The 114,167-nt window shown below is 67.3% G+C and carries 102 protein-coding genes, 3 tRNA genes and 1 pseudogene (2 of these 106 cut by a window edge); 54 read left to right on the top strand and 52 right to left on the bottom strand.

The window, feature by feature from the left end; genetic code table 11:
* Positions 1-367, bottom strand: the start of a protein-coding gene (locus C1926_RS14620) for an efflux RND transporter periplasmic adaptor subunit (protein WP_108759673.1). Its footprint begins 887 nt before the window's first position; 367 of the gene's 1,254 nt are visible here — the first part of the coding sequence; it begins with the start codon at positions 365-367; its stop codon lies beyond the left edge, outside the window.
* Between the two features lie 205 nt (positions 368-572).
* Between C1926_RS14620 and C1926_RS14615 the strand changes: the two genes are divergently transcribed.
* The 3 genes from C1926_RS14615 (at position 573) to C1926_RS14605 (ending at position 6,138) form a co-directional block, all read left to right on the top strand.
* Entirely contained in the window at positions 573-1,301 is a 729-nt protein-coding gene (locus C1926_RS14615) for a response regulator (protein WP_079221281.1), read from the top strand.
* A 6-nt stretch (positions 1,302-1,307) separates the two neighbouring features.
* Positions 1,308-2,705 carry an ATP-binding protein gene (locus C1926_RS14610; protein WP_108759672.1) on the top strand — a complete coding sequence of 466 codons (1,398 nt, stop codon included), beginning with the start codon at positions 1,308-1,310 and terminating at the stop codon, positions 2,703-2,705.
* A 475-nt stretch (positions 2,706-3,180) separates the two neighbouring features.
* On the top strand, positions 3,181-6,138 hold the full coding sequence (locus C1926_RS14605; RefSeq protein WP_108760710.1) for a ligand-binding sensor domain-containing diguanylate cyclase: 2,958 nt from the start codon (positions 3,181-3,183) through the stop codon (positions 6,136-6,138).
* Between the two features lie 101 nt (positions 6,139-6,239).
* On the opposite strand, the gene rnt is transcribed toward C1926_RS14605, so the two are convergent.
* From rnt to C1926_RS14525, 16 genes are all read right to left on the bottom strand, one after another.
* Positions 6,240-6,890 carry a ribonuclease T gene (gene rnt, locus C1926_RS14600; protein ID WP_108759671.1) on the bottom strand — a complete coding sequence of 217 codons (651 nt, stop codon included), beginning with the start codon at positions 6,888-6,890 and terminating at the stop codon, positions 6,240-6,242.
* A 69-nt stretch (positions 6,891-6,959) separates the two neighbouring features.
* On the bottom strand, positions 6,960-7,277 hold the full coding sequence (locus tag C1926_RS14595) for an RcnB family protein (protein ID WP_108759670.1): 318 nt from the start codon (positions 7,275-7,277) through the stop codon (positions 6,960-6,962).
* 84 nt (positions 7,278-7,361) lie between these two features.
* The gene (locus C1926_RS14590; protein WP_108759669.1) at positions 7,362-7,895 is read right to left on the bottom strand and encodes a DoxX family protein; all 534 of its coding nucleotides are present in this window, start codon (positions 7,893-7,895) and stop codon (positions 7,362-7,364) included.
* Between the two features lie 27 nt (positions 7,896-7,922).
* Positions 7,923-8,678 (bottom strand): putative DNA-binding domain-containing protein, encoded by a 756-nt coding sequence (locus C1926_RS14585; RefSeq protein WP_108759668.1) that lies wholly within the window; start codon positions 8,676-8,678, stop codon positions 7,923-7,925.
* On the bottom strand, positions 8,671-9,546 hold the full coding sequence (locus C1926_RS14580; RefSeq protein WP_108759667.1) for a DUF692 domain-containing protein: 876 nt from the start codon (positions 9,544-9,546) through the stop codon (positions 8,671-8,673). Before C1926_RS14580 ends, C1926_RS14585 begins: the two co-directional genes overlap by 8 nt.
* Positions 9,533-9,889 carry a hypothetical protein gene (locus tag C1926_RS14575; protein WP_108759666.1) on the bottom strand — a complete coding sequence of 119 codons (357 nt, stop codon included), beginning with the start codon at positions 9,887-9,889 and terminating at the stop codon, positions 9,533-9,535. Before C1926_RS14575 ends, C1926_RS14580 begins: the two co-directional genes overlap by 14 nt.
* Positions 9,890-10,207: 318 nt before the next feature.
* A complete protein-coding gene (phoU, locus tag C1926_RS14570) occupies positions 10,208-10,915 on the bottom strand; it encodes a phosphate signaling complex protein PhoU (protein WP_079221290.1) in 708 nt (235 codons plus the stop codon).
* Positions 10,916-10,991: 76 nt separating this feature from the next.
* Complete coding sequence (gene pstB / locus C1926_RS14565) at positions 10,992-11,822, bottom strand: phosphate ABC transporter ATP-binding protein PstB (RefSeq protein WP_108759665.1); 831 nt, start codon at positions 11,820-11,822, stop codon at positions 10,992-10,994.
* A gap of 19 nt (positions 11,823-11,841) precedes the next feature.
* Positions 11,842-12,705: a phosphate ABC transporter permease PstA gene (pstA, locus tag C1926_RS14560; RefSeq protein ID WP_108759664.1), complete on the bottom strand. Its 864-nt coding sequence runs from the start codon at positions 12,703-12,705 to the stop codon at positions 11,842-11,844.
* Positions 12,705-13,673 (bottom strand): phosphate ABC transporter permease subunit PstC, encoded by a 969-nt coding sequence (gene pstC, locus C1926_RS14555; protein WP_079221293.1) that lies wholly within the window; start codon positions 13,671-13,673, stop codon positions 12,705-12,707. The genes pstA and pstC overlap by 1 nt, the downstream gene beginning before the upstream one ends.
* A 79-nt stretch (positions 13,674-13,752) precedes the next feature.
* Positions 13,753-14,841 carry a phosphate ABC transporter substrate-binding protein PstS gene (gene pstS, locus C1926_RS14550; RefSeq protein WP_079221294.1) on the bottom strand — a complete coding sequence of 363 codons (1,089 nt, stop codon included), beginning with the start codon at positions 14,839-14,841 and terminating at the stop codon, positions 13,753-13,755.
* A 385-nt stretch (positions 14,842-15,226) separates the two neighbouring features.
* Positions 15,227-16,246, bottom strand: a complete 1,020-nt coding sequence (gene pstS / locus C1926_RS14545; protein ID WP_108759663.1) for a phosphate ABC transporter substrate-binding protein PstS — start codon at positions 16,244-16,246, stop codon at positions 15,227-15,229.
* 312 nt (positions 16,247-16,558) lie between these two features.
* Positions 16,559-17,770 (bottom strand): OprO/OprP family phosphate-selective porin, encoded by a 1,212-nt coding sequence (locus C1926_RS14540; RefSeq protein ID WP_108759662.1) that lies wholly within the window; start codon positions 17,768-17,770, stop codon positions 16,559-16,561.
* A 203-nt stretch (positions 17,771-17,973) separates the two neighbouring features.
* Positions 17,974-18,660: an endonuclease III gene (gene nth, locus C1926_RS14535; protein WP_108759661.1), complete on the bottom strand. Its 687-nt coding sequence runs from the start codon at positions 18,658-18,660 to the stop codon at positions 17,974-17,976.
* Positions 18,660-19,013: a hypothetical protein gene (locus C1926_RS14530; protein WP_079221298.1), complete on the bottom strand. Its 354-nt coding sequence runs from the start codon at positions 19,011-19,013 to the stop codon at positions 18,660-18,662. Before C1926_RS14530 ends, nth begins: the two co-directional genes overlap by 1 nt.
* Before the next feature lie 4 nt (positions 19,014-19,017).
* Positions 19,018-19,812, bottom strand: coding sequence for an enoyl-CoA hydratase-related protein (locus tag C1926_RS14525; RefSeq protein WP_108759660.1), 795 nt, complete (start codon positions 19,810-19,812; stop codon positions 19,018-19,020).
* Positions 19,813-19,978: 166 nt separating this feature from the next.
* On the opposite strand from C1926_RS14525, the gene C1926_RS14520 reads away from it, so the two are divergent.
* The 3 genes from C1926_RS14520 (at position 19,979) to C1926_RS14510 (ending at position 22,603) form a co-directional block, all read left to right on the top strand.
* Positions 19,979-20,680, top strand: coding sequence for an FKBP-type peptidyl-prolyl cis-trans isomerase N-terminal domain-containing protein (locus tag C1926_RS14520; RefSeq protein WP_108759659.1), 702 nt, complete (start codon positions 19,979-19,981; stop codon positions 20,678-20,680).
* A 211-nt stretch (positions 20,681-20,891) separates the two neighbouring features.
* Positions 20,892-21,704 (top strand): CoA pyrophosphatase, encoded by an 813-nt coding sequence (locus tag C1926_RS14515; RefSeq protein ID WP_108759658.1) that lies wholly within the window; start codon positions 20,892-20,894, stop codon positions 21,702-21,704.
* Positions 21,701-22,603: a sulfurtransferase gene (locus tag C1926_RS14510; RefSeq protein ID WP_108759657.1), complete on the top strand. Its 903-nt coding sequence runs from the start codon at positions 21,701-21,703 to the stop codon at positions 22,601-22,603. The genes C1926_RS14515 and C1926_RS14510 overlap by 4 nt, the downstream gene beginning before the upstream one ends.
* 553 nt (positions 22,604-23,156) lie before the next feature.
* On the opposite strand, the gene C1926_RS14505 is transcribed toward C1926_RS14510, so the two are convergent.
* Positions 23,157-23,723: an N-acetylmuramoyl-L-alanine amidase gene (locus C1926_RS14505; RefSeq protein ID WP_108759656.1), complete on the bottom strand. Its 567-nt coding sequence runs from the start codon at positions 23,721-23,723 to the stop codon at positions 23,157-23,159.
* 72 nt (positions 23,724-23,795) lie between these two features.
* Between C1926_RS14505 and C1926_RS14500 the strand changes: the two genes are divergently transcribed.
* Both C1926_RS14500 and rlmKL read left to right on the top strand, forming a co-directional pair.
* On the top strand, positions 23,796-24,323 hold the full coding sequence (locus C1926_RS14500; protein ID WP_079221303.1) for a hypothetical protein: 528 nt from the start codon (positions 23,796-23,798) through the stop codon (positions 24,321-24,323).
* Between the two features lie 145 nt (positions 24,324-24,468).
* A complete protein-coding gene (gene rlmKL / locus C1926_RS14495; protein ID WP_108759655.1) occupies positions 24,469-26,607 on the top strand; it encodes a bifunctional 23S rRNA (guanine(2069)-N(7))-methyltransferase RlmK/23S rRNA (guanine(2445)-N(2))-methyltransferase RlmL in 2,139 nt (712 codons plus the stop codon).
* Between the two features lie 124 nt (positions 26,608-26,731).
* Here rlmKL and C1926_RS14490 read toward each other — a convergent pair whose 3' ends face one another.
* From C1926_RS14490 to C1926_RS14450, 9 genes are all read right to left on the bottom strand, one after another.
* A complete protein-coding gene (locus C1926_RS14490; protein WP_174214099.1) occupies positions 26,732-27,187 on the bottom strand; it encodes a hypothetical protein in 456 nt (151 codons plus the stop codon).
* Positions 27,188-27,502: 315 nt separating this feature from the next.
* Positions 27,503-27,832, bottom strand: a complete 330-nt coding sequence (locus C1926_RS14485; protein ID WP_108759653.1) for a DUF3325 domain-containing protein — start codon at positions 27,830-27,832, stop codon at positions 27,503-27,505.
* A complete protein-coding gene (locus C1926_RS14480; RefSeq protein ID WP_108759652.1) occupies positions 27,829-29,466 on the bottom strand; it encodes a PepSY-associated TM helix domain-containing protein in 1,638 nt (545 codons plus the stop codon). The genes C1926_RS14485 and C1926_RS14480 overlap by 4 nt, the downstream gene beginning before the upstream one ends.
* Positions 29,463-29,783, bottom strand: a complete 321-nt coding sequence (locus C1926_RS14475; RefSeq protein ID WP_108759651.1) for a DUF3649 domain-containing protein — start codon at positions 29,781-29,783, stop codon at positions 29,463-29,465. The genes C1926_RS14480 and C1926_RS14475 overlap by 4 nt, the downstream gene beginning before the upstream one ends.
* Positions 29,784-29,891: 108 nt before the next feature.
* On the bottom strand, positions 29,892-32,090 hold the full coding sequence (locus C1926_RS14470) for a TonB-dependent siderophore receptor (protein ID WP_108759650.1): 2,199 nt from the start codon (positions 32,088-32,090) through the stop codon (positions 29,892-29,894).
* A 261-nt stretch (positions 32,091-32,351) separates the two neighbouring features.
* The gene (locus tag C1926_RS21545; RefSeq protein WP_159095114.1) at positions 32,352-32,735 is read right to left on the bottom strand and encodes a DUF4124 domain-containing protein; all 384 of its coding nucleotides are present in this window, start codon (positions 32,733-32,735) and stop codon (positions 32,352-32,354) included.
* A gap of 366 nt (positions 32,736-33,101) precedes the next feature.
* Positions 33,102-34,388 (bottom strand): DUF445 family protein, encoded by a 1,287-nt coding sequence (locus tag C1926_RS14460; protein ID WP_108759648.1) that lies wholly within the window; start codon positions 34,386-34,388, stop codon positions 33,102-33,104.
* A 115-nt stretch (positions 34,389-34,503) separates the two neighbouring features.
* Positions 34,504-35,382 carry a plasmid replication/partition related protein gene (locus tag C1926_RS14455; protein WP_108759647.1) on the bottom strand — a complete coding sequence of 293 codons (879 nt, stop codon included), beginning with the start codon at positions 35,380-35,382 and terminating at the stop codon, positions 34,504-34,506.
* Positions 35,383-35,445: 63 nt separating this feature from the next.
* Complete coding sequence (locus C1926_RS14450; RefSeq protein ID WP_108759646.1) at positions 35,446-36,798, bottom strand: aspartate aminotransferase family protein; 1,353 nt, start codon at positions 36,796-36,798, stop codon at positions 35,446-35,448.
* A gap of 128 nt (positions 36,799-36,926) precedes the next feature.
* Here C1926_RS14450 and C1926_RS14445 point away from each other — a divergent pair, with 128 nt between their 5' ends.
* On the top strand, positions 36,927-38,423 hold the full coding sequence (locus C1926_RS14445; protein ID WP_108759645.1) for an aldehyde dehydrogenase: 1,497 nt from the start codon (positions 36,927-36,929) through the stop codon (positions 38,421-38,423).
* Between the two features lie 109 nt (positions 38,424-38,532).
* Here the strand turns inward: C1926_RS14445 and C1926_RS14440 are convergent, their stop codons facing one another.
* Positions 38,533-39,171, bottom strand: a complete 639-nt coding sequence (locus C1926_RS14440) for a hypothetical protein (RefSeq protein ID WP_108759644.1) — start codon at positions 39,169-39,171, stop codon at positions 38,533-38,535.
* A 145-nt stretch (positions 39,172-39,316) separates the two neighbouring features.
* Between C1926_RS14440 and C1926_RS14435 the strand changes: the two genes are divergently transcribed.
* Complete coding sequence (locus C1926_RS14435) at positions 39,317-40,615, top strand: MFS transporter (RefSeq protein WP_108759643.1); 1,299 nt, start codon at positions 39,317-39,319, stop codon at positions 40,613-40,615.
* Here C1926_RS14435 and C1926_RS14430 read toward each other — a convergent pair.
* Both C1926_RS14430 and C1926_RS14425 read right to left on the bottom strand, forming a co-directional pair.
* Positions 40,596-41,057 (bottom strand): bacteriohemerythrin, encoded by a 462-nt coding sequence (locus C1926_RS14430; protein ID WP_079221317.1) that lies wholly within the window; start codon positions 41,055-41,057, stop codon positions 40,596-40,598. The two genes, C1926_RS14435 and C1926_RS14430, sit on opposite strands and share 20 nt — an antisense overlap.
* Before the next feature lie 71 nt (positions 41,058-41,128).
* A complete protein-coding gene (locus C1926_RS14425; RefSeq protein ID WP_108746323.1) occupies positions 41,129-42,481 on the bottom strand; it encodes a diguanylate cyclase in 1,353 nt (450 codons plus the stop codon).
* 216 nt (positions 42,482-42,697) lie between these two features.
* Here C1926_RS14425 and C1926_RS14420 point away from each other — a divergent pair, with 216 nt between their 5' ends.
* Positions 42,698-43,126, top strand: coding sequence for a hypothetical protein (locus tag C1926_RS14420; protein ID WP_254057274.1), 429 nt, complete (start codon positions 42,698-42,700; stop codon positions 43,124-43,126).
* A 49-nt stretch (positions 43,127-43,175) separates the two neighbouring features.
* On the opposite strand, the gene C1926_RS14415 is transcribed toward C1926_RS14420, so the two are convergent.
* Both C1926_RS14415 and C1926_RS14410 read right to left on the bottom strand, forming a co-directional pair.
* Positions 43,176-44,828, bottom strand: coding sequence for an MASE1 domain-containing protein (locus tag C1926_RS14415; protein ID WP_108759642.1), 1,653 nt, complete (start codon positions 44,826-44,828; stop codon positions 43,176-43,178).
* 203 nt (positions 44,829-45,031) lie between these two features.
* Positions 45,032-46,309, bottom strand: a complete 1,278-nt coding sequence (locus C1926_RS14410; RefSeq protein WP_108759641.1) for an FAD-binding oxidoreductase — start codon at positions 46,307-46,309, stop codon at positions 45,032-45,034.
* Positions 46,310-46,470: 161 nt separating this feature from the next.
* Here C1926_RS14410 and C1926_RS14405 point away from each other — a divergent pair, with 161 nt between their 5' ends.
* The 10 genes from C1926_RS14405 (at position 46,471) to C1926_RS14360 (ending at position 58,913) form a co-directional block, all read left to right on the top strand.
* Positions 46,471-47,232, top strand: coding sequence for a gamma-glutamyl-gamma-aminobutyrate hydrolase family protein (locus C1926_RS14405; RefSeq protein WP_108759640.1), 762 nt, complete (start codon positions 46,471-46,473; stop codon positions 47,230-47,232).
* On the top strand, positions 47,229-48,626 hold the full coding sequence (locus C1926_RS14400; protein ID WP_079221322.1) for a glutamine synthetase family protein: 1,398 nt from the start codon (positions 47,229-47,231) through the stop codon (positions 48,624-48,626). The genes C1926_RS14405 and C1926_RS14400 overlap by 4 nt, the downstream gene beginning before the upstream one ends.
* Before the next feature lie 94 nt (positions 48,627-48,720).
* Positions 48,721-49,830 (top strand): polyamine ABC transporter substrate-binding protein, encoded by a 1,110-nt coding sequence (locus C1926_RS14395; RefSeq protein WP_108759639.1) that lies wholly within the window; start codon positions 48,721-48,723, stop codon positions 49,828-49,830.
* 335 nt (positions 49,831-50,165) lie between these two features.
* Positions 50,166-51,335, top strand: a complete 1,170-nt coding sequence (locus tag C1926_RS14390) for an HlyD family secretion protein (RefSeq protein ID WP_108759638.1) — start codon at positions 50,166-50,168, stop codon at positions 51,333-51,335.
* Positions 51,332-52,888, top strand: coding sequence for a DHA2 family efflux MFS transporter permease subunit (locus C1926_RS14385; protein ID WP_108759637.1), 1,557 nt, complete (start codon positions 51,332-51,334; stop codon positions 52,886-52,888). The genes C1926_RS14390 and C1926_RS14385 overlap by 4 nt, the downstream gene beginning before the upstream one ends.
* Positions 52,888-54,429: an efflux transporter outer membrane subunit gene (locus C1926_RS14380; RefSeq protein WP_108759636.1), complete on the top strand. Its 1,542-nt coding sequence runs from the start codon at positions 52,888-52,890 to the stop codon at positions 54,427-54,429. The genes C1926_RS14385 and C1926_RS14380 overlap by 1 nt, the downstream gene beginning before the upstream one ends.
* 129 nt (positions 54,430-54,558) lie before the next feature.
* A complete protein-coding gene (potA, locus tag C1926_RS14375; protein WP_079221327.1) occupies positions 54,559-55,695 on the top strand; it encodes a polyamine ABC transporter ATP-binding protein in 1,137 nt (378 codons plus the stop codon).
* On the top strand, positions 55,692-56,624 hold the full coding sequence (locus tag C1926_RS14370; RefSeq protein WP_079221328.1) for an ABC transporter permease subunit: 933 nt from the start codon (positions 55,692-55,694) through the stop codon (positions 56,622-56,624). The genes potA and C1926_RS14370 overlap by 4 nt, the downstream gene beginning before the upstream one ends.
* Positions 56,621-57,463, top strand: a complete 843-nt coding sequence (locus C1926_RS14365; RefSeq protein ID WP_079221329.1) for an ABC transporter permease subunit — start codon at positions 56,621-56,623, stop codon at positions 57,461-57,463. The genes C1926_RS14370 and C1926_RS14365 overlap by 4 nt, the downstream gene beginning before the upstream one ends.
* 85 nt (positions 57,464-57,548) lie before the next feature.
* The gene (locus C1926_RS14360; RefSeq protein ID WP_108759635.1) at positions 57,549-58,913 is read left to right on the top strand and encodes an NAD-dependent succinate-semialdehyde dehydrogenase; all 1,365 of its coding nucleotides are present in this window, start codon (positions 57,549-57,551) and stop codon (positions 58,911-58,913) included.
* 155 nt (positions 58,914-59,068) lie between these two features.
* Here C1926_RS14360 and C1926_RS14355 read toward each other — a convergent pair.
* From C1926_RS14355 to C1926_RS14320, 8 genes and pseudogenes are all read right to left on the bottom strand, one after another.
* Positions 59,069-59,221, bottom strand: a pseudogene (locus tag C1926_RS14355) (CorA family divalent cation transporter); the annotation flags it as partial.
* Positions 59,222-59,349: 128 nt separating this feature from the next.
* The gene (locus C1926_RS14350; protein ID WP_108759634.1) at positions 59,350-60,372 is read right to left on the bottom strand and encodes a magnesium and cobalt transport protein CorA; all 1,023 of its coding nucleotides are present in this window, start codon (positions 60,370-60,372) and stop codon (positions 59,350-59,352) included.
* 6 nt (positions 60,373-60,378) lie between these two features.
* Complete coding sequence (locus tag C1926_RS14345) at positions 60,379-61,629, bottom strand: DUF4105 domain-containing protein (RefSeq protein WP_108759633.1); 1,251 nt, start codon at positions 61,627-61,629, stop codon at positions 60,379-60,381.
* Positions 61,630-61,652: 23 nt separating this feature from the next.
* Positions 61,653-62,534, bottom strand: coding sequence for a transporter associated domain-containing protein (locus C1926_RS14340; protein ID WP_079221333.1), 882 nt, complete (start codon positions 62,532-62,534; stop codon positions 61,653-61,655).
* 64 nt (positions 62,535-62,598) lie between these two features.
* Positions 62,599-63,153, bottom strand: coding sequence for a hypothetical protein (locus C1926_RS14335; protein ID WP_108759632.1), 555 nt, complete (start codon positions 63,151-63,153; stop codon positions 62,599-62,601).
* 88 nt (positions 63,154-63,241) lie between these two features.
* On the bottom strand, positions 63,242-63,826 hold the full coding sequence (locus C1926_RS14330; protein WP_108759631.1) for a hypothetical protein: 585 nt from the start codon (positions 63,824-63,826) through the stop codon (positions 63,242-63,244).
* A gap of 70 nt (positions 63,827-63,896) precedes the next feature.
* Positions 63,897-64,382 carry an rRNA maturation RNase YbeY gene (gene ybeY, locus C1926_RS14325; protein ID WP_079221336.1) on the bottom strand — a complete coding sequence of 162 codons (486 nt, stop codon included), beginning with the start codon at positions 64,380-64,382 and terminating at the stop codon, positions 63,897-63,899.
* Positions 64,383-64,529: 147 nt separating this feature from the next.
* Entirely contained in the window at positions 64,530-65,513 is a 984-nt protein-coding gene (locus tag C1926_RS14320; protein ID WP_108759630.1) for a PhoH family protein, read from the bottom strand.
* A gap of 409 nt (positions 65,514-65,922) precedes the next feature.
* Here C1926_RS14320 and C1926_RS14315 point away from each other — a divergent pair, with 409 nt between their 5' ends.
* The 4 genes from C1926_RS14315 to C1926_RS14295 all read left to right on the top strand — a co-directional run bounded on the left by C1926_RS14315 (position 65,923) and on the right by C1926_RS14295 (position 75,572).
* Positions 65,923-69,102 (top strand): type VI secretion system Vgr family protein, encoded by a 3,180-nt coding sequence (locus tag C1926_RS14315; RefSeq protein WP_108759629.1) that lies wholly within the window; start codon positions 65,923-65,925, stop codon positions 69,100-69,102.
* Between the two features lie 2 nt (positions 69,103-69,104).
* Positions 69,105-72,407, top strand: coding sequence for a phospholipase D-like domain-containing protein (locus C1926_RS14310; protein WP_108759628.1), 3,303 nt, complete (start codon positions 69,105-69,107; stop codon positions 72,405-72,407).
* Between the two features lie 80 nt (positions 72,408-72,487).
* The gene (locus C1926_RS21540; protein WP_159095113.1) at positions 72,488-73,942 is read left to right on the top strand and encodes a hypothetical protein; all 1,455 of its coding nucleotides are present in this window, start codon (positions 72,488-72,490) and stop codon (positions 73,940-73,942) included.
* A 40-nt stretch (positions 73,943-73,982) separates the two neighbouring features.
* Positions 73,983-75,572, top strand: coding sequence for a hypothetical protein (locus C1926_RS14295; protein WP_108759625.1), 1,590 nt, complete (start codon positions 73,983-73,985; stop codon positions 75,570-75,572).
* 182 nt (positions 75,573-75,754) lie between these two features.
* Here the strand turns inward: C1926_RS14295 and miaB are convergent, their stop codons facing one another.
* Positions 75,755-77,170 carry a tRNA (N6-isopentenyl adenosine(37)-C2)-methylthiotransferase MiaB gene (gene miaB, locus C1926_RS14290; protein WP_079221345.1) on the bottom strand — a complete coding sequence of 472 codons (1,416 nt, stop codon included), beginning with the start codon at positions 77,168-77,170 and terminating at the stop codon, positions 75,755-75,757.
* A 196-nt stretch (positions 77,171-77,366) separates the two neighbouring features.
* The gene (locus tag C1926_RS14285; RefSeq protein WP_108759624.1) at positions 77,367-77,987 is read right to left on the bottom strand and encodes a glutathione S-transferase family protein; all 621 of its coding nucleotides are present in this window, start codon (positions 77,985-77,987) and stop codon (positions 77,367-77,369) included.
* Between the two features lie 81 nt (positions 77,988-78,068).
* On the opposite strand from C1926_RS14285, the gene C1926_RS14280 reads away from it, so the two are divergent.
* The 7 genes from C1926_RS14280 to C1926_RS14250 all read left to right on the top strand — a co-directional run bounded on the left by C1926_RS14280 (position 78,069) and on the right by C1926_RS14250 (position 84,170).
* Entirely contained in the window at positions 78,069-79,037 is a 969-nt protein-coding gene (locus C1926_RS14280) for a WYL domain-containing protein (protein WP_108759623.1), read from the top strand.
* Positions 79,038-79,083: 46 nt separating this feature from the next.
* Positions 79,084-80,034, top strand: a complete 951-nt coding sequence (locus C1926_RS14275) for a lytic transglycosylase domain-containing protein (RefSeq protein WP_108759622.1) — start codon at positions 79,084-79,086, stop codon at positions 80,032-80,034.
* 191 nt (positions 80,035-80,225) lie between these two features.
* Positions 80,226-80,846, top strand: a complete 621-nt coding sequence (gene petA, locus C1926_RS14270; RefSeq protein WP_004151998.1) for a ubiquinol-cytochrome c reductase iron-sulfur subunit — start codon at positions 80,226-80,228, stop codon at positions 80,844-80,846.
* The gene (locus tag C1926_RS14265) at positions 80,846-82,105 is read left to right on the top strand and encodes a cytochrome bc complex cytochrome b subunit (protein ID WP_108759621.1); all 1,260 of its coding nucleotides are present in this window, start codon (positions 80,846-80,848) and stop codon (positions 82,103-82,105) included. The genes petA and C1926_RS14265 overlap by 1 nt, the downstream gene beginning before the upstream one ends.
* Complete coding sequence (locus tag C1926_RS14260) at positions 82,098-82,847, top strand: cytochrome c1 (protein WP_108759620.1); 750 nt, start codon at positions 82,098-82,100, stop codon at positions 82,845-82,847. The genes C1926_RS14265 and C1926_RS14260 overlap by 8 nt, the downstream gene beginning before the upstream one ends.
* A gap of 134 nt (positions 82,848-82,981) precedes the next feature.
* Positions 82,982-83,617 carry a glutathione S-transferase N-terminal domain-containing protein gene (locus tag C1926_RS14255; RefSeq protein ID WP_108759619.1) on the top strand — a complete coding sequence of 212 codons (636 nt, stop codon included), beginning with the start codon at positions 82,982-82,984 and terminating at the stop codon, positions 83,615-83,617.
* An 85-nt stretch (positions 83,618-83,702) separates the two neighbouring features.
* Positions 83,703-84,170: a ClpXP protease specificity-enhancing factor gene (locus C1926_RS14250; RefSeq protein ID WP_108759618.1), complete on the top strand. Its 468-nt coding sequence runs from the start codon at positions 83,703-83,705 to the stop codon at positions 84,168-84,170.
* Between the two features lie 77 nt (positions 84,171-84,247).
* On the opposite strand, the gene C1926_RS14245 is transcribed toward C1926_RS14250, so the two are convergent.
* From C1926_RS14245 to C1926_RS14230, 4 genes are all read right to left on the bottom strand, one after another.
* Positions 84,248-84,598 carry a DUF3301 domain-containing protein gene (locus tag C1926_RS14245; protein WP_108759617.1) on the bottom strand — a complete coding sequence of 117 codons (351 nt, stop codon included), beginning with the start codon at positions 84,596-84,598 and terminating at the stop codon, positions 84,248-84,250.
* Between the two features lie 68 nt (positions 84,599-84,666).
* Positions 84,667-85,605: a DUF2272 domain-containing protein gene (locus C1926_RS14240; protein WP_108759616.1), complete on the bottom strand. Its 939-nt coding sequence runs from the start codon at positions 85,603-85,605 to the stop codon at positions 84,667-84,669.
* Between the two features lie 127 nt (positions 85,606-85,732).
* Entirely contained in the window at positions 85,733-86,584 is an 852-nt protein-coding gene (nadC, locus tag C1926_RS14235) for a carboxylating nicotinate-nucleotide diphosphorylase (protein ID WP_108759615.1), read from the bottom strand.
* On the bottom strand, positions 86,581-86,850 hold the full coding sequence (locus tag C1926_RS14230; protein ID WP_108746345.1) for a Trm112 family protein: 270 nt from the start codon (positions 86,848-86,850) through the stop codon (positions 86,581-86,583). Before C1926_RS14230 ends, nadC begins: the two co-directional genes overlap by 4 nt.
* A gap of 58 nt (positions 86,851-86,908) precedes the next feature.
* Here C1926_RS14230 and purE point away from each other — a divergent pair, with 58 nt between their 5' ends.
* Both purE and C1926_RS14220 read left to right on the top strand, forming a co-directional pair.
* Complete coding sequence (gene purE / locus C1926_RS14225; protein WP_079221357.1) at positions 86,909-87,412, top strand: 5-(carboxyamino)imidazole ribonucleotide mutase; 504 nt, start codon at positions 86,909-86,911, stop codon at positions 87,410-87,412.
* Positions 87,409-88,557, top strand: coding sequence for a 5-(carboxyamino)imidazole ribonucleotide synthase (locus C1926_RS14220; protein WP_108759614.1), 1,149 nt, complete (start codon positions 87,409-87,411; stop codon positions 88,555-88,557). The genes purE and C1926_RS14220 overlap by 4 nt, the downstream gene beginning before the upstream one ends.
* 138 nt (positions 88,558-88,695) lie before the next feature.
* Here C1926_RS14220 and C1926_RS14215 read toward each other — a convergent pair whose 3' ends face one another.
* Positions 88,696-89,274, bottom strand: a complete 579-nt coding sequence (locus C1926_RS14215; RefSeq protein ID WP_108759613.1) for a superoxide dismutase — start codon at positions 89,272-89,274, stop codon at positions 88,696-88,698.
* Positions 89,275-89,393: 119 nt separating this feature from the next.
* Here C1926_RS14215 and grxD point away from each other — a divergent pair, with 119 nt between their 5' ends.
* The 11 genes from grxD to C1926_RS14160 all read left to right on the top strand — a co-directional run bounded on the left by grxD (position 89,394) and on the right by C1926_RS14160 (position 102,917).
* Entirely contained in the window at positions 89,394-89,714 is a 321-nt protein-coding gene (gene grxD, locus C1926_RS14210; RefSeq protein ID WP_079221360.1) for a Grx4 family monothiol glutaredoxin, read from the top strand.
* Positions 89,711-90,487 carry an SDR family NAD(P)-dependent oxidoreductase gene (locus C1926_RS14205; protein WP_108759612.1) on the top strand — a complete coding sequence of 259 codons (777 nt, stop codon included), beginning with the start codon at positions 89,711-89,713 and terminating at the stop codon, positions 90,485-90,487. Before grxD ends, C1926_RS14205 begins: the two co-directional genes overlap by 4 nt.
* Positions 90,488-90,716: 229 nt before the next feature.
* Positions 90,717-93,929, top strand: a complete 3,213-nt coding sequence (locus tag C1926_RS14200; RefSeq protein ID WP_254057273.1) for a carboxypeptidase regulatory-like domain-containing protein — start codon at positions 90,717-90,719, stop codon at positions 93,927-93,929.
* A gap of 251 nt (positions 93,930-94,180) precedes the next feature.
* Positions 94,181-95,569, top strand: coding sequence for a nucleotide 5'-monophosphate nucleosidase PpnN (gene ppnN, locus C1926_RS14195; protein ID WP_079221363.1), 1,389 nt, complete (start codon positions 94,181-94,183; stop codon positions 95,567-95,569).
* 178 nt (positions 95,570-95,747) lie between these two features.
* On the top strand, positions 95,748-96,263 hold the full coding sequence (locus C1926_RS14190; protein WP_108759610.1) for a Tfp pilus assembly protein FimT/FimU: 516 nt from the start codon (positions 95,748-95,750) through the stop codon (positions 96,261-96,263).
* Positions 96,260-96,736, top strand: a complete 477-nt coding sequence (gene pilV / locus C1926_RS14185) for a type IV pilus modification protein PilV (protein ID WP_079221365.1) — start codon at positions 96,260-96,262, stop codon at positions 96,734-96,736. Before C1926_RS14190 ends, pilV begins: the two co-directional genes overlap by 4 nt.
* A gap of 50 nt (positions 96,737-96,786) precedes the next feature.
* Complete coding sequence (locus C1926_RS14180; RefSeq protein ID WP_254057413.1) at positions 96,787-97,899, top strand: PilW family protein; 1,113 nt, start codon at positions 96,787-96,789, stop codon at positions 97,897-97,899.
* A 3-nt stretch (positions 97,900-97,902) separates the two neighbouring features.
* On the top strand, positions 97,903-98,421 hold the full coding sequence (locus C1926_RS14175; RefSeq protein WP_254057272.1) for a PilX N-terminal domain-containing pilus assembly protein: 519 nt from the start codon (positions 97,903-97,905) through the stop codon (positions 98,419-98,421).
* A gap of 11 nt (positions 98,422-98,432) precedes the next feature.
* The gene (locus tag C1926_RS14170) at positions 98,433-102,326 is read left to right on the top strand and encodes a PilC/PilY family type IV pilus protein (RefSeq protein WP_108759608.1); all 3,894 of its coding nucleotides are present in this window, start codon (positions 98,433-98,435) and stop codon (positions 102,324-102,326) included.
* A 12-nt stretch (positions 102,327-102,338) separates the two neighbouring features.
* Positions 102,339-102,791 carry a type IV pilin protein gene (locus tag C1926_RS14165; RefSeq protein ID WP_108759607.1) on the top strand — a complete coding sequence of 151 codons (453 nt, stop codon included), beginning with the start codon at positions 102,339-102,341 and terminating at the stop codon, positions 102,789-102,791.
* 49 nt (positions 102,792-102,840) lie between these two features.
* Positions 102,841-102,917: transfer RNA gene (locus C1926_RS14160), tRNA-Asn, on the top strand.
* Between the two features lie 56 nt (positions 102,918-102,973).
* Here the strand turns inward: C1926_RS14160 and C1926_RS14155 are convergent.
* Complete coding sequence (locus C1926_RS14155) at positions 102,974-103,453, bottom strand: GspH/FimT family protein (protein ID WP_254057271.1); 480 nt, start codon at positions 103,451-103,453, stop codon at positions 102,974-102,976.
* Between the two features lie 187 nt (positions 103,454-103,640).
* On the opposite strand from C1926_RS14155, the gene uvrB reads away from it, so the two are divergent.
* The 3 genes from uvrB (at position 103,641) to C1926_RS14140 (ending at position 106,015) form a co-directional block, all read left to right on the top strand.
* A complete protein-coding gene (uvrB, locus tag C1926_RS14150; protein WP_079221371.1) occupies positions 103,641-105,662 on the top strand; it encodes an excinuclease ABC subunit UvrB in 2,022 nt (673 codons plus the stop codon).
* Between the two features lie 104 nt (positions 105,663-105,766).
* Positions 105,767-105,841, top strand: a tRNA-Val gene (locus C1926_RS14145).
* Between the two features lie 99 nt (positions 105,842-105,940).
* Positions 105,941-106,015 (top strand) — tRNA-Val (locus C1926_RS14140).
* An 86-nt stretch (positions 106,016-106,101) separates the two neighbouring features.
* Here the strand turns inward: C1926_RS14140 and C1926_RS14135 are convergent.
* The 4 genes from C1926_RS14135 to C1926_RS14120 all read right to left on the bottom strand — a co-directional run bounded on the left by C1926_RS14135 (position 106,102) and on the right by C1926_RS14120 (position 108,184).
* Complete coding sequence (locus C1926_RS14135; protein ID WP_108759605.1) at positions 106,102-106,581, bottom strand: hypothetical protein; 480 nt, start codon at positions 106,579-106,581, stop codon at positions 106,102-106,104.
* Positions 106,582-106,650: 69 nt separating this feature from the next.
* The gene (locus C1926_RS14130) at positions 106,651-106,917 is read right to left on the bottom strand and encodes a hypothetical protein (protein ID WP_108759604.1); all 267 of its coding nucleotides are present in this window, start codon (positions 106,915-106,917) and stop codon (positions 106,651-106,653) included.
* 179 nt (positions 106,918-107,096) lie between these two features.
* Positions 107,097-107,384, bottom strand: coding sequence for a hypothetical protein (locus C1926_RS14125; RefSeq protein WP_079221374.1), 288 nt, complete (start codon positions 107,382-107,384; stop codon positions 107,097-107,099).
* 32 nt (positions 107,385-107,416) lie between these two features.
* Positions 107,417-108,184, bottom strand: a complete 768-nt coding sequence (locus tag C1926_RS14120; RefSeq protein WP_108759603.1) for a MipA/OmpV family protein — start codon at positions 108,182-108,184, stop codon at positions 107,417-107,419.
* A gap of 143 nt (positions 108,185-108,327) precedes the next feature.
* Here C1926_RS14120 and C1926_RS14115 point away from each other — a divergent pair, with 143 nt between their 5' ends.
* The 6 genes from C1926_RS14115 to msbA all read left to right on the top strand — a co-directional run.
* Complete coding sequence (locus tag C1926_RS14115; protein ID WP_108759602.1) at positions 108,328-108,999, top strand: response regulator transcription factor; 672 nt, start codon at positions 108,328-108,330, stop codon at positions 108,997-108,999.
* 1 nt (position 109,000) lies between these two features.
* A complete protein-coding gene (locus C1926_RS14110; protein ID WP_108759601.1) occupies positions 109,001-110,344 on the top strand; it encodes a HAMP domain-containing sensor histidine kinase in 1,344 nt (447 codons plus the stop codon).
* Positions 110,345-110,412: 68 nt separating this feature from the next.
* Positions 110,413-112,800, top strand: coding sequence for a DNA internalization-related competence protein ComEC/Rec2 (locus C1926_RS14105; protein ID WP_108759600.1), 2,388 nt, complete (start codon positions 110,413-110,415; stop codon positions 112,798-112,800).
* Between the two features lie 3 nt (positions 112,801-112,803).
* Positions 112,804-113,472, top strand: coding sequence for a MotA/TolQ/ExbB proton channel family protein (locus tag C1926_RS14100; protein WP_108759599.1), 669 nt, complete (start codon positions 112,804-112,806; stop codon positions 113,470-113,472).
* Between the two features lie 3 nt (positions 113,473-113,475).
* Complete coding sequence (locus C1926_RS14095; RefSeq protein ID WP_108759598.1) at positions 113,476-113,898, top strand: biopolymer transporter ExbD; 423 nt, start codon at positions 113,476-113,478, stop codon at positions 113,896-113,898.
* Positions 113,895-114,167 carry the 5' end (the start) of a lipid A export permease/ATP-binding protein MsbA gene (gene msbA, locus C1926_RS14090; protein ID WP_108759597.1) on the top strand. Its footprint extends 1,476 nt past the window's final position, so 273 of the gene's 1,749 nt are visible here — the first part of the coding sequence; the start codon lies at positions 113,895-113,897; the stop codon falls past the right edge of the window. Before C1926_RS14095 ends, msbA begins: the two co-directional genes overlap by 4 nt.

Here is a 114,167-nt window from a genome sequence, read left to right as displayed (position 1 = left end):
GCTGCACGGCGCGCTGGGCGATCACCTGGTCCAGCGAAGCCTGCGCGTTGAGCACCTGGTTCTGCTGGGTGGTGGCGTCGATCTCGGCGATCAGGTCGCCTTCCTTCACCGTATCGCCCAGCTGCACCTTCAGCGACTTGATCTGGCCCGAGGCCTGCGCGCCGACGCTGACCAGCTTGTAGGCGTCGATCACGCCGGTGGCTTCCACCGTCTGTTCGATGTCGCCGCGGCTGACCGGGCTGGTGGCCAGGGCCGGGGCGGCGGGCTTGCGCAGCAGCCACCAGACGCACGCGGCGGCAATCACCACAAGCAGGACAATCACGATCAGACGACCCCGGCGGGTCGCGGGCAACAGGCGGGAGATCACGTGCGGGCTTCACTCAGGCAGGCCGCCGCAGCGGCATTGGTGGGCATTGTGAAGATCGGGCGCGGGCGGGCTCAATCCTCGAGGTGTGTCCATGTGTAACACTGGCGGCCAAAACGCGTAACTGCAGGTATCCCGCCCCGGCGTCGATACAGTGGTACGCACCGGACAGGATGCGGTTCAGCTCCCGACACGGGAAAATCGCGACATGGAGACCGAAAACCCGATGCATCGCCTGTTGATCGTCGACGACGACAATGACATCCGCACCCTGCTGGCCGAACAGCTCGGCCGCGCCGGCTACCTGGTCAGCACCGCGGCCGATGGCACCAGCATGCGCCAGCTGCTGGAACGCGAGCACGTGGACCTGATCGTGCTCGACCTCAACCTGCCGCGCGAGGATGGCCTGACCCTGTGCCGTGACCTGCGCGCGCGCTCGAACACGCCGGTGATCATGCTCACCGCGCGTGCCGAGCCGATCGACCGCGTGCTGGGCCTGGAAATGGGCGCCGACGATTACCTGGCCAAGCCGTTCGAACCGCGCGAGCTGCTGGCGCGCATCCGCAACGTGCTGCGCCGGACCGAGGCGCTGCCGGCCAACCTGGAACCGCTGGCCGTGCGCCGCGCGCGCTTCTCGCGCTGGATCTTCGATCTGGAACACCGCCACCTGGTGGACCCCGATGGCCGCGTGGTGGTGCTGTCCGGCGCCGAGTTCCGCCTGCTGCGGGTGTTCATCGCGCACGCCAACAAGGTGCTCTCGCGCGAGCAGCTGGTCGCGCTCAGCAGTGGCCGCAACTACGAAGCGCAGGACCGGGCGATCGACCTGCAGGTCAGCCGGCTGCGCAACAAGCTGGCCGACGATGGCGGCCCCGATGGGCTGATCAAGACCGTGCGCAACGAAGGCTATGTGCTGGCCTCGGCCGTCAACCTGGAATAAGCCGTGATGAAGCGCCTGCGCCACTTCCTGTCCTCGATGGTGGGGCGGCTGTTCGTGATCCTGCTGCTGGGCATGGCGGTGGCCGCGATCGGCGCGACCATGCTGGCCACGTCCAAGCGCCAGCAGGATTTCGAACGGCAGAACCTGAACCGCATTGCCGACCGGCTGCAGGGCTACGTCAACCTGCTCGACGGCAACCCGGAACTGCGCGATCGCCTGCTGGAGATGGGCGGGCCGAGCGTGCGCGCGCTGCCGTCCGGTGCGCGCGTGGGGCGCATCGACACCGCGCTGATGGAAGTGCTGGATGACCGTCCCGGACCGGTGGCACGCGCGCACGTGCATTTCACCTCGTTCCGCTCGTGCATCCCCAAGCTGCAGGAGCTGCTGCCACCCCCGCCGCCGGGCCACCGCCGCCCGCCGCGCGAACGCGATCCGTCCTTCATTCCGCCCAAGTGCCGCGCCGTGGACGTGGTCCTCAGCGATGGCACCGCGCTGAAGCTGGCATTGGATTCGCCGGCAGTGGCGCACAACGGCGTGCTGGCCGTGGACCCGCTGTTCCTGACCCTGCTGGTGCTGGCCATCGCGGTGCTGGCCTATATCGTTTCGCGCATGGCCAGTGCGCCGCTGCAGGAACTGGCCTCGGCCGCTGAAGAACTGGGTGACGACCTGCAGCGCGATCCGCTGCCCCTGCGCGGTCCGCGCGAAGTGCAGCGCGCCGCCGAGGCCTTCAATGCCATGCAGCATCGCCTGCAGCGGCACCTGGCCGAACGCACGCAGATGCTGGCGGCGATCACCCATGACCTGCAGACCCCGCTCACCCGGCTGCGCCTGCGCCTGGAAAACGTGACCGACGAGATCCTGCGCGAGCGCCTGATCGGCGACCTGGCGGCGATGCAGGCACTGGTGCGCGAAGGCCTGGAACTGGCGCGCAGCGCCGAGAGCGCTGAACAGCGCGCTGCGCTCGATCTGGATTCGCTGCTGGAAAGCATCGTCGAGGACACCGCCGAAGCGGGTGCCGACGTGGCCTTTGAAGGTGGCAGCGGCGCGGTGCTGATGCTGCGGCCGCTGGCCATGCACCGGCTGTTCTCCAACCTGGTGGACAACGCGGTGATGTACGCCGAGCGCGTGCGGGTGCGGGTGGACCGCAGCGGCGGTGCGATCACCGTGGTCGTGGCCGACGATGGCCCGGGCCTGGCCGATGACCAGCTCGAAGCCGTGTTCGACCCGTTCGTGCGGGTGGAGACCTCGCGTTCGCGGCAGACCGGTGGCGCCGGCCTGGGCCTGACCATCGCCCGCGCGCTGGCCGAGAAGGATGGCGCACGCCTGTGGCTGCGCAACCGGCCCGAGGGCGGCCTGGAAGCGGTGGTGCAGTGGCCGGCCGGCAGCCCGGTGGCCGCGCGCTGAGTCGGGCGTCCGGATAGGTGGGGTCAGAGCCCTCTGCGTACGCAGCGGGATCCGACCCCGGGTCAGGCCCCTTCCGCCGCAGCAGTGGCCGGCGGGCAGCCCGGTGGCCGCGCGCTGAGTCGGGCGTCCGGATAGGTGGGGTCAGAGCCCTCTGCGTACGCAGCGGGATCCGACCCCGGGTCAGATCCCTTCCGCCGCAGGCGCAAAGGCTCTGACCCCATCCTGGACAGTGCCTTCACGCTGCGGTGACGCCGGAAGGGGTGTTTGGCCTATCATTCGCCCATCTCCCCACAGTTCACGCGATGAGCCAGCCTGTTCGCACCGGCGCGCGGCCCCGTGCCGCCCGGTTGTTCCTGTTCCTGCCTGTTGCCGTGCGCGGCAATCGCACCTGGCCGCCGCCGCTGCAGTAATGGGCGGGCAGGGGGCTGGCAGGCGCCTGGCGGGGCGCCACCCGGAACATCACATTGGTCGCCTGCTGCGGCTCGGTGTGCTGTGGCTGTTGCTGTGGCTGGCCTCGCCGCTGGCGGCGCAGACCGCCGCGCCGCCGCTGCGCGATTACGCCATCGACGTGTGGACGTCGCGCAACGGCCTGCCGCACAACTCGCTGCGTGACATCGCCCAGACCCCCGAAGGCCACCTGTGGTTCGCCACCTGGGAGGGCCTGGTGCGCTACAACGGCCTGGATTTCACCGTGTTCGACCGCAGCACGCGGCCCGGGCTGCGCGACAACGGCATCGGTGCCCTGCTGGTGGACCGCCAGGGCGGGCTGTGGATCACGGATTCGCGTGGCAACGTGACCTACCGCAGCAGCGCTGGCCAGTGGCGGGTCTGGGAGCACGGGGCCAACACCCCGGAAGTGCTGATCCAGTCGATGCAGATGGACAGCCAGGGGCGCCTGTGGCTGCTGTACGAAGGCAAGGGCATCGCGTACCTGACGCCCGAAACCGGCATCGTCTACCAGCCGCCGCCGCCGGACCTGCCGCTGGCGATGAGCTTCACCAAGCTGGTGGTCGATGCCCAGGACCGGGTCTGGATCGGCACCCTCGATGGCCTGGTCCTGCGCGACAACGATGGCGAACTCAAGCGTGCACCGGCCGAATGGGGCGTGGGCAAGGGGCTCACCTGGCCCTATCGGGCACCCGATGGCGCGTTGTGGATCGTGGCCGGCGAGCGCCTGTACCGGGTCGAGGATGACCGCCTGGTGCTGGTCCACAGCCTGCCGGGCCAGCTGCACATGACCGCGATGCTGCAGGACCGCCACGGCGATATCTGGCTGGGTACCGAGAACCAGGGCCTGCTGCGTATTTCCAGCCACGGCGTGGAACGCCTGCCGGCCGGCCTGAACCTGCCCGGCGGGCGCGTGGTGAGCCTGCGCGAGGATGCCGAAGGCAGCATCTGGGTCGGCGCCAACGGCGGCCTGTACCGCCTGCGCGAAACGCTGTTCAGCAGCTACACCGAACGCGATGGGCTGAGCGGTGACTACGTGCGCACCGTGTTCGAGGACCGCGATCGCCGGCTGTGGGTGGGCAGCGCCAGCGGCCTGGACCAGCAGACCGCCGACGGCCGCTTCCGGCCGATGGTCTTGCACAACCGTGGCGGCAAGGCGGCGTCGGTGCTCAGCCTGGCCCAGGACCCCGGCGGCGACCTCTGGGTGGGCACCTTCGGCGACGGCGTCTACCGCCTGCGCGCCGATGGCAGCCTGCGCCACAACTACGATGCGGCCGATGGCATGCCGGGTGGCAACATCCGTGCGATCAGCGTCGATCCGTCCGGTGTGGTCTGGGCCGGCACCCAGAAGGGCGTGGTGCGCATCGATGGTGACCGCGTGCGGGTGGCGAACACGCCGGGCATGCCCACCGGCCTGATCACCGCGCTGGAACACGACCACCAGGGCAACCTGTGGATCGGCACCATCGAGGGCATCCGCGTGCTGCGCGGCGACCATGTGCAGTCCATCGATCTGGCACCGATGGGCGGCGGCCGCAGTGTGTTCGGCTTCCACCAGATCGGCGAAGCGATGTGGATCAGCAGCGACCGCGGGCTGTACCGCTGGTACAGGAACCGCCTGTCGCGGGTTGGCCTGGAGCAGGGCATGCCGGTCGATGCGGTGTTCCAGCTGGTGCCCGACCGGCTGGGCAATGTGTGGATCAGCAGCAACCGGGGCGTGCTGCGCACCGACATGGCGACCTTGAACGCGGTGGCTGACGGCCGCGCGCCGCGGGTGACGGTGGAGCGCTACAACGAGATCGACGGGATGGCCAATGCACAGGCCAACGGCAGCTCGGCGCCCTCGGCGATCCTGCGCCAGGACGGCACCTTCTGGGTGGTGACCGCCGGTGGCCTGAGCACGGTGGACCCGCAGCGCCTGCAGCGCTTCCGCGAGCGCCCGGCACCGCCGGCGGCGATCGAGAACGTGCAGGTCGATGGCGCGCAGGTGCATTGGGAAGGCCCCGAGCGCAATCGGATTCCCGGCGGGCGCCGGCTGGCAGTGAGCTTCGTCGGCCTCAGCTACCTGATGTCCGACCGCATCCGCTACCGCACGCGCCTGGACGGGCTGGACACCAGCTGGGTCGAGCGCGGCCCGCAGCGCAGCGTCGAGTTCGTCGGCCTGCCGCCGGGCGATTACACCCTGCACGTGGCGGCCTCGCACCCGGGCGGTGCCTGGGGCCAGCAGGAGGCGGTGTGGAGTTTCACCGTCGAACCGTTCTGGTGGCAGCGGCACAGCGTGCAGGCGATGATCGGGCTGCTGCTGCTGGGCGCGCTGGTGGCGCTGTACCGGTTCCTGCTGCAGCAGTACAAGGCCAACAACCTGCGCCTGGCGCGCCGCGTGGATGAGGCGACCTTCGACCTGCAGGCGCAGACCGTGCACCTGCAGGCGTTGAACCAGGAGAAGACCGAGCTGGCCGAGCGCCTGGCACGGCAGGCCGAAGCGTTCGAACGGCAGGCCCGCGAGGATGCGCTGACCGGCCTGGCCAACCGCCGTGGCTTCGACGAGACGCTGGCCCGTGATTTCGCCCGCTCGCAGCGCAGCGGCCACCCGCTGAGCCTGGTGGTGCTGGATATCGACCACTTCAAGGACGTCAACGACACCTACAGCCACAGCATCGGCGACCTGGTGCTGAAGGAAGTGGCGGAAGTGATCGCCGCGGCGTGCCGCGATTCGGACCTGCCGGCACGTACCGGCGGCGAAGAGTTCGCGCTGCTGCTCAACGATACGCGGCTGGAAGAAGCAGCCCAGGTCTGCGCGCGCCTGCGCGGCCTGTTCCATGACCATCCGGACTGGGCCGGGGTGAAGGGCCTGCGGGTGACCTTCAGCGCGGGCCTGGTGGAACTGGCGGCCGACGACCGCACCCCGGCGCTGCTGTACCAGCGCGCCGACCGCGCGCTGTACCGCGCCAAGAGCGATGGCCGCGACCGCACCAGCATCGGTTGATGCCTATCCACGCATGGCGTGGATCTACCGGGGAGCTTGGAGGGTGGGTGCGGACCGTTGGTCCGCACGGCCGATGCGTTTCATCCACGCATGGCGTGGATCTACCGCGGCCAGGCGTTGGCGATGGTGCAGAACAGCCGCGCGGTCTGCTCGGTGTCGTACACCGCGCTGTGTGCCTCGTTGGCATCCCAGCCCAGCCCTGCGGCATTGGCCGCACGCGCCAGCACCGTCTGCCCGTAGGCGATACCCGCCAGGGTGACCGTGTCGAACACGCTGAAGGGGTGGAACGGGTTGCGCTTGTGGCCGGTGCGTGCCACCGCCGCATTGACGAACCCCAGGTCGAAATGGGCGTTGTGCCCGACCAGGATCGCGCGCTGGCAGCCGTACTTCTTCATTGCCGCGCGCACCGGGGTGAAGATGTGGTCCAGCGCGGCTTTTTCTTCCTTGGCCAGCCGGAACGGGTGGTCGAGGATGATGCCGGTCACTTCCAGCGATTTCGGGTCGATCTCCAGCCCTTCGGCGGGCACCACGTGGGCGCTGGCGGTCTGGCCCGGGTAGAGCAGGCCGTTCTCGTCCATCTCGATCGGCACCGCGGCGATTTCCAGCAGCGCGTTGCGCTGGCTGTCGAAACCGCCGGTTTCCACGTCCACCACCACCGGCAGGAAGCCGCGGAAGCGTTGCGACATCGCGCGCTGCGCCATCGGAACTACGGAAACAGGGGCAGCTTCAGCTGCGGGGGTGGGGTCATTCATGCGCGGATTCTAGCAGAGCGACCCTGAGCGCCCGGCCAGGGCTTGCATGGCCGGGACGCTGCAGGAGGATCAGCGGCGCGCGAGCACCACGTCGGCGATGATGCCGGTGGCCACGGCAACCAGCACGTAACGGCCGTCGACCTTGCGCCATTCCTGGCCGCGGGCGGGGGCATGCAGGCCATGGTGGCGGTAATCGCGCACGTACTCGCCCCGGTGGTCGTGGGCCAGCCTGTGGCCGCGACGGGGCGGATCACGGCGGTCGTCGTGGCGGTCCTTGTGGCCGTGATGGTCGTCGCGCCCACCGGCGCCATACGGAGCCGCCATCGCGGGCGAGACGGCGGTGGCCAGCAGGGCCAGGGAAAGGGTGGCAGCAATCAGACGCTTCATGGGGCGACTCCGGGGGAGGGAAGTGGTCATCAGGGCCACGGATCCAGCATCGGATTTTTTTTATTAATAGGTGATTAAATCGGGCTATTCCGCAGTTTCGGTGCGTATCGGCGTGTAACGGGCAGGCGCGACGGCCCGGCCGGCCACCCACGCGTCCACGCTCAGGCGCCCGGCGCCGTTGAACAGCAACGGCAGCAGCATCGCCATGAACAACGCCGGCAGCTTGAAATTGCCAAACCCCTGGTCGCTGATCGCATAGCCCATCGCCAGTTCACCCAGCGAATCCCAATGCATGGGCCAATGCACCGCATAGGTGGCCACCACGGTCAGTATCAGCAGGCTGGCAGCCGCGAAACGCGTGCCCAGGCCGAACAGCAGGCAGGCCGCGCCGAGCAGTTCGAACCAGGTCGCCAGCTGCCAGTTCACGCTGGCCGGCAACTGGTCGAACGGAAACGGAAACGCGCCCTGCAGTTCGGCAAACCAGTTCTGGCCCTGCAGCTTTTCGCGACCGGACTCGAAGTATTCCCAGGCCAGCAGCAGGCGCAGGCCCAGGGGGGCCAGCCACGGGCCGCAGCGATCCAGCTGGCCGCGCACGGCGGCCAGGGGCAGGGTGTTCATCAGGGGGGAACTCCTCGTTGGGGGGTATCAGGCCACGGCGGGCAGCGGGCCGATCACGCCGGCCTGCAGGAACTGCAGCAGCAGCTGGGTGCCAGGTTCGGCCAATGCGTCGGCGTCGAGGTGGTGCAGGGTGGCCAGCTGCTGCAACTGCTGCTGGCCGCTGGCGCCGGGTGCTTCGTCGATCAGGATCAGCAGGTGCGCGGCCAGCGGGCTGAGCTGGGCGAAGCGCACCACGCCATCGGCATCGCGGCGGACCAGCAGGGCGGTGGGTTCGGCGGGCGGGGCGGCCGGTGCATCGTCGGCGCCCAGGCGGTGTACCGGCCACGCGTACAGCAGCGGCCAGGCCAGCGGTGAGCAGCGCAGCGGGGCCTGCAGCGGGTCGACGCCGGGTGACGATGGCAGCGGCTGGGCCGCGCGCTGGTACAGGTCGGTTTCCACCCACTCATAGTGGGCCAGCTCGGCCAGTGCCGGGTGCGGCAGCTCGGGCTGTGCCTGCAGCCATTGCACGAACTCGGCCGCCACGGCGGTGAACAGCGGCGCGCGCGCGCGATGGTGGGCGAAGTAATGGCGCACCAGGTCGGCCCACGCAGGTTCGCCGAGCAGGCGCACGCAGACCGGGAATCCCGTGCCGAGCAGCCCCAGCAGGTTGTTGAACAGCAGCCGCTGGTAGACCGCCACCCGCCGCGGGTCCAGGTCGGCCGGGGCCGGCACCTGTTGCGGGTCGCGCAGGTGCGCAGTGAACGCGTGCTGCTGCGCGCGCAGGCGCTCGGGTGCATCAGCCATGGGCAGCCTCGCGCAACGTGCCCTGCAGGCGGCGGATGGTACGCAGTTCGCCCTGCAGCTCGGCATAGGGCGGGAAGTTGAAATCGCGTTCCAGCAGCGTGGGGCGCGGACCGAAGCGGTCGTAGCTGCGTTCCAGCAGCGCCCACACGGGGTCGATCACCGGGCTGCCGTGGGTATCGATCTTCAGGTCCGGTGCCTCGTCCAGGTGGCCGGCCACGTGCAGGCAGACGATGCGCTGGGCCGGCAGCCCGGCGATGAAGGCGTCGGCATCGTAGCCGTGATTGCAGGCATTGACGTACACGTTGTTGACGTCCAGCAGCAGGTTGCAGTCGGCCTCGGCAAGCACCGCGTTGGTGAAGGCAAGTTCGTCCATCGCCGGCTGCGGCGCCAGGTAGTACGACACGTTCTCCACCGCGATGCGGCGGCCAAGCAGGTCCTGCACGCGGGCGATGCGGGCGGCGGTGTGGCGCACCGCTTCATCGGTGAACGGAATCGGCAGCAGGTCGTAGAGCTGGCCTTCGTCGCTGCAGTAGCTCAGGTGCTCGCTGTACAGCGGCACGCGGTAGCGCTCGAGGAAGCGGCCGACCTGCTGCAGCAGCTGGGTATCCAGCGGTGCGCTGCCGCCCAGCGACAGCGACAGGCCGTGGCAGCTCAGCGGATGGCGCCGGGCCAGTTCGTCCAGCGCATCGCCGGCCGGCCCACCGACGTTGATCCAGTTCTCCGGCGCGCACTCCAGGAAATCGAAATCGCCGGCCGGCGCGTCGTGCAGGTCCTGCAGCAGTGCCCGCCGCAGGCCCAGCCCGACGGCCGCCGCTGGAAGCGGCAGCCGCGGGGAAACGACGCTGGCGGCAGCGTCAGTGCTTGGCACCGCACTTGCCTTCGCCACACTTGCCTTCGGCGGCCTTCTTGTCGCCGGCGGTCTTTGCCTTGGCATCGGCGCCCGCGCCGGCCTTGGCCTTGCCCTTGTCGGCGCCGCACTTGCCTTCGGCGCTCTTGCCGTCGGCACCACACTTGCCCTCGGCATGCTTGGCGGCGTCACCGGTCTTGGCGTCGGTTGCCTTGGCATCGCCGGCCTTGGCCGCCTGGCCAGCCACCAGGTAGCCCTGGGCGAGGTCGGTCATGCTCAGGGCCGAAGCACTGGCAGTCACGCCCAGCCCTGCAGCCAGGGCGGTGGCGGTCAGCAGGGACAGGGTCTTGTTGGAACTGCTCATCGGTCGTACTCCTTGGGTGGTGGGCGGGCGCCCGGGGTGAAACGATGGTGCAGCGATCCTACTCAAGGAATCCTCGCCGAGACCTCAAATTTTCGTGAGGATTGCCGCTGGCGGGAAGGGGGGGGCCGCGCACGGCATCCACGCATGGCGTGGATCTACTGCTGGCGTGAGGATTGCCGCAGGCGGGAAGGGGGCAGGAGCACGGTATCCAGTAGATCCACGCCATGCGTGGATGAATGCCCGGATCGCGCGTACAAAAAAGGCCCCTGTCATGCCGACAGAGGCCTCCGGAGGCGCTTGCGCTGTTGCAGCGCAGTATCAGACGTGGTCGGTGCTGGACGTCTCGTCGCGCTTCTCGCGCGGCGGCAGCGGCTGCTCGCCGTGCACCAGGAACCACACGTTCTCGGCGATGTTGGTGGCGTGGTCGCCCACGCGTTCCAGGTTCTTGGCCATGAACAGCAGGTGGGTGCACGGGGTGATGTTGCGCGGGTCTTCCATCATGTAGGTCAGCAGCTCGCGGAACAGCGCGGTGTACTGCGCGTCCAGTCGGGCGTCGTCCTGGCGCAGGGCGATGGCGGCTTCGGCGTCGTTGTCGCGGTAGGCGGCGATGGCGCGGCGCACCTGCTGCGCGGCCAGGCGGCCGAGGGCACGCAGGCCCTGGATCTGCGGCAGCGGCGGCACCTTGCCCAGCGCGATGGAGCGCTTGGCGACGTTGGCGGCGTAGTCACCGATGCGTTCGATGTCGGCCGGAATGCGCAGGCCGGCCAGGATCTCGCGCAGGTCGCGGGCCATCGGGCCACGCAGGGCCAGGCGCATCACGTCGTGGCTGATCTGCTGCTCCAGCTGGTCGATGGCTTCATCGTTGGCGATGATGCGGTGGGCGGCGTTCTCGTCGCGCTTCTCGATGACGTCCATCGACGCCTCCAGCTGGGCGACAGCCATCTCGCCCATGCGCACGATTTCGGCCACCAGGCGCTGCTGCTCTTCGTCGTAGCTCTTGACGATGTGGTCGTTGGGAAGATTCATGGTTGTTCCACTCTGTAGAGTCGAGCCATGCTCGACTGACGTTGTCTGTAGAGTCGAGCCATGCTCGACTGCCGTTTCAGCCGAAGCGACCGGTGATGTAGTCCTCGGTCTGCCGCTGCGAGGGCTGCGAGAAGATCACTTCAGTACGGTCGTGCTCGATCAGGTCGCCCAGGTACATGAAGGCGGTGTAGTCGGACACGCGCGCAGCCTGCTGCATGTTGTGGGTAACGATGACGATGGTGTACTCGTGCTTGAGCTCTTCCACCAGCTGCTCGATGCGGCTGGTGGAGATCGGGTCCAGCGCCGAGGTCGGCTCGTCCAGCAGCAGCACCGACGGGCGCAGCGCCACGGCACGGGCGATGCACAGGCGCTGCTGCTGGCCACCGGACAGGCCCAGAGCGCTCTGGTTGAGCTTGTCCTTCACTTCGTCCCACAGCGCGCCCTGGCGCAGGGCCTGCTCGACGCGGTCGGCCATGTCGGCCTTGCTCAGCTTCTCGTGGTGGCGGATGCCGTAAGCCACGTTCTCGAAAATGGTCATCGGGAACGGAACCGGCTTCTGGAACACCATGCCCACCTTGCTGCGCAGGCGGTTCATCGGGTACTTCGGCGAAAGGATGTTCTCGCCATCCAGCATCACCTCGCCACGCGCTTCCAGCTTCGGGTACAGGGCGTAGATGCGGTTGAAGATGCGCAGCAGGGTCGACTTGCCGCAACCGGAGGGACCGATCAGCGCGGTCACGCGCTTTTCCGGGATCTCCAGGTTGATGCCCTTCAGGGCGTGGAACTTGTCGTAGTAGAAGTCCAGACCACGCGCGGCCAGCTTGACCGGCGACGGCGCGTGCAGGTTCTCGTGCGAGGCCGGCACCGCGATGCGCTGCATGGGCACGGCGTTGGAGAGGTCGTTCATGGCGTTATCCACGGAAAGGTCAGTCATGGGAGATACGGTTGCGCAGCAGGACGGCGCGGGCGCCGAGGCTGACCAGCAACACGAAGACAGTCAGCACCAGGGCACCGGCCCAGGCCAGGGTCTGCCAGGATTCATACGGGCTGCCGGCGAACTGGTTCATCACCACCGGCACCGAGGCCATCGGCTGGAAGATGTTGTTGTTCCAGTACTGGTTGCCGAAGGCGGTGAACAGCAGCGGGGCGGTTTCACCGGAAATGCGGGCCAGCGCCAGCAGGATGCCGGTGATGATGCCGGCCGACGCACTGCGGTACAGCACCTGCACGATCACCTTCCACTGCGGGATGCCGAGCGACAGGGCGGCTTCGCGCATCTGCGAAGGCACCAGGCGCAGCATCTCGTCGGTGGTGCGCACCACCACCGGCAGCACGATGAAGGCCAGCGACAGCGCACCTGCGAAGGCGGAGAAGTTGCCGCCGGTCTGCATCACGTACAGGGTGTAGACGAACAGGCCCAGCACGATGGACGGCGCCGACAGCAGGATGTCGTTGACGAAGCGGACCACGGTGCCGGCCTTGCGGGCGTTGCCGTACTCGGCCAGCCAGGTACCGGCCAGCACGCCCAGCGGGGTGCCGATGCCGATCGCCAGCGCACACATCACCGCGCTGCCGAAGAAGGCATTGGCCAGGCCGCCTTCCTGCATCGGCGGCGGCGTCATCTTGATGAAAAGATTCAGATTGATGCCGGCCAGGCCCTTGGAGGCCAGGGTGAACAGGATCCAGCCCAGGAAGAACAGGCCGAACAGGGCGGTGGCGCAGGACAGCGCGATGGCAATGACGTTGCCGATGCGGCGGCGCAGGTACAGGGAGTCAGCGGTGGTGGACATCAGTTGCCCTCCTTGCGGGACAGGCGCATCAGCATCAGGCGGGCGATGGCCAGCACGACGAAGGTGACGATGAACAGGACGAAGCCGAGCAGCAGCAGCGCCGAGCGGTAGGTTTCAGTGGCTTCGCCGAAATCGTTGGCGATCAGCGCGGCGATGGTGGTGCCCGGTTCCAGCAGCGACGGCGACAGGCGCACGCTGTTGCCGATCACGAAGGCCACGGCCATGGTTTCGCCCAGCGCACGGCCGAGGCCGAGGAAGACGCCGCCGATGACGGCCGAGCGGGTGTAGGGCAGGACGATGTCCCAGCTCACTTCCCACTTGGTCGAACCCAGCGCGTAGGCCGATTCCTTCAGGCGGGTCGGCACGGTCAGGAACACTTCGCGCATCACCGAGGAGATGAACGGGATGACCATGATGGCCAGCACGAAGCCGGCGGTGAGCATGCCGATGCCCAGCGGCGGGCCCTGGAACATCGGCCCGATGATCGGCCATTCGCCCAGGGTTTCGTTGAGGAACGGAGTGACGTACTCGGTCATCACCGGCACCAGCACGAACAGGCCCCACATGCCGTAGATGATCGAGGGGATGCCTGCCAGCAGTTCGATGGCGGTACCGACCGGGCCACGCAGCCAGCGCGGCGCGACTTCGGTGAGGAAGAAGGCGATGCCGAAGCTGACCGGCACGGCGATGACCATCGCGATGAACGCGGTGACCAGGGTGCCGTAGATCGGGGCGAGGGCGCCGAACTTGTTTTCGACCGGATTCCAGTCGGAGGAGAAGAAGAAGCTCAGGCCCTGCATCTGCAGGGCATGGCGGCCGCCCCACAGCATGGACAGCGCGGCGCAGGCCAGGGCGATCAGGACGAAGATGACGGTGCCGACCAGCACCCATCGGAACAGTTTGTCGTTGCGGGCATCACGCGCATCGCGCGTGGACGGGGCTGCTACAGGCTGGGCGATGGCATTCATGGGGACGGCAGGGCCAGGAAAGGGGGCGGCACGACGTGGAAGTGACGGTGCCCGCGCGGGGCGGGCACCGTCGGGTCCATCACTTCAGCTCGGTGCCCCAGTAGGCCTCGATCTGCTTGGTCAGTTCGGCCGGCAGCGGCACGTAGTGCAGCTCGTTGGCCTGGGTCTGGCCGTTTTCGAAGGCCCACTTGAAGAAGGCCAGGGTGTCCTGGTTGCGCTTGGCGTCCTTCGGCTTCTTCTGCATCAGCATGAAGTTGGTGGCGGTGATCGGCCACGCCTGCTCGCCCGGGGCGTTGGTGATGACCAGGTTGAAGTCCTTGGCGCTGGCCCAGTCGGCGCTGGCAGCAGCGGCGGCGAAGGTTTCAGCGTTCGGCTGCACCCAGGTGCCTGCGGCGTTCTGCAGGGCGGTGTACGGCATGGCGTTCTGCAGGGCGTAGGCCAGCTCGACGTAGCCGATGGAACCCTTGATCTGCTTCACGTAGGAGGCAACGCCTTCGTTGCCCTTGCCACCGACGCCGTCCGGCCACTGCACCGAGGTGCCTTCGCCGACCTTGGTCTTCCACTCCGGGCTGACCTTGGACAGGTAGTTGGAGAAGTTGAAGGTGGTGCCCGAACCGTCCGAACGGTGGACGATGGTGATCTTGCCGTCCGGCAGGGTCACGCCCGGGTTGGCCGCGGCGATGGCCGGGTCGTTCCAGGTCTTGACCTTGCCCAGGAAGATGTCGGCGAGCAGGGCGCCGGTCAGGCGCAGCTTGCCGGCTTCCAGGCCTTCGATGTTGACGACCGGCACCACGCCGCCGATGGCCGACGGGAACTGGGCCAGGCCGGCCTGGGCCAGCTCGTCGCTGCTCAGCGGCTTGTCCGAGGAACCGAAATCAACGGTGCCGGCCTTGATCTGGGCGATACCGCCGCCCGAACCGATCGACTGGTAGTTGATCTTGGCGCCGGTGGCGGTGTTGTAGTCGGCCGACCACTTGGACACCAGCGGGAAGATGAAGGAAGCGCCAGCGCCGGAGACCTCGGCGGTCACCTTGTCGCCGGCAGCGGCCGGGGCGGCGGCTGCGTCGGCAGCCGGCTGCTGTGCAGCCTGCTTGTCGCCACCGCAGGCCGACAGGCCCAGGGCGATGGCCAGGGAAAGGGCGGCGAGGCCGGCCGAGTGCAGTTTCATGTTCACTCCATAGCGGGGAAGAGCCGACGTCGTCGGCGGATGCGGCTATGAAATGATGTTTTTGTTACAGCCGTATGACGTCCATGACAGAGGTGTCGGACATCACGTTCTGACAAGGGTTTCACGGGGTCAGCGGCCCCGTGGCGGGGCTGCCCGGCGCCGTCCGGGGCGCTGGAATGCGCGCGGCTGGCGGGCCGTAGTCGAGCATGGCTCGACTCTACAAAGGCGAAAAGCAGCCGAGCATGGGCTCGGCTCTGCAAGGGCAGGGGCCGGGCCAGGATCCCCCAAAAAAGAAAGGCGCCAGACCCGAAGGTCCAGCGCCCGGTTGGGATCGGCGGGGGAGAGAGGACCCGCCGATCCCCGTTCCTGCGGGGGAACGCTTTGCTCAGTACTTCAGGTTCTGGGTCCAGTAGGTCTCGATCTGCTTGACCAGGGTGTCCGGCAGCGGCACGTAGTCCAGCTGCTTGGCCTGCGCATCACCGTTCTTGTAGATCCAGCGGAAGAACTCCTGGGTCGCCTTGGCGCCGGCCACGTTCTTCGGCTGCTTGCGCACCAGGATGAAGTTGGTGGCGGTGATCGGCCACGCCTGCTCGCCCGGGGCGTTGGTCATGACCAGGTAGAAGTCCTTGGCATTGGCCCAGTCAGCGCTGGCGGCCGCGGCCGAGAACGAGGCGTCCGACGGCTGCACGATCTTGCCGGCAGCATTCTTCATCGCCGCGTAGGACATCTTGTTCTGCAGGGCGTAGGACAGTTCGACGTAGCCGATGCCGCCCTTGATCTGCTTCACGTAGGCAGCGACGCCTTCGTTGCCCTTGCCGCCGATGCCGGCCGGCCACTGGACCGAGGTGCCTTCACCGACCTTGGTCTTCCACTCCGGGCTGACCTTGGACAGGTAGTTGACGAAGTTGAAGGTGGTGCCCGAACCGTCCGAACGGTGGACGATGGTGATCTTGGCGTTCGGCAGGGTCAGGCCGCTGTTCAGGGCAGCGATGGCCGGGTCGTTCCAGGTCTTGATCTTGCCCAGGAAGATGTTGGCCAGGGTCGGGCCGTCCAGCTTCAGCGCGCCCGGGGCAACGCCGGCCACGTTGATGACCGGCACCACGCCGCCGATGACCGACGGGAACTGGGCCAGGCCGGCAGCAGCCAGCTCTTCCGGCTTCAGCGGGGCATCGGACGAACCGAAGTCCACGGTCGCCGCCTTGATCTGGGCGATACCACCACCGGAACCGATGGACTGGTAGTTGACCTTCTTGTCGGTCGCGGTGCTGTAGTCCGCCGACCACTTGGACATGACCGGGTAGATGAACGAAGCGCCCGCGCCGGTGACATCGGCGGCGTTGGCGGCAAACACGGACGATGCAGCCAGGATGGCGACAGCGGCGCGCGACTTGAAGGCGTGGATCACGGGAGAGACTCCTGGGGTGGTCGAAGGGCGGCTGCCCAACGTTTCGGTGCACATTCCATAACGGTTACGTGACACGCCCGCGTCTGTCATATGACGCAACCGTGACACTCGTCATGAATGTCTCGGAACCCGCGCCAGAGGGCCTGTGGGCCCTTCGCGGCACGGTCGTAAAGCGAGCCTTGCAGCAGCCGTGGGCACTGCCCGGGCGCCGGTGCTGCGCAGGCGCCACCGCTCGCAGGGCAGGGCGGCGGGTCCCACAACGACGAAGGCACGGCCGGAGCCGTGCCTTCGTTGCAACGCGTGCTTCAGGTCTTACCAGAAGAACTGCGCGCGGGCTTCCAGGATGTTCGGATCGTCGTTGACGAAGCCGCGGGCGGTGGAGCTGTACTTCTTGCTGTCCACCATCACGTAGTTGACCATGAACTTGAAGTTCGAACGCCAGTACCAGTTGGCGCCGACGGTCCAGATGTCCATCTTGCCGCCCAGCACGCCATCGACGATCGGCGGACGACCGGCGACCGGGTTGGCCGCCAGGTTGCCGTCGTTCAGGTCCATGTGGTCGTAACGCACGCCCAGCTGCCACTGGCCGCCGGCCGGATTGTTCGGCAGGCCGGTGCCCGGGGTGCCGCCCTTGTAGCTCCAGGTTTCGCCGGTCACGTTCCACACGCCGCTGACGTAGTAGCCGTCGCTGGTGTAGTTGTCGTGGTCGTAGCGCTTGGCCTTGCTGCTGTAGTACTCGGCCTGGGCCTTGAACGGGCCCTGGAAGTACATGGCTTCAGCGCCGAGGGTGCTGACGCGGTCGGTGTCGGTCATGTTGCCGCTGTCGACCAGGCGGGCGGTGGCCAGGTCGGCGTTCGGGCGGGCACGCACGCGCAGGGTGTCGGCGTCGGCGTCGTAGTCGACGTAGCTCAGGCCGAAGTGCAGGACCTGGCCCTTCTCGTTGATCGGGGCGAAGGTGCCGCGTGCGCCGTAGCCGCTGCCGTGGGCCAGGTTGCGGGTCAGTTCGCGGCCGAAGGCGCTGGCGGTGACCGACCAGTTGTCCTGGCCGTAGCTGTAGGCGCCACCGAGGCGGCGGGCGACCGCGTAGGTGTTGGTGACCGCAGCCTTGGAGATGAAGTCGTTGTTCTTGGTGCTGGACAGCTCTTCCAGGCTGTTGGGCTGCTTGAACTGGCCGGCCTGGATGAAGTGGTTGGCGTTGCCCAGCAGCTTGTACTTCACGTTGGTGTCGAGGAACTTGTCGGCCTTGGCGTCATAGCCGACCACCCACTCCACGTTGCCCGGGCCCTTGCCCTTCAGCACCAGCTCGGCGCGACGCAGTTCGAATTCGCTGTCCTTGCCATTGCCGGCGTCACCGCCGTTGAGGTCCACGACGTCATTGTCGAACCAGTTGCCGTCGGCCTGGACCAGGCCTTCGAAGGTGATTTCCGAACCGCCGATCACATCGATGGCGACTTCAGCGTGAGCAGCCGGCACGTACAGCGCAGCAGCCACGGCCACCGTCAGGAGTTGGTGATGCAGTTTCATGGAGAGGAGCCTTGCAGGCAGGTGGGAAGATGCGCGCAGGCTAAAAGGTAAAGATTGCGTAAATGTGACAGTTCGCGCGCGGCAGGCATCCGCCGCAGGCCCCGTCGCGTCAGGGGCTGACGATGTAAACGCTTGCATGTGACGCTGCGGTTGCGCACGGATTGCAGTAGATCCACGCCACGCGGGGATGCCTGTCGTGCGCCCTACGCGGCGGTCTTTTCCTTGAACCGGCACAGGTCGGCAATCACGCACCCCGGGCAATCCGGCTTGCGCGCCTTGCACACGTAACGCCCGTGCAGGATCAGCCAGTGATGCGCATCGAGCAGGAACTCGGCCGGGATCGCCTTGACCAGGCGGTCCTCCACTTCGCGCACGTTTTTGCCCGGCGCCAGCCCGGTGCGGTTGGCCACGCGGAAGATGTGCGTATCGACTGCCATCACCGGTTCGCCGAACGCGGTGTTGAGCACCACGTTGGCCGTCTTGCGGCCGACCCCGGGCAGCGCTTCCAGCGCTTCGCGATCGCGCGGCACTTCGCCGTCGTACTTCTCCAGCAGGATCGCGCAGGTGGCGATCACGTTCTTCGCCTTCGCGTTGAACAGGCCGATGGTGGCGATGTATTTCTTCAGGCCGTCCTCACCGAGCGCGAGGATCTTGGCCGGTGTATTGGCCACCGGGAACAACCGCCGCGTCGCTTTGTTGACGCCCACGTCCGTGGCCTGCGCCGACAGTGCCACAGCCACCAGCAGCTCGAACGGCGAGCTGTATTCCAGTTCCGTCTTCGGGTGCGGGTTGAGTTCGCGCAGGCGGGTGAACATTTCCACCACGTCGGCACGCGGCATCACGCTGCCACGACGCGCGGGTGTGCGCGTGGTCTTCTTTGCAGTGGCCATTACTGTTCCTTGCCTGCGGCGCGGGCCTTGGCCCGGGCGAGGATCGCGGCCGCCGCAGCGGGCAGCGCAGGCTTCACATCTGGTGCCGGCGCTGGTGTGCGACGTGCATCACGTTCGGCTTCGCGGCGCGCCAGGCGCACGGCACGCGCACGATAGCGCTCACGTGCGGCCCAGGCGTTCTGCAGGTCGTGCTGTACCTGCAGCAGGCGCTGCGGAAGTTCCGGGTGGCCGGGTACCAGGCGTGCGTCGGCCTCGCCGGCGACGTAGTCCATCAGGCCGGCCTGCAGGGCGCCATCGAGATCGTCTGCCTGGACCCGGGCGAACAGCTGCGCGGGGTTGGGTCGGGATGCCATGGGGTCAGCGGTTCTGGAAGGCCGGCGGGCGACGCTGCAGGAACGCGCTGGTGCCTTCGCGCATGTCTTCGGTGGCGAACAGCAGGCCGAACTGCGCGCTTTCGTATTCCAGGCCCGCTTCCAGGCTGCATTCGCCGCCCACGTGCACGGCGTCCAGCAGGCCACGCAGGGCCAGCGGTGCAGAGCGGGTCAGCTGCCTGGCGACGTCCTGCACGCGGTTGTCCAGTTCGGCTGCCGGCACCACCTGGTTGACGATGCCCAGCGCGAGGGCGCGCCCGGCGTCGATCGGTGCGCCCAGCAGGCACAGTTCCAGGGTGGCCGCGCGGCCGCACAGGCGCAGCAGGCGCTGGCTGCCACCGAAGCCCGGGATCAGCCCCAGGTTGATCTCCGGTTGGCCGACCTTGGCGGTATCGGCCGCGATGCGCAGGTGGCAGGCCATGGCCAGCTCCAGCCCGCCGCCCAGGGCAAAGCCGTTGACGCGGGCGATGACCGGCTTGGGCATGCGCTCGATCTGCCGCATCAGGGCCTGGCCCAGGAGTGAGAAATCACGTCCCTGAACCGCGCTGAGGATGTTCATTTCGGCGATGTCGGCGCCGGCCACGAAGGCCTTGGGGCCGGCGCCGGTCAGCACCACCACGCGGACGTCCGGGTCGGCCGCCGCGGCGCTGAACGCCTCGGCCAGGGCCTGCAGGGTGGCCGCGTTGAGGGCGTTGAGCTTTTCCGGGCGCTGCACGGTGAGGGTGCGGATGGCACCGTCATCGGTCACGGCGACGGGGTGGTCGGCGGGGGCTGAGGCCACGGAAAACTCCTGGAACGTTAAAAAAAAGTGAGATTGAACTCTTGAAACGCAGGCGGGTCAAAGCCTGCGTGGTCAGTAGCGGTTACACGTTGTGGCCGGTATCCTAACCCGTCGCCTCAGGGCGGCGCAGAACGTCCCTGAGTTACCACCCCTGGAGAACTGTTTGATGAAGTTGCGTTCTATCGCGGTCGCCGTCGCGGCCCTGGCCCTGACGGGCAATGCCCTCGCCCAGGACGTCGCGTCCGAAAAGGGCAAGCTGAGCTATTACTTCGGTTACGACTACGGCAACAACCTGGCTGAGCTGACCGCCCGTGGTGAGCAGCTGGACATCAACTCGGTGGTGAAGGGCCTGCAGGACGCCTACGCCAAGAAGCAGCCGGCGATCACCGCCGATCAGCTGAAGCCGGCCGTTGAGGCGTTCCAGAAGCGCGAGCAGGGCCGTGCCCAGGCCGCCAAGGCCGAGTACGAAAAGGCTGCTGCCGAAAACAAGACCAAGAGCGACCAGTTCATTGCGGCCAACAAGTCCAAGGCGGGCGTGCAGTCCCTGCCGAGCGGCGTGCAGTACCGCGTGATCGAAGCCGGCAAGGGTGCCAAGCCGACCCAGGCCAACACCGTGCAGCTGGAAGTGGCCGGTCCGTATCCGTTCGGCCAGCGCCCGGCTGAAGCCCGCCCGGCCCAGCAGATTCCGTCGATCAAGGTCAGCGAAGTCGAAATGAAGGCCATGCGCGAGACCCTGCTGCAGATGCCGGCTGGCTCGAAGTGGGAAATCACCCTGCCGCCGGACCAGGCTTACGGTGCCGACCCGCGTACCGGCTTCCCGCCGAACGTGGCGGTGCAGTTCGAAGTCAAGCTGGTCAGCGTCAAGTAAAAAACGAAGCAGTGCAGACAACGCGCCGGTGGCTTCCACCGGCGCGTTTCTGTTTCCGCTGCGGGACGCGTGCGCCAACCCGGTAGAGTCGACCGTTGGTCGACTGCTCTTACCGCGCTGCGCGCGATAGTCGACTGACAGTCGACTCTACCGCGCCCATTCGCGTGTCGCGATCGTCCCCAACCGCAGCCATTCGCGCTACTGTTGCAGGGTGCAAACTACGGAAGAACCGGCGCGTGTTGTTGCAAGCCCCTGCATTGGAGTGTGCAAGCTGGATCACAACCGGCTGTGCGCCGGGTGCGGGCGGCATATCGATGAAATCGCAGGGTGGTCGTCGATGAGCGATCGCGAACGCAGCCGCATCCTGCACCGCGTGCAACCCCTGCGCGAACAACTGCAGCAATCGCTGCGTGGCTCACTGGCCGACCATGAGCGCCTGCTGCGCGCGCTGCATCCGCTGGCCGAACCGCCGCAGGGCGACGGCTGGAACCGCAGCGAACTGAGTGACCTGCTGCCACCCGGCCCGCCGGTGGAAGCCGCCGTGCTGGCCGGTATCGTGCCGCGTGCCGGTGGCGCCCAGGTCATCCTCACCCGCCGCACCGAAACCCTGCGCACCCACGGTGGCCAGGTCGGCTTTCCCGGCGGCCGCACCGAACCCGACGACCGCGACGCGCTCGCCGCTGCACTGCGCGAGAGCCAGGAAGAAATCGCACTGGCACCGGGCCAGGTGCAGGCGCTGGGCTACCTCGATCCTTTCGTGACCATCACCGGCTACCGGGTGACCCCGGTGGTGGCGGTGGTCGATCCGGATTTCGTGCCGGTGCCGCAGCCCAGTGAAGTGGCCGAAGTGTTCGAGGTGCCGCTGGATTACCTGATGGCCGCCGACAACCTGCGCCAGGTCGAAATCAACCATCGCGGCCGCGTGCGCCATGTCCTGGAATACGGCTGGCCTGGCCAGCGCATCTGGGGCGCCACCGCGGCCATCCTCTACAACCTGCGTCGCCGCCTGGAGCAAGTGCAATGAAGCCGATCGATCCGCCGTGGACCACCCTGGTCGATGTCGCCACGCTGGCCGCCGCCCTGGGCGAAGGCGTGCGCGTGGTTGATGCGCGCGCCACCGCCAGCACGGCCGTGCGCGTGGTGGATGCCCGCGCGGCCCTGGCCGATCCGCAGGCCGGGGCAGGGCAGTACGCAGCCGGGCATATCCCGGGCGCGGTACATGCCGATCTCAACCAGGATCTTTCCGACCTGCGCCGCAGCGGCCATGGCCGCCATCCGCTGCCCGACAGCGACGCGTTTGCCGCGCGCGTGGGCCAGTGGGGCATCGGCCAGGACACGCAGGTGGTGGTCTACGACGGCAGCGACGGCAGCATGGCCGCAGCACGCCTGTGGTGGCTGCTGCGCCTGATCGGCCACACCCGCGTGGCCGTGCTCGACGGCGGCATCGCTGCCTGGCAGGCCGCCGGCCATGCACTGGCCACCGGCCACAGCGAGGTGTCTGCGCAGCCGCCGTATCCGGGCCGTTTCGACACCACCCAGGTGGCCTCCGCCGACGAGATTGCCGCGCGCCTCAAGCACGCCCCCGGCTGGCTGGTCGACGCCCGCGCCGGCGAGCGGTTCCGTGGCGAAGTGGAGCCGCTGGACCCGGTGGCCGGCCACGTTCCCGGCGCGGTCAACCGCCCGTTCGCCCTCAACGTCCTCGACGGCCGCCTGCGCGACCCGCAGGAACTGCGTGCAGAGCTGCAGGGCGTGATTGGCAACCAGGACCCGCAGCGTGTCGTGCTGATGTGCGGCTCGGGCGTGACCGCCTGCCACCTGCTGCTGGCCATGGAAAGCGCCGGCCTGAGCGGCGCCCGCATCTATGCCGATTCCTGGAGCGGCTGGATCAGCGACAGCACCCGCCCGGTGGCGACCGGCGCCTGAGTCGCACGGGGTCGGATCCGTTTCCAACGGGAAACGGCTCTGACCCCAATCGGCCGGGTCGTCGCGCAGGGCGCAGTCGAGCCTGGCTCGACTTTACAAAAACCTCATTCCGATTGATTGGACCCCGTGCCGACCAACGGTCGGCACCTACCATCAGCGGCAGGTTCCGACAGATAGAAGCCAGTAGATCCACGCCACGCGTGGATGAAATCCATCAGGTATCGAATTCCAGATTGGGGTCAGAGCCCGTTGCGCAGCAACGGGATCCGACCCCGTGCCGTACCGTCAGATCGCAGAAAGCTGTCGAAGGCGGGGTGGGTCCGGTTGAGGGGGTGTGAGCGGCATGCATGCCGCGACCAAGCCCCCATGGGTGAGGGCGCTTTGCTTGCGAAGCACTGCTTCGCAAGCGCCCGAACGCACAGCCGCCAGCGGCTGGGCCGGACTGGGGGTTTACGGCGTCCCCCGCAACCGGACCCACCCCGCCATCCCACGGAAAGCAGGCTTTTGATCTTGCCTTGGCCTCTGCAGGTGCAGGGCGCAGCCCTGCAGACCCTCACCCCACCGGTTGCAACGGCACCTTCGCCAGCACCCGCGCCCACGGGAACAACGGCCCCGGATCCCGCTTGCGCGCCACCATCAGCGCCGCATCATCACTGGCCGGCACCTGTTCCAGGTCCAGCTGGTCGTGCCCGGCAATCCGCTGCAGCGAGGGGTAGCGCGCCACCAGCGCCAGCAGCAGCGCCTCCAGCGCCAGCAGCTGCGCCTCCGTGTACGGCTCGTCCATCGCCTGGTGGCGGCTGTCGAACCAGTGCGGGTAGCGGCCGGTGTTGACCAGCTCGATGCCCACCGTATCGGCGTTCATGCCGCGCACGTGGTGGGCGATGCGCTCCGGTGCCACGTACTGCACCACGCTGCCGTCGCGGTCGATGTAGAAGTGGCCGCTGTTGCCGGCGCCGCTGTCGTACAGCACGCGCTCGCCGTATTCGCGGGCCATGGCCAGGTTGGGCAGCTCGGTGCAGTGGATCACCACCATCCGCAGGCTGTCGGCGTCACGCTGGGGCAGGCGGTCGTGGTAGGGCAGGGGCTGCAGCTGCAGGCCGGGCAGGAGCGGGGTGGGCATCCGGCGATGCTAGCATTGCAGGATGAACCTGCCTTCCCGATCGACGTTGAACCGCTCCCTGGGAGCGCATGCATGAGCCGCGGCCACTGCATCCTGTCCCACGGCTTCGAGAGCGGCCCGGAGGCCACCAAGGTCACCGCACTGGCCGAAGTCGCGCAGCGCCTGGGCTGGACCCATGAGCGCCCCGACTACACCGACCTGGACGCGATGAGCGAGATCAGCCGCGTCGGCGACGTGCGCACCCGCCTGCAGCGGCTGGTCGAGCGCGCTGCCGCTGCCGCCGCGCAGGGGCCGGTGGTGCTCGCCGGGTCCAGCCTGGGGGCCTATATTTCCGGCATCGCCTCGCTGCAGGTGCCGGTCGCCGGCCTGTTCCTGATGGTGCCGCCCACCACCATGGGCCCGATGCCGGCGCTGGATGCCGCCGCCGTGCCGACCACCGTGGTCCAGGCCTGGCATGACGAGGTGGTGCCCGCCGCCGGGGTCATCGCCTGGGCGCAGGCGCGCTCGGCGCAGCTGCTGCTGGTGGACGACGGCCACCGCCTGGAACGCCATGTAGAGGCCTCCGCGCAGGCCTTCGAGCGCCTGCTGCGCCAGCTGTGAAGCCCGGGCGCACGGCGCGCCCGCCCGCTTTGACTACAATGGCAGCCCCGCCGCCTCCGGCGCGGGCCTGCCGGCCGTGACTACGGCCCTCCTTTCCGACTGGCCCGGCCCCCATGCCGCGCCCGACCACCTGCGAACTGATCCCGTGAAATTCTTCGTCTCCTGCGCCAAGGGCCTGGAATACCTGCTTGCCGATGAACTGTCGGCCCTGGGCCTTGGCAAGGCCACCGCCACCATTGCCGGCGTCAACGCCGATGGCGAACTGGAGCAGGCGCTGCGGATCGTGATGTGGTCGCGCCTGGCCAGCCGCGTGCTGTGGCCGATCGACGAATTCGAGTGCCCGGACGAGCAGGCCCTGTACGACGGCGTGCGTGCCCTGCCGTGGCACGAGCACATCAAGCCGGAAATGACCCTGGCGGTGGATGCGCACGTGTCCGGCGACAAGATCACCCATGCCCGCTTCGCGGCGCAGCGGATCAAGGACGCCATCGTCGACCGCATGCGTGACGAGGGCCTTGAACGCCCCTCGGTCAACACCGACCTGCCCGACGTGCGCGTGAACCTGTCGCTGCGCAAGGGCCGTGCCTCGCTGTCGATCGACCTCGGCGGTGGCCCGCTGCACCGCCGTGGCTGGCGCGGTGCCGCCCACGAGGCGCCGCTGAAGGAAAACCTGGCCGCCGCGCTGCTCATGCGCGCGCAGTGGCCGCGCCTGCACGCCGCCGGTGGTGGCCTGCTGGACCCGATGTGCGGCAGCGGCACGCTGCTGATCGAAGGCGCGCTGATGGCCGCTGACGTCGCCCCGGGCCTGATGCGCCACGGCAGCCTGCCGCCGAGCCGCTGGCTGGGCTTCGACAAGGCCGCCTGGAAGGCGATCCAGAGCGAAGCACGTGATCGCGAAGCCGCCGGCCTGGCCGCGCTGAAGCCGGTCATCCACGGCAGCGACATCGACCCGACCGCGATCCAGGCCGCCCGCGAGAATGCCGAAGTGGCCGGCGTGGCCCACGCCATCCGCTTCACCCGCGCCGACGTGGCCGACCTGGCCGCGCCGGAGCAGGAGATCGGCGCGGTGGTCTGCAACCCGCCGTATGACGAGCGCCTGGCCGCCGATCCGGCGCTGTACCGCGCGCTGGGCAATGCCCTGCAGAAGGCCGTGCCGCAGTGGCGCGCCAGCCTGCTGTGCGGCAACGATGAACTGGCCTTCGCCACCGGCCTGCGCGCGGGCAAGAAGTACCAGATGTTCAATGGTGCGCTGGAATGCGCGCTGATCGTCTGCGACCCGATCGCCGTGCCGGGCCGCGACCCGGCGCAGCCGCGCGAGCTGAGCGAAGGCGCGCAGATGGTGGCCAACCGCCTGCGCAAGAACCTGAAGAAGTTCAAGAGCTGGCGCGCGCGCGAGGACATCACCTGCTTCCGCGCCTACGATGCCGACCTGCCGGAATATGCGGCGGCCATCGACGTCTATGAAGAAGACGGTGGCCAGCGCCGTACCTTCCTGCACGTGCAGGAATACGCCGCCCCGGCCGCGATCCCGGAAAACGACGTGCGCCGCCGCCGCAACGAACTGCTGGCGGCCGCGCGTGAAGTGTTCGGCGTGCCGCCGGAGCAGGTCTCGATGAAGTCGCGCGAGCGCGGCAAGGGCGGCAGCAAGTACGGCCGCTTCGAACAGCGCGACGAGTTCATCGTGGTGCGCGAAAACAATGCGCTGCTGCAGGTGAACCTGTTCGATTACCTCGACACCGGCCTGTTCCTCGACCACCGCCCGCTGCGCCGGATGATGGCCGAGCAGGTGCGTGGCAAGCGCTTCCTCAACCTGTTCTGCTACACCGGCGTGGCCAGCGTGCAGGCGGCGGTGGCCGGTGCGGCCAGCACCACCAGCGTCGACCTGTCGGCCACCTACCTGCAGTGGTGCTACGACAACCTGGCGTTGAACGGGCAGGGCGGCAACCAGCATCTGCTGGTGCAGGCCGATGCAATGGCGTGGCTGGAAGGCGACCGCGGCCAGTACGACGTGATCTTCTGCGATCCGCCGACGTTCTCGAACTCGGCCCGCGCCGACGACTTCGACGTGCAGCGCGAGCAGCTGAAGATGCTGCGTGCGGCCGTGGCGCGCTTGGCGCCGGGCGGCGTACTGTACTTCTCCAACAACTTCCGCCGCTTCAAGCTGGAAGAGAACGCCATCGCCGAGTTCGCCCAGTGCCGCGAGATCACCGCACGCACCATCGGCCCGGACTTCGAGCGCAACGCCCGCATCCACCGCGCGTGGGAGTTGAAGCGGCTGGGCTGACCGGGTTGCTGGGGTCGGATTCCCTGCGCGCAGCGCAGGGACTCTGACCCCCGTTACCGCCGCCTGGATGCTCGGTGCCTGGATCTGGCCCTGGGCGGTAGATCCACGCCATGCGTGGATGGCCCTACAACACCAGCAACCGACCCGGGGCATGGGCCAACGGCCAATGCCCCTGTTCGTACAGCGCGATCACCGGTTCCCACTGCGCCGGCAGGCCGAGGTGTACTTCCAGCAATCGCTGCCGCGCGGCGAACATCGTCGTATCGCGCGCAACCAGATGCAGGTCATGTGCACCGCAGCGCAGGGCCGGCAGATCGAAGGCAGACAGCACGCGCATCAGGGTGCGGTTGAGTTCGCGGCGGGGTTCGGCCAGCTCGGCGGGGCGCGGCAGTGCGCCATGGAACGGATCCGGATCGCCCAGCACGCTGGGCATCCACTCGAAGTCGTCAGTCTCAATGACCTGCAACGCTTCGGCCAATGACCCAACGGATGCGACACCCGCAGTCGTGGGCAGTGTCTCGCCCAGGCGGGAGAAGAAGCGGATTCCAGCGATCCGTTGCAGCAGCGCAGTTGATTCCATGCAGGCAATTGTAGGCCGGTAGCGCCGGGCCATGCCCGTAGTAGATCCACGCCATGCGTGGATGCGCGGTGCATGGATGGGGTCAGAGCCCTTGCGCTGTGCGCAAGGGATCCGACCCCGCTACCCAGTAGATCCACGCCATGCGTGGATGCGCGGTGCAAGGTGGGGTCAGAGCCCTTGCGCTGTGCGCAAGGGATCTGACCCCGGTAGCGCCGGGCCATGCCCGGCGTGGACCTACGCGTTGCATGGATGCGCGGTGCAAGGTGGGGTCAGAGCCCTTGCGCTGTGCGCAAGGGATCCGACCCCGCGACCCGGCTACAGCAACGCCACGACCAGCCCGGCTACCGGCAGCACAACCGCCAGCGGTGCGATCCACGCCGGGCGGTACGGGTACAGGCCGAACGCCAGCGGCACGCCGGCCAGGGTCAGCGCACCCAGCCACAGCACCGGGCCCAACGCCCAACCGTGGTCGACCACGCACAGCGCGAACGCAACCGTCAGCAATGCCCAGCCCAGCACGCGCCACTGCGTGCGCCGTGCCGGCGTGGCCGCCGCCTTGCCGTGCAGGTCCTGCTGGTGCTTTTCCATCGCCAGCGACAGCGCGGTGAACGCGGAGAAGGACAGTGCCAGGGCCAGCAGCATCATGCGCTGGCCTCCGCTTCGGTTGCCGCAGGCGCAGCCGGTGCCTTGGCCGCTGCAGCAGCGGCTGCCGCGCGCTTCTTCTTCTCGGCCGCGCTCAGCGGCGGCGTCCAGCGCTGCATGCGCCAGCCGCACATCGCCAGCATCGCGCCGAAGGCCAGCATCGACAGGTCAAAGCCGGCCAGTACCCAGTCACCGTTGACCAGCGTCACGCCCAGGTGCGCGTGGGTGGTCAGGGCATTGACCACCGGCACCAGCGCGAACGCGGCCGCGCCGAGGTACAGCTGCCAGGCCCACATCATCCGCTTGGGCCAGAGGAAGGCGGCCAGCAGGGCGGCGCCCCAGGCGTAGAAGAACACGTTGGCCTCGGCGTTCGAGCGCTCGGCCATCTCCAGCGGCAGCAGGCGGTTGCCCCAGAAGTAGGCGGCAAACGCGATCGGCAGGCCGGCCACGGCGCCGATGTTGAGCGCATCCACCAGGCGCAGGCCGAAGCCGATGCGCCCGCTCTTGGCATGCTTGGGCCGTTCCTTCACCGCCCACAGCACCACGCCGCTGGCCACCATCAGGCAGCCGGTCAGGCCGGACAGGAAGAACAACGCGCGCAGGCCCCAATCGGCGAAGCGGGCCAGGTGCAGGCCGTACATCACGCCACGGGTCGCGGTGGCGCCGCCGGAGGGCGGGCTCTCTTCCAGCAGGGCGCCACTGGCCATGTCATAGCGCAGCGCCGGGGTATCGGTGGACAGGCGCTTGCCGTCGCGCTGGCGGATGTCGATGACCGCGTTGGCGGCGCCCGGATTGGTCACGGTGAAGCCGGCCACCTCCACGCCCTTCCAGTGCGCGCGCGCGCTGTCCAGCAGCTGCGCGATCGGCAGCGGTGCCGCGCGGCCTTCGGCCGGTGCACTCACTTCGGGCATGCCACCGAAGGCCTCGGCAAAGAACTTGTCCTCGTCCTGCGGGTAGGCCACTTTTACGCCCCACGGCAGGTACATGATCATCAGGGTGACGATGCCGGTGTAAGTGATCATCGCGTGGTAGGGCAGGGCCATCACCGCGCTGACGTTGTGGAAATCCAGCCACGAACGCAGGCCCTTGTCCTTGCGGAAGGTGAAGAAGTCCTTGAAGATTTTCTTGTGGGTGATGACGCCGGTGATGATCGCCACCAGCATGAACATCGCGCAGAAGCCCACCAGGTAGCGTGCCCAATACACCGGGATGTAGTGCAGGTCAAAATGCAGGCGGTAGAAGAAGTCACCGCCACGGGTGTCGCGCGCCTTCAGTTCGCCGCCGGTGTTGGGGTCCAGGGTGGCATCGCCGAACGCACCGCGCCGGCCCTTGGAGGGATCGGCCTGGTCGGCCGGTACGCGCCAGAACGTGCTCATGGCCGGGTTGCGCGGCTGCGGCAGCGTCACGTACCACATCTCGGCATTGCCGGCCTTGTCCTGCAGGAAGTCGATCGCGCGCTGCGCGGCCACGTCGGTGCTGACCTTCGCGCTGGGCAGTTCCGGGCGCATCCAGCGGCTGATCTCTTCGCGGTAGTAGCTGGCGGTGCCGGCCATGAAGATCAGCAGCAGCAGCCAGCCGACCAGCAGGCCGGTCCAGGTGTGCAGCCAGGCCATTGATTGGCGGAATCCGTTCTTCATGCCCAGGCCCCCAGCAGGCGCGATGCGGCGGCCAGCAGCAGGGTGGGGCCGACGATGCCGACCCAGGCGCGCAACGCACTGCGGGTAGCGAAGGCCCACAGTGCGGCGCAGGCGGCCACCACGATGGCCAGCAGCATGCCGGTCAGCACGGCCTGGCCACGCGCGGCGGGCAGGGCCACGGCACAGAACACGCTGGTCATCGAGGCCAGCGCGTAGCCACCGAAGATCGCGGCCAGGGAACGGGACAGCACTCCCCAGCGTTCGCTGGCGAAGAAGGTGCTGAGGCGGGAGCTGGCAAGTTCGGGCGAGCGGTCCACGGCGGTCCTGCAGGTTCGTAGGAAGAAAGGCCGGCGCACCGAAGTGCGCCGGGGGTGGCCATCCGTGGCCGGGCACCGGTCGCAGAACCGGCGCCATCCATCAGGGCATCAGAGCTTCCAGCGCAGCGTCACGCTGACGTTGCGCGGTTCGCCCCAGTACACGCCGTTGTAGAAGCCGACGTTGTTGTAATACTTCTTGTCCAGCAGGTTGCTGATGTTGAGCTGGGCGCTGAAGTTCTCGTTGAAGCGGTAGCCGCCGGCCAGGTTCAGCAGGTAGAACGCGTCCTGGGTGATGTCGGCCCTGCTGCCATCGGCCTTGGTGCTGGTGCGCCAGATGCGGCTCTGCCAGGTGGCACCGCCGCCCAGCCAGAAGCGGCCATCAATGCCGCCGGGGCGCCAGCTGGCGTTGAGGCGGAAGGTGTCCTGCGGGGTAGGGGTGTTCTGCAGCACACCGGCCTGGCTGCGGCTGACGGCATGGGCGAAGCCGGTCGACAGGTTCCAGCTTTCACCCAGGCTGCCCTGTGCTTCCACTTCCCAGCCGTGCACCTTGTTGCCCTTGCCGGTGGAGCGGTAGGCCTGGGTGCCATCCGGAAGCGAGTTCGGCGGCACCGAATCATCGACCTCGGCCACGTTGTCCTTCTCGCCTTCGAAGATCGCCGCCGAGGCGTTCAGCAGGCCGCCAAAGAACTCGGCCTTCAGGCCGCCTTCGTACATCTTGCCGACCACCGGCTCCAGGTAGCTGCCGTTCCTGTCGCGATAGTTCTGCGGCGCAAAGATGTCGGTGTAGCTGGCATACGCGCTGAGCACGCGGTTGAAGTCGTACACCACGCCGGCGTACGGCGTGGTCTGGTCCTTGGGCTTGTAGCCGGTGCGCGTGGTCCCCGTGCGGTTGCCGCTGCTGTCGTAGCTGTAGCGCCAGGTCTTGGTTTCCCAGTTGCCGTAGCGCACGCCGGCCACGACCAGCAGCGGGTCGGCCAGGCGCAGGCGGGTGGCCACGTAGGCCGCCTGCTGGCGCAGCTCATCCTGCGAACCGAGGTAGCCCGGGCGGGTCACCGACAGCGGCGCGACATCGCCGGTCCAGTGGCGCCAGTCGGGAACCTGGGCGTAACTGGCGGGGTACGGATCGATGGAGGCCGAGGGATACTCGCCCTTGCGCACCGACTGGCCCGCGCCGAACACCACTTCCTGGGTGTGGCCGAACAGGTCGAAGCTGCCGGTGGCGTTGACGTCCACCACATCCATCGTGCTGTCTTCCACGAAGTTGCCGATGTAGGCGAGCACGCCGGTGCCATCGGCACGCGGGTAGCCCTGCGCGCCATACCAGACCGCGCCATCGGTGTTGCGCTTGGCGTGGCTGATCGCGGCCTTCACCGACCAGTGGCTGCCCAGCTGCTGTTCCAGCCGTGCGAAGGTGGTCTTTTCCACGATCGGCCAGCTGCTCCAGGACGCAGACAGGTTGGTCGAGCGCGGCAGGTTGGCCGGCGTCCCATCCGGGCCCCAGTACGGCACCACGCCCCAGGTCACGCCGGTAGTGTGCGGCGACTGATACTCATAGCCCACTTCGAACAGCGTGCTGTCGGTCAGGTCGGCCTGGACGATGCCGTAGAACACATCCTTGTCGAGCTTGTAGACATCGCGGAACGAATCGCTCTGCTGCTTGGCGGCGACCACGCGCGCGCGGATGCGGCCGTCCCAGGCGATCGGGCCGCCCAGGTCGGCTTCCAGGCGCTGGTTGCCCCAGCGGCCCAGGGTCAGGTTGGCGCCCATCTGGAACGTATCGGTGGGGCGCTTGCGCACCATGCTGATGGTGCCCGAGGGATCGCCGGCACCGGTGGTCAGGCCGGTGGCACCGCGGATCACTTCGATGCGCTCGTAGATCACGTTGTCGGTGTTGGTCTTGATCGACCCACCGAAGGTGTTGAGCATGCCGTCGATCTGGAAATTGGTGATGTTGTAGCCGCGCGACACATAGTTGATGCGCTCGCTGTCGGTGACTGCCACATGCACGCCGGTCACCTGGCCCATCACATCGGACAGCGAGAACAGGCCCATGTCATCCAGGCGCTGGCGGGTGATGACGGTGACCGACTGCGGCGTCTCGCGCAGCGACAGGTCCAGCTTGGTCGCGCTGCGGGTGTTCTTCACCGTGTAGCCGTTCTGGATCTCGCCGTCGGCGGTCACCTTTACCGTGTCCAGCGTGCGCGCATCGGCAGCGGACGGTGCATCGGCGTGGGCCAGCGGGGCACACAACAGCGTGGCCAGGGCCAGCGCCAAGGGTGAAACGGCGGGGATGTTCGATCGGGCCATACAGTGCGATTCCATGCAGGAGAAAAACATCAGCGATGGAATCCATGCGTGCGGGCGCCTGCGCGGAATCGCGCGACCCGAGGCATCTCCCATCGCCACGCGCTGACGGCCTGGACCGTCGGCGCACGAGGAGCCGGGGATGTACACGGGCGGAAGCGCGGTGGGGGCGCCAGGTGGCTGAGCGTACAACCGATCAGTAAATGATAGGCATTCGCATTTCGTTAATCAAGCATGGCCTGGCCGTGGCAGGTGCCCCAGCCTTCAGCGTGATGCGCAGGCGCGGGTGACCTCGTCGTTGAGTTGCCGTTGCGGCGTCCGCGTGCCGAACCACTCGGCCATTTCCCTGCGCGTGCGGGCCTTGTCGCAGGCCTCGGCGTTGCTGGCGGCCTCGATCACGGCGCCAGTGCCCTGCGGCGCACTGCGGCCGGCATTGGCCTGCAGCTGGCGACGTGCATCGCGCAGCTCGCGGTCCACGCGTTCCGATTCCTGCCAGCTCAGCTTGGGATCACACACGATCGGCCGCGTCACGCCCGTGTCCTGGCCACTCGGGCACGGCACGGTCTGGTAGACGGTACGACCACCGTCGTTGCACTTGTACACACGCTGCGCGCACGCATCAGCGGCCGCCGCCAGCAGTGGCAGCAACACCCATATCCTTCGCATGGATCCCCCCACGGGCCACCCTGGCCCGCATGGCGCGGGAGCATAAGGAGTGTGACCCCGGTCGCGCAATATGCCGTCGCCTTCCGCCAGGCATGGGGTCAGAGCCCGTTGCGTCGCAACGGGATCCGACCCCGTGCCGTTCCAACAGCTCGCGGGAAACTGTCGAAGGCGGGGTGGGTCTGGTTGAGGGGGTGTGAGCGGCATGGATGCCGCGACCAAGCCCCCAAGGATGGGTTTATGGCGTCCCCCTCAACCGGACCCACCCCGCCAACCGTCGGAATGCAGGCTTTTGACGTTGACGTTGACGTTGCCTCTGCGGGTGCAGGGCGCAGCCCTGCCAAGCAATCATCAGAATCTGAACACCACCGCCGCCGCATGCAGCAGCAGCCCGATCAACCCACCCACCAGCGTGCCGTTGAACCGGATGAACTGCAGGTCACGCCCCACGCTCAGTTCCAGCTGCTCCACCAGGTGCCGCTCGTCCCAGCCCTTCACCGTCTGCGCGATATGCGTGGTCACGCCCTCGCGCAGGCGCTCGGTCAGTCGTTGCGCACCCTCCAGCAGATGCTGGTTGAGGGCATCGCGCAGCGCCGGATCGGCCTGCAGCGTCGACCCCAGCGATGCCAGGCTGCGCTGCAGGTGGCCGACCAGCGCCGAATCCTCGCGCTGCAGGTCAGCGCGCAGGCTGGCATGGATGCGCGCCCACAGCCCCTGCACGTAATCCTGCAGCGCGGGGTGGTCGATCATTTCCTGCTTCAGCTGCTCGATGCGTTCGGCCAGCGCCGGGTCTTCGCGCAGGCGCTGCACGTAGTTGCCCAGCCAGGTCTCGTAGTCCTGCCGCAATGGATGCTGCGGCTCGGCCAGGACCTGCTGCAGTTCCTCCAGCACCGCCCGCGCCAGCCGTGCGGCCAGGCTGTCACCGATCTCGTCGATCGGCTTGACCCAGTTCACCGTGCTCGACAGCGTCGGCCACTCGCGCTGGATGTAGCGCACGATCAACTGCGAGGCACGCTCTTTCACTTCCGGCTGCTCGAGCCAGCGGCCAAGCCGCTGCAGGCCTTCGTCCAGCACGCGCTGGTGGCGGCCATCGGCGGTCAGCAGCGCCAGCAGTTCGCCGGCGGTGGACGCGGCGTTCCACTGCCGCAACTGCTGCACCACGAAACTGTGCAGCTGCCGGCGCACGGCACCTTCGTCGAAGAAATCCAATGCCTGCAGCGCCCAGCCGCGGGCCATGTCGGCCAGCATGCGCGAACGCGCCGGATCGGCCAGCCAGCTGCCGAGGCGGCTGGCCGGATCGAACACCTGCAGCTTGGCCAGCAGCACGCCAGGCTCGAGGAACTGGTCACGCACGAACACGGCCAGGCTGTCGCCGATGCGTTCCTTGCTGCGCGGGATGATCGCGGTATGCGGAATGGGCAGGCCCATCGGTCGCCGGAACAGCGCCACCACCGCGAACCAGTCGGCCAGCGCGCCGACCGCAGCGGCCTCGCAGAAGGCCGACACCCAGGCCCAGGCGCCGCGTTCGCCTTGCCAGTGGCTGACCGCAAACCCGGCCAGCATCAACAGCAGCAGGCCGAGGGCAATGGCTTTCAGGCGGCGCAGCTGGGCGCGGCGCGGATCGATGGCAGACGTCATGGGGGCAGTCTACCTGCCGTTGGATGATGTCAATGCATCGGTAGCGCCGGGCCATGCCCGGCGGTTCTCCAGAACCCGCTGCGCTCGCCGGGCATGGCCCGGCGCTACCACCTGCTTACAGCGCTTCGAGCTGCTTCCGCAGCGCGGCCAGCTGCGCGCGCAGGGTGTCGTTCTCGCGGGTCAGGGCGACCACGCGACGACGCAGCGCCGGGGCGTCCTCGCCCAGCTGCTCCAGCGCGGACAGCACCTCGGCATCGCGGCTGGCGACCTCATCCTCGCTCGGCTCCTCGAAATCCATCTCGGCCGCTTCAGGCTTGGGTGCGCGCGGCTTGCGCTTGGAATCGCGCACGCGCTTGGCGGCCTGCTTCAGTTCGTCCTTGCCGCCGGCGGCAGCCGCACGCTGCTCCTCTTCCGGCAGGTCGGCCACGGCGGCAGCGGCGCTGATCGAGATCACGCCGGCTTTCACCGCCTCCACCACCTCGGCCGCGGCCTGGGCATGGATACGCTCGATCATGCCCACCTGGCTGGTGCTCAACTTGGCCTCGCGGGCCAGCTCGGCGCGGCTGACCTTCGGTGCCGGTTCCCACGGCGGGCTGTCTTCGCCCGCGTCGTCGGCCGGATCGGCGGTGCCGTCGCTCTCACGCTGCAGCTGCGCCTGTTCCACCTGCTTGCGCGCAGACAGGATGTCGCGCTTGCGCAGGGCCAGCACGCCGCGCTGGAAGTCGGAGACGCTGCGGCGGCCCAGGTGCTGCTCGATCATCCACAGGTGCACGTCTTCCATGCTCTGGAAGCGGGTGTTCTGCACGGTGTTGAAGGGCAGGCCGTGCTTCTGGCAGATGCCGAAGCGGTTGTGGCCGTCCACCAGCACATCTCCCCACAGCACCAGCGCGTCGCGGCAGCCCTCGGCCAGGATGCTGCGCTCCAGCGCGTCGTGTTCGTCCGCGGTCAGCGGGTCGATGTAGGCCTTCAGTTCTTCTTTGACGACGATGTCCATGGGCACGGCAACAGTCAGGAGCGGAACCGACCATTGTACCCGCTCATCGCCGCCGGCCCGGCCTCAGGCGGTGGCCCGGATCATCTCGCCCAGGGTGCCGGTGATCTGGTCGATCTGTGCCTTGTCCATGATCAGCGGCGGCGACAGGGCAATGATGTCACCGGTGCAGCGCACCAGCAGGCGGCCATCGTGGAAGCAGCGCCGGTACACCTCGTAGCCACGGGCACCGGCGGCATCCCTGCGCGGCGCCAGCTCGACCGCGCCGACCAGGCCGAAGTTGCGGATGTCCACCACGTTGGGAAGCCCCTGCAGGGCATGCAGGCGCTCCTGCCAGTACTCGCCCAGCTCGATGGCGCGCTCGAACAGGCGTTCTTCGGCGTGGATGTCCAAGGTGGCCAGGGCCGCCGCGCAGGCCAGCGGGTGGCCGGAATAGGTATAGCCATGGAACAGCTCGATGGCCTGCGCCGGGCCCTGCATGAAGCTGGCATGCACCGCATCGCCGACCAGTACCCCGCCCAGCGGCACGGCGCCGTTGCTGACACCCTTGGCGAAGGTCAGCAGGTCCGGGGTGACCCCGAAGCGCTGTGCGGCGAAGGGCATGCCCACCCGGCCGAAGCCGGTGATGACCTCGTCGAACACCAGCAGGATGCCGTGCTGGTCGCAGATCTCGCGCAGCCGCTGCAGGTAGCCGGGGGCGGGCAGGATCACCCCGGCCGAGCCAGCCACCGGCTCGACGAACACGGCGGCAATGGTCGACGCATCGTGCAGGGCGATCAGCCGCTCGAGGTCGTCGGCCAGCTCGGCGCCGTGGCGCGGCAGGCCCTTGCTGAACGCGTTGCGCTCCAGGTCCAGGGTGTGGCGCAGGAAGTCCACGCCGCCCAGCTGCAGGCCGAACTGCCTGCGGTTGTTGGGCAACCCGCCCAGCGCCATGCCGCCGAAGCCCACCCCGTGGTAGGCCTTCTCGCGGCTGATGAAGCGGGTGCGCTGGCCCTCGCCACGCAGGCGATGGTGGGCCAGCACGATCTTCATCGCGGTATCCACCGCCTCCGAGCCGGAGCTGGTGAAGAACACATGGTTGAGCCCGGCCGGGGCCAGTGCGGCCAGCCGCTGGGCCAGGGCAAAGGCCGGGGGGGAGCCCATCTGGAAGGCGGGCGAATAATCCAGGGTGGCCGCCTGTTCGGCAATGGCCTGGACGATGCGCGGGCGCGCGTGGCCGGCGTTGCAGCACCACAGGCCGGCGGCGCCATCGAGGATGCTGCGGCCGTCGATGTCCTCGTAGTGCATGCCCTCGGCGCGCACCAGCATGCGGGGGGCGCCCTTGTACTGGCGGTTGGCGGTGAACGGCATCCAGTACGCGTCCAGTGAATCGGGACGCTGGGTGGCCAGCGCATGCGGGTCGATCGCGGGGTTCTTCATGCCGCCTCCGTCGGTTCCGATGCAGCGACTGTAGCGCAGCCGCGTCATCGCGGTGACAGTGCCGCAGGAGGACGGTCGCATCACGGCCGCGGCGGTATAAACGGGGCAATTGCTGCCTGGAGCCGGACATGGCTGACTTCCCCGACCGCACCCACTGGCAGGCGCTGGCTGGCCAGCTGGCCATTCCCACGCAGGCCTTCATCGATGGCCGCTACGTGGACGCGGCCAGCGGCGCCCGTTTCGACTGCATCAGTCCCATTGATGGCCGCGTACTCGGCCAGGTGGCCGACTGCGATGCGCAGGACGTGGAGCGCGCGGTGGCAGGGGCGCGTCGTGCCTTCGATGCCGGCCACTGGTCGCAGGCCAGCCCGGCGCAGCGCAAGCGCGTGCTGCTGGCACTGGCCGCGCTGGTGGAACACCATGCCGATGAACTGGCCCTGCTGGAAACCCTGGACATGGGCAAGCCGGTGCGCGATGCGCGGCGCGTCGACCTGCCCGGCGTGGTGCGTTGCCTGCGCTGGACCGCCGAGGCAGTGGACAAGTTGTATGGCGATATCGCGCCGACCGGCCCGCACGAACTGGGCCTGGTCAGTCGCGAGCCGGCCGGCGTGGTGGCGGCCATCGTGCCGTGGAATTTCCCGCTGCTGATGGCCTGCTGGAAAATCGCGCCGGCGCTGGCGATGGGCAATTCGGTGGTGCTCAAGCCGTCGGAGCGCTCACCGCTGAGCGCGCTGCGGCTGGCCGCACTGGCCGCCGAAGCCGGGTTGCCCGACGGCGTGCTCAACGTGCTGCCCGGGCAGGGCATGTACGTGGGCGAACCGCTGGCGCTGCACATGGACGTGGACGTGCTGGCCTTCACCGGCTCCACCGCCACCGGCGCGAAGCTGCTGCAGTACGCCGGCCGTTCCAACCTGAAGCGGGTCTGGCTCGAGTGCGGCGGCAAGAGCCCGCACCTGGTGTTTGCCGATGCGCCGGATCTGGATGCAGCAGCCAAGGGCGTGGCGCAGGGCATCTTCTTCAACCAGGGCGAGGTCTGCACGGCCGGTTCGCGGCTGCTGGTGGAGCGTTCGATCCGTGACGATTTCGTACACCAGGTGGTGGCCTATGGCCGGCGCATGCAACCGCGCCATCCGCTGGACGCCGATGCGCCGATGGGGGCGCTGGTCGATGCCGCGCACATGGACAAGGTGCTGGCCGATATTGCCCGCGCCGAAGGCGACGGCGCACGCCTGCTGCTGGGCGGGCAGCGTGCCGAGGTGGAAGCGGGTGGCTGCTATGTGCAGCCCACCGTGTTCGACCAGGTGCGGCCGGAGCAGGCGCTGGCCCGCGAAGAAGTGTTCGGACCGGTGCTGGCGGTGCTTGGGTTTGACAGCGAAGCCGAGGCAGTGCGGCTGGCCAACGACAGCCGATACGGGCTGGCAGCCGGCCTGTGGACGCGGGACCTGGGCCGCGCGCACCGCGTATCGCGGCAGCTGCGCGCGGGCAGCGTGTGGGTGAACGGCTGGGATGGCGGTGACATGACCGCGCCGTTTGGTGGCTACAAGCAGTCGGGCAATGGTCGCGACAAATCGCTGCACGCGTTCGACAAGTACAGCGAGATCAAGGCGACCTGGATCCAGTTGTAGCGTCGCGCCGCCGGGCATGGCCCGGCGCTACCGGCTTGTTGGAAGCGAGCGATGCTCGGCTGCTCACGCTCGGCTGCGCTGCCCGAAAGGCAGTCGAGCAAGCTCGACTCTACGGGCACCGCGCGCTCACCACGAGCACCGCCTCGCGCAGCATTTCACGGTCCATCTCCTCCACCGCACCCTGGAAATAGTCCATGTCCTGCTTCCCCAGCTGGCACGGGTCGACGATGTACCCCGGCGGCCACAGGCCCAGCAGCTGTGCCACGCCGTGCACGATCTGTTCGGGCGTCATCGTCCTGCGGATGCGGAAGTAGTTCCGTCGCGGCGCAAAGGCCGGGTGCACCTCGCGGCGGCCGGTCAGGCGTGGCGCCACGCCCGCCGCTGTGATGCCATCACCGCCATCGATGCTGCCGGCCGGCAGGCCCAACATGAGAGGTGCCTGTGTCGGCGTGCTGTCGCTTTCCACATCTGCCGGCGGCAGCGGTACAGGCGCGAGCCGCCGCGCGGGGCGGGCAGGCGTCGGTGCCGCCGATACCTCGGTGGGCACGTCGCGCGGCGAGGGCGGTTGCAGCAACGCCGGCAGCCAACGCAGGCTGATCCGTTCATCATCGCCGGGCGCCGCGCCGGGATGGCTGCCCTGCCACAGCCACGCGCCAAGCAGGGCATGCAGCAGCACCACGAACAGGCAGGCCACCGTGCGCGGCAGTTGCGGTGAGTCGGACCAGCGCAACGCAACCACAGGGGCCATCGGCAAGCATCCATGCAGGGACCGGTGGCGTAGCGTAACCACTGCACGGAAAAATTCCGTTGGCATCGGTGTCGCCTGTAACCATCGTCCCGTCCGGCCGCCCGCGCGTGGCAGAATCGGTCGATCCACCTTCCACGCCTTGCCGATGTCCTCGATCACCGCTGCCGCGCCGCCCGTGAATTCCCCCAGCCGTGTCCTGCTGGCCAGCCTCATCGGCACCACCATCGAGTTCTTCGATTTCTACATCTACGCCACCGCGGCGGTGCTGGTGTTCCCGCACCTGTTCTTCCCGGAAAGCAGCGACAAGGCGGCCCTGCTGCAATCGCTGGCGACGTTCGCGGTGGCCTTCATCGCGCGCCCGGTGGGCTCGGCGGTGTTCGGCCACTTCGGCGACCGCATCGGCCGCAAGGCCACGCTGGTGGCGGCACTGCTGACCATGGGGCTGTCCACCGTGGCCATCGGCCTGCTGCCCACGCACGCGCAGATCGGGCTGTGGGCGCCGGCACTGCTGGCACTGTGCCGCTTCGGCCAGGGGCTGGGCCTGGGCGGGGAATGGGGTGGGGCGGTGCTGCTGGCCACCGAGAACGCGCCGCCGGGCAAGCGCGCCTGGTACGGCATGTTCCCGCAGCTGGGCGCGCCGTTGGGGTTCCTGCTGTCGGCCGGCATCTTCCTGCTGCTGGGCCGCTGCCTGGGCCAGCAGGATTTCCTGCAGTGGGGCTGGCGCATTCCGTTCGTGGCCAGCGCACTGCTGGTCGGCCTGGGCCTGTGGGTGCGCCTGAACATCCACGAGACCCCCGATTTCCAGCAGGCGCTGGAGCGCAAGGCACCGGTGCGGTTGCCGATGTGGACGGTGCTGCGTGACCACTGGCTGCCCATGCTGCTGGGCACGCTGGGTGCGTTCGCCACCTTCGTGCTGTTCTACCTGATGACGGTGTTCAGCCTGGGCCACGGTACGGCGGTGCTGGGCTACAGCCGCGAGCAGTTCCTGCTGATGCAGATGGGTGCGATGCTGTTCTTCGCGGCGGGCATCCCGCTGTCGGCGCGCTACGGCGACCGCTGGGGCACGCGCCGCACGATGGTGTTCGCCAGCCTGCTGATCCTCGGCTTCGGCGTGCTGTTCGCGCCGCTGTTCCAGGCGCACAGCCCGTGGCTGGTGTTTACCTTCCTGTGCCTGGGCCTGTTCCTGATGGGCCTGACCTACGGCCCGTGCGGCACCTTCCTGGCCGAGATCTACCCGGTGGAAGTGCGCTACACCGGCGCCTCACTGTCATTCAACCTGGCCGGCATCCTGGGCGCGGCGCCGGCGCCTTACCTGGCCACGTGGCTGGCCGAACGCTTCGGCCTGGTCGCGGTCGGCTACTACCTGTGCCTGACCGCGGTGGCCACGTTGTGTGCGCTGCTGGCGCTGCAGCGGCGCGCCCACCTCAACCAAAGACACGCTTGAGCGTGCGGCCCAGCCAGCCGCCGCTCTGGTGCTCGCGTGCGAACTGGTTCAGGTGCGCCTTGACCTGCTCGGCGTAGGCCTGGTCATCGCCGCGGATATGGTTGAACAGCCAACGCGAGAGCATCGTGCGCAGCTCGTCGGTGATGTCCTCGCCCGCCTTGAAGCGCAGCCGGTACTCGGCCACGCGCTTGATGAAGATCTCATGCACGCGCTTGTGCGCGGCACAGAACGGGTAGCCCGCTTCCTCCATCAACTCTTCCTCGAACGCGAAGTGGGACATGGTGTAGTCCACCACTTCGTCGATCACCTCGGCCACCACCGCCGTCTGCAGCCCGGCCTGCGCCACATGCAGGTGGTTGAGCATCTCCACGATGCGCCGATGTTGCTGATCGATCACATCGATGCCGATGTTCAGATCGTCCTGCCATACCAGTAGTGCCATCCCCGGCTCCCCTTCATTTTCATGTCGGGGCCGACTGTAGGGTGGCCGCGCTCAGGCGGCGTTGATCTGGATCAAAGCGCGCCGGCCATCGCCGCTTCGCGTGGGCGCAGCGGGCTGGCCACGGTGGTGCAGCTGACCCGGTTGCGGCCGGCGGCCTTGGCCAGGTAGAGCTGGCGGTCGGCTTCGGAGATCAGCCGGTGCAGCGCATCGCGCTGCGGGCGCAGGCAGCACAGCCCGATGCTGACGGTCATGCGCAGGGTGGCGGTGCCGATGTCCACTTCCAGCGCGGCGATGCGCTGGCGCAGCTCCTCGAAGTAGACGATGGCTTCATCCTGCTCCATCTCCGGCACCAGCAGGCAGAACTCTTCGCCGCCGAAGCGTGCGATCAGGTCCTGGCTGCGTGCGTGGTCGCCCACCGCACGTGCCACTGCGCGCAGCGCATCGTCGCCGGCCTCATGGCCATGGGTGTCGTTGATGTGCTTGAAGTGGTCGATGTCGATCATCGCCACCGCGACGCACTGGCCATGCAGCTGCAACTGCGGCAGTTGGCGCTGGCTCTGTTCCAGGAAGCAGCGGCGGTTGGGCAGGCCGGTGAGGAAATCGCGGGTGGCCAGGTCCTGCAGGGTGCCGATCAGCTCCAGCTGGTCGACGTTCTGCGACACGCGGCAGAAGAACTCCTCGCGCGAAAAAGGTTTCCGCAGGAAATCGTTGGCGCCGTTCTTCAGGAAGCGCGGGATCAGCGAGGCGTCGGTGTTGCCGGAGATGCCGATCACCGCCACCTTGTCGCGCGAACGCAGGGTACGCAGGCGGCGGGTGAACTCCACGCCCTGCATGCCCGGCATTTCCTGGTCGACCACGGCCAGGCGGATCGCCGGGTGTGCCTCGATGGCCGCAAGGCCTTCGGCGCCATCGGCGGCCTCGAACACCTCATGGCCGTACATGCGCAGCAGTGCGGCGGCGTAGCCGCGGGCCGACGGTGAATCATCCACCACCAGCGCGGCGATGCGACGGTTGCGTTCGAGCCGCTGTACCAGCCACACCAGGTAGTCGACGCTGCCGGGCGTGTTCTTCAGCACGTAATCGATGATCTGCTGCTGCAGCACGCGCTTGCGCAGGTCTTCGTCATACACGCTGCTGACCACCACGGTGGGCAGGTCGCGCTTGAGGAAGAACTCGACGACCGCATCGCGGTCACCGTCGGCCAGCACCAGCCCGGTCAGGACCAGGAACCAGCCACCTTCGTCGCTCAGCAGGCGGCCCGCCTCGGCCAGGGTGGAGGCCACCACCACCGGCAGTTCCAGGCGTTGTTCAATGGCTTCGCGCAGCATTCCAGTGAACGCGCGTGAGTTCTCCACCAGCAGGATCCGCTGCGGAAGGGGGTCGGCCAGGTCGCCATCGACAACGACCTGCGGGAGGACGGGCATGGTGCGGAGGCTCACGTGAGGGAGGGGCGCTCGGGATGGATAGCGGCGGTTGCGGAAGAAACTTTAGCCCGAGGATGTGATCTGCCTGCAGCAGGGGCTGACTTATAGTATCGAGCGGGTGTCTGTCGCATGCACGAATGCGGGCCCTCCTGCGGCACCCTGGGGGGAATCAATTTACATTTTCCGGACAGCGATCCTGCTGTCCCAGATGAGGAGGTGGATGTGCGAATCTCATACGTTCGGGCGCTTGTTCTGGCGCTGCTGGCAGTCCTTCCCGTGGTAGCGTCCGCTCAGTCGGATGACCATGGCATCCGGTTGGCAAAGCGCGGTCTTGGCCAGGCCAATCCCGTTGCGGTCAACCTGAGCCAGGACGCCAACTGGTTGCTCTATGGCTTCCAGCGCGACGGCATCAGCTATTTCCAGGTGAATGATCTGGCGGGCCGCGTGGAGTTGATCATCGGCAATGCCGGGGATGAATTCTGGGTTCTTCCCGCCGGTGAAAGCCTGGCGCGGGTGTCCCTGCCGGGCCGTGAGCTGCCCTTGCCGGGCGGTGCGGTGCGAACGGTGGTGTACCGCGGCAGCGAGTTCACGCTCGTTCGCTACGGCGCCGGTGTGGACGCGCTGTGGTCGGTGGAAACGCCGTAAGCCACGGGCCAGCAGGCTGCTTCGGCACCTGCTGGCTTCCGGCCTGCGACTACGCGCGGGTCTGGCTCCATGCGGACGACGATGCAGACTGCAGCCCGGCAGGTCCGTGGCCGGGCGCGGATGATCGTTCGTTGCTTGGCTCGACCAGCAGCATCCTGATGCGGTTGTGACGCGTTCGGACCGTTCCGCCGAATGCCAGCATGCGTCCGGCCAGCCGGTCTGCAGCCAATTCGCCCGTGTCGGAGGAAAGGGCGCGGTGCGGGTCCAGCAACGCAACGGTCATTACGATGCCGCGCTGCCCGCGGCCACGGACACAGCGCGTGCGGACGACCATCTGGCCCGTCTCGTGCTTGAGCATCAGTGAAACGGCGTCGATGAGCGTGCGGTAGGCCAGGAGTTGCAGGTCGAGGCTGAGGTTGCAGGGATCACCACTCAAGCGCGGGTCAACCACCCGATGCGTCCCGTTCCATGCAGCGCGCACGCCACCGGCCTGCAGGGCGACATAGAGGCCGAGCTGCTCGAGTGCCGTCGGGTAGACCATGCTTGCCTGTTCGCGGAACAGGCGCGAGTGCACCGTGGCGGTGTGCAGCAGGCTGTTGGCAATGGACTGGTGGCCTTGCGACGTCAGCCAGTTCACGACTTCCGTCAGTGAAAGATCGATGCCATCGCCGAGCCTGCGCAGGCTGATCGCACGTTCGCGCAGTTCCATTTCACTGGCGACGTGGGAACTGCGGGCAAGCGAGATCGCCTTTTTCTCGCTGGTTTCACGCTGGCGATAGCGGCGGTGGTACTGGGAAATGCGCGCGCCCAGCAGCAGCAATGCAATGCCGGTAATGGCCATGACCTGCTGGGTGGCAAGGACTGTCGCGTCAAACGTGGCAGGGAAGGGCTTGGGCATGCTCAGGCCGATCATCAGGTTGAGCAGTGGTACGCCGACGGCTGCACCTTTCCAGCCGTGCAGGCCGGTCAGGACGACGGCCGGCAGGGCAAGCAGCAGTTGTATGGACGTGCGGGCCGCTGCCGACTCATCCGGCATCCAGGCGGCCATGATTCCCAGCACGATCATCGATACAAGCGCCAGGGTCGTGGTGCCAAGGTACTCACGCTTCAACGTCGGCTCGGCGTGCCTTGCCGCCCAGACCAGCGCCAGCGGTGCGACGGTGAGGATGCCCAGGAAATCACCTGTCGTGAAGCGTCCGGCGCGGGTGAGGAACGCTGTCAGTGTGTCGCTGGGAGGTGATGGCCACAGCGCATGGGAGAGCCCGAGGTTGGTCAGTGTGACCACGACCGACGCGGCGGCAGCGATGACCAGCAGCCCGGCGTTGGTCGATCGCGACATCAGCTGTCGTGATCGATGGACGATCAGCATCACCGCGGGCATCAACAGCGTAGAGGCCAGGATGACCCAGGCAATGCCGTATTTCTCGATCAGCGGATAACGGATCTGGGCGAAGTAGGCGTATTCGCCCAGCAGAAGATAAGGCCACAGTCGCGGTGGACACAGGAGCAGGGCGGCAACCCGGATGCCGGCGGGCAGGTAGAACTGGTCAAACGACAGCTGCCGTGCGCCCCAGCATGCAATCGCATACAGCGCAGCCAGGGCAAGACCTGCCGGATGGATGCGCAACTTCAACTGCAGGCCTTCATTCCACCAGTTCAATCGTACTTCCCCTTCCTGTCTACGTACCCTGTCAGCTTCCATTCGCCGCGGGCCCCGGTTGGACCGACGGTATCGGCAGGCGTCCGAATATGCAATCGCCGCACGCCTGAATTCCACAAGTGAGAAAGTCATCACACCATTGGTGTGATTTACCTGAATTACCCTTCAGCGGGAACGCGGCAGCCCTTTGATAATGAGGCCGTTCTGATTGGTGCGTGTGCCGGGATAATCCGGCCGCGGCCGTGCTACCACAGTGCGTCGCGCAGCTTGTACCAGGACATCGCCGCCACCAGCAGTGGCATGCGCAGCAGCCGGCCGCCCGGGAACGGCGCGTGCTGCAGGCGCTGGAACACATCCAGGCGTGCGCTCTGTCCGTCGATGGCGGCAGCAATCACTTCGCCCGCCAGGCCGGCGGCGGCCACGCCGTGCCCGGAGAAACCCTGGGCAAAATAAAGGTTGCCGTCCAGCCGGCCCCAGTGCGGGGCACGGTTGCGGGTGATGTCCACATAGCCGCCCCAGACCTGCTCGAGGGCCACGTCGGCCAGCTGCGGGAAGACCTCGTGCATGCGCCGCTGCATCACCCCGCGCAGCCCCGGCGGCGGCAGCGCTGAATAGCTGGCACGGCCACCGAACAGCAGCCGGTGGTCATGGCTGAGGCGGAAGTAATCCAGGGCCCAGGCGGTGTCGGCGACCGCCATGTCGTTGCGGATCAGCTGCCGCGCGCGCTCGGCGCCCAGCGGCGCGCTGGCGCCGACGTAGGTGCCGACCGGCATGACGCGGCACTCCAGTTCCGGCAGCAGCCCCAGCAGCAAGGCGTTGCCAGCCACCACCAGGTGCGCGGCACGTACGCTGCCCTGCGCGGTATGCAGGGTGGCCTGTGCGCCGCGCTGCACGCGGGTGACCGGTGAGTGTTCGTGGATGGCTACGCCGGCTGCGCGGGCGGCATCGGCCAGGCCGCGGGCGTAGGCCAGCGGATGCAGGTGCGCGCTGAGCGGGTCGAACATCGCGGCGCGGTAACGCGGGCTGTCCAGCTGGGCGTGCAGGACGTCGCGCTCCCACCATTGCATGGGGTAATCGTAGTGGCGCTGCAGGTGTTCGCAGCCGGCGCGCAGGTCGCGTTCGTGGCGCGCACGGATCGCCACGCTGGCATGGCCTTCCACCCAGTGGCAGTCGATGCCGTGCCGCGTGATGCGCTGGCGCATCGACTGCACCGCCTCGCGCGACCAGTCGAACAGGTGGCGGGCGTCGTCGCGGCCGAGCTGGCGTTCCAGCTCATCCACCTCGCAGCCGTAGCCCACCAGCGCCTGGCCGCCGTTGCGCCCTGAGGCTCCCCAGCCGATGCGCTGGGCTTCCAGCAGCACCACGCGGTAGCCGCGCAGGGCCAGCTCCAGTGCGGCGGTCAGGCCGGTGTAACCGGCGCCGAGCACGGCCACGTCGGCCTGCACGTCTCCCCGCAACGGCGGCAGCGCGGCCGGCTCGGGCAGGCTGCTGGCGTACCAGCTCGGCGGGAAATCCGCGCTCACGGCAGGCCTCGCGGGCGCGCGATGCAGGGAGAGGGCGGGGGAGGGCGATCACTGTTCACCCGTATAGTCTGGCCGATACGCGCGCGCTGGGGTGTGACGGCGACGACTTGCCGCCTGCGCGCGCCGACGGGTATTTTGGCTCCACGCCAAGGAGTTTCCCCATGCGCCGCCTGCCTTGGGTGGGCCTGCCCACCGACAGCACCGTGCTCGGCCATCACCGTTTCGCGGTGGCTGGGGAAAAGTACGTGCGCGCGCTGGTCGATGCGGCGGCGGTCACTCCGCTGGTGCTGCCCAGCCTGCAGCCGCCGCTGCCGGCCGACGACTGGCTGCAGGGGCTGGATGGCCTGCTGTTGACCGGGGCGGTCAGCAATATCGAACCGCAGCACTATGACGGCGGCCGCAGCTGGCCGGGCAACCTGCACGACCCCGCGCGCGATGGCAACGCCTTTGCCCTGCTGCAGGCCGCGCTGGCGCGGGACCTGCCGGTGCTGGCGATCTGCCGCGGTTTCCAGGAATTGAACGTGGCCCTCGGCGGCAGCCTGCATCAGCAGGTACATGCAGTACCCGGGCTGGCCGACCATCGCGAGGACCCGCAGGCGCCGGTCGAGGTGCAGTATGGCCCGGCGCACGCCGTCAGCCTGGCCCGGGGTGGCTGGCTCGCACAGTGGCAGGGCAGCGAACGGGCACAGGTCAATTCCGTGCATGGGCAGGGCATCGCACGGCTGGCCGATGGCCTGCAGGTGGAGGCGTGGGCCGCTGATGGCCTCGTTGAAGCTGCACGCAGCAGCGACCATTGCTTCGTGCTCGGCGTACAGTGGCACCCGGAGTGGCGTGTCATGCAGGCGCCGTTCTATCACGCTATTTTCCGTGCTTTCGGCCAAGCTTGCCGGCAGTACCAACAGAACCGACTGGATTCCCGATGAGTTCCCGACCTCGCCCGCGCAAGACGGCCACGCCCCCCGCACCGCAGGAAAGCAGCCTGCTGCGCTGGCTGAAGGAGCGGCGCATCACCGAGGTCGAATGCCTGGTGCCGGACATCACCGGCAACGCGCGCGGCAAGATCATCCCCGCCGACAAGTTCTCGCATGACTACGGCACGCGCCTGCCCGAAGGCATCTTCGCGACCACGGTCACCGGCGAATTCCCTGACGATTACTACGACCTGACCTCGCCGTCGGACTCGGACATGATGCTGCGGCCCGACCCGGACACGGTGCGCATGGTGCCGTGGGCGGCCGATGCCACCGCGCAGGTCATCCATGACTGCTACACCAAGACCGGCGAGCCGCATGAACTGGCCCCGCGCAACGTCCTGCGCCGCGTGCTGGCCGCGTACGCCGAACTGGGCCTGCGCCCGGTGGTGGCGCCGGAGCTGGAATTCTTCCTGGTACAGAAGAACACCGACCCGGATTTCCCGCTGCTGCCGCCGGCCGGCCGCTCGGGGCGCCCGGAGACGGCGCGGCAGTCGTATTCGATCGATGCGGTCAACGAATTCGATCCCATCCTCGACCTGATGTACGACTACGCCGATGCGATGAAGCTGGACGTGGACACGCTGATCCACGAATCCGGCGCGGCGCAGCTGGAAGTGAACTTCACCCACGCCGATGCGATGGACCTGGCCGACCAGGTGTTCCTGTTCAAGCGCACCATGCGCGAGGCGGCGATGCGCCACGGCGTGTACGCCACTTTCCTGGCCAAGCCGATGGAGAACGAGCCGGGCAGCGCCATGCACATCCACCAGAGCCTGGTGCGGGTGAGCGACGGCAGCAACGTGTTCACCGGCGAGACCCATGGCGAGGGCGAGTTCAGCCCGGTGTTCGGCCATTACCTGGGCGGGCTGCAGAAGTACGTGCCGCAGGCGATGGCCTTCTTCGCGCCGAACGTCAATTCCTACCGGCGCCTGGTGTTCGGCGAGGTCTCGCCCAGCAACGTGCACTGGGGCTACGACAACCGTACCTGTGGCCTGCGCGTGCCGCTGGACACGCCGGAGAACATGCGGGTGGAAAGCCGCTTCGCCGGCTCCGATGCCAACCCCTACCTGGCGATGGCCGCGACCCTGGCCTGCGGCCTGCTGGGCATCCGCGAGCGGCTGGCCCCGGACGCTCCGGTGACCGGCAGCGCCAAGGAACTGGGCTACAACCTGCCGCGCTCGCTGGGCGAGGCGCTGGACGGGCTGGAACAGTGCGCCGAACTGCAGGCCCTGCTGGGCGAACGCTTCTGCCGGGCCTATATCTCGGTCAAGCGCAAGGAATACGAGACCTTCTTCCGCGTCATCAGCTCCTGGGAGCGCGAGTTCCTGCTGTTGAACGTGTGAAGGGCTGCAATTGATGAACGAGCCGCCGGGGGGTAGGCTGGCACCCGTCGCCGGCCCCGCCGGCCTCCCCCCATTCCGCATTCTGGAGCACCCGATGAAGCTGCGTATCCTCACGCTCGGCCTGGCCTCCGCCATGCTTGCCGCCTGTGGCGGTGGCAACGGTGGCGCGCAGGACAGCCAGGTCCTGAACGTCTACAACTACAGCGATTACATTGCCGAGGACACCATCCCGACCTTCGAGAAGGAGAGCGGGATCAAGGTGACCTACGATGTGTTCGACAGCGACGAGATGGTCGAGACCAAGCTGCTGGCCGGCAACAGCGGCTACGACGTGGTGGTGCCGACGCTGAACTTCTTCGGCCGCCAGATCCAGGCCGGCGTGTTCCTGCCGCTGGACAAGAGCAAGATCCCGAACCTGGCCAACCTGGACCCGTCGGTGATGAAGCGCATCGCCACCCAGGACCCGGACAACAAGTACGGCGTGCCGTACATGATCGGCACCACCGGCATCGGCTACAACGTGGACATGCTGAAGGAGCGTTTCGGCGGCAGCGCCGACATCGCCAACAGCTGGGACCTGATTTTCAAGCCGGAAAACATCAGTAAGATGAAGGACTGCGGCGTGACCATCCTGGACACGCCGGCGGACATGATCCCGATCGCCCTGCATTACCTGGGCCTGGACCCGCACAGCGGCGACCCGGCCGAGCTGCAGAAGGCCGCCGACCTGCTGAAGTCGATCCGTCCGTACGTGCAGAATTTCCACTCCTCGCAGTACGTGGGTTCGCTGGCCAACGGCGGCACCTGCCTGGTGGTGGGCTGGTCGGGTGACATCATCCAGGCCCGCGACCGCGCCGAGGAAGCCAGCAACGGCGTGCACGTGGCCTACTCGATCCCGAAGGAAGGCGCACCGCAGTGGTTCGACATGCTGGCGATTCCGAAGGACGCCAAGCACCCGGAAGCGGCCTACAAGTTCATCAACTACCTGCTGGAACCGAAGGTCGCCGCGGCCAACACCAATTTCATCCACTACGCCAACCCGGTGCCGACCGCGACCCCGCTGGTGGACGAAGCCATCCGCACCGACCCGACCATCTACCCGCCGGCCGACGTGGCTGAAAAGATGTTCACCTACTCGATCAACACCCCGGAAACCGACAAGCTCTACACCCGCCTGTGGACCGAAGTGAAGACCGGCAAGTAAGTGAGGGCCGACCAACGGTCGGCCTCCACCAAGCAGAAAAACGGAGGCCAACGGCCTCCGTTTTTTTTTTGCTTTTGCTTCCGCTCTGCCGTTGACCTCCTGTCCGCCGCCGGGGAGCTGAAGGGCAGGGAGGCCGGGTGGGGCGGCAGGACCGCAGGCGCCATGGATGGCGCCTACGAGCCCCCAAGGATGGGTTTACGGCGTGTCCTGACGCCCCACCCGGCCTCCCTGCCGCACGGATACGCCACACCGCAGAGCGACAAACGCTTTCACCTCACCTCCGCACCCCTTCCCCTACCGTCCCGTATGGCACCGACCACCGCCACGACGAGACAATGACCGACCACCCCCAGCGCACCGACGCCCCCACCGACGAAGACGCCTCCACCAAAGAGGACAAGCCTTCGCCGCTGAAGAACCCCAAGGTCCGCTGGACCCTGGCCCTCATCGGCATCGTCGTGGTCATCGCGCTGGTCGCCTGGCTCGTCTACCACCTGCTGGTCGGCCGCTACCTGCAGGACACCAACAACGCCTACCTGCAGGCCGACGCCGTGGCCGTCGCACCGCGCATCAACGGCTACGTCACCGAAGTGCTGGTGCAGGACAACCAGTGGGTCAAGGCCGGCGAACCGCTGCTGCGCATCGACCCGCGCACTTACCGCGCCACCCTGGACCAGGCCGAGGCGGTGATCGCCGTGCGCGAAGCCGATATCGCCGCCGCCGCCGCCGGCGTGCAGGGCCAGCAGTCCAGCCTGCTGCAGGCGCGCACCCAGCTCACCGCCGCCACGGCCTCGCTGCGCTTCGGCAAGGCCGAGCTGGCCCGTTTCACCCCGCTGGCCGCCAGTGGCGCCGACACCCACGAACACGTGGAAAGCCTGCGCCACGACGTCGAACGCGCGCAGGCCCAGTACGACGCGGCGAAGGCGCAGATCCAGGGCGCGCAGAGCCAGATCGAGGCCAGCCAGGCGCAGCTGGAACAGGCCCAGGCCGGGCTCAAGCAGGCGCAGGCTGATGCGGCGCAGGCACGGGTCGCCTTCGAGGACACCGAGCTGCGCGCGCGCATCGACGGGCGCGTTGGCAACAAGACCGTGCAGGTGGGCCAGTTCGTTGCTGCCGGCACCCGCACCATGACCATCGTGCCGGTCGAATCGCTGTACCTCAGCGCCAATTTCAAGGAAACCCAGGTGGGGTTGATGCGCGCCGGACAGCCCGCCGAGATCAAGGTCGATGCGCTGCCGGGCACCACCCTGCACGGCACGGTGGAAAGCATCTCGCCGGGCACCGGCTCGCAGTTCGCGCTGCTGCCGCCGCAGAACGCCACCGGTAACTTCACCAAGGTCGTGCAGCGCGTGCCGGTACGCATCCGTGTCGATGCCGGAGCCGAGGCGCGCAAGGTGCTGGTGCCGGGCATGTCGGTGGAAGTGACGGTCGATACGCGCAATGCCAAGGACGCGCGCGAGCGCACCCGCGACGAGGCCGAGGCCACGGCCGCACCGGCGCGATGAACGCCACCACCGCTCCCGCAGCACCCGCCGCCGGAGGCAAGGCCGATGCCGGTGCGTGGCTGGCCGTGGCGGCCGGCACCATCGGCTCGTTCATGGCCACGCTGGACATCTCCATCGTCAACGCGGCGCTGCCCACCATCCAGGGCGAAGTCGGCGCCAGCGGCACCGAGGGCACCTGGATCTCCACCGCCTTCCTGGTCTCGGAAATCGTGATGATTCCGCTGACCGGCTGGTTCGTGCGCACGCTGGGCCTGCGCACCTTCCTGCTGATCTGCGCCACGCTGTTCACCGCGTTTTCGGTGATGTGCGGCCTGGCCGATTCGCTGCCGATGATGATCGCTGGCCGGGTAGGGCAGGGCTTTGCCGGTGGTGCGCTGATCCCCACGGCGCTGACCATCGTCGGCACGCGGCTGCCACCGAAGCAGCAGCCGCTGGGCACCGCGCTGTTCGGCATGACCGTCATCCTCGGCCCGGTGATCGGCCCGCTGCTGGGCGGCTGGCTGACCGAGAACGTCAGCTGGCACTACGCGTTTTTCATCAACGTGCCGATCTGCGCCGGCCTGGTCGCCCTGCTGCTGCTCGGCCTGCCGCATGAGAAATCGAACTGGGGCGGGCTGCTGCGCGCCGACTGGCTGGGCATCCTCGGCATGACCGCCGGGCTGTCCGCGCTGACCGTGGTGCTGGAAGACGGCCAGCGCGAGCGCTGGTTCGAATCGACCATGATCGTGGTGCTCAGCCTCGTCTCGCTGCTGGGTTTCGCCCTGCTGGCGCTTTCGCAGTTCACCAGCAAGGCGCCGGTCATCCGCCTCAACATCCTGTTCCAGCGCAGTTTCGGCGCGGTGTTCGTGATGGTGATGGCGGTGGGCATGATCCTGTTCGGGGTCATGTACATGATCCCGCAGTTCCTGGCGATCATCGCCGGCTACAACACCGAGCAGGCCGGCTACGTGCTGCTGCTGGCAGGCCTGCCAACCATCCTGCTGATGCCGTTGATGCCGAAGATGCTGGAAACGGTGGACGTGCGCATCATGGTGTTCGGCGGCATGCTGTGCTTCGCCGCCGCCTGCTTCGTCAACCTGGGGCTGACGCCGGACAGCATCGGCCCGCACTTCGTCATCGGCCAGCTGCTGCAGGGCTGCGGCCTGGCGCTGGCGATGATGGCCCTGAACCAGGCGGCCATCACCTCGGTGCCGCGCGAATACACCAGCGATGCCTCGGGCCTGTTCAACGCCGCGCGCAACCTCGGCGGCTCGATCGGGCTGGCCATCATTTCCACCTTCCAGGAACGCCGCGCCACCCTGCACATCGATGCGATCGGCAGCAGCGTCACCGCCAACTCGACCGTGGCCCAGGATGCGCTGCACGCCTATGGCCAGCAGCTGGGCGACGCGACGCAGGCAATGGCGGTGCTGGCGCAGACCGTGCAGCTGCAGGCGATGGTGATGGCCTACAACGACCTGTTCTGGATCTTTGGCCTGATCGTGGTGGCGACCCTGCCCCTGGTCTTCCTGCTCAAGCCCCTGCCCAAGGGCGTTCCATTGGCGATGCACTGATGACTTCGACGACGCTCACCGCTTCCCTCCGCCTGCACCGGCTGTGGCCGGCCACGCTGCCGCTGCTGCTGGCCGGTTGCATGCTCGGGCCGGATTACGTGAAGCCGGACGTGGCCACCGGCGCCACCGCGCAGGCCCGGCTGCCGCGAGCAGCGCAGGCCGGCGTGCAGCCAGCCACGCCGCCCAGCCAGTGGTGGCGCGCACTGAACGATCCGCTGCTGGACCAGCTGGTGGACGAGGCGCTGCGCAACAGCCCCAACCTGCGCGCGGCGCAGGCCAAGCTGCTGGCCTCGCGCGCGCTGCAGCGCCAGCGCCGCGCCGAGCAGCTGCCCAGCGTGGGCGCGGCCGCGGGCTATGCCAACGTCAAGGCGCCTGATTCCCTGGCAAACAGCGTGCGTGGCCTCGGCGAGAACATCGCGGGCGTGGCCGAGGCCAACGGTCGCCCGCAGGAGGCGGCGCAGCTGCGCCAGCAGTTTGCCGATATCGATCTGGATACCGAGCTGTACGTGGCCGGCTTCGATGCCAGCTGGGAGCTGGATCTGTTCGGCCGCCGTCGTCGCGCGGCCGAACAGGCCGCCGCCGAAGCCGAGGCCAATGCGGCGGCGCTGGCCGATGCGCAGGTGCAGTTGGCGGCCGAGCTGGCGCAGGTCTACCTGGGCTACCGCAGCAGCCGCGAGCGCATCGCGCTGGCAGAGGACAACCTGCGCGCGGCCGATGACAGCCTGCAGCTGACCCGCCAGCGCCGCCAGCGCGGGGCCGATTCGGACCTGCAGGTCGAGCGCGCGCAGGCCCAGCTGCAACAGCAGCAGGCCGCGCTGCCACCGCTGCAGGCGCAGGCGGATGAGGCCCGCGATGTGCTGGCCCTGATGATCGGCCGCGAGCCGGGCGCGCTGGATGCGCGGCTGGCCGCGGACCAGGCGCTGCCGGCGTTGCCGGCCAGCGTGCCGGTGGATGATGCCGGTGCGCTGATCCAGCGACGCCCGGATGTACGCAAAGCCGAGCGCGAGCTGGCGGCCTCCTCGGCGCAGATCGGCCAGGCGATTTCAGCCTACTTCCCGCAGGTGACCCTGCTGGGCACCATCGGTGCCGGGGCCACGTCGGTGTCCGATCTGGGGCCGGATTCGGCGGCCACCATCGTCGCCCCCTTCCTGCGCTGGTCGCTGTTCGATTTCGGGGTGAACAAGGCGCGCGTAGCCCAGGCCCGGGCCGGCAACGAGGCGCGGCTGGCGGCCTACGAAGGCACGGTGCTGGCCGCGCTGCAGGACGCCAACACCGCCTTGGCACGCTTCGGTGCCGCCCGTCAGCAGCTGCAGGCCAGCGTCCGGGCCGAGGCCTCGGCGGACCGCTCGCTGGCGCTGATGAACCAGCGCCGGCAGGCGGGTGCCACCTCGCAGATCGACCTGCTGGACGTGCAACGCCAGCGCCTGCAGGCGCAGGATGCCGCCGCCCAGGCGCGCCTGCAGCTGTTGGTGCGCTACGTGGGCCTGCAGAAGAGCCTGGGCCTGGGCTGGCAGGACGCCCCGCCGGTGGCCGCGCGGTGATGCGTTCCGCCGGGCCATGCCCCCACGGGCCCTCCGGCCCGGTAGGTGCCGACCGTTGGTCGGCACGCATTTGCGCCCCCCGGCCGGTAGAATGGCCGCCGCTGTCCACCGCCCGCTCCCGGAGCCCCCATGCCCGTTGAAGCCCAGCCGGAAGCCGCCGTCGTCGATGCGAACGGTGCGCCCGGCTATCTTTCCATTCGTGACCTGCGCAAGGAATTCGACGGTTTCGTCGCCGTCGACGACGTCAACCTGGACGTGCGCAAGGGCGAGATCTTTGCCCTGCTCGGTGGCTCGGGCAGCGGCAAATCGACCCTGCTGCGCTGCCTGGGTGGCTTCGAGACGCCCACCAAGGGCAGCATCACCCTCGATGGCCAGCGCCTGGACGCGCTGCCGCCGTACCAGCGGCCGGTCAACATGATGTTCCAGTCCTACGCCCTGTTCCCGCACATGACGGTCGAGCAGAACATCGCCTTCGGCCTGAAGCAGGATGGCCTGGCCAAGGATGCAATCAGCCGTCGCGTGGGCGAAATGCTGGACCTCGTGCAGATGGCGCACCTGGGCAAGCGCAAGCCGCACCAGCTGTCCGGCGGCCAGCAGCAGCGCGTGGCGCTGGCACGGTCGCTGGCCAAGGGCCCCAAGCTGCTGCTGCTGGACGAACCGATGGGCGCGCTGGACAAGAAGCTGCGCTCGCAGATGCAGCTGGAACTGGTCAGCATCATCGAATCCTCCGGCGTGACCTGCGTGATGGTCACCCACGACCAGGAAGAGGCCATGACCATGGCCACCCGCATCGCGGTGATGGATGCCGGCTGGATCCAGCAGGTCGGCAAGCCCGATGAGGTCTACGAGCAGCCCGCCAACCGTTTCGTTGCCGGCTTCATCGGCTCGGTCAACCTGTTTGAAGGGGTCATCGACGAGGACCTGCCCGAGTACGTGACCGTGCGCTCGCCGCTGTTCCCGGCGCCGGTCTACATCGCCCACGGCATCACCTGCTACGAAGGGCAGCCGGTCGCGTTCGCGCTGCGCCCGGAAAAGGTCATGATCGGCAAGGACGAGCCGGACGCGCCGACCAACAAGGCGCAGGGCGTGATCGAGGACATCGCCTATTTCGGCAGCCATTCGGTCTACCACGTGCGCCTGCCCAGCGGTGCCAAGGTACTGGCCAACTTCGCCAACTCGCAGCGCTGGGCCAGTGATGGCCTGACCTGGGGCGACCAGGTGTGGGTGCACTGGCGTGACAACGACGGCGTGGTGCTGACCTCATGAGCGCGGCGGGCCTGAAGCGCTGGCTGCCGGGCACGCGTGCCACGGTCATCGGCATTCCCTACCTGTGGCTGCTGCTGTTCTTCGCGGTGCCGTTCCTGATCGTGCTGATGATCAGCTTCTCGCACAGCCGGGTCGGCTCGCCGCCGTACACCTGGCTGCTGCAGTACGTCGATGGCGCGTTCTCGCTGAAGCTCAACCTCGAGAACTACCTTGCGCTGTTCCGCGATTCGATCTACGCCCAGGCGTTCCTCAGCTCGATCAAGATCGCGGCCATCTCCACCTTCCTCACCCTGCTGATCGGCTACCCGATGGCCTATGCCATCGCCCGCCTGTCGCCGGCCGCGCGCAACGTGGCGATGATGCTGGTGGTGCTGCCGTCGTGGACCTCGTTCCTGATCCGCGTGTATGCGTGGAAGGCGATCCTGGACCGCAACGGCCTGCTCGACCAGTTCCTGCAGTTCACCGGCCTGCAATCGCTGATGACCAGCATGGGCCTGCCCAAGCTGCAGCTGATCGACACCCCGACCGCGGCCTACATCGGCATCGTTTACTGCTATCTGCCCTTCATGGTGCTGCCGCTGTACGCCAACCTGGTCAAGCATGACAACCGCCTGCTGGAAGCGGCCTACGATCTCGGCGCCAAGCCCTGGCAGGCCTTCCTGCGCATCACCCTGCCGTTGTCCAAGGCCGGCATCATCGCCGGCTGCATGCTGGTGATGATCCCGGCGGTGGGTGAATTCGTGATCCCGGAAATGCTCGGTGGCTCGGAGACGCTGATGGTCGGCCGCCAGCTGTGGAACGAGTTCTTCAACAACCGCAACTGGCCGGGCGCTTCGGCCATGGCGGTGGCGATGATCCTGCTGCTGCTGGTGCCCATCCTCTGGTTCAACCGATCCCAGCAGCGCCTGCTGGAAGGGAAGCAGGCATGAGCCCGCGTAGCGCAAAAGGCCTGGGCCTGGGCGTGCTGGTGCTCGGCTTCGCCTTCCTGTACCTGCCGATCCTGTTGTTGATGTTCTATTCGTTCAACAGCTCGCGGCTGGCGATGGTCTGGGCCGGGTTCTCCACCCGCGCCTACAGCGATCTGTTCGCCGACCGCGCGTTGATGGATGCGATGTGGACCAGCCTGGTCGTGGCGTTCTGGACCGCCTGCACCGCCACCGTGCTGGGCACGCTGGCGGCGATGGTGATGACCCGCTTCCGCCGCTTCCGTGGCAAGCAGGTGTTCGGTGCGCTGGTCACCGCGCCACTGGTCATGCCCGATGTCATCCTGGGCTTCTCGCTGATGGCCCTGCTGGCCTCGATGGGCGCCATTCCCGGCTTCCCCGCGCGCGGCCTGGCCACCATCTGGATCGCCCACGTCACCTTCACCCTGTGCTTCGTCACCGTGGTGGTGTCCTCGCGCCTGCAGGAAATGGATCTCTCGCTGGAAGAAGCGGCGATGGATCTCGGCGCCAGCCGGCTGACGGTGTTCGGCCGCATCACCCTGCCGATCATCGCCCCGGCACTGGTGGCCGGCTGGCTGCTGGCCTTTACCCTGTCGCTGGATGACGTGGTGGTCGCCAGTTTCGTCGCCACCCCGGGCTCGACCACGTTGCCGATGAAGGTGTTCGCCTCGGTGCGCATGGGCATCAGCCCGAAGATCAACGCGCTGGCAACCCTGCTGGTGTCGGCGGTGTCGGTGGCCGCGGTGATCGGCTGGTACATCAACGCGCGCGCCGAAAAGCGCCGCCAGCGCGACCTGCAGCTGGCCCGCCAGGACAACGGCTGAGGCCCGCACGCCGCCGCCATGCGGCGGCAACACCCGGCTCACGGGATCGGGCGCACACTGGGGATCTGCCTGATGGAGATCCCCCATGACCGTCGAAATCGTCAACCCGGCCACCGGCCTGGTCACCTACCGCCATGAACTGCTCGGCGCGGCCGACATCGAGCAGCGCCTGCAGGCCGCTGCCGACGCGTTCCCGGCGTGGGCAGAGCGCTCGCTGCAGGATCGCGGCGCCATCCTCAAAAGCATCGCCGCCCAGCTGCGCGCACGCCGCGACGATCTGCAGCAGGCGATGACCGGCGAGATGGGCAAGCTGAAGGCCGAGGCGCTGGCCGAGGTCGACAAGTGCGCGGCCGCCTGCGAGTTCTATGCCGGCCACGCTGCCGATTACCTGAAGCCGCAGATCATCGACACCGAGGCGCAGCGCAGCTATGTGCGCTATGAGCCGATCGGCTGCGTGTTCGCGGTGATGCCGTGGAATTTCCCGATCTGGCAGGTGTTCCGTTTCCTCGCGCCGGCGTTCATGGCCGGCAACGTCGCCCTGCTCAAGCACGCCAGCAACGTGCCGCAGTGCGCCGACCTGATCCTGGCCGTGTGTCGTGACGGCGGCCTGCCGGCGGGTGTGTTCGATGTGCTGCATATCAACAACGACCAGGCGGCCGATGTGCTGCGCGATGCGCGGGTGAAGGCGGTGACCCTGACCGGCAGCGAGCGGGCAGGGCGTTCGATTGCCTCCAACGCCGGCAGCCAGCTGAAGAAATCAGTGATGGAGCTGGGCGGCAGCGATGCCTTCGTCGTGCTCGACGATGCCGACCTGGACAAGACCGTCACCGCCGCGGTGAAGTCGCGCTTCGACAACAGCGGGCAGACCTGCATCGCGGCCAAGCGCTTCATCGTGGTCGATGCCGTGGCCGATGCCTTCACCGACCGCTTCGTCGAGGCCGCCGGCCAGCGCCAGTATGGTGATCCGAACGAGCGTGGCACCACGCTGGCGCCGATGGCGCGTGCCGACCTGCGCGATGAACTGCACAAGCAGGTACAGGCCAGCGTGGCCAAGGGCGCGCGCGTGCGGGTGGGTGGCGAACCGATTGCCGGCACGCACGCGGGCTACCCGGCTACGGTGCTCGACCAGGTCGGGCCGGGCATGCCGGCCTATGACGAGGAACTGTTCGGGCCGGTGGCCGCGGTGATCCGGGTCAAGGACGAAGCCGAGGCCCTGCGCGTGGCCAACGACACCCGCTTCGGCCTGGGCGGCAGCGTGTGGACCGCCGACGTGGTGCGCGGCGAGCGCTTCGCCCAGCGCATGGAATGCGGCGCGGCGTTCGTCAACGCCATCGTCAAGAGTGATGCGCGCCTGCCGTTCGGCGGCAGCAAGGAGTCGGGCTTCGGCCGCGAACTGGCCGACCACGGCATCCATGAGTTCATGAACATCAAGACCGTCTACGTCGCCTGATCCCGCTTCTGTAGAGTCGAGCCATGCTCGACTGCTCTACGCTCTCGTAGAGTCGAGCTTGCTCGACTGCTTTGGCAGGCATCAGTCGAGCAAGCTCGACTCTACGCAACGCCTCGTACAGCAGTCGAGCATGGCTCGACTCTACAAAAAGCGCCCTACAGCCATCTGGCGCGCTTGAACAACCGGTACAACCCCACGCACACCGCGGCCACGCCTACGATCATCAACGGGTAGGACCACGGCTGGTTGAGCTCGGGCATGTGGCTGAAATTCATGCCGTACCAGCTGGTGATCAGCGTCGGCGCGGCTCGACTGCTCTACGCTCTCGTAGAGTCGAGCTTGCTCGACTGCTTTGGCAGGCATCAGTCGAGCAAGCTCGACTCTACGCAACGCCTCGTACAGTAGTCGAGCATGGCTCGACTCTACAAAAAGCGCCCTACAGCCATCTGGCGCGCTTGAACAACCGGTACAGGCCCACGCACACCGCGGCCACGCCGACGATCATCAACGGGTAGGACCACGGCTGGTTGAGCTCGGGCATGTGGCTGAAATTCATGCCGTACCAGCTGGTGATCAGCGTCGGCGCGGCCAGCAGTGCCGCCCACGCACCCAGTCGCTTCACCGTCTCACCCTGTGCCAGCGTCACCAGCGACAGGTTCACGCTCAGGGCCGTGCCCAGCATCTCGCGCAGCGTGTCGATCACATCGCTGATGCGCGCGGCGTGGTCGTGCACGTCACGCACGTACAGCTTCACTTCGTCGGGAATCAGGTCGCCCTGGTAGCGGCGCAGCTGCGCCAGCACGTCCTGCAGCGGCGCCACCGCCATGCGCATCTTGTTCAGTTCGCGCTTGAGTTCGTACAGGCGCGTCACCGTGCTGCGCTTGTAGGTCTCGGCGAAGATGTCCTTCTCCAGCAGGTCCAGCGTGTCGCGGAAGCGGGTGGTGATCGGCAGGTAGTTGTCCACCACGAAATCGGCCACCGCGTACAGGCAGTAGGACGCGCCCATCTTCAGCAGCTGCGGTTCGCGTTCCACCCGCGCGCGCACCGGTGCATACGACAGCGATGCGCCGTGGCGTACCGTCACCAGGAAGCGTGGCCCGAGGAAGGCGTGCGTTTCGCCATACTGGATGCGCTCGTCGACCATCTGCGCGGTGGTCATCACCACGAACAGCGAGTTGCCGTAGGCCTCGGCCTTGGGCCGCTGGTGCGCGTTGCGCGCGTCCTCGATGGCCAGGTCATGCAGGCAGAATTCTTCCTGCAGTTTCAGCAGCACGTCGTCGTTGGGGTCGAACAGGCCGACCCAGACGAAACCGTTGCCACTGGCGATCACGTCGCTGATGGCATCCAGGCTGATGTCGTGGCGCTTGCCCTGGTCATCGTAGTGGACGCAGTTGATGACGCAGGCGGGGTTGTTCGATGCGGGGGCGGAAGCGGAGGCGGGCAATGACATGCCCGCCATCCTGCGTCAGCGGGGTGTTTCGGACAAGTGAGGACGACGCGCCAGCACCCAGGCCAGTGCCACGTGCACCGGCAGCAGCAGCACGATCCACTGCACGTTGTACTGCGCCTGCAGGCTCAGCCAGTGCAGCACGAGGGCGGCCACCGACTGCGCGGCCAGCAGCCACAGGACGATGCTGAACATGCGCCCGGGCACGCGCCGGCGCAGCAGGGCGATGGCGCCCGGCAGCAGCAGCACCGCCAGGGGCGAGAGCAGCAGCAGGTTGCGGTTGGCCCAGGCGGCGTAGTGGATGCTGAAGCCCCACAGGAACACCAGCACGCCACCGAACAGCGCACACAGCAGCCAGAACGGCAGGGCCAGCCCGGCCAGCAGGCGCGGGCGGCTGCGCAGGGCCAGCACGCCGGCGGCGATCACCAGCCCGCACAGCAGCCACGGCCACCAGCGCCGGGCGAACTCCTTCGGTTCGGCCGCGATGCGGTGCGGCAGCAGTTCCTGCTCGCTCTGCACCAGTGGCCGGCCATCGCTGTTGCGCACCTGGCGCAGCGCATCGGCCAGGCGCATCGGCACGAAGGCTTCCTGCCAGCGCGACAGCGGCTGGTCGGCGAAGGGCCCGAGGCCGACGTCGAAGCCCAGCCACATCCACGGTGCCGGCGAGGCCAGGCGCACCGATTCGCTGCGGTAGGTGTTGCCGCGCGAACGCCCGGACAGCTGCGCATGCAGGCCGCCATCCAGTGCTTCGTTCAAGGTGTCGCGCACCATGGTGGCGCAGTTGGCGGTGTAGTAGTCGTAGTGGTAGCGCGCGTTTTCCGGCTTCGCCCGTTCGGCCAGGCCCGCGGCCAGGGCACGGGCCTGGTCCGGGCGCAGGTCCAGCCACTGCACGCTGGCGCCGCGGCCGGTCTCGTCGTAGTACGACAGGTCCTGCTGCAGCGGCAGCGCCACCAGGTAATACATCATGTCGCCGCGTGCGAAGCGGCTGATGAAATCATCCTCGGACGGATCGAAATAACCGAAGTTGTACGAGATCGCCTCGCCGCTGACCGGGTCGAGGACCACGATGGCGTCGTGGCCGAAGCGCTCGAAGAACACCGTGCCCGGCTGCATGGTCACCACGCCGATGCGCGGCGCCGGTGCCTCCTGCGGGCTGGCGACGCCGGCCGCCGGGGCGGCCGAAGCCGCCTGTGCGAAGGCGGCCTGCGGCAGGGCCATGGCCAGCACGCACAGTGCCAGCCACAGGGTCAGGCGCGCGGTCAGGCGCATTGGCGAGAACGGGCCCCGGCGCTTCAAGCGTCGTCCTGCTCGTCCGGCGGCAGCACCGTCACATGGAAGGCCTGCACCCGGCGCGCATCAGCACGCGCCACACGGAACATGAAGCGGTCCAGCGCCAGTTCGTCGCCCACCTCCGGCAGGTGGCCGATCGCTTCGGTCACCAGGCCGCCGATGGTGTCGTAGTCCTCGTCGGAGAACGTGGCACCGAAACGCTCGTTGAAATCACCGATCGCGGTCAGTGCATCGACCACGTAACGGCCGTCGGCCTGGATGGCGATCTGCGCCGACTGGTCCTCGGCCTCGTCATGCTCGTCGTCGATCTCGCCGACGATCTGTTCCAGCACGTCCTCGATGGTGACCAGGCCGGCGACACCGCCGTACTCGTCCACCACCATGGCCATGTGGTTGCGCGACAGGCGGAACTCCTTCAGCAGCACGTTGAGCTTCTTCGCCTCGGGGATCAGCACCGCCGGGCGCAGCAGCTCGCGCACGTTGGCCGGCCCGTTGTCGGCTACAACGCCGCGCAGCAGGTCCTTGGCCAGCAGGATGCCAAGGATGTCGTCCTTGTTCTCGCCGTGCACCGGGAAGCGTGAGTGGCCCGATTCGACGACCTGTTTCATCAGGTCCAGGAACGGCGCCTCGACCGGCAGAGAGACCATCTGCGAGCGCGAGATCATCACGTCGCCCACGGTCAGCTCGGCCACCGAAATGGCGCCTTCCATCATCTTCAGGGTATCGGCGGCGATCAGACCCTCCTCCTGCGCGGTGTGCAGGACAGCGACCAGCTCGTCGCGGGTATGGGGTTCGCCGGAGAAGGCGGACGTCAGGCGTTCAAGCCAGCCGCGCTTCTTTTCATGGGGCTCCAGGGAGGAGCTACTACTGTCGTCTTCTGACATCTCTGGAAAAAGGGCACCCGGCAAGCCGGGCGTTGTCCCAAGTCTAGCAGGATGTTGGGGCCTTTCAGTGACCGCCGCCGGCGGCGGCCGGAACCTCGTCCTCGGCCGGCAGATCCAGGCTGTAGGTGCAGCCGGCCAGGGTCTTGCCGGGGTGGCTGGCCACCGTCGAGACGCTGAGGATGATCGATTCGATCTGGGCCTCGCCGGTCCTGGGGTTGGTCACGTCGCGGCTGACCACCTCGCGGCCGGCCATGAACTTGCCGTCCTGGTCGTAGCCGGTTTCCAGTTCCAGGCGCTTGGCCAGCGGGTGCGGGTCGGCCTGGTCCAGCACGGCCATCACGCTGGCGCCGGCCAGGGCCACCCGTTCGGTCTGCTGGCCGAACACGGTGATGGGGTTGGCCAGGCGGAATTCGCTCATGAACTGGTTGCCCTGCGGCAGCGGCTGCAGGCCTTGGGCCACGGCCTTCAGCGGGTCGGCCAGCAGCGGCGCCAGCGCGGCATGCTCGGCCACGCCCTGGCGGCATTCGATCAGGGCCGGCAGGTCCAGCGGGGCGGCCGATGCGGTGGAGGCGAAAGAGGCAAGCAGCAGGGGCAGGGCAGTACGCAGCAGCACAGGCATGGGATCCGCGATGAAGGGTGCCTGGACATGGTAGCGGCGGAGGGGGGCGCCTGCGACCGGACAGGTCGGGCGCACCCGCGGGGCATGCTCAGCCCTGCGAGGTGCGGCCCAACAGGGACCGCATGCGCCCCAGCGAACGACGGGCCACGGCGCGCAGCGCCATCACCGGCAGGGTCAGCATCGCCGAGAACAGTGCCACGTGCACCAATTGCAGCACCGCACGCAATGCAAACTGCAGGGGGCCCGATTCCAGCAGCCAGTCCGGTACATCCGCGACCGAACGAGGAATGACGCTCATGTACACCGCGGCCAGTACGAACAGCGCCCACAGCTGCGCACGGCTTGCATGGAAGAACGGCAGGCTGCTGCTGTCGCGGCCCAGGCGCTTCTGCAGGACCACGCGCCAGCATACCGGCGCGGAGAACGCGCCGATCAGGATCAGCACCATCGACGTCATCCACAGCGTGCCGTTGCTGCTCACCGGCCCAGGGCCCTCCAGCAGGTGCGGGCCGACCACGCCTACCGCCAGCGCGGCCAGCAGGCTGGACGGCGACAGCACGGCCAGCGTGCGCAGCAGCCAATGCCGGCCATCAGGGTGGCGGGCGCTGAGGCGGTGCAGCAGGTTGGCGGCCACGACCAGCAGCAGGGCAAAGATCGCCGTTTTGGCCAGCATTGGCCCCATGTCACCCATCATCGTCCGTGTCTCCGGGGAGGTTGCAGCTGAGGATAGCGCCGTACGCGGCTCAGCGCTCGCCGGCGTAGGGGTCTTCGATACCGAGCTCGGCCAGGATCTCGCGCTCGAGCTGTTCCATCGCCTCGGCTTCCTTGTCGTCCTCGTGGTCCCAGCCCAGCAGGTGCAGCACGCCGTGCACGGTCAGGTGCGCGTAGTGGGCGTTCAGGGCCTTGCCCTGCTCGTCGGCCTCGCGGGCGACCACCGGCGCGCAGATCACCAGGTCACCCAGCAGCGGGAACTTCACGCCCTTGGGCAGGCCTTCGGGCACATCGGCCGGGAAGCTGAGCACGTTGGTGGCGTAATCCTTGCCACGGTAATGCCGGTTCAGCGACTGGCCTTCCTTGGCATCGACCACGCGGATGGCCAGGTCGGCCTCGCGGATGCGCCCCTTCAGGGCGGCGGCCACCCACTTGCGGAAGCTCACCGCCGCCGGCAGCCCGGCGCGGGGCAGGGCGTAGCTGATGGCGACATCGAGGCGGACGGGGCCCTTGGTCATGACAATTCCGGCATTCAGATCTGAGAGGCGACAGTATCGCGCGTGTGGCGTCCTACTGCGACGTCCAGTCGTCGGCGTCGTAGTCGATCCTCATCCTTTCGGTACCTTCCAGCGGAGCCCGGGCCGCCTCGCGACGGCAGCGTACGGTTATTCGGCGCCCGGCTTGAGCTGATGCAGGTCGCGGCGGTCGTAGGCATTGACGATGCGCGCCACCAGCGGGTGGCGCACGACGTCGCGTGCTTCGAAGAACGTGAAGGTCACGCCCTCCACATCGCGCAGCACGTCGATGGCATCGCGCAGGCCCGACTTCACGTGCTTGGGCAGGTCGGTCTGGGTCAGGTCGCCGGTGACCACTGCAGTGGAGCCGTAGCCCAGGCGGGTCAGGAACATCTTCATCTGTTCGATGGTGGTGTTCTGCGCTTCGTCCAGGATCACGAACGCATCGTTGAGCGTGCGGCCGCGCATATAGGCCAGCGGCGCGATCTCGATGACGTTCTTTTCCAGCAGCTTGACCACCTTCTCCACGCCCATCATTTCGTACAGGGCGTCGTACAGCGGGCGCAGGTAGGGGTCGACCTTCTGGCTCAGGTCGCCGGGCAGGAAGCCCAGCTTCTCGCCGGCTTCCACCGCCGGGCGCACCAGGATCAGCCGCTGCACGCGTGACTCGTTGAGAGCCTCGACGGCGCTGGCCACGGCCAGGAAGGTCTTGCCGGTACCGGCCGGGCCGATGCCGAAGTTGATGTCATGGGTCGCGATCTGGTGCAGGTAGCGGCCCTGGTTGGCGCCGCGGCCGCGCACGGTGCCGCGCTTGACCTTGATCGCCACATCCTGAGCTTCGTAGGAACGCTCGGCGATCTGCTCGACATTGGCCTGCGCCAAGCGCAGGTGGATGGCGTGGCTGTCAAAGGTGGTTTCGGCGGCTTCGACATACAGCGCTTCGATCAGCTTCTGCGCCTCGATGATCGCCTCGTCCGGCCCGCTGATGCGGAACACGAAGCCGCGGTTGGCGATCTCCACACCGAGCTTCAGCTCGATCTGTCGCAAATGCCCATCAAAGGGGCCGCACAGGTTGGCCAGTCGCTCGTTGTCTTCCGGCGACAGGGTGAAATCTCGATGCTCGATGCTTTTCATTGATCGGGTAGGGCGGAAGCCTTGCACCACAGTGGATTCAAGCAGCAAGGGTAGCGCGCGGCAGGGCCGCACGGCCAGCGTCGGGCGTTTTCCACACCCCGTGTGGACCGGACCGCAGGAAACCTGTGGATAGACGCCTGTATCGCTTGTGCCACAAGCCTCATGAGCCGGTGGTGAAAAAACCGTCATGACCGGCGTTGGCGGATGTGACGGGAACTTGACGGCGGCCGGTCCGGGGATGAATATCGGCCCAGAGTCCCAATGGAACAGGGTCTTCCGCGAGGATCGGCGCAGGGCGCCGGGTCAGACGCGACCGCCAAGGGAAGTCGGCGGCCGGGCCTGGTCAGGTCCGCGTGGAAGGTGGCAGCAGGCCATCGCCAGCGCAGGAGCGCCTGGCACAGGAGAAGTCATGGACGCTTCACGTGCGCATTCCGCGCTTGCTTCGCTGGTCGGGCTGGAGCCCGATCAACAGATGCACCGCCTGCAGGCCGAGGGCCTGCCGCCGTTGTTCGTCGAACAGTGGTGGGGCCATGAACACCTGGCCAGCGGATTCGATTACTGGGTGGATGTGCTGCACCCGGATGCCAATCTGCCGCTCGACGCCTGGCTGGGCCGAAGCGGGGCGCTGCTCACCCGCCTCGACGACGGGCAGGACCATCACCGCTGGGGGCATGTCGCCGAGGCCTGCCTGCTCGGCAGCGACGGCGGGCTGGCCCGCTACCGCCTGCATCTTGTGCCATGGACGTGGTTTCTGGGTCATGCCCGGCACAGCCGGGTGTACCAGGAGCGCCCCGTGCGCGACATCGTCGAGGACGTGCTGGGCGGCCATGGCGATCTGGCCCGTTGGCGCTGGAGCGACGATGCCGTGGCTGCCCTGGCCACCGCGCCCGTGCGCAGCTACTGCGTGCAGTACCGGGAGCCGGATCTGGCATTCGTGCTGCGCCTGCTCGCCGAAGAGGGAATTGCCTGCGCCTTCGACGGTGACAGCGGCGACGGACTGACCCTGGTGATGTCGTTCGACAGCACCGTGCAGCCGGAAAACCCACAGTCGGCCCGCGATGGCGGCATCCGCTTCCATCGCAACGACGGCACCGAGGCAACGGACACGCTGCAGCAACTGGGTCCGCATCGCTTGCTGGGCAGCAACCGCCTGTCCCTTTCCACCAGCGACTATCAGGGGCCGGTGGTGCGCCATGTCCAGCTGCCATTGCAGGGCGCAGGCAGCAGTCCGCGCGAGATCTACGAGCCCGTCGGCGCCCATGCCTTCGCCCAGGCAGATGACGGGCAGCGCCGGGCCCGCCGCGCGGCGGAGGCGCATGAAGCGGGCCTGGCCGGTTGGATGGGGGCGGGGAGTATCCGCAGCCTGCAGGCCGGTCGCTTCATCCGCGTCCTGGGCTCCGGCTCGGGTTCCGCGCCGGTGATCCTGCCGATCGAAGTGCTGCACCACGGGTGCAATCCATCGCCACTGACCAAGGCATCTGCACCGTCGCGCGCCGAGGCACCCGCCACTTGGCGTGATGCCAGCCAGGCGCTGCCGGGTGCTCCGTTGGACGCCGCCTCCGCCACCGGCTGCGTCAATCGGTTCCGCGCTGTCGACCAGCAGAAACCGTGGCGGCCCGTGCTGCCCGATGGCACGGGGGAGCGCCTCAATCCGCGCCCGCTTGCACCGGGCTACCAGTCGGCCACGGTCATCAGCGGTGGCGGCCGCGACGATGCGGACCTGCATGCAGACAGCCAGGGCCGGGTCCGCGTGCGCCTGCATCTGCAAGGGGCTGCCGATGCGGACGCGACATGCTGGATGCGCGTGGCGCAGCGCTATGCCGGGCCGGGTGTCGGGTCGCAGTTCCTGCCGCGTGTCGGCCAGGAGGTGCTGGTCGGTTTCATCGAAGGTGACATCGACCGGCCGCTGGTGCTCGGCGCGCTCTACAACGGTCGTGGCGACGCAGGCATCGTACCCACCCCCGCCGGTACAGCGGCGGGAACCGGTGATTCCGGGCTGTTCGGGCAAGCTACCGACACCGGTGCCAGCGCGCAGGGCAATGCTGCGGGCGGTCACGCGCCGGCCTGGCATGCGATGGCGCCAGGCGAGGGGCAGCACCGTCACGCCGGGGCGTTGTGGGGCATCCAGTCGCGCGAGTGGTCCGGCACCGGCTACAACCGCCTGGTGTTCGACGATTCCGATGCACAGCTGCGCCTGCAGCTGGCCAGCAGCCAGGCCAGCAGTGAATTGAATCTTGGCCATCTGCTGCACACGGCCGACAACCATCGCGGCTCACTGCGCGGTGAGGGTCTGGAACTGCGTACCGATGCGTGGGGCACGCTGCGCGCGGAGCGTGGCGTGTGGCTGACTGCCAGGCCCCATGGCGCGTCGTCGCCAGCCGGGGAGGTGGTTGCGGCCGGCGCGTTGCTGCAGCAGGCTGCCACCCTGGCCCAGGTCAGCCATGCAACGAGCGCCACGCACCGCACGGTTGGCCTGGCCAGCCACGCGCCACCCGACGACAGCGCGGGTCTGGCCGGCCTGCAGCGTGTCGCCCGTGCCAGCGTTTCCGGCCAGACCTACGCACAGGCCTCCGCGGATGGCGCGGGAGAGCCTTCAGCCGCCGGGGTGCCACATACCGATGCGCCCACCCTGGCGCTGCACGGCCATGCCGGCCTTGTCATGGTCGCCGGGCAGTCCCTGCACTGGAGCAGTGCCCAGCATGTGGCGCTGGCCAGTGGCCAGCACAGCGACGCCAGCGTGGCGGGCCATGCGCGCCTGCATGCGCGGCAGGCAATCGGCATGCTGGCTGCCGGCAGCCGCAACTTTGCAGGCGATGCGGCGCTGAGCATCGTGGCCGGACAGGCCATGCTGGACATCCGGGCCCAGTCAGACCGGGTCAACCTCATCTCGCGTGCCTCGCAACGTGCTGCCAGTGCGCAGGGGGCGCTGGAAATGGCCGCGCCGCGCACCCTGCACATCGCCACGGCCGGTGGCGCCAGCCTCACCCTGGAAGGCGGCAATCTGGTGGTCAACTGTCCCGGCACCGTGACCGTCCATGCGGGGCAGAAGTCATTCGTAGGCCCGGCACAGCTGACGTATCCCCTGCCGGACATGCCCACCAGCGCGCTCAGCGAACAGATTCCAAAGTTGGCCTTCCGGCTGCAGGACATCCCAGGGCCCCAGGGCCTGCCACTGGCAGGCCAGGCCTGGAAGATCGTGCGCACCCGGAAGGCCTTGGACGCTGAACTGCGTGACGGCGCGCTGGTGCCAGAAAGCTGGGCCGAGACGCTTGCCGAGGGCGAGGCGGATGCGCAGGGTGATGTGAGCCTGGACGATGCACTGTGCGCGAAAATCTGGAACGACGCTGGCCGGTTCCCGGGGCGCCTGTTCCTGGTGCATGGCATCGACGTCATTCCACTGCAGCGACCGCGGCCGTACAGCAGCTCGCCCGGTGTACGCGCCACGATGGACACGCTCGAGGCGATCAACTACGGCAAGACGCTGGCCGACCTGCCCGACGATGCGGCCCTGTACGCCTACCGGCAGCGCGCCGAGTACGAGTTCCAGTCGCATATCGACGCCAACCCGGCCCAGCGCAAGGAGATCTAGTCATGGCAGATGGCACCACACTGGGCAGCGTCCCGCATACCGCCCTGACCTGCCTGGACGGGCAGAAGGGCACCACCAGCGGTGATTACTACGCACCGCCCGATCGCCAGTTCGCGCCTGTCCGGCAAGGCAACAAGGTCGATGCGTTCACCGACGGGCGTTCGGCGATGAAGGCAATGGCGGACGCCATCCGTGGCGCGCAGAAATTCATTTTCATCGCCGACTGGCAGATGAATTTCGACACCGAGATGGACGAACGCGGAGGCGCCCACGCCAGTCGCCTCAGTGAATTGTTGTTCGACGCCATCAACCAGCGCGGCGTGGATGTGCGGGTGCTGCTCTACGACAGTGTCGAGGCGGCGGCCTATACCCACGAAAACGAGGCGCGTACGGCCTTGTACAAGATGCAGGATGCCAACACGCCGGGGCAGGTGCAGGTTGGCCTGCACAACCCGGCCACCGGCCGCACCGATGCCTTCAATATCGCCTTCTCGCACCACCAGAAGATCCTGGTCGTGGATGGGCACATCGGCTTCGTTGGGGGCCTGGACATCGCGCATGGGCGATGGGATGACGGCAACTTCGACGTGGTCTGCGACCCGGCGCTGCACGTGCTCAATGACCACTACAACAACTGCCTGAGCAAGTTCCGCGGCATGACGAGCACGGAGCAGGAGCTGACCCTGGACAAGCCCGATACCAGCCCGGACGCGGCTGGCCGTGTGCGCCCCGGCTTTGCCCAAGCGTACGTGCCGGGCCTGGCCATCGCACTGGACCGGATGAAGGCGCAGTGGGACGCAGGCGCTGCGCTGGCCGAACTGCAGGACTACGCGGACAAGCTGGGTGTGCCGGAGGCGCTGGAACGCGAGGGCATCCGCAAGCTCGCAGAATGGGTCATCCCAGGCATGGAAGAAGCAACAAAGGTGCAGCGTACGGTCGCCAAGACCTTCCTTGCCATCAAGGACTGGCTGACAGAAATCGAGAAGGAGTACGCCGAGGTCACTGCCGCATCGAACAGAGCCGCCGACGAGGCGGTCAAGCTCAATGTCGGCGAGGCAGCTGCGGCTGCCGCGCGTGCGGCGGAAGCTTTCGCCAGGATCCCGGCGAAGAAATTCGGTGAATGGTTCGATGAGCGGAAGGCCGCGTTCAAGGACGCCATTCTGGGCCCGGTCAACACGGCCACCACCGTTGTGGGATATGTGCGCGATCCCGCCTCGCTGGTCAAGGACGCCGAAGCCAAATATGCCGAGATCGAGAGCAAGATCGTCAAGGCGAAGCAGGCCTGGGAATCGCTGGTGAAGTGGATCAACGAGCCGGTGGATCGCATCCAGCGGCTGCTCGACAGCGGGCGCCAGCCACGCATGCCATGGCAGGACGTGCACGCGCGGCTGCAGGGGCCGGCGGTGTTCGATATCTGCCGCAATTTCATGCACCGCTGGAATGCCATGGTCTGGCAGAACCAGCGCGGTGACCGCGAGATCGGCACGGTGGTGCGCGAAAGCTTGAACTGGGGAATCCGGGGGGCGAACGGCCTGGTCGGGATGGATGTGCCCGAGCAGACCACGCTGGCGCGCGGGATGGAACTGACGCCCTTGAGTGATCAGTGGCTGCAGTCCATGGGCGGCATGCAGGAACTCTTTGGCGACCTGACCCGTCCGGGCAAGGCCGGGAAAGCCAGCGTGCAGATCGTGCGATCTTCGGGTACGGCACTGCACGCCTTGGAGAAGAAGGGGTGCAAGGAGCTCGGGCTGAAGCTGGATGATGCCAGTTGCCTGCAGCCCTACTGGGAGCGCAACCAGCCGATGCATTCCATCCTTGATGCGATGGTCAACTGCATCGCCTCCGCCAGTGCCTTCGTCTACCTGGAGACGCAGTTCCTGATTTCCGACTGCGGATGGTCCGATGCTGGGCCAGGAAGTGCGGTGGAGACCGCGATCAAGGGGGGCGAGCGCCGGGAAATGACCGATCCCGAGAAGAAAAAGGCAGGCTACGTCGACAAGGGCGTGGGCATGAGTGGTCCTCTTGGAAAGGCCGGCGTGGTCCAGAACATGGTCACGCGGAAGCAGGGCGTGAAGTCAGCCGCCAGCAACCCCTTGGTGGCGGCCATCGCCGCGCGCATCCGCCGCGCCATCGTGGCCAGGCAGGGGTTCCACGTCTACATCACGTTGCCCGTGCATCCGGAGGGCAGCCTGTTCGACGGTGCCGTGCTGAAGCAGCAGTACTGGGTGCAGCAGACGCTGCTGCGCGGCGACGACAGCCTCATCCGCCGCATCTGCCGTTCACTGATCGCACGCGACAAGGACATCCGCGAGGTGAGCGTGGAAGAGGCCGACCTGCAGGCGGAGGTGAAGGCAGGTCGGTGGAAGGAGTATCTGTCGGTAATGAACCTGAGAAGTTATGGGGTTCTTGCCGACATCAACCACAAGAACCACTACGCACCGCATACGATCGGCGCGGACCAGGCCACACCCTTGTATGTGGTGACCGAGCAGTGTTACGTACACTCCAAGCTGCTGATCGTGGACGACGCCGTGGCCATCATTGGAAGTGCGAACTGCAACGACCGCAGCCTGCTGGGCACGGGCGATACCGAGATCGCCGCGGTGATCGTGGATGGTGCGGCCCAGTCGCTGGACCTGGGTAATGGCGTGCAGGTGATAACCCGGAAGTTTGCGCGGGATCTGCGGATGAAGCTTTGGAGGAAGTTCCTGGGGGAGGAAATCCAACCGTTGCCGGAAAAGAAGGACAAGCCCTACAGCGCTGTTGAATCTGCGGCATTGTATCTGCCTTGGTTCGATACTCAGAGCCCCAGTATCAGGATCGAGAACCCGGCGAGTCCCGCTACGTGGAAGGGGATTAGGGTGCGAGCGGATTCCAACGCGACCACGTACGAGCGCGTTTTTACCAACGTCCCTCGCGATTCGTTTCGGCGGTACGATGCCGTATTCGGAGGGTTTCCGTCTGCGGGTCTGAGTGACAAGGGACATGTCAAGCGCATGTTGTATGCACAACCACCTGACCTGCAGCCAGACTTCATGCAGGAACATAGTGTCGTGAACGACTATGTGACCAGCGCGGTGGGACGGCACAATGTGGGAAAAGCTGTGGAGGCGCTGAAGGCGGGCGAATCACGCGTCAGAGGCTTTTGGGTGGCGATGCCGCTTTTGTGGGGCAACGGCATGGATGACCCCGCCGCAACAATGCCTAACGAGATCATCGCAGCGCTGCCCCTCGGCACTGACCTGCGAGGAGGTACGATGCTGGCGAGACAAAGTGTCGACGAAGGACATGGAGAGCAGGTTTGAATAGATTTACTGTCCCTAGAGTCATGGCCTTTTTCGGTGCAGTATCCTGCGCGAGCGCCGCCTTTGCTGACTGTGCGCCGATGAATGGCGACCTGAGTGCGTCGCCGGATAGAAATGTAGAGATCCGCTTCAGTCCGGAACCCATTGATCGATTCCACATAAGTCTGAGTCGAGCGAACGAGGTCGCACCATTCATCCGCATTGGTGTCTATCCGGAGGTCACAAGACTGGAGAACAAGCCTTTCAGTTCCGAAGGTGGAACGATCTTCTATCTAGAGCCGGGCCCTCAAGGGCCGAGGCTCTGCCGGGTGGAGGAGTGGAAGCGAAGAGTACAAAAGGTGAGTAGCGATGATGCGAGCTCGCTTCCTGCAATCCAGCGGATTCTCCCGTACTTCGAACTTCGGCAAGTTCGCACCATTCACTATGATCCGTCTGGTCTACTTGTATCCAGTCGAAAGATTGATGCGAATGCGCGTGGTAGTACAATTTTTTGTGCGCTCTATGATAAGGAAGGCAGAATTGAAGTGGCAAATGAAAGCTCTGAGACGGATGTTTCAGGTAGTCCGGGCTTTCAGTGTTCGCAGCTTCGCGATGGGCCTGTAAAGAAGGTTACTAGGTATTTCGCCTATCGAGCTGATGGATTCTTGGCTTCGGATATGACCAAGATGGCTACGCGCAAGCCTGGGGAGGGCGCGGGGCAAGAAGATGTCGGTTTTGGAACCGAGGTCACGGATGGTGCCTGGTACGCGCAAGGAGATTTTTACTTCAATGATGGCAACGTCCACCGCCGCGTTGGTGCATCGTTTCAGATGAGCGATAAGCGAGGGCTTACTGGTATACAGAGTGAATCCTTTGCCATCGCGTCATCCGACGCGACGCCCGTCTTTGAGCAACGCAGTCGGGATGAAGGTAGGGAGTTGAACTACACCTTCCCTGGAGAGCGTGTGTCGCCAGATGTGCTGAAGGGGCAATTTGACGGCGTAACCGCATATACGCGTGTTCGTGAGTATTTCCACCGCACCGGACAGCGCATCTTCGAGATTTTTGCTCCGGGCGCAAAGCACCCTCGGGAACGCCAGTGGCGCACGCTGGATCTGAATCGGCAGGAAAACTACGACGCAAAGGGTAAACTCACGCGCGTGATTCTGTCCGGCCCTGTCTCTGGTGACGCCTACACCGAAAACCTGCGCGCCTACGCCGAGAAGGGCGTTTTGAAGCTTACGCCTCTCACCAGCGGCTACAGCTCTTACCGCGTGTACGACTACGACGCGGCCGGCAAAGAGACCCTCTCGTTCGTGTGCTGGCGCTACGAAGTCTCGACCAACAAGCCCTACGCCCATTTCCCCTGGTGGGAGCCCGACCCCCGCCCCAAGCGCAGTCGTGAAGCCGAACTGCAGTACGGCAGGACGCAGGTGGGCACGCGGTGCGGCACGCCTGACGGCAAGATGATCGTGGAGGGCATGGGTCCGGTGAAGAAGCTGATGGAAACCAAGTACGGTTTTGGGACCACGAAGCTCGGTTTGCCGGGCGAGTAGGACTCTCTACGTAAAGCGATGCATGCAAGGAGGCAGTCATATGAAGTCGATGGATGCGAGAAGTACTCACAAGCGCCAGCAGCGCCTGGGGAAGCTGGCGGGGGGCGTGATGCTGGCGTATGCCGTGCTCAGTTCCTCGGCCTGGGCCTGTGGGGGCGGTGTGGCAGGCGATCCTTGGGTTTCCCCTTGGAAGATGGAGGACGTCAGCGTTCTGACGTCCCCGCTGATCGAACAATACGCAACGGAGCTGGTGGGAGCATGGCCCTCGGCTGATGGCAGCCTCACGGTTCCGCAGATCAGTCTCAGGAGTTCGAGTTCGGCGGCACGCACGCTTCCCTTCTCGCGGTTGGGTGGGAGCATTGTCTATGTCCGGTCGGAAGGCGGGGCCGGTGAGCGTATTTGTCGCGAGGAACTGTGGCAGAGCCGCAAGTACGGTAGCTGGGACTCGGCAGCAGCCGGCCTGGTGCCGCGCGAACTGCCTTTATCCCCTCCAGTCGCCGTCGACATTGATCCTTCAGCGAAAACAGCGGTTGCCGAGCTGCTCCGGCAGATTTCCAGCGAATTCGTGCTCGTGGAGGCGCGTGATTATCTCTACGACGACCAGGAACGCCTCGTCGAGATCCGCAACCATGGGCGTGGATCGGATGGCAGATTGTTCAGCCAGCCGGTGAGTTGCATAAGATATGACCAGCAGGGTCGCCCGACGTGGTCTGCAGAACCATCGCCCCTTTATCTGCGCCGGGCAGATGCCCCGTCCTGTGACCAGATGGATCAGGGTAATGCGCTGGTGCAACGCCTTCTGCTCGACCAGGAGGGCCATTTCTATGGTTCTATCGCCACCAAGCCACCGGCGGCATCGACGGGGCAGAACGTGATGGCGTCCGTCAGAGGCACGCACGGCTGGACCGGCGTTGCGGAGTACAGACGGCCGTCCGAGCGGAGCGTCTACGGATATGGGACCTATGCGATGGCCCGGCTGGATCAGCAGTTGGGGGTCTACACGATCAACAGCATTGAAGGGGATCTGTTGCCGGCCGATGCGCAGCCTCTCTATCAAGACGCCGTCACCCGGCTGGGCGTGAAGGGTGCAGACCTGCGGTACGACTTCGTAAACGTCACCATTCCCGCCGAAGTGGGAATGAACGGGTTCTCGAAACTGTCGACCTATCCCCGGATCCGAAGTCATCGCGTTGCGGAGAAGATGCGGGTTCACGAAGTCTTTGATGCAGGTTCCCACGAAATGCGCCGGCGGGTCTGGGCCAACGAGTCCGGGCCGATCTATCGCCAGGAGGATTACGATGAGGATGGGCGCCTGGTGCAGGTCATCAATGCCTGGGAAAATCCTGACGTACCCATGCCGGAAGACGCCATTGCCGCAGATGGAATCGATGCGCGCGTGCTCCAGGGGTCGGGCCAAGGCTACAGAGTGTTCCGCTTTGACCGGCGGGGCCGTCCCAAGCGCGAGCTTGTGTGCGGAAAAATTGTAGGGGGCGCGGAATCACGCGATGAGATGCACTGCGGCAAAGGTGACCGTAGCGTTGTCGTCTACCAGAACAACGGGGTCAGTGGTTTCCTGACGGACACCTATGGATGGCGCGACCGGCCTCTGGCTGCAGGCTCTCCGCTCTAACGCCCGGCTTCTCCACATCCGCTGTGGAACGAAGTCCAATCAACCTGTGGATAGGTGGCGCAGAGCCTTGTACCAAAAGGCTCTGCATGGCGTGGTGAAAAAAACACCACGCCTGCCGTGCTGGCGAGGTCGGCGCCCCTGCAGGGATCCGACCGGCAGGGCCGGCCATTGGCCGGCACGCCTTACTCCGCCACCACGCGTGCTCGCAGCGAATTGGTCAGTGCCTCGGTGATCACCACGTCGACGAACTGGCCGATCAGGCGCGCCGGCGCCGGGAAGTTCACCGAACGCATGTTCTCGGTCTTACCGGTCAGCTCATTCGGGTTCTTGCGCGAGGGGCCTTCCACCAGCACGGTCTGCACGGTGCCGACCATCTTTTCAGAGATGCCGGCCGCATGCGCGTTGATGCGTTCCTGCAGGCGCGACAGGCGCGCATGCTTCTCCGCATCGCTGATCGTGTCCTCCAGATCGGCGGCCGGCGTGCCCGGGCGGCGCGAGTAGATGAAGGAGAAGCTGTGGTCGAAGCCGATGTCCTCGATCAGCTTCATGGTCTTCTCGAAATCGGCATCGGTCTCGCCGGGGAAGCCGACGATGAAATCCGAGCTGATCGAGATGTCCGGGCGCACCGCACGCAGTTTCCGGATCTTCGACTTGAATTCCAGCGCGGTGTAGCCGCGCTTCATCGCCGACAGCACGCGGTCGCTGCCGGCCTGCACCGGCAGGTGCAGGAAGTTGGCCAGCTGCGGCACATCGCGGAACGCGTCGATCAGCGAATCGCTGAACTCCAGCGGATGCGAGGTGGTGAAGCGGATGCGGCCCACGCCGTCGATCTCGGCGATGGTGCGGATCAGCAGGCCCAGGTCGGCGAACTCGCCATCACCGTAGGGACCGCGGTATGCGTTGACGTTCTGCCCGAGCAGGTTGATCTCGCGCACGCCCTGTGCGGCAAGCTGCGCCACCTCCACCACCACGTCCTCGAACGGGCGGCTGACTTCGGTGCCGCGGGTGTAGGGCACCACGCAGAACGAGCAGTACTTGGAGCAGCCTTCCATGATCGAGACGAACGCCGAGGCGCCTTCGGCGCGCGGTTCCGGCAGGCGGTCGAATTTCTCGATCTCGGGGAAGCTGATGTCCACCTGCGGGCGCTTCTGCTCGCGGCGGGCGCGGATCAGTTCCGGCAGGCGGTGCAGGGTCTGCGGGCCAAACACCAGGTCCACGAACGGCGCGCGCTTGATGATCGCTTCGCCTTCCTGCGAGGCCACGCAGCCGCCCACGCCGATGATGACTTCACGGCCCTTGTTCTTCAGGCTCTTCCACACGCCGAGCTGGCTGAACACCTTTTCCTGCGCCTTCTCGCGGATGGAGCAGGTGTTGACCAGGATGACGTCTGCGTCGTCCGGGGTATCGGTCAGTTCCAGGCCATCGCTGGCGGCAAGCACGTCGGCCATCTTGGCCGAGTCGTACTCGTTCATCTGGCAACCGTGGGTCTTGATGTACAGCTTGCCTTTCACCTGGTCGGGCTTGCGCGGACCGGCGGGCAGGGCAACGAGCGGGGTGCCGCCCGGGGCGGGCGGGAAGACGTCTGGCGTCCCGGTCATGGCGCTTAATCCATTCGGGTGGCGGGAAAGCGGGCAATTCTACCCGCATCCCGCGCCGCCCGCCGTGGCCGGTTGGACCGCATGCCAAGCGGTGGGTAGCGCCGGGCCACGCCCGGCGGAAGGCCATGAGCGCCGCGCTGCGCGCTCGCGGGGCATGGCCCCGCGCTACCCGCATCCCGTGCAGCCTGGCGGGCCCTTACGCGGCCACCAGCTCCGCGTCGATCTGGCGGGACCGGTCGAATGCGGCCAGCGTGCTCATCCGGTCGATGTAGGCCGCGGTGGCCGGGGCCGGCTGCACCAGTCCGAACTCGCGCATCCAGCCCAGCGCATTGCCCCACAGTATGTCGGCCGCGCTCAGAGTCTCGCCCAGCAGGTACGGCCCCTGCGCCAGCTGCGCCTCGATCACCTGCAGCACGGTCTCGGCATCGTTGTAGGGCGACATCATCCGCGGCGGCGGCTCGCGATGCATGGCCTTGTCGGTCATGGCCGGCTCGAAGCAGGCACCGTAGAAGGCCATCCAGCGCAGGTAGGGCCCGCGCTGCCCGTCACCGATCGGCGGCGCCAGCCCGGCTTCCGGGTACAGGTCGGCCAGGTACAGGTAGATGGCCACCTGCTCGGTCACCAGCGCGCCGTTGTGGATGATGGCTGGCACCTTGCCCATCGGGTTGATGGCCAGGTAGGCCGGGGCCAGGTTGGCGCCAGCCTTCAGGTCCAGCACCTGAAGGCGGTAGTCGGCGTCCAGGGCTTCGAGCAGGGCGACCGCGCCGCTCGAGCGTGAACGGGCGGCGTGGTAGAGGGTGATCTGGCGTGCGGTCATGGCAGGGCTCCTTGCGAGGGGTGGTGAACCGGGAGGCCATGCTGGGGCACAATCGCGGACGACTTCTGTCCTCGATAGCGCATGCGCCATACCGCCCACCGACTGCTGCGACTGATCGCCCTGCTGCAGGCCCGCCGGCACTGGTCCGGGGCCGAGCTGGCCGAGCGCATGGGCGTGGACCGGCGCAGCATCCGCCGCGACATCGAACGCCTGCGCGAGCTCGGCTATCCGGTCCAGGCCTCGGCCGGGGTAGGGGGTGGCTACCGGCTCGGCGCCGGTGCGCCGGTCCTGCCGATGCTGCTGGACGAGGACGAGGCGACCACTCTGGCCATCGCCCTGCGGGCCGCCTCGGCCACCGTGTCCGGCATCGACGACACCGCGCGTGGCCTGCTGTCCAAGCTCGACCCGTTGGTACCGGCACGGCGCCGCCAGCAGGCCGGCGAGGTGCACGCGGCCACCGCCACCCTGTCCGACCTGCCGGCCACCGATGCGCGCCTGCTCGGGCGGCTGGCCCAGCACTGCCGGCAGGCGGCACGGCTGGCCTTTGAATACCGCAGCGCGCAGGACGTGGTGACCCAGCGCCAGGTCGAGGCCCAGCACCTGGTCAATTACGGCCGGCGCTGGTACCTGCTGGCGTGGGATCTGGTGCGTGAGGACTGGCGCACCCTGCGCGTGGACCGGATGGGCGCGGTGCAGCCGCAGCCGCAGCCGGGCCTGCATCGGCGCACCCCAGCCCCGCCGGACGTGATGGTTCGGCAGGCAGTCAGCCAGGCGCCTTTCACCCTGCAGGCCATCCTTCGCCTGGCGGGCAGCCAGGCCGAGCTGGAGGGTCGCATTCCGCCCTGGTGCGGGGTGCTGGAGCCCGATGGCGCCGACCATTGCCTGCTGCGGATGGGGGCTGAGAGCCGCGGCATGATGCTGGCCCAGATCCTCAGCCTGGACCGGCTGCCGCTGGCCCTGTGGACCTCCCCGCCGGAACTGCGGGATGAACTGGCCCAGCGCCTGGCCGGCCTGGGCCAGCTGCTGGCTGTGCCGGCGGTCACGGACTGAGCGCGGCCGCTTGGCAAGCCCGGGCGAAGCTGGGACACTCGCCGCCATGAAGGGGATACTGGGGACAACGGCGATCATCATCGCTGCGCTGACCGCTGCGCCGGCCAGCGCCGGCACCCTGTTCAAGTGCCAGGGCGCCGACGGCGTCACCAGCTATGTCAGCAAGCGAGTGCCCGGCGCGCGCTGCAGCAGCATCAGCTACACCCGCGATACCCGCCGCCCGGCTGCGCCGCGCGCGGTACCGGCCGCCGCGCCCGTGCAGACCGCCAGCACGGCCCCGGCCCCGACCCCGAGCCAGGTGGCCAGTGCCGAGCGCAATCCGGTCGCGGTAGCCGCCAGCGCTGCCAGCCCCGTCGTCGCCGCCACGCCCGCCGCTGCACCCGCGGCCAAGGCCGCCGCCACGCCGCGCGGTGGCCGCATGGTCAGTGGCCAGGTCTATTCGTACATGCAGGACGGGGTGCGCCACTACACCAGTGCGCGCCCCACCCAGGTGGCCAACCTGGGCCCGGTGCGCACCATCCGCTACAGCTTCATGGAGCGCTGCTACGCCTGCGGGGTCAACCCGCGCGTGGACTTCGGCAGCGTGCGCCTCAACACCACCGCGTTCCAGACCGAGATCGCCTCGGCTGCGCGCGAGTTCGGCGTGGAAGAAGCGATCGTGCGCGCGATCATCCATGCCGAGTCGGCCTACAACCCGACCGCGCTCAGCCGCGCCGGCGCGCAGGGCCTGATGCAGTTGATGCCACCGACCGCCGCACGCTTCGGGGTCAGTGATTCCTACGACGCCAGCCAGAACATCCGTGGCGGCGTGCAGTATCTTGCATGGTTGTTGAAGCGCTTCAATGGCGATCTGACCCTGGCCGCGGCGGGCTACAACGCCGGCGAAGGCGCGGTCGACCGCCACGGTGGCGTACCGCCTTACAGTGAAACCCAGTACTACGTGCGCCGCGTCGGCCAGCTGGTCGATCGCTACCGCACCGAATTGAGCAAGCAGTAGGTGCCGACCGTCGGTAGGTGCCGACTGTTGGTAGGTGCCGACTGTTAGTCGGCACGCCTTACAAAGATTGTTGCAATGCGTTGTGTGGCGCGAGACGGTTCCGCTACACTCGCCCATGATTCAATGCGGCTCTGGCCCCCACCGGATCCGCTGGCAGCCTTAAAGCTACCTAATCAATATCGGAGTGCCGGATGGCCAACGATGGGGTACACGATCCAGTCAACACCGGACGTCGGCGTTTTCTTTCTGCCACCACAGCCGTGGTGGGCGCCGTCGGCGTCGGATTCACCGCAGTTCCTTTCATCAAATCCTGGAACCCCAGTGCCCGCGCCAAGCTTGCCGGCGCACCGGTGGTGGCCGACATCAGCGCCCTGCAGGAAGGCCAACGCCTGATCGTGGAATGGCGTGGCCAGCCGATCTGGATCGTCAAACGGTCCAAGGCGATCCTGGATGCACTGCATGGGCTGGATGGCCGTCTCAAGGACCCCGAGTCCGGCGAGAAGGACCAGCAGCCGGACTACGTGCTCAAGCAGAACCCCGAGCTGCGCTCGATCAAGCCGGACATCTCCGTGCTGGTCGGCCTGTGCACGCACCTGGGCTGTTCGCCTGAAATGGTCGCCGAGATCCGGCCCGAGCCCTACGACCCGCAGTGGAAGGGCGGCTACTTCTGCCCCTGCCACAAGTCGCGCTTCGACATGTCCGGCCGCGTCTTCAAGGACGTGCCGGCGCCGATCAACCTGAAGGTGCCCGCGCACCATTACCAGGACGACAACACCATCATCATCGGTGTCGATCCGCAGGGGGCAGCCTGATGGCCAATATCCTCGCCCGTACCGCCAGCGGCGTGGCCGACTGGGTCAACGCCCGCGCGCCGGGGCTGATGCCGGTCTACCGCAAGCATGTCAGCGAGTACTACGCGCCGAAGAACTTCAACATCTGGTACTACTTCGGTTCCCTGGCGCTGCTGGTGCTGGTCAACCAGATCGTCACCGGCATCTTCCTGACGATGCACTACAAGACCAACGCCGTCGAGGCGTTCGGTTCCATCGAATACATCATGCGGGACGTGGAGTGGGGCTGGCTCATCCGCTACATGCACTCCACCGGGGCCTCGCTGTTCTTCATCGTGGTCTACCTGCACATGTTCCGCGGGCTGCTGTACGGCAGTTACCAGAAACCGCGCGAACTGGTGTGGATCCTCGGCATGCTGATCTACCTGGTGCTGATGGCCGAAGCCTTCATGGGCTACGTGCTGCCGTGGGGCCAGATGTCGTTCTGGGGCGCGAAGGTCATCATCTCGCTGTTCGGCGCCATACCGGTCATCGGCAACGGCCTGACCGAGTGGATCATGGGCGACTACCTGCCCAGTGACGCCACGCTCAACCGCTTCTTCGCCCTGCACGTCATCGCCCTGCCGCTGGTGCTGCTGCTGCTGGTGGTGCTGCACCTGGGGGCACTGCACGAAGTGGGGTCGAACAACCCTGATGGGGTGGAGATCAAGAAGGGGCCGAAGGGCAACCGCTGGTCGCCGAACGCCCCGGCCGACGGCATTCCCTTCCACCCGTACTACACGCTCAAGGATGGCGTCGGTGCCGGCTTCCTGCTGATCATCGCGGCCTTCATCATCTTCTTCGCGCCGGCCTTTGGTGGCCTGTTCCTGGAGCATGACAACTTTACCGAGGCCAACCGCCTGGTGACGCCCGAGCACATCAAGCCGGTCTGGTACTACACGCCGTACTACGCGATGTTGCGGGTGGTGCCCAACAAGCTGGGCGGCGTGCTGGTGATGTTCTCGGCCATCGCCATCCTGTTCCTGGTGCCGTGGCTGGACCGCGCGCGGGTCAAGTCCTACCGCTACCGCGGCCTGCTGTCGAAGGTGCTGCTGGGGGTGTTCGCGGTGTGCTTCGTCTGGCTGGGCGTGATCGGCTCCGGCCCGGGCACCGATGCGCACGAAACCTACGTCGGGCGGGTGCTGACCTTCCTGTACTTCGCGTTCTTCATCACCATGCCGCTATGGACCAGGTTGGACAGGACCAAGCCGGTACCGGAGAGGGTGACCACCCATGACTGATCGCTGGATGGTCCGGTTGGCCCTGATGGCCACCCTGATGCTGGGCAGTTTCCTGGCCTCCGCCGCCGAGGGTGGCACCAAGCTGCTGCAGTCCGGCAACGACCTGGGTGACCGCGCATCGCTGCAGCGCGGCGCGCAGCTGTACATGAACTACTGTTCCGGCTGCCACGCGCTGAAGTACCTGCGCTATTCGCGCATGGCCCAGGACCTGGGCCTGAGCGAGGAAGAGGTGATGGCCAACCTCAACTTCACCGGCTCGGCGATCGGTGACCCGATCCCGGTGGCGATGCCCAAGGAACAGGCCGAGAAATGGTTCGGCAAGATGCCGCCGGATCTCAGCCTGATCTCGCGGGTACGCGGCAGCGACTGGATCTACACCTACCTCAAGTCGTTCTACCTGGACAGCAGCCGTCCGCTGGGCTGGAACAACGCCCTGTTCGCCAACGCGTCCATGCCCAACCCGTTGTGGGAGATGCAGGGCCTGCAGCACGCGGTGCACGGCAAGCCCGAAGCGCCGGGCATGGACCCGCCGGTCACCGGCCTGCGCCTGGAATCGCCGGGCAACGTCGATGCCGGGCAGTACGACCAGGCCGTGCGGGACATCACCAACTTCCTTGAATACGCCGGTGAACCGGCCGCACTGAAGCGCCAGCAGCTGGGCGTGTGGGTGATCCTGTTCCTGGCCCTGCTGACCTTCCTGCTGTACCTGCTGAAGAAGGAATACTGGAAGGACGTGCACTGATTCTGCGGCCGGCCATGCGCAAAGCCTATTGGCTTTTGTGATGGTCGGTTGCACACTCGGGGAGGAGTCGACCGCCGGCACGGTGCTGGCGGCGCCGATGCGGCAGGCGGTCTCCTGTCGTAGGAGAGCCTTTGATGGCGGCGAGCGTACGCATGCGCAATACACTGACGCTGTTTTCCTCGAACGATGATGTCCTGTGCCACCGGGTACGCCTGGTCCTGGCGGCCAAAGGGGTCAGCTATGACTTCGTTCCTGTCGACCCGCAGAATCCGCCTGAAGATCTGATCGACCTCAACCCCTACCACTCGGTGCCGACCCTGGTCGAGCGCGAGCTGGTGTTGTATGCCGCCTCGGTGGTCAGCGAGTACCTCGACGAGCGCTACCCGCATCCGCCGCTGATGCCGGTCGATCCGCTCTCGCGTGCGCGCATCCGCCTGGCCATGCTGCGCATCGAACACGACTGGGTGCCGCAGGTGCAGGCCATCCAGCTGGGCAACAAGACCCAGGCCGAGGCCGGCCGCAAGCGGCTGAAGGAGCTGCTGACCGCCTCGCTGCCGCTGTTCAAGGCCAGCAAGTTCTTCCTCAACCCGGAAATGAGCCTGGCGGACTGCGCCATGGCGCCGATCATCTGGCGCCTGCAGTCGCTGGACGTGCCGCTGCCCAAGGATGGCAAGGCCATCGAGGATTACGGCAACCGCATCTTCCGCCACCCCGGTTTCGTCCGCAGCCTGACCGACCAGGAAAAGAAGCTGCGCGACCTGCCGGGCTGAGCCTGGCGGCCGCATCCCGTCTGCATGCCCACCGGCGTGCAGGCGATCCGCCCCGGCAGGGGCGTCGGGCGCGTACACTTCACGCATGACCGACGACTTCTTCCACATGACCAGCCACCGCCCGTACCTGCTGCGGGCGCTGGTGGAATGGATCAACGACAACCAGCTGACCCCGCACATCCTGGTCGACGCCGGCGTTCCCGGCGTCCAGGTCCCGCCTTCGGCGGTGAAGGATGGCCGGGTGGTGCTCAACATCGCCGAGCGCGCGGTGGTGCAGTTGATGATCAACAACGAGATGGTGAGCTTCTCGGCGCGCTTCTCCGGCACCAGTTATCCGGTGCAGGTGCCGATCAGCGCGGTGCTGGCCGTGTACGCGCGCGAGACCGGGCAGGGCATGGCGCTGCCGGACGATATTCCGGGCACCGAGCCGGCACCGGCCAGCGACGAGCTGCTGCATGAGGGCGAAACGCCGTCAGGCGACACGCCGCCGGACGACCGGCCGCCGACCAGCCCGCCGCCGAAGGGTCGCCCGACCCTGCGCGTAGTGAAGTAACGGCAGGTGCCGACCGTTGGTCGGCACTTCCTCATGCAACGGTGGGTGCCGACCGTTGGTCGGCACGCCTTTACCGCTTAGACATCCTCTGCATCCTCGACATCCGCGCGGATCTGGCTGATCCGCGCCGCGCCCGGGCCGGTGAACGAGATCAGCTGGTCGCCGCGCAGCACCATGCGGCCGACATGGCGATCAATGCCGTCGTAGGAATACTCGAACTTGAAGGTGCGCTCGAAGCCGAGCCGGCCATCCTCGCCACGCGACAGGCGCATGCCGGTGGCGTGCACCGCCTGGTCGAGCCACTGCACATCGGCGGCGCGGCACGCATTGCGGCCCAGCTCAACGGCACGTTCGGCCGCCGACCGCGCGGCGTTCCAGAAGAAGTAGACGATGCCGCCGGCGATCAGCAGCAACAACAGGGTAGGCATGGCGTCACGCGTGCAGGTTCGATCCCGCAAAGATGGCGGCGAACGTGCAGCGGATCAAGCCACCCCCCTCATTGTCCATTCGGGGGCGGTGCGACCGGCAGCGGTGCGACCCGCGACGCAGGTGCGGTCAGCTGCAGCAGCGCGGCCCAGTCCTGGCGGTTGAAGCTGCACTCATCCTCGCGGCCTGGCGTGCAGGCGGGTTCGACGCCGGTGCTGCTGCGGTCGCGTGCCGGCGGCAGCTGGATCAGGCCCGTGCGGTCCAGCTGCAGCAGGCGCATGGCCACGGTGTTCATCACGTTGCCACCCACCAGGTACAGGGTCTGGTCGCCGCCGAGGTTGGCTGCCACCACCACTTCGCAGTGTGATTTCCAGTGCCCGACCGAGCCGTTGGCCAGCGCCTGCACCAGCCCGCTGTAGCTCAGCGTGCTGCTGCGGTCGCGCAGGAAGCACAGCAGGTCGCCGGGTGCCGGCTTGGCCGTGGCCGGGTCCACCAACCGGTACGGCACGCCGGACGGCCCGGCCTGGTAGGCCGCGCGGATGTAGTCGATATGCCGCGGCGAGGTGGTGAAGCCGGGCACGCCAGCGCGGGTCATCACCCAGGAAATGAAGGCGGCCGACCACGGGTTGTCCACGAGGAAGGCGCGGCAGTCGCTGTCGGTGTAGCGCGTGCCCAGCGGCGCCAGGCAACTGCAGGCGCCGGGAATGTTGCCCATGGCATTGAGCGTGCCGCTGTCGCGCCAGTAGCTGGCCACGCGTTGCCAGGCGATCAGGCCGTTGTCGGCCAGGTGCTCGCTTTCCGCTTCGGTGACGCTGAGGCTGGCCGCGCGCCCGTCGCGATCGATGAAGGGGCGGTACCACAGCCGGTGTTCGTTGCAGGCGGCGTTGCGGATGGAGATGGCCAACGGACTCAGGCCGAAGCGCGGAGGTACGTCGCAGGCTTCGGCGGCGGCGGCTGACAGCGGCGCGGCGGCCAGCAGCAGGCAGGCAGGCAACAGCATCCGGCGCATGCGCGGCTCCTGTGGGGGATGGCCGCAGCGTCGCAGTGACGTCGTGAACGCAGGGTGTGAGAACGGAATTGAACATGGGGTCAGATCCCTTTTCCAACGGAAAAGGGATCTGACCCCGGATCTACCCTCAGCCCGGCGGCGGCCCCAGCTTCAGCGACAGGTCGATGGCCTGCACGTGCTTGGTCAGTCCGCCGATGGAAATGCAGTCCACGCCGTCCTCGGCAATCGCGCGCAGCCCGTCCAGGCCGACGCTGCCGGATACTTCCAGCGGAATGCGGCCGGCGGCGATGCGTACCGCGTCGCGGCGCAGCGATGCATCGAAGTCGTCCAGCAGGATGCGCTCGCAGCCCGCCTCCAGTGCCTGCTGCAGCTGGTCGAGGTCTTCCACTTCCACCACCAGCGGCAGCGACGGCCACTGCTGGCGCGCGGCGGCCACGGCGGCGGGCAGCGAGCCGGCCGCGCGGATGTGGTTTTCCTTCAGCATCACCGTGTCGTACAGGCCGAAGCGGTGGTTGTCGCCGCCACCACAGCGCACGGCGTACTTCTGCGCCAGGCGCAGGCCGGGCAGGGTCTTGCGGGTATCGAGAATGCGCGTGCCGGTGCCGGCCACCGCAGCCACGTAGCGGGCGGTGGTGGTGGCGGTGCCGGACAGCGTCTGCAGGAAATTGAGCGAGGTGCGTTCGGCGCTGACCAGGCTGCGGCTGCGGCCGTGCAGCAGGGCCAGCACCGTGCCGGCGGCGACGCGGTCGCCCTCGGCCACGCGCCATTCGATGCGCACCTGCGGATCCAGGGCGCGGTGCGTCGCGTCGAACCAGGGGCGGCCAGCGATCACCGCATCCTGCTTGCACAGCAGGTAGGCGCTGTCGGCCTGGTCGGGCAGCAGGGCGGCGGTGACGTCACCGCTGCCCAGGTCCTCGGCCAACGCCCGGGCGACATCGGCCGCGACGAGGGCCGCATCCGGCGTCGGCAGGGCGGTCATGCGGCGGGGAAGTCGGCGATCTGCGCGGTCGGGATGGCCTCTTCGGCCAGCAGCACCGGAATGCCGTCGTCCACGCGGAACACCTGCTTGCGGTCGCGGGTCACCAGCGCCTCGCGCAGCGGCTGGGCCAGCGGGTTGCCATCGGCCTTGTTCACCGAGCCGGCGGAAATGGCCTTGTTGAGGGCTTCCAGGCCCTTGCCATCCAGCAGGGACAGGGGCTGGCGGGTGTCCGGCGACACCAGCAGGTCAAGCAGCTTGCGATCCATGGTTCTTCGTCTTGCGTGGAAGACGGCTAGAATACGTCTTTAAGGCAGGTGACGGCCAATGACCCCCAACCCGATCGCGCCGCTTGTCGGCATCGTCATGGGTTCCCGCTCCGACTGGGAAACCATGCAGCACGCCGCCCAGAAGCTTGAAGCCCTGGGTGTTCCGTTCGAAGTGAAGGTGGTCTCCGCCCACCGCACCCCGGACGTGTTGTTCAGCTACGCAGAAGAAGCGGGCCCGCGCGGCCTGCGCGCGATCATCGCCGGTGCCGGCGGGGCTGCGCACCTGCCGGGCATGATCGCCGCCAAGACCGCCGTGCCGGTGCTGGGCGTGCCGGTGCAGTCCAAGGCCCTCAACGGCATGGATTCGCTGCTGTCGATCGTGCAGATGCCGGCCGGCATCCCGGTCGCCACCTTCGCCATCGGCAACGCCGGCGCATCCAATGCGGCGCTGTTCGCTGCGGCGATGCTGGCCAGCGACCAGCCGGCCATCGGCCAGGCGCTGGAAGCGTTCCGGACGCGCCAGACCGAAGATGTCATGGCCCACGACGATCCGCGCCAATGAGCCTGACCGTCGGCATCCTGGGCGGCGGCCAGCTCGCCCGCATGATGGTACTGGCGGGTGCACCGCTGGGGCTGCGCTTCGAGCTGTACGACCCGGCGGCCGACGCCTGCAGCGGCCCGCTGGCGCCGCTCACCATGGCCGCCTTCGATGACCGCGAGGCACTGGCGGCGTTTGCCGCCAAGGTCGACGTGGTCACCTTCGATTTCGAGAACGTGCCTGCCGACAGTGCGCAGTGGCTGGCCGGGCAGGTGCCGGTCTATCCGCCGCCGTCGGCGCTGGCCGTTGCGCAGGACCGGTTGAGCGAGAAGACGCTGTTCCAGCAGCTGGGGATTCCGCTGCCGGCCTTCGCCGACATCCGCAGCCGCGATGAGCTGGCTGCCAAGGCCGCCGAATTCGGCCTGCCGTGCATCCTCAAGACCCGCCGCCTGGGCTACGACGGCAAGGGCCAGTTCCGCCTGCGCAGCGAGGCCGACATCGACGCGGCATGGGACGCGCTGGGTGCCCAGGTCGAGCGCACCGGCCTGATACTGGAGGGTTTCGTCGCCTTCGAGCGCGAAGTCAGCGTGGTCGCCGTGCGCGGCCGCGACGGCAGCTTCCAGGCCTGGCCGGTTACCGGCAACTGGCATGTCGATGGCGTGCTCTCGGCCAGCGTGGCCCCGGCCGTGCTGTCCGACGCCGAGCATGAGGCGGCGATTGGTTATGCGCGCCGCGTGGCCGAGCACCTGCAATACGTGGGTGTGTTCGCGCTGGAGCTGTTCTGCCGCGATGGCGAGCTGCTGGCCAATGAGATGGCGCCGCGCGTGCACAACTCCGGCCACTGGACCATCGAAGGCAGCGAGACCTCGCAGTTCGAGAACCACCTGCGGGCCGTGCTGGGCCTGCCGCTGGGCAGCACCCGCATGCTCGGCCATGCCTGCATGCTGAACTGGCTGGGCGCCATGCCCGATGCGGCACCGGTGCTGGGCCAGGCCAGCGGCCACTGGCACGACTACGGCAAGCAGCCGCGCGACGGCCGCAAGGTCGGTCACGCGACCCTGCGCGACGATGATGCCAACGCGCTGGCCGATGCACTGCTGCAGGTCGGCCTGGAGCTGGACCGCCAGGACCAGGTGGCCCCGGCCGTACACGCGTTGCGCAACGGCTGATCCCGGTAATGCCGGCGCCGGGATACCCGGCGGCACGCACCCCCGGTAGTGCCGGCCGCTGGCCGGCAACGCCCGCCAAGGTGGGCATCTACGGTAGCGCCGGGCCATGCCCGGCGGCCCGCAATGCCGGCAGCTGCCTCAGCGCAGCTGGCTCTCCGCGAATTCCCAGTTGACCAGTTGCCAGAACGCTTCCAGATAGCGCGCGCGCTCATTCTGGTAGTCGGTGTAGTAAGCGTGTTCCCACACGTCACAGCACAGCAGCGGCGTGCTGTCGCCGGTCAGCGGCGTGCCCGCGTTGCGGGTCGCCTGGATGCCGAGCTGGCCGCCGGGGTGCTGCACCAGCCAGACCCAGCCGGAACCGAACAGGCCCAGCGCCGCGCGGTTGAACTCCTCGCGTAGGCGCTGGCCGTCGCCAAACTGGCGCTTGACCAGTTCGCCCAGCCGGCCCTGCGGCTCGCCGCCGCCGCGCGGGCGCAGGCATTGCCAGTAGAAGCTGTGGTTCCAGGCCTGCGCGGCCGCATCGAACAGCTTGCCCTGGGCCTGGCGGACGATGTCCTCCAATGTCGCTTCTTCCCATTCCGTGCCGACGATGGCGGCATTGACCGCATCCACATAGGCGCGATGGTGGCGGCCGTGGTGCAGCTCCACGGTCAGCGCGGACAGGTGCGGCTGCAGGGAGCCGGGAAGGTAGGGCAGGGCAGGCAATTCGACGGGCATGGACAGGTTCGTGGCCAGGGGACGGCGGCAGCCGGTTCCATCGGCTTACAATGGCGGCTACCGTGGGCAGTCTAGCCGACCACTGCGGTCGGTTTGTCCGGCGAAGCAAGGAGTGAGGTGTGGCGGTAATGCAGCAAATCCAGGCCGAGGTGGATCGTTACCCGCTCGTGCTGTTCATGAAGGGCACCCCGCAATACCCGATGTGCGGCTTTTCCAGCCGTGCCGTGCAGGCGTTGATGGCTGCCGGTGCCGTCGCCCTGCGTACGGTCAACGTGCTGGAGGAACCGGAGATCCGCGCCAACCTGCCGCGCTTCTCCAACCTGCCGACGTTCCCGCAGCTGTTCATCAACGGGGAGTTGATCGGCGGCTGCGACATCGTCATGGAGCTGTTCGAAGCCGGCGAGCTCAAGCGCATCGTCGAAGAGGCCACCCAGGGATGAGTGCCTGGCCATCGACGTCGGCGACCGATGCGGCGCTCGATGGCCGTCCGTTGCAGGACCGCGTGGTGCTCATCGCCGGTGCCGGTGGCGGGCTGGGCAGTGCCGCAGCCGTCGCGGCCGCCGAAGCCGGGGCCACCGTGGTGCTGATGGGCCGCAAGCCGCGGCGGCTGGACCGGGTCTATGCCCAGGTGCAGGCCGTGGGCCCCGAGCCCCTGCTGTATCCGCTGGACCTGGAAGGCGCCGGCCCCGATGACTATGTCGAGCTGGCCCAGGCCCTGCAGCGTGAGCTGGGGCGGCTGGATGGCCTGCTGGTCTGTGCCGCGCATTTCCCCGGCCTGACCCCTTTCGAGCTGGCCGACCCGGCCAGTTTCGCCCGCGCCGTGCACGTCACCCTGACCGCCCCGGCGTGGCTGGCCCAGGCCTGCCTGCCGCTGCTGAAGCAGCGCGACGACGCGGCCCTGGTGTTCGCCGTCGATGCACCTGAAAGGGTGGGGCAGGCCTATTGGGGCGGCTACGGCGCAGCCCAACACGGGCTGCGCGGGCTGATCGCCAGCCTGCATGATGAACTGGGCCGCAGCCCGGTCCGGGTCAGCGGCCTGTATCCGGGCCCATTGCGTACCGCCCTGCGCGCCCGTGCCTATTCAGTTGACCAGGATCCGGCCGCCCAAGGCCCGGAAAAGGCCGCCGCAGCGGCCGTTGCGCTGCTTTCCGCCGGCGGTGCCGCTTGGCGCGGGCAGGTACTTGACGCCAGTCACACTACTGACGCGAGTTAAGTGGACGATAAGACGGAATGAAGGTTCCGTCACGAACTCGTTGCGATCCCGTGCCGTTTGTCGCACAACCGTCACAATGAAGGCGTAGCGTGTTAATCTAGTGTTAACCGTTGCGGCAGCTGCCGTTCACGGTAGGGAACCCCAGATAAATGTCCAGTCAGCCGCCCGCAAGGCTGGTTGGATGCGCTTTTTTTCCGCCATCGCCAACTCGCATCGAGGCTACCGAAAAATGACCCACCCACTCCGGATGTCCAAGCTCACCCTTGGTCTCGTGGCTGCACTCGCCGCCGCCCCCGCCTTCGCCCAGAGCACCTCTGCCGGTGTCGGCGGCCAGGTCATCTCCCGCGCCGGCCAGCCCGTCGCCGGCGCCGAAGTCACCATCACCCACACCGAGTCGGGCACTATTTCTCGTGCCACCACCGATGCGGCCGGTCGTTACAACGCCCGCGGCCTGCGCGTTGGCGGTCCGTACTCGATCACCATCACCAAGCCGGGTGAAGGCACCAAGACCGAAGATGGCGTCTACCTGGGCGTGAACCAGACCGGCACCATCAACGCCACCCTGACCGGTGACCTGGCCGCTGCCACCAACCTGGACGCCGTGCAGGTCACCGCCGTGGCCGCTGGCTCGGAAGTCTTCAGCGCCACCAAGATGGGCTCGGGCACCAACCTCAGCCAGCAGCAGATCGAAGTTGCACCGTCCATCGGCGGCAACATCCAGGATCTGATGCGCCTTGACCCGCGCGTGACCTTCATCGACCGCGCCTCGGGCTCGATCTCGGCCGGTGGCCAGAACCCGCGCTTCAACTCGATCAACATCGACGGCGTCTCGGCCAGCGACACCTTCGGCCTGGAAGGCAACAACATGCCGACCCGCCGCCAGCCGGTCGCGATGGAAGCCATCGAAGCGCTGGACATCAACCTGTCCAACTACGACGTCAGCATCGCTGCCGCCGCCGGTGCCACCGTCAACGCGGTGACCAAGTCGGGTACCAACGAATTCCACGGTTCGGTCTACGGCACCTACCGTGACGGCGACTGGTTCGGTGACAACCCGGAAGGCCAGCCGTTCAAGGGCTTCACCAAGGAAGAAACCTACGGCATGACCGTGGGCGGCCCGATCGTCAAGGACAAGCTGTTCTTCTTCGCCAACTACGAGAAGTTCAAGCAGGCCGCACCGGGCGCCGACCTGAGCGGCACCGCGCTGGGCAAGGCCAACCCGCAGTTCACCATGGCCGACGTGACCCGCGCGCAGCAGATCGCCCAGGGCTACGGCATCAACGCCGGTGGCCTGGAAAGCAACGGCGACACCGAGATGGAAGAGTACGCGCTGAAGCTCGACTGGAACATCAGCGACAACCACCGCGCCAACTTCCGTTACAGCAAGATCGACCAGAGCAAGCTGCGCATCAACGGCATGAGCACCAGCACGGCCTCGCTGAGCTCGTACTGGTACCAGCATGACAAGACCAACGAGAGCTACGTCGCCCAGCTGTTCAGTGACTGGTCCGACAACTTCTCGACCGAGTTGAAGGCTTCGTACCGCGAGTACTCGGCGATCCGCAACGTGCCGACCGACGCGCCGAGCATCCGCATCTATTTCCAGGGCACCGAGACTGCGCCGACGGGTGACTCGCTGTACCTCGGTACCGAAGTCAACTCGCAGGACAACATCCTGCAGACCAAGGCATGGAACTACTACGCCGCCGGCACCCTGACCCTGGGTGACCACGACGTCAAGTTCGGTGCGTCGTACGACACCAACGACATCTACAACTACTTCGGTTCCAACTCGTGGGGTGCCTACACCTTCTACGGCCTGGACAATTTCGCCGCTGGCCGCTGGAGCAGCTACAACTACAACCCGGAACGCACCCCGGGTTCGATTCCGGCTGACTACAAGTTCAGCAACCTGGCCCTGTTCGTGCAGGACACCTGGTATGTCAACAGCAACCTGACCCTGACCATGGGCGTGCGTGCCGACCGTGCTGACACCAGCCCGGCCCCGGCCTACAACGCCACGGCGTCGGCCTTCTTCGGCAACGACAACAGCAAGGTCCTGAGCAACAAGTTCCTGGTGCAGCCGCGCTTCGGCTTCAACTACACCTTCGACACCGAGCGTCCGACCCAGCTGCGCGGCGGCGTGGGCCTGTTCCAGGGTGACGCCCCGCAGGTGTGGCTGAGCAACAGCTACTCGGCGACCGGCTTCAACAACTCGGTCTACACCTTCAACCGCAACGACCCGACGCTGCAGTTCAGCCCGAACAAGGATGGTCAGCCGGTCCCGACCACCCCCGGCTCGAACCGCCAGAACGTCAACTTCGTCGGCAGTGACTTCAACATGCCGTCGGTCTACAAGGCCAACCTGGCCTTCGACCACGAGCTGCCGTGGAATGGCATCGTGGCCTCGGCCGAACTGCTGGTCACCAAGGTCAAGGACGCGCTGTACTACAAGAACCTGAACCTGGGTGCGGTGCAGCAGGTGGGTCCGGATGGCCGTGATCTGTACTACGCGACCGCGCGCAACGGCAATCTGTGGATCAACGACGACGCACGCGCCGGCCGTAACCGCAGCTACGACTCCGTGTACGAAATTGCCAATACCGACAAGGGCCGCACTTCGCAGTTCACCGTGTCGCTGAGCAAGCCGTGGTCGGAAGCCAGTGACTGGTCCTGGAACCTGGGCTACACCTACACCGACGCGACCGAAGTCGGTTCGCTGACCAGCTCCACCGCCAGCTCGGGCTGGGGCTACCAGTACGCCTTCAACGCCAACAGCGAAACCGAGAACACCTCGCGTTACCAGATCCGTGACCGCGTGTCGGGCTCGCTGAACTGGAAGCACAAGTTCTTCGGCGACTACGAAACCAAGGTGGGCCTGGTGTACGAAGGCCGCAGCGGCCGTCCGTACAGCTACGTCTACGTGAACGACGCCAACGGCGACAGCCGTTCCGCGAACGACCTGTTCTACGTCCCGAACCCGGGTGACGTGCTGTTCGGCGACATCGACAGGAACACCGGCAAGTTCACCGCGAATGCCGAAATGGAGAAGTCGTTCTACGAATGGCTGGCCAACAACCCGCAGCTGGCGAAGTACGCAGGCAGCTATGCTCCGGCCAACGGCTTCCGTACCGGCTGGATCAACACCTTCGATATCCGCGTCAGCCAGCAGCTGCCGGGCTTCATGAAGGGCCACAAGTCGGAAGTGTGGGTCGACATCCAGAACGTCGGCAACATGCTGAACAAGAAGTGGGGCAACATCTACGACTACGGCTTCTTTGCTGATGCACGCGTCGCCACCCTGCAGGGCATCAAGGACGGCAAGTACGTGTACAACTACCGTGGCGCGGACGCGCCGGCGGTGGCCAACAACGACGCAGACGGCTTCGACGTCGGTGTCTCGCAGTGGTCGGTGCAGCTGGGCTTCCGCTACCAGTTCTGATGAACTGAGGTAGTTGCTGTACATGGAAACGGCCGGGGAAACCCGGCCGTTTTCCGTTCAGGCGAAAGTCCTTGCGGTGGTGCAGGCAGGGGCGTAGCATGCGCTCTCGTGCGCGGCGCAATACGCCGCTTGGCGGTCCCGGAAAGGCGAACGCGGGCAGCACATATCCAACGGTCGGGTTTCCCGGCCGTTTTGCTTTTTAAGGGGGCGGCAGTACAGTCGGAAACCTTGAAGGAAGCGAAAAGTTGGATATGACGACGAACGAAAAAGCAGCCCGCGCGCTGCCGGTGCAGGATGCGCGGATCTACCCGCGCGGTGGGCTGGATGTGCTGTCGCGGGCCGAGGTCGCGCGCCTGCGCGATGCCTCCGGTGGTGGCATGCACGAACTGCTGCGCCGCTGTGCGCTGGCGGTGCTGACCAGTGGCAGTGCTTCGGATGATCCGCGCGCGGCGCGTGATCTCTACCCTGATTTCGACATCCAGGTGGCGCAGCAGGATCGCGGCGTGCGCATCGACCTGGTCAATGCCCCGGCGATGGCCTTCGTCGATGGCGAGATCATCCGCGGCGTGGCCGAACTGCTGTTCGCCGTGGTCCGCGACCTGGCCTACATGGCCATCGAGATGGGCCCGGCCTACGCGGCCGAGCTGGAATCTTCGGAAGGCATCACCAACGCGGTGTTCGGCCTGCTGCGCAACGCGCGCATCCTCAACCCGGGCGATCCGAACCTGGTGGTCTGCTGGGGCGGCCACTCGATCGGCCGCGACGAGTACCTGTACACCAAGCAGGTCGGTTACGAGCTGGGCCTGCGTGGCCTGGACATCTGCACCGGCTGCGGCCCGGGCGCCATGAAGGGCCCGATGAAGGGCGCCACCATCGCCCATGCCAAGCAGCGCAAGACGGTCACCCGCTACATCGGTCTGACCGAGCCGGGCATCATCGCGGCCGAGTCGCCGAACCCGATCGTCAACCACTTGGTCATCATGCCGGACATCGAGAAGCGCCTTGAGGCCTTCGTCCGCATCGGCCACGGCATCATCGTGTTCGCCGGTGGCGTCGGCACCGCCGAAGAGATCCTGTACCTGCTCGGCATCCTGCTGCGCGAGGAAAACAAGGACCTGCCGTTCCCGCTGATCCTGACCGGCCCGACCGTGGCTGCGCCGTACTTCGAGCAGATCGACCGTTTCATCCGCCTGACCCTGGGCGACGCGGCGGCCGAGCGCTACGAGATCATCATCGGTGACCCGGTGGCGGTCGCCCGCAAGATGGCCAGCGGCATCAAGCAGGTGCGCGAGCACCGCCTGGCGCAGAAGGATTCGTTCTTCTTCAACTGGTCCATCGAGATCCCGTGGGAGTACCAGCAGCCGTTCGTGCCGACCCACGAGGCGATGGCCGCGCTGGACCTGCACCACGGCCGCGCCCCGCACGCGCTGGCGGCCGACCTGCGCCGGGCGTTCTCCGGCATCGTGGCCGGCAACGTGAAGGAAGACGGCATGCGCCGCATCGAAGAGTTCGGGCCGTTCCAGATCCATGGCGACGCGGACATGATGCAGGCCCTGGACGCGCTGCTGCGCGCCTTCGTCGAGCAGCGCCGGATGAAGATCTCCGGCGAGTACCAGCCCTGCTACCAGGTGCTGGCCTGACCGACTGCCCGGGGTCGGATCCCCGAAGGGGCTCCGCCCCCTTCCGGGGGCCGCCGGAAGGGCACGGCGTGTCAACGCTTTGACGCCCGTCGCCCCGTTCTGACCGTTCATCCTGCCGCCGCTTGCCGGCGGCAGCCGGGTGCGCCATCGTGGCCACCAACACGCTGGGGAGCGTTCCATGTCACTACGCCGGTCCAAGGGCTTCACGCTGGTCGAGTTGATGGTCACGCTTGCCGTGGTCGCCATCCTGGGCACCATGGCGCTGCCAAGCTTCCAGAGCACGCTCCGCTCCAACCGCATTGCCTCGGCGGGCAACGAGGTTACCGGCCTGCTGTCGCTTGCGCGCAGCGAGGGCGTCCGCAACAAGCGGGGTGGCGGGGTCTGCGGCAGTTCCGACGGTTCCAGCTGCGATGGTACCTGGAGCGCAGGCATGCTTGCCTGGTCCGACGTGAACGGCAATGGCACCCTCGACTCCGGCGAGACCGTCCTGCGCTTCGTCGCGATCTCCTCCGATTCGGTCACCCTCAGCGGTCCCGCCGCCGAGATCGCCTTCGACAACCGCGGCCGCCTCGTCGCCGCCCCCAGCCGGACGGTCACCATGCAGCCCGTCAAATGCGGCAAGGCGGTGCTGCGCCGTACCCTGACCGTCAATGCGGCGGGCCAGATCAATTCCACCAAGGCCGCCTGCCAATGAGCCGTCGTCTCCCTTCCTTCCCGCGGCGCCAGGCCGGCTTCAGCCTGCTGGAAGTGCTGATCGCCATCCTGGTGCTGGGCTTCGGGCTGCTGGGCTTCGCCATGCTGCAGACGATGAACGTGCGCTTCGTGCAAAGCTCCAACTACCGTACCGAGGCCACCAACCTCGCGTACGACCTGCTGGACCAGATGCGCAGCAACCGGTACCAGTCCGGCTGGTACACCAGCGCGTCGTTCGCGGCAGATTCGGTGAAGACCGCGCAGTGCAGCCGTCCGACCGGCGATGCCGTCACCGTGGCCAAGAACATCGCGCGCTGGCAGTGCCAGGTCGTGCAGGCCCTGGGCGAGGGCGCAAGTGCCACCGTGCTCAACAACAATGGCCGGGTGACCGTGGGTATCAGCTGGGGTGACCAGCGTTGGGATGCAAGCAATCCCGACACCAAGACCACCTTCACCCTGGAGTCGCAACTGTGAGCCGCTCCATTCCCTTCCGGCGTGCGATCGCCGGCATGTCGCTGATCGAAATGATGGTGGCCATGGTCATCGGCCTGGTGCTGATGCTGGGCGTCATCCAGGTCTTCGTGGCCTCGCGCACGGCCTCGATGCTGGCCGAAGGCAATGCGCGCGCGCAGGAGAACGGTCGCTTCGCGCTGGAGTTCCTGCAGCGTGACATCCGCATGGCCGGGCATTTCGGTTGCGTCAACGACCAGGCCCATTTCATCAAGGGAGAGGGCGATCCTCGCGTCAGTACCGGCGCTGCGACGGGCTCGGGCCACCCCCTGGATTTCAGCGTCAGCGTGCAGGGCTATGAAGCGACCTCGACCGGGCCGGGCACCAGCCTGACCCTGGGTGGTACCTGGAGCGGCGCGGAGAAGCTGCCGGCGTCGATCACCAAGCTCAACCCGCGGGCCGGCAGTGACGTGCTGGTGCTGCGCTACCTTGCGCCGGAAGGCGTGCCGGTCGCCACGCTTGCAACGGGCTCGGACAGCACGGTGGGCTTCGATTCGACCCTGGGGAGCCGCCTGACTGAGAATGGCGTCGCCACGCCTCTCCTGTTCGGCGTTGCCGACTGCAGCCATGCGGACGTTTTCAAGGGAACCTATGCTGCCGGCAGCGTCAAGGTGACCGGGCTCGACCTGGGGCGCTACGTGACCCAGCCCAGTGGGCAGACCATGATCTACCGCGCCGAGTCGGTGGTGTATTTCGTTGGCACGTCGGCGACCACGGGCGAACCGGCGCTGATGCGGGCCCGGGCCGATGGCGGCAATGACTATGCTGCCCCGGAGGAGCTGGTCGAGGGCATCGAGAACCTGCAGGTGCTGTATGGCCTGGACCAGACCACCAACATTTCCAGCGTGACTCCGCCACTGGGCCACATCAGCACCCAGGTCACGGCCACGGGCGTGACGTCCGACGCCGATGCCACAGGTGCGGCGCAGTGGCGCCGGGTCGGGCTGGTGCAGGTGGGCATCCTGGCCCGCAGCCCGCTTTCGACCACCGCCCCGGCCCCGTCAGCGGCGTTGAACTACCCCTCGGCGCTCGGCGTCTCGTTCGCTCCGGCCACCACCCCTGATGGGCGCTTCCGGACCACCTACGAATCCACCATCGCCCTGCGCAACCGTCTTTTCGGGAACTGAGCCATGCACGCACGCGCCCCAATGCGCCCAATGCGCCCGATGCCCCGCAGCCAGCGTGGCGCGGTGCTGTACGTCTCGCTGATCATGCTGATCCTTCTGGCATTGATCGGCATCGCCGGAATGCAGGTGGCAGGCATGCAGGAAAGGATGGCGTCCAACTACTACGCCACCAACGTTGCATTCCAGAATGCCGAAGGCATGACCCGGCGCAGCGAGCAGGCCATCGAAGCCATTGCGAACCGGACGACGGCGCCGACCGGCGCGCCGCTGGTGAGCACCGACATCCAGCAGAACTGCGACGTGGCCTTCGATCCGGTTGGCTGGGGGCGCGGCAAGACCACGGCGACGCATGAATCGGTGAATGTCCGCCGTATTGATGCCTGCATCATCGGTGGCGGCTCGCTGGCCATGGGTGATCCGCTTGACCCTGTCACGCCCGTCTACCAGATCACCACCTTCGCCAACGATGCCGTGACGGACCCCACGTCCACCGCGGCGATCGATACCGTCTTCAAGCTCTGAGGCCCGCCGGCATGTCCCGACGCACTTCCAGGTTCATCGCTGCAGCCGCAACGGCCGTCCTCGCGGTTGGTGGCTATTTCGTCTACAACATTTTCGCCGCCCAGGGACAGGGCGCGCTGGCGCAGGCGCCGCTGAACAATACCGCGTCGGTGCAGCCGGCCTTCATCATGGCGGTGGACGACTCGAACTCGATGACGTTCGAGCGCATCTTCCGTGGCGGCGACGGGCGCATGCAGTGGACCGGCAGCAGTTTCTTCAGCTCTGCGGGCCAGTTCTACAACGTGGGTGAAGGCTGCGCCAATGCCTCCACCGATTGCTTCGTCTACCTGTTCCCGCATTCGGGCTTCAACAGCTCCTACTCGCCGGGTCGTGCCATCCCGCCGCTGGATGTGTTCGGCTTCGCACGTTCGCCGACCTACAACGCCGGCTACTTCAATCCGGCGGTCACCTATGATCCGTGGCGCCTGCCGACCACCGACACCTCCACCACCAACCTGTGGGCGCCTGCCAGCACCACGGCGGCGCGTGCCGATCCGCGCAGCAGCACGTATGGCACTTCGTTCAGCACTGCCTACAACGTGACCTACAACCTGGAAGCGGCCAACGGCCGCGCGGTCAACACCGAAACGTTCGGCTTCATGAAGGGCATGGTCATCCCCAAGGGGACGTTCTATGCGACTTCGTCCGAGGTCTGCAACACCACCCGCCGCGTGGGTCGAGTGGATGTCTCCAACAACGACGGCCTGTTCACGACCCTCGGTCTGTTCGTGGAGATGCCGGCCAACTTCACCATCCAGGCGGACTGCCAGGTTGCCATCCGCTACTTCCCGGCCACCTTCTACCTCCCCTCCGCCAGTCCGGCGCCGGCCGGCTACAAGACCGCAGACACCAACCGGCCGGTGATCGCCAACGCCTGTGGGCCCGGCTGCGACATGCGCCGGTATGAAATCCGCTCGAGCAACTACGACACCGGTTACGCCGACGCCATCCGCAACTACGCCAACTGGTTCCAGTACCACCGCAACCGCATCCTGGCGATGGTTGGTTCCTCCTCGCACGCCATGGGCGGGGTGGAGAACATGCGCGTCGGTTACTTCACCATCAACAACCGCACCGACGTGACGATGTACGACGTCGCGACCCAGCGTGCGTCGTTGTTCACCCAGATCTACGGCCTCAAGCCGAACGGTGGTACGCCCAACCGACAGGCCGTCGCGTACCTCGGTGAGCAGTTCAAGCGTACGGGCACGGGTGCGCCGGTGCTGCGTGCATGCCAGAAGAACGGCGGCATGCTGTTCACCGATGGCTATACCAACGTCGGCAATTCGGCCGATGGCTACGGCAATGCCGACTCGACAGGCAGCACGCTGCTGCCGACGCTGCCGTTTGCCGACCAGTACAGCGGCACCATTGCCGACATCGCGGCCAGCTACTACGCCGGCAGCAATACCCCGCTGCGTCAGGATACGGGCTTCGCCCAGGGGCTGGTGCCGGTTCCGGACCAGTGCGCGACGCTCAACAAGAGCACCCCGGACTGGAAGCGTCTTGACTGCCAGAAAGACCTGCACATGAATTTCTACGGCGTGACGCTGGGCGCCGAGGGCTTGATCTACGACGTCAATACCGCCGCCACCGACGATCCCTATGCCAATCCGCCGAACTGGAATGCCAATGGGGATCCGCTGCAGGGCGACGACGGCCGCGTCATCGATGAGCTGTGGCACGCTGCCGTCAACACTCGTGGCGAGTTCATCAATGCCAAGACTCCCAATGATGTGACGCTGGCCATGCGGCGCGTGCTGGAAGCGGTGAGTGCGGGCGGCTCGCCTTCGGGCACCTTCGCACTGACCGGCGCACGCATCGGTACCGGCTCGCTGACGGTGTCTCCGCACTACGACGTGAAGAACAACGGTACCGACTGGTCCAGCAAGCTGACGGCGAGCCGGGTGACGGTGGATGCCGCCCGCAGCGCGGTCTTCACCCCGATCTGGGAAGCCAGCACGCAGCTGCCTGCCGCGACAGCGCGCAACGTCTACTTCGACGACGCCGGCACGGTGAAGAAGTTTGGTGGCACGACCATCTCCCTGGCGGGCCTGTGCGGCCTTTCCAATACCCTCTACCCGCAGCAGTCGCTGTGCACCGAGTCGCGCCTGACGGGGCTCGGCGCCACGGCCGACAGTGCAGCCAAGTACCTCCTGGGTGAAACCTCGGGTGAGGTCCGCAACGGCGGCAAGCTGCGCGACCGCACGACGACCCTGGGCGACATCATCAATTCCACGCCCGTCATCAGTTCGCCGATCGATGATTTCGGCTACCGCGCTCTCGGTGATCCCTACAACACCAGCTATACCGCATACCTGAACTCCAAGCGGACCGACAAGCGGTACATGGTCTATGCAGGCGCCAATGACGGCATGCTGCACGCCTTCGACGGCGGCATGAACGGTGCGGGCACGGTCGGCGGCAATGGCGGGCGCGAGAGTTTCGCCTACATCCCGGCCACGTCGTACCAGCACATGGGCAACCTGCTGCTTCCGTACGATCCGCGGGACAACGCGCAGACCTTCGTCCACAAGTATTTCGTCGATGGCCCGCTGGCCGTCGGTGATACGTACTACAGCAGCGCATGGCACACCACGCTGGTAGGTACCACCGGTGCGGGTGGTCGTGGCGTGTTCGCACTCGATGTGACCTCGCCCGACAGCTTCACCGCCACCAACCGCCTGTGGGAGATCAACGACTTCAGCAGCGATGACACCGTCAAGGCGAACATCGGTTACGTCCTGGGCAAGCCGGTGATCGTGCCGGTGCGCACATCCGCTGGCGCAGTCAGCTGGAAGGCAGTCTTCGGCAACGGTTACTCGAGCTCCAGCGGCAAGGCGGTGCTGTTCGTGGTCGACATCGGCACTGGCAGCGTGCGCATGATCGAGGCGGTCGAGGCGGCCAGCAATCCTGTCATCACCGGCCGCAATGGCCTGGGCAACATCGTCGTGGTCGACCGGTTCAACAACGGAACGCTCGACGCCCAGGGCAAGCCGCTGCCCGTCCGCGATGGGTTCGCCGATACGGTCTATGCCGCCGACCTGAAGGGTGCGGTGTGGAAGTTCGACCTCACCTCGACGGCGACGTCGGTTACTGTGCCCGCATTCACCACCGGGACCTACGTTGAATCCGGTTCCACCTATCGGCAGCCGATCACCGGTGGCCTGCAGGTCGCATCCGGCGAGAACGGCGGCGTGCTGGTGATGCTCGGTACCGGCAGCTTCTCGTTCTACGACGACACCACGCCGGCATCCAACTCCCAGGTGCAGAGCCTGTACGGGTTCAACGACACATCCAGTGGCGTGATCACCACGACGCTGACCCGCACCTCGCTTGCGCCGTTCACGGTCAGCACCATCACCGCCTCCGATGGCACCGTGTCGCGGACGCTCACGGCGGGTAACCGTCCCACGACCTTGCGTGGCTGGTCCATCGACCTGCCGGCCGGCGAGCGGTTCGTCGGCTACCCGGAACTGGCATCGGGCATCCTGTTCATGCCCACCTACGCGCCCCTGACGCAGGCCACGGGCTGCAGCACCTCCGGCACCAACTGGCTGTTCGGCCTGAACCCGCGTACCGGTGTAGGCGCGCTGGCCGGCGTGCGCTATGGCGCGATCTCGGGCAAGGCGATGGCGGCCAGTACCGCCGGCATTCCGCTGGATACGGGTGGTACCGCGCCGGTGAAGGATGTTGGCGTCTCGGTCGTGCCGCGCCTGCAGTCACCGATCAATCCCAACGATGGCACCACTGCGCCTGCGGTGCCTGGCACGGCGGGCTGCTGGATGGTCGTGAACGTGGCTGGCGCTGCGCCGATGTACATTCCCTATCCCTGCGGTCGCCAATCCTGGCGGCAGATCCAGTAACGGAGAGTCCTGATGTCTTCAAGCCTGACGCAGGTGATCGCCCGCGCACGCGCCCCGCACCTGCGGTCACGTGGCTTCACCCTGATCGAGCTGATGGTCGTCCTCGTGGTGGTCGCCATCCTGGCGGCAGTGGCGTACCCGTCCTATACCGACCAGGTGCGGAAGTCCCGCCGGGCGCAGGCCAAGGCCGATCTGGTGGAGTACGCGCAGATGGCCGAGCGGTCGCATACGGTGAACAACACCTACACCGCGTTCCGTTTCAGCAACACCACGACCAGTACCCAGTCGCCGCGCGAAGGCGGCACGGCGTACTACACGGTGACGATCAGTGGCACCTCGCAAAGTGCGTTCACCCTGACGGCCACGCCGCAGGGCACCCAGGCGAAGGACAAGTGCGGCACCCTGACGGTCAACCAGGCCAACGTGAAAACGCCCATCGCCAGCAAGGTGGCCGGCTGCTGGTGAAATGAAGGTGTTGCATCCCCTGCGTTGACCGTCTAGAATGCGCCTCCCCGCCCGAATAGCTCAGCCGGTTAGAGCACTTGACTGTTAATCAGGGGGTCGTTGGTTCGAGTCCAACTTCGGGCGCCAGATTCGAAAAAGCCGCGAGAAATCGCGGCTTTTTTCGTTGCCGGCCGGCCGCGGGTTCAGCACTCCGCAGCTGATTCGGCGCGCTCGCTGCGCACCCGGCCGGTGACGTTGACGACCACGCGGCTGTGCTCACGCCCGTCCACGCACAGCACCAGGGACTGGTTGGTTCCCGCGTTGCGCCCGTCCGGAAGAAACTGCACGTGCGGACGGTACTGGCTCGATAGGACGTGGACGCGATCCGGCTGCCGCTCGCGGACATTCATCACCTTGCCCGGCGCGGCCGAAGCCCACGGGGCATCTTCCGTGCGTACCAGCCAGCCGTGGCTCCACTGCGGGTTGCAGGTCATGCCATCCAGCGAGCCGCAGACCGTCACCCGCCTGCGCTGGGTGATGGCCGTGCTGCGCGCAAGCGCCAGGCTGGCGGTGAGTTCGGCGCGCAGGGTATCGGCGCGCAGCCGCGCCACAAGGCGTTGCCACGGGCTCCAGCCGACAGCGAGCAGGACCGCGAGCAGCAGGACCACCAGCAGCAGTTCCATCAGCTGGAAACCGGACGCAGGGCGGGGCGGGCGATGCAGGGAGCGGCAGGGCTTCATTGCTTCAGCCTGAACCTCCGCCTGCCATGCCCGCCATCAGCATCGCGCGCAGTGCGGGGCAGGGGGTTTCCTCAACCGGCCGTCACCGAACCGGCCGCTATAATCATCATTCCCGGGACCTGGCAATACCATGAGCGACAGTTTTCAACTCGTCTCGCCGTATTCACCGGCGGGCGACCAGCCCAACGCCATCGCGAAGCTGACCGATAATTTTGAAGCGGGCATCGCCAAGCAGACGCTGCTGGGCGTGACCGGTTCGGGCAAGACCTACACCATCGCCAACGTCATCCAGAACGTGCAGAAGCCGACGCTGATCATGGCGCCGAACAAGACGCTGGCGGCGCAGCTGTACGGTGAGTTCAAGGCGTTCTTCCCGCACAACGCGGTGGAGTACTTCGTCAGCTACTACGATTACTACCAGCCCGAAGCCTACGTGCCGTCGTCGGACACCTTCATCGAGAAGGACAGTTCGATCAACGAGCACATCGAGCAGATGCGCCTGGCGGCGACCAAGACGCTGCTGTCGCGTCCGGACGCGATCGTGGTGGCCACCGTGTCGGCCATCTACGGCCTGGGCGCGCCGGAGGACTACCTGTCGCTGCGCCTGATCCTGTCCAAGGGCGAGCGCATCGAGCAGCGCGACCTGATCAACCACCTGACCCAGCTGCAGTACACGCGCAACGAGTACGAGCTGCAGCGCGGTACGTTCCGCGTGCGTGGCGAGGTGATCGACGTGTTCCCGGCCGAATCGGACAGCGAAGCCCTGCGCATCGAACTGTTCGATGGCGAGGTCGAGAAGATCACCATGTTCGATCCGCTCACCGGCGAGACGATCCGCAACATGCAGCGCTTCACCGTCTACCCGAAGACCCACTACGCCACCACGCGCGAGCGTGTGCTGGCCGCGGTGGAGACCATCAAGGTGGAGCTGAAGGAGCGCCTGGAGCAGCTGTACGCGGAAAACAAGCTGGTCGAGGCGCAGCGCCTGGCCCAGCGCACCCAGTTCGACATCGAGATGATGGCCGAGGTTGGCTTCTGCAACGGCATCGAGAACTACTCGCGGCACCTGACCGGCAAGAACGCCGGCGAGCCACCACCGACCCTGTTCGATTACCTGCCGCCGGATGCGCTGCTGGTCATCGACGAATCGCACGTGACCATTCCGCAGATCGGCGCGATGTTCAAGGGCGACCGCTCGCGCAAGGAGACCCTGGTCGAGTTCGGTTTCCGCCTGCCGTCGGCGCTGGACAATCGTCCGCTGCGCTTCGAGGAGTGGGAAGCGCGCTGCCCGCGTGCGATCTACGTGTCTGCCACACCCGGCCCGTATGAGTATCGGGAAACCGGCGAGGACATCACCGAACTGGTGGTGCGCCCGACCGGCCTGATCGACCCGGTGGTGGAGATCCGCCCGGTCGGTACCCAGGTCGATGATCTGATGAGCGAGGCCAACGAGCGCATCAAGGCCGGTGACCGCGTGCTGGTCACCACGCTGACCAAGCGCATGGCCGAAAACCTGACCGAGTACCTCACCGAACATGGCATCCGCGTGCGCTACCTGCACTCGGACGTGGATACGGTCGAGCGCGTGGAGATCATCCGCGACCTGCGCCTGGGCAAGTTCGACGTGCTGGTGGGCATCAACCTGCTGCGCGAGGGCCTGGACATGCCCGAGGTCTCGCTGGTGGCGATCCTGGATGCGGACAAGGAGGGCTTCCTGCGCTCCACCGGTTCGCTGATCCAGACCATCGGCCGCGCCGCGCGAAACGTGCGCGGCAAGGCCATCCTGTACGCGGACAAGATCACCCGCTCGATGCAGGCGGCGATCGACGAGACCGACCGCCGCCGTGCCAAGCAGGTGGAGTACAACGAGGAGCACGGCATCGTGCCGCGCTCGGTGGCGCGGCCGATCGTGGACGTGCTGGAAGGCGCGCGTTCGGACGCGGCCGAGAAGGAGTCCCGCAAGGGCAAGGGCAAGGGCAGGGCGGTGGCCGAGGATGCGGCCGATTACCGGTCGATGTCGCCGGCCCAGCTGGCCACCCGGCTCAAGGCGCTGGAGCAGCAGATGTACCAGCACGCCAAGGACCTGGAGTTCGAGGATGCCGCCCGCGTGCGTGACCAGATCCGGCAGCTGAAGGAGGCCAGCCTCGGCTGAACACGGCAGCGCAGCAATCTTCACAAAAGTGTTGCGCTTGCCCGTCGTCATCCGTAATATACGCGGCCTGCACCGACGCAATCGCGGAGATGCAGAAGCAAAACGGGCGGTTAGCTCAGCGGTAGAGCACTACCTTGACATGGTAGGGGTCACAGGTTCGAACCCTGTACCGCCCACCACGAAGTCCCTTCCAGAGGGGCTGTCGTGACCTGAAAAGCCCGGCCCTGGCGCCGGGTTTTTACGTAGCAAGGCCAGCCTTCGGGCGGCAGGAACAAGATGGGCGGTTAGCTCAGCGGTAGAGCACTACCTTGACATGGTAGGGGTCACAGGTTCGAACCCTGTACCGCCCACCACCTGGCTCCCGGCATTGCCGGTGAAGCGGTGGAAACAGGAAAGCCGGCCCGATGGGTCGGCTTTTTTGTTGCGCGGCGTCCGGCGCTCAGAACTGGATCATGCTGCACATCCGCACCGGTCGTTCGCTGCGCACCAGGCCCTTGTCCGCACGGCACTGGCGCACGCGCTCCTCGGCCTTGCTGCGGCAGTCCGGGCACAGCGCGGCCAGCGCGCTGTCCTTGCCCTGTGCTGCCGTGCAGACGCGCTCGACGTGGGCGACGCGTGCCTCGCTGGCGCGCCCCGGCGAAACAGTCTCGCCCATGGCATTGACGAAGCGATAGTCCGCGAACGGCTGCGGCAGCGCGCATTCCTGCCGGGTGCTTCCCACATACGCCGCATCCAACTGGCGGCGCAGCTGCGCACCCTGCCGATCACAATCGGCGGCCAGGGAGCGCGATGCGGCAGGCGACAGCTGTGGGTGCACGTAGACCGGGCGGGTACGCATCTCGCTGCCGAACGGGCAGCAGGCCGCAAGCAGCACGACGGCAGGCAACAGCAGTGCACGGGCAACGATCCGGGTGTTCATGGCGCATCCTTTCGACAGGGCACCATGCTGTCACCGGGCGTGCCGGTCAGGATGAATCGCGGCTGGCGATCAGTGTGCGGCCGGTGTGCCGACACTGAAGCGATGACGCAGCTGCCAGTGGCCCTCGACCTGGTGCGCGATGCCCAGTGCGTGAGACCTTCCACCTTCGGCGCGTTCCCAGCGCAGCACGCTGTCCTGGCGCAGGCGCAGCTGCAGGCAGAGGTCGTCCTTGCTCGCCGGGGCCAGTCCGGTGGCAGGCGCCTGGCCGGCCTCCACGCCGCCGGTGCCGACGCTGGACAGGACCGCGTGCAACAGCAGCAGGGCAAGCATCGGCATGGCGCGGTGCTCCGGACAGGGGAGCCCAGCGTGTCACCGGGGCAGGCGGACCGGAACCGGCATGCGACGAAGCCGGGAAATGCGCGTGCCAAGGGCTGGCAGCGCGGATGAATCCGGGCGCTGGCGGCCTGATCCGCGCCGGAGGGGTCTTGCGGCGTGGGTGGGTCGTGCCGCGACGCTCAGGCCGCGGCGTATACCTGGCGCAGGTTGCGCAGCGTCGACTGGCGATGGGCCGTGGCGCAGGGCTCGTCCATCTCCAGTTCCTGCAGCCGCAGGCCGACCAGGGTCATCGACAGCGCATAACCGCGGGCTGCGTCGGCCACGCGCGACAGGCCAAGGGCGTGGCGCACCAGTGCGTCGATGTGCGCCTGGTCCGGCATCAGGCCGAGATAGGCGCGCTCGGCACTGTCCAGGTCAGGTGCCCGCAGGATCGCGTGCGCATCGGTGGGGAAGGAAACGGAGGCCATGGGGGTGTCCTTGTCCGTTGCAGCGCGCTCGATCAGAACGAGCGCATCAGGGAGATGAAAGCGGAGTTCTGCGCGCCGCGGCGGGCCATCGGGCTGTCCTTGACCGCATCGCCGAACCACTGGCTGGCGACCACGCCGCTGGCACGCCATTTCGTGCCCAGCGGTGTGCTCACCGCGATCTGCAGGCCTGGCGACGTGGCGCTGCCCGGGGCATAGGCGGCCAGGCCTGACCGCAGTGCTTCCTCGTCGCTGATGCCGTAGTAGTAATCGAGCAGGCGCGCACTGCTGTGCACCACGCCCACGCGCGGCACCCAGGTGAAGCGGCCGGCCTGGATGGGATAGCTGTAGTACAGGCTCGATTCGAGGCCGCCACCGTGGCCGCTGACCTCGCGCTTGACGCTGGCCGACAGTGCGCCCCAGCCGGCGCTGTACTCGGCGCTGACGCCGGCCATCGCCGACATCTGCCGGCTGTGCAGGCGGCGCAGCTGCGCATCGTTCACGTCATCGGTCTTGAAGCGCAGCGTATAAGGCGTGACCACCGCGGATACGCGCAGGCCCTCGTCCTTGTACAGGTACATGCCCAGCGAACCGGGGCTGGCGTAGAAGCGCTTGCCCTGCCATGCCAGTGCCGGCACCACCAGCGGCTTGTCATCGTAGTGCGCATAGGCACCGGTGGTCGCGCCGAAGGTGATGCCGGCCTGCACGCCCGGTGCCTGTTCCTGGGCCTTGGCCAGCAGCGGCGTGGAGAGAACGACGGTGCACAGCAGGGGGCGCAGCAGGGTACGGGACATCGGGAGCATCGAGGGGCACTTTGCAGGGAACCGCGTTGCATCCTGACGGCACAACATTGTCGGAACATTGCGCCCCGGCAATGTCCGCGCAAAGGCCTCCGAGGTGCCCGCAGGCACTATCATCGGCAGCGTTTCCGGTAGCCGAGCCAACGATGCGCATCCTCCTGGTGGAAGACGATCCCGACCTCTCCCGTGCCCTGCAGTCCGGGCTGGAGCGCCAGGGCGTGGTCGCCGATGTGGTCGGCAGCCTGGCCGAAGCGGCGCTGGCCCTGCGCGAACCCGTACATCAGCTGCTGCTGCTCGACCGCCAGCTGCCTGACGGCGATGGCGCCGGTTTCGTCGCCACCGCGCGTGCGCTGCGGCCGAACCTGGCGGTGATCATGCTGACCGCCAAGGGCACGCTGTCGGACAAGGTCGAAGGACTCGATGTCGGCGCCGACGACTACCTGGTCAAGCCGGTGGCGATCGAGGAACTGATGGCGCGGATCCGCGCGGTGTCGCGGCGGCCGTCGGCGATGGTGACCCCGAGCCTGCGGCTGGGAAACTTCGAGTTCGATTTCGAATCGCTGCAGGCGCAGGTGGGCGGCCAGCTGCTGGCCCTGCCGAGGCGGCAGGTGCTGGTGCTGCAGGCGCTGGCGATGCGGCAGGGGCGAACGGTCACCCGCAGTGCGCTGGAGGCGGCGGTGTACGGCTTCGATGATGAGATCCAGTCCAACGCACTGGATGCGCACATCTCCAAGCTGCGCAAGGCGCTGCAGCAGGCGGGTGCGGGCGTGGAGATCCACGTCATCCGTGGCGTCGGCTACCTGCTGGCGGAGACCTGAGATGGCCAGGCAGATCCGTTCGATCACCCTTGGCCTGGCGTGGCGCCTGTTCCTGGCACAGGCATTCACCGTGTTGTTCGCGGTGGTGGCGCTGATCCTCACCTGGGGTGACAAGGAATCCTGGGGCATGGACATGTTCACCGCCGAGGACGTGGCCAAGGCGGTGCACAGCCAGGGCGCGCACCTGGTGCTGGACGAGCCGCGCTGGCAGGTGTTGAACGAGCGCGCCGGTGGCAACCTGTGGTTCGTGGCCGTCGATGACCGTGGCCTCTGGCTGGAGCGTGGCAAGGTGCCTGCGCTGCACGCGCCGCTGCTGGCGCGACTGCCGGCACTGGGTGCCACTGAAGTCGGATCGCTGGTGCCGCCCTATCTGGATGTCGCGCGGGTGATGGTGCGCAACGAGGACGGCCGCCGCATCACCGTGATGGCCGGTGGCGCACCGAAGGGCGGGCTGGTGGATGGCGCGCTGATGGTGCTGCGGCTGATCGGCTTCTGGTTCTTCCTGCCGCTGATCGTGGTCACCCTGCTGGTGATGCCGACGGTCATCCATCGTGCAATGCGCGGTGTGCGCAGGCTGGCGCAGCAGGCCAAGGAACTGGACATCGGCCAGCCCGGCGCGCGCCTCGACGAACAACTGGTGTCCACGGAGGTCGCGCCGCTGGTGGGGGCCTTCAACGATGCCATCGACAAGGTGCAGCAGGGCTACGCTGCGCGTGACAAGTTCCTCGCCGATGCGGCGCATGAACTGCGCGTGCCGATCGCGGTGGTGCAGGCACGGCTGTCGCAGCTGCCGCAGGGCGAACTGAAATCGCAGCTGCTGACCGACGTCGCGCGGCTGGGCAACGTTGCCGAGCATCTGCTCGATCTGCAACGCCTGGACCGCAACGTCAGCGCGCTGCAGCGGGTGGACCTGGCCCACGTGGTGCGCGAATCGGCGGCCGAGCTGGCGCCGCTGGTGGTCGGCGCGGGGTACGGCTTCGAAGTGGATGCACCGGATGAACCGGTGTGGATCCAGGGGGATGGCCTGGCGCTGGGCCGGGTGATGGCCAACCTCGTGCACAACGCCATCGTCCACGGTGGCGGCCGCGGCATCATCTGCGTGCGCCTGGACGCGCAGGGCCTGCTGGAGATCAGTGACCAGGGCGCGGGCGTGCCGGTGGGTGACCGCGAGGCGATCTTCGAGCCCTTCCACCGCCTGCGCGCTGCCGGCAGTGGCAGTGGCCTGGGCCTGCATCTGGTCAAGGAAATCGTGCAACACCACGGGGGCACTGTCAGCGTGGCCGAAGCGGTCGGCGGCGGCGCCAGCTTCCGGGTCAACTTCCACCGCGCCACCGTGCGCCGCTGACGTCGCCCACAGCAACGCGCGGGCTTGCCTGATAGGCAGGCCTGGCGCCGCACGGCGACGCTGCGCCGATGCGTACCGTTGCCGTGATTGCACGCCTGCTGGGCCCCGCCTGCGCCGCCGCCCTGGTGCTGGGTGCGCTGGTGTGCGTGCTGCTGCCGGCGCTGCCGCCGCGCTGGCTGTGCATCAGCCTGGTGCTGCTGGCCCTGCCGGGCTGGGCATGGCCATGGCGCGGACGGGCGCTGGCCGCGGCCGTGTTCGGCCTGGCCTGGGCCAGTTGCCACGGGCACGTGGCCCTGCAGCAGCAGGTGCCTGCCGCAACAAAGGCGCAGGATGTCCTGGTGCGTGGCCGTATCGTCGAGTTGCCGCAGGTGCGCAGCGACCACAGCCGTTTCCTGTTCGATGTGGCCGAGGCCGAAGGGGCGCCAGCGCTGCAGGGGCGGCGCCTGCAGGTCAGCTGGCATGATCCGCGCCGTGCGGGGACCGTCGATCCGCTGCGGCGCACGCTGCGTGCCGGCGCGCATTGGGAGTTGCCGCTGCGCGTGCGGCCGCCGCGCTCGCGGATCAATCCCGGCGGCTTCGATGGCGAGCGCCACGCGCTGTTGCAGGGCCTGGCCGGCAGCGCCAGCGTGCGTGTGCCTGGAGGCGCGCGCCAGCTGCGTGCCGCGCACGGCCTGGCCGCATGGCGCGAGCGCTGCAGCGCCGCCATTGCCGTGCAGGTGCGCAGTCCCTCGGCGCGATTCGTGCAGGCCCTGGCGCTGGGAGATACCCGTGGCCTGACCGATACCGACTGGGAGCAGCTGCGCGCGCTGGGCCTGACCCATCTGATCGCGATCTCCGGCTTCCATGTCGGTCTGGTTGCTGGCTTTGCCGCCCTGCTGTGCGCGGGCCTGTGGTGGCTGTGCCCGGCACTGGCACGTGCCTGGCCGCGCCCACAGGCCGCTGCCTGCGCCGCTGCATTGGCCGCTGCGGGCTATACGCTGCTGGCGGGCAGCGAGCTGCCCACCGTGCGTACCGCGCTGATGATCGCTGTCGTGGCGCTGGCGCGCGCCAGCCGGCGGCCATTGGGCACGGCGCCGGCGCTGTCGTTGGCGGCGGCGGTGATGCTGCTGCCGGCACCGCTGGCGGTGCTTTCGGCAGGGTTCTGGCTGAGTTTCGGCGGTGTGCTGTGGCTGCTGTGGTGCCTGCCGCAGCGCCCGCCCGCTGGCATCGGCGGCATGCTGCGCGCGGCGCTGGCCGGGCAGGGCGTGGCCAGCGTGGCGTTGCTGCCCCTGGCGGTGGTGCTGTTCGGCGGCACGTCGTGGCTGGGGCCACTGCTGAACCTGCCGGTCATTCCCTGGTGGAGCCTGCTGGTGGTGCCGCTGGCCCTGCTCGGCACCGGCCTGCAGGCGCTGCATGAGGGGGCGGGCGCGTGGCCATGGCGCGCGGCGGCCTGGTTGTTCGATCTCAGTTGGGGGCTGCTGCAGCCCGTGGCGCAGCACCCGAAGGCGATGTGGTGGCTGCCGCAGGCACCCGGCTGGGCGCTGCCAGCGGCCTTGGCGGGGGTGTTCTGGTGGCTGCTGCCGCGCGGCGCCGGAGGGGGCCTGGCGGGCGTGCTGCTGTGCCTGCCCCTGTTGTGGCCGGCCGTGCCCGGGCCGCGGCACGGCGAACTGGAGCTGCTGGTGCACGACGTGGGGCAGGGCGCGGCGGTGCTGCTGCGCACGGCCTCGCATGCGCTCTGGTACGACGCCGGGCCACCCGCCGGCGAGGGCCAGGAGCGCGTCCTGCTGCCGGCCGTGCGCGCACTGGGGCAGGCGCCGCCGGTGCAGCTGCTGCTCAGCCACGATCATCTCGACCACGCTGGCGCTCTGCCGGCCCTGCGCGGCGCGCTGCCGGGCCTGCAGGTGCTGGCCCCGCCGGGCAGCCCGGTCGAGGGCGCCCGGCCCTGTGCCCAGGGCCTGCGCTGGCAGTGGGATGGGGTGGACTTCCAGGTGCTGCACCCGCCGCCCGATGGCAGCGAGCATGACAACGAGGCCAGCTGCGTGTTGCGGGTGGCCAGTGCGCACGGGGTGGTCCTGCTACCCGGTGACATCGGCCGCCGGGCCGAACAGCAGCTCTTGCAGGCCGGACCTGCGGCACTGCGCGCCGATGTGGTGCTGGTGCCGCACCATGGCAGTGGCGGCAGCTCGACGGCGGCCTGGGTGGCGGCGGTGAAGCCCCGGCTGGCGGTGGTTTCGGCCGGCCACCAGAACCGCTTCGGCCACCCGAAACGTGACGTAGTGCTGCGCTGGCGGGCGGTGGGGGCGGAGGTGCTGAACACGGCCGAGTCCGGCGCCATCCGCGCATGGCTTGGCGCACAAGGGCTGCAGGTGCGTGAACAGCGTATCCACGCGGCCCGGTGGTGGGATGCCGCTGGGCGGGCGCGGTCGGCTGCTATCCTATCGCCGATCGAACAAGCGGCCGTTGGGCCGGAGGGTTGAAACGTGTGGGAACTGGTCAAGGCCGGTGGCTGGCCGATGGTGCCGCTGCTGCTGTTGGGCGTACTGGCTTTGGCGATCGTCCTGGAGCGTTTCTGGTCCCTGCGGCGCAATGAGGTGCTGCCGCCTGGCCTCGGCCAGGAAGTGCGCAACTGGGCCGCACGCGGCAAGCTCGACCCGGCGCACCTGCAGACCCTGCGGGCCAATTCGCCGCTGGGCGCGCTGCTGGCCGCCGCGCTGGAAGCCCGCAACCGCCCGCGTGACCAGATCCGCGAGCGCATCGAGGACACCGGTCGCCACCTGGTCCACCGCATGGAGCGCTTCCTCAATGCGCTGGGCACCATTGCCTCGGCGGGCCCGCTGCTCGGCCTGCTGGGCACGGTCATCGGCATGATCCAGATGTTCCTGGGCATCCTCGACCACGGCGTGGGCGATGTGAACCAGCTGGCCGGTGGCATCGGCAAGGCCCTGGTGTGTACTGCCACCGGCATGATCGTGGCCATCCCGGCGCTGATGTTCCACCGCTTCTTCAAGGGCCGGATCCACGGCTACGTGGTGGAGATGGAGCAGGAAGCCAGCGCGTTGCTGGACACGCTGGACGGTCGCCCGGGGGTGATGAACCCGGCACCGGCACCGGCCCCGCGCGCCGCCGCCCCTGCCACGGCCAAGGCCTGATCGATGCGCATCGGCAACGACCGATCCCAGGATGAGCCGCATATCGATCTGGTTCCGCTGATCGACGTCATCCTGGTGCTGATCATCTTCTTCGTGGTCACCACCACGTTCGACGCGCGCTCGACGCTGCAGGTGCAGCTGCCGACCGCCAGCGACCAGCAGACCAGCGAGGCGCCGCGTTCGCTCAGCGTGCTGATCAACGCCGATGGCCGCTACTTCGTCAACGACCAGGAAGTGCTGCGCACCGACGTGGAATCGGTCAAGCAGACCATCGCGTCGGTGGCCGGCAGCGACCGCCAGCAGACCGTGCTGCTGCGCGCCGACGCGCGTACTCCCTACCAGGCCGTGGTCACCGCGCAGGATGCGCTGGGCCAGCTCGGCTTCCGCCGTATCGCAATCGCAACAGCGCCAGAGGTGCGTCCATGAGTTCCAATCACGCGCCGGTGTGGCCGATCTACAAACGCCTGCTCGGCTACACCCGGGCCTATTGGGTGTTCATGGTGGCCGCCGTCATCGCGATGGTGGTCGAGGCCCTGGCCGGCTACCACTTCACCAAGCTGATGGAGCCGCTGGTCAACGACGGCTTCGTCGATCCGCAGCCGCGCGCCGCGGTGGTGCTGCCGCTGACCATCCTCGGCCTGTTCCTGATGCGCAGCCTGGCCACCTGGGTCAGCGACTACACGCTGGCCAAGACC

The organism is Stenotrophomonas sp. ZAC14A_NAIMI4_1, from assembly GCF_003086915.1.
Taxonomy (GTDB): domain Bacteria; phylum Pseudomonadota; class Gammaproteobacteria; order Xanthomonadales; family Xanthomonadaceae; genus Stenotrophomonas.
Note: the sequence above shows the minus strand (reverse complement) of the source record. Positions and strands in the feature narration are given on the sequence as shown.

Excerpts from the sequence above, each read along its gene's own strand:
- C1926_RS14615 (WP_079221281.1), top strand. The coding sequence starts at position 573 with ATGGAGACCGAAAACCCGATGCATCGCCTGTTGATCGTCGACGACGAC.
- C1926_RS14610 (WP_108759672.1), top strand. The coding sequence starts at position 1,308 with ATGAAGCGCCTGCGCCACTTCCTGTCCTCGATGGTGGGGCGGCTGTTC.
- rnt (WP_108759671.1), bottom strand. The coding sequence starts at position 6,890 with ATGAATGACCCCACCCCCGCAGCTGAAGCTGCCCCTGTTTCCGTAGTT.
- C1926_RS14595 (WP_108759670.1), bottom strand. The coding sequence starts at position 7,277 with ATGAAGCGTCTGATTGCTGCCACCCTTTCCCTGGCCCTGCTGGCCACC.
- C1926_RS14590 (WP_108759669.1), bottom strand. The coding sequence starts at position 7,895 with ATGAACACCCTGCCCCTGGCCGCCGTGCGCGGCCAGCTGGATCGCTGC.
- C1926_RS14585 (WP_108759668.1), bottom strand. The coding sequence starts at position 8,678 with ATGGCTGATGCACCCGAGCGCCTGCGCGCGCAGCAGCACGCGTTCACT.
- C1926_RS14575 (WP_108759666.1), bottom strand. The coding sequence starts at position 9,889 with ATGAGCAGTTCCAACAAGACCCTGTCCCTGCTGACCGCCACCGCCCTG.
- phoU (WP_079221290.1), bottom strand. The coding sequence starts at position 10,915 with ATGAATCTTCCCAACGACCACATCGTCAAGAGCTACGACGAAGAGCAG.
- pstB (WP_108759665.1), bottom strand. The coding sequence starts at position 11,822 with ATGAACGACCTCTCCAACGCCGTGCCCATGCAGCGCATCGCGGTGCCG.
- pstA (WP_108759664.1), bottom strand. The coding sequence starts at position 12,705 with ATGTCCACCACCGCTGACTCCCTGTACCTGCGCCGCCGCATCGGCAAC.
- pstC (WP_079221293.1), bottom strand. The coding sequence starts at position 13,673 with ATGAATGCCATCGCCCAGCCTGTAGCAGCCCCGTCCACGCGCGATGCG.
- pstS (WP_079221294.1), bottom strand. The coding sequence starts at position 14,841 with ATGAAACTGCACTCGGCCGGCCTCGCCGCCCTTTCCCTGGCCATCGCC.
- C1926_RS14540 (WP_108759662.1), bottom strand. The coding sequence starts at position 17,770 with ATGAAACTGCATCACCAACTCCTGACGGTGGCCGTGGCTGCTGCGCTG.
- nth (WP_108759661.1), bottom strand. The coding sequence starts at position 18,660 with ATGGCCACTGCAAAGAAGACCACGCGCACACCCGCGCGTCGTGGCAGC.
- C1926_RS14530 (WP_079221298.1), bottom strand. The coding sequence starts at position 19,013 with ATGGCATCCCGACCCAACCCCGCGCAGCTGTTCGCCCGGGTCCAGGCA.
- C1926_RS14520 (WP_108759659.1), top strand. The coding sequence starts at position 19,979 with ATGAAGTTGCGTTCTATCGCGGTCGCCGTCGCGGCCCTGGCCCTGACG.
- C1926_RS14510 (WP_108759657.1), top strand. The coding sequence starts at position 21,701 with ATGAAGCCGATCGATCCGCCGTGGACCACCCTGGTCGATGTCGCCACG.
- C1926_RS14505 (WP_108759656.1), bottom strand. The coding sequence starts at position 23,723 with ATGCCCACCCCGCTCCTGCCCGGCCTGCAGCTGCAGCCCCTGCCCTAC.
- C1926_RS14500 (WP_079221303.1), top strand. The coding sequence starts at position 23,796 with ATGAGCCGCGGCCACTGCATCCTGTCCCACGGCTTCGAGAGCGGCCCG.
- C1926_RS14490 (WP_174214099.1), bottom strand. The coding sequence starts at position 27,187 with ATGGAATCAACTGCGCTGCTGCAACGGATCGCTGGAATCCGCTTCTTC.
- C1926_RS14485 (WP_108759653.1), bottom strand. The coding sequence starts at position 27,832 with ATGATGCTGCTGGCCCTGGCACTGTCCTTCTCCGCGTTCACCGCGCTG.
- C1926_RS14480 (WP_108759652.1), bottom strand. The coding sequence starts at position 29,466 with ATGAAGAACGGATTCCGCCAATCAATGGCCTGGCTGCACACCTGGACC.
- C1926_RS14470 (WP_108759650.1), bottom strand. The coding sequence starts at position 32,090 with ATGGCCCGATCGAACATCCCCGCCGTTTCACCCTTGGCGCTGGCCCTG.
- C1926_RS14460 (WP_108759648.1), bottom strand. The coding sequence starts at position 34,388 with ATGACGTCTGCCATCGATCCGCGCCGCGCCCAGCTGCGCCGCCTGAAA.
- C1926_RS14455 (WP_108759647.1), bottom strand. The coding sequence starts at position 35,382 with ATGGACATCGTCGTCAAAGAAGAACTGAAGGCCTACATCGACCCGCTG.
- C1926_RS14450 (WP_108759646.1), bottom strand. The coding sequence starts at position 36,798 with ATGAAGAACCCCGCGATCGACCCGCATGCGCTGGCCACCCAGCGTCCC.
- C1926_RS14445 (WP_108759645.1), top strand. The coding sequence starts at position 36,927 with ATGGCTGACTTCCCCGACCGCACCCACTGGCAGGCGCTGGCTGGCCAG.
- C1926_RS14440 (WP_108759644.1), bottom strand. The coding sequence starts at position 39,171 with ATGGCCCCTGTGGTTGCGTTGCGCTGGTCCGACTCACCGCAACTGCCG.
- C1926_RS14435 (WP_108759643.1), top strand. The coding sequence starts at position 39,317 with ATGTCCTCGATCACCGCTGCCGCGCCGCCCGTGAATTCCCCCAGCCGT.
- C1926_RS14430 (WP_079221317.1), bottom strand. The coding sequence starts at position 41,057 with ATGGCACTACTGGTATGGCAGGACGATCTGAACATCGGCATCGATGTG.
- C1926_RS14425 (WP_108746323.1), bottom strand. The coding sequence starts at position 42,481 with ATGCCCGTCCTCCCGCAGGTCGTTGTCGATGGCGACCTGGCCGACCCC.
- C1926_RS14415 (WP_108759642.1), bottom strand. The coding sequence starts at position 44,828 with ATGGAAGCTGACAGGGTACGTAGACAGGAAGGGGAAGTACGATTGAAC.
- C1926_RS14405 (WP_108759640.1), top strand. The coding sequence starts at position 46,471 with ATGCGCCGCCTGCCTTGGGTGGGCCTGCCCACCGACAGCACCGTGCTC.
- C1926_RS14400 (WP_079221322.1), top strand. The coding sequence starts at position 47,229 with ATGAGTTCCCGACCTCGCCCGCGCAAGACGGCCACGCCCCCCGCACCG.
- C1926_RS14395 (WP_108759639.1), top strand. The coding sequence starts at position 48,721 with ATGAAGCTGCGTATCCTCACGCTCGGCCTGGCCTCCGCCATGCTTGCC.
- C1926_RS14390 (WP_108759638.1), top strand. The coding sequence starts at position 50,166 with ATGACCGACCACCCCCAGCGCACCGACGCCCCCACCGACGAAGACGCC.
- C1926_RS14385 (WP_108759637.1), top strand. The coding sequence starts at position 51,332 with ATGAACGCCACCACCGCTCCCGCAGCACCCGCCGCCGGAGGCAAGGCC.
- C1926_RS14380 (WP_108759636.1), top strand. The coding sequence starts at position 52,888 with ATGACTTCGACGACGCTCACCGCTTCCCTCCGCCTGCACCGGCTGTGG.
- potA (WP_079221327.1), top strand. The coding sequence starts at position 54,559 with ATGCCCGTTGAAGCCCAGCCGGAAGCCGCCGTCGTCGATGCGAACGGT.
- C1926_RS14370 (WP_079221328.1), top strand. The coding sequence starts at position 55,692 with ATGAGCGCGGCGGGCCTGAAGCGCTGGCTGCCGGGCACGCGTGCCACG.
- C1926_RS14365 (WP_079221329.1), top strand. The coding sequence starts at position 56,621 with ATGAGCCCGCGTAGCGCAAAAGGCCTGGGCCTGGGCGTGCTGGTGCTC.
- C1926_RS14360 (WP_108759635.1), top strand. The coding sequence starts at position 57,549 with ATGACCGTCGAAATCGTCAACCCGGCCACCGGCCTGGTCACCTACCGC.
- C1926_RS14350 (WP_108759634.1), bottom strand. The coding sequence starts at position 60,372 with ATGGCGGGCATGTCATTGCCCGCCTCCGCTTCCGCCCCCGCATCGAAC.
- C1926_RS14345 (WP_108759633.1), bottom strand. The coding sequence starts at position 61,629 with ATGCGCCTGACCGCGCGCCTGACCCTGTGGCTGGCACTGTGCGTGCTG.
- C1926_RS14340 (WP_079221333.1), bottom strand. The coding sequence starts at position 62,534 with ATGTCAGAAGACGACAGTAGTAGCTCCTCCCTGGAGCCCCATGAAAAG.
- C1926_RS14335 (WP_108759632.1), bottom strand. The coding sequence starts at position 63,153 with ATGCCTGTGCTGCTGCGTACTGCCCTGCCCCTGCTGCTTGCCTCTTTC.
- C1926_RS14330 (WP_108759631.1), bottom strand. The coding sequence starts at position 63,826 with ATGCTGGCCAAAACGGCGATCTTTGCCCTGCTGCTGGTCGTGGCCGCC.
- ybeY (WP_079221336.1), bottom strand. The coding sequence starts at position 64,382 with ATGACCAAGGGCCCCGTCCGCCTCGATGTCGCCATCAGCTACGCCCTG.
- C1926_RS14320 (WP_108759630.1), bottom strand. The coding sequence starts at position 65,513 with ATGAAAAGCATCGAGCATCGAGATTTCACCCTGTCGCCGGAAGACAAC.
- C1926_RS14315 (WP_108759629.1), top strand. The coding sequence starts at position 65,923 with ATGGACGCTTCACGTGCGCATTCCGCGCTTGCTTCGCTGGTCGGGCTG.
- C1926_RS14310 (WP_108759628.1), top strand. The coding sequence starts at position 69,105 with ATGGCAGATGGCACCACACTGGGCAGCGTCCCGCATACCGCCCTGACC.
- C1926_RS21540 (WP_159095113.1), top strand. The coding sequence starts at position 72,488 with ATGAATGGCGACCTGAGTGCGTCGCCGGATAGAAATGTAGAGATCCGC.
- C1926_RS14295 (WP_108759625.1), top strand. The coding sequence starts at position 73,983 with ATGAAGTCGATGGATGCGAGAAGTACTCACAAGCGCCAGCAGCGCCTG.
- miaB (WP_079221345.1), bottom strand. The coding sequence starts at position 77,170 with ATGACCGGGACGCCAGACGTCTTCCCGCCCGCCCCGGGCGGCACCCCG.
- C1926_RS14285 (WP_108759624.1), bottom strand. The coding sequence starts at position 77,987 with ATGACCGCACGCCAGATCACCCTCTACCACGCCGCCCGTTCACGCTCG.
- C1926_RS14280 (WP_108759623.1), top strand. The coding sequence starts at position 78,069 with ATGCGCCATACCGCCCACCGACTGCTGCGACTGATCGCCCTGCTGCAG.
- C1926_RS14275 (WP_108759622.1), top strand. The coding sequence starts at position 79,084 with ATGAAGGGGATACTGGGGACAACGGCGATCATCATCGCTGCGCTGACC.
- petA (WP_004151998.1), top strand. The coding sequence starts at position 80,226 with ATGGCCAACGATGGGGTACACGATCCAGTCAACACCGGACGTCGGCGT.
- C1926_RS14265 (WP_108759621.1), top strand. The coding sequence starts at position 80,846 with ATGGCCAATATCCTCGCCCGTACCGCCAGCGGCGTGGCCGACTGGGTC.
- C1926_RS14260 (WP_108759620.1), top strand. The coding sequence starts at position 82,098 with ATGACTGATCGCTGGATGGTCCGGTTGGCCCTGATGGCCACCCTGATG.
- C1926_RS14255 (WP_108759619.1), top strand. The coding sequence starts at position 82,982 with ATGGCGGCGAGCGTACGCATGCGCAATACACTGACGCTGTTTTCCTCG.
- C1926_RS14250 (WP_108759618.1), top strand. The coding sequence starts at position 83,703 with ATGACCGACGACTTCTTCCACATGACCAGCCACCGCCCGTACCTGCTG.
- C1926_RS14245 (WP_108759617.1), bottom strand. The coding sequence starts at position 84,598 with ATGCCTACCCTGTTGTTGCTGCTGATCGCCGGCGGCATCGTCTACTTC.
- C1926_RS14240 (WP_108759616.1), bottom strand. The coding sequence starts at position 85,605 with ATGCGCCGGATGCTGTTGCCTGCCTGCCTGCTGCTGGCCGCCGCGCCG.
- nadC (WP_108759615.1), bottom strand. The coding sequence starts at position 86,584 with ATGACCGCCCTGCCGACGCCGGATGCGGCCCTCGTCGCGGCCGATGTC.
- C1926_RS14230 (WP_108746345.1), bottom strand. The coding sequence starts at position 86,850 with ATGGATCGCAAGCTGCTTGACCTGCTGGTGTCGCCGGACACCCGCCAG.
- purE (WP_079221357.1), top strand. The coding sequence starts at position 86,909 with ATGACCCCCAACCCGATCGCGCCGCTTGTCGGCATCGTCATGGGTTCC.
- C1926_RS14220 (WP_108759614.1), top strand. The coding sequence starts at position 87,409 with ATGAGCCTGACCGTCGGCATCCTGGGCGGCGGCCAGCTCGCCCGCATG.
- C1926_RS14215 (WP_108759613.1), bottom strand. The coding sequence starts at position 89,274 with ATGCCCGTCGAATTGCCTGCCCTGCCCTACCTTCCCGGCTCCCTGCAG.
- C1926_RS14205 (WP_108759612.1), top strand. The coding sequence starts at position 89,711 with ATGAGTGCCTGGCCATCGACGTCGGCGACCGATGCGGCGCTCGATGGC.
- C1926_RS14200 (WP_254057273.1), top strand. The coding sequence starts at position 90,717 with ATGACCCACCCACTCCGGATGTCCAAGCTCACCCTTGGTCTCGTGGCT.
- ppnN (WP_079221363.1), top strand. The coding sequence starts at position 94,181 with ATGACGACGAACGAAAAAGCAGCCCGCGCGCTGCCGGTGCAGGATGCG.
- C1926_RS14190 (WP_108759610.1), top strand. The coding sequence starts at position 95,748 with ATGTCACTACGCCGGTCCAAGGGCTTCACGCTGGTCGAGTTGATGGTC.
- pilV (WP_079221365.1), top strand. The coding sequence starts at position 96,260 with ATGAGCCGTCGTCTCCCTTCCTTCCCGCGGCGCCAGGCCGGCTTCAGC.
- C1926_RS14180 (WP_254057413.1), top strand. The coding sequence starts at position 96,787 with ATGATGGTGGCCATGGTCATCGGCCTGGTGCTGATGCTGGGCGTCATC.
- C1926_RS14175 (WP_254057272.1), top strand. The coding sequence starts at position 97,903 with ATGCACGCACGCGCCCCAATGCGCCCAATGCGCCCGATGCCCCGCAGC.
- C1926_RS14170 (WP_108759608.1), top strand. The coding sequence starts at position 98,433 with ATGTCCCGACGCACTTCCAGGTTCATCGCTGCAGCCGCAACGGCCGTC.
- C1926_RS14165 (WP_108759607.1), top strand. The coding sequence starts at position 102,339 with ATGTCTTCAAGCCTGACGCAGGTGATCGCCCGCGCACGCGCCCCGCAC.
- C1926_RS14155 (WP_254057271.1), bottom strand. The coding sequence starts at position 103,453 with ATGGAACTGCTGCTGGTGGTCCTGCTGCTCGCGGTCCTGCTCGCTGTC.
- uvrB (WP_079221371.1), top strand. The coding sequence starts at position 103,641 with ATGAGCGACAGTTTTCAACTCGTCTCGCCGTATTCACCGGCGGGCGAC.
- C1926_RS14135 (WP_108759605.1), bottom strand. The coding sequence starts at position 106,581 with ATGAACACCCGGATCGTTGCCCGTGCACTGCTGTTGCCTGCCGTCGTG.
- C1926_RS14130 (WP_108759604.1), bottom strand. The coding sequence starts at position 106,917 with ATGCCGATGCTTGCCCTGCTGCTGTTGCACGCGGTCCTGTCCAGCGTC.
- C1926_RS14125 (WP_079221374.1), bottom strand. The coding sequence starts at position 107,384 with ATGGCCTCCGTTTCCTTCCCCACCGATGCGCACGCGATCCTGCGGGCA.
- C1926_RS14120 (WP_108759603.1), bottom strand. The coding sequence starts at position 108,184 with ATGCTCCCGATGTCCCGTACCCTGCTGCGCCCCCTGCTGTGCACCGTC.
- C1926_RS14115 (WP_108759602.1), top strand. The coding sequence starts at position 108,328 with ATGCGCATCCTCCTGGTGGAAGACGATCCCGACCTCTCCCGTGCCCTG.
- C1926_RS14110 (WP_108759601.1), top strand. The coding sequence starts at position 109,001 with ATGGCCAGGCAGATCCGTTCGATCACCCTTGGCCTGGCGTGGCGCCTG.
- C1926_RS14105 (WP_108759600.1), top strand. The coding sequence starts at position 110,413 with ATGCGTACCGTTGCCGTGATTGCACGCCTGCTGGGCCCCGCCTGCGCC.
- C1926_RS14095 (WP_108759598.1), top strand. The coding sequence starts at position 113,476 with ATGCGCATCGGCAACGACCGATCCCAGGATGAGCCGCATATCGATCTG.